Annotated in this window: 107 protein-coding genes, 1 tRNA gene and 1 other RNA gene (2 of these 109 cut by a window edge); 64 read left to right on the plus strand and 45 right to left on the minus strand. The window is 68.2% G+C overall.

Annotation, left to right across the window (positions count from 1 at the left end; translation table 11 throughout):
• From C7416_RS08905 to C7416_RS08985, 17 genes are all read left to right on the plus strand, one after another.
• Positions 1–145: the 3' end of a YqaA family protein gene (locus C7416_RS08905; RefSeq protein WP_111518313.1), read on the plus strand. It extends 434 nt beyond the left edge of the window; only the last 145 of its 579 coding nucleotides appear in the window; its start codon lies beyond the left edge, outside the window; it ends in the stop codon at positions 143–145.
• A gap of 181 nt (positions 146–326) precedes the next feature.
• Positions 327–4,301: a DUF3683 domain-containing protein gene (locus C7416_RS08910; RefSeq protein ID WP_111518315.1), complete on the plus strand. Its 3,975-nt coding sequence runs from the start codon at positions 327–329 to the stop codon at positions 4,299–4,301.
• 190 nt (positions 4,302–4,491) lie between these two features.
• Positions 4,492–4,929, plus strand: coding sequence for an HIT family protein (locus C7416_RS08915; RefSeq protein ID WP_062796744.1), 438 nt, complete (start codon positions 4,492–4,494; stop codon positions 4,927–4,929).
• Between the two features lie 130 nt (positions 4,930–5,059).
• A complete protein-coding gene (locus C7416_RS08920) occupies positions 5,060–6,925 on the plus strand; it encodes an ABC transporter ATP-binding protein/permease (protein WP_111518317.1) in 1,866 nt (621 codons plus the stop codon).
• Between the two features lie 79 nt (positions 6,926–7,004).
• A complete protein-coding gene (locus tag C7416_RS08925) occupies positions 7,005–7,421 on the plus strand; it encodes a gamma-butyrobetaine hydroxylase family protein (protein ID WP_111518319.1) in 417 nt (138 codons plus the stop codon).
• 31 nt (positions 7,422–7,452) lie between these two features.
• Positions 7,453–8,184, plus strand: coding sequence for a bifunctional demethylmenaquinone methyltransferase/2-methoxy-6-polyprenyl-1,4-benzoquinol methylase UbiE (gene ubiE, locus C7416_RS08930; protein ID WP_111518321.1), 732 nt, complete (start codon positions 7,453–7,455; stop codon positions 8,182–8,184).
• A gap of 73 nt (positions 8,185–8,257) precedes the next feature.
• On the plus strand, positions 8,258–9,241 hold the full coding sequence (locus tag C7416_RS08935) for a Tim44 domain-containing protein (protein ID WP_111518323.1): 984 nt from the start codon (positions 8,258–8,260) through the stop codon (positions 9,239–9,241).
• Between the two features lie 128 nt (positions 9,242–9,369).
• Positions 9,370–10,059, plus strand: a complete 690-nt coding sequence (locus C7416_RS08940) for a ubiquinone biosynthesis accessory factor UbiJ (protein WP_111518325.1) — start codon at positions 9,370–9,372, stop codon at positions 10,057–10,059.
• A 68-nt stretch (positions 10,060–10,127) separates the two neighbouring features.
• Entirely contained in the window at positions 10,128–11,705 is a 1,578-nt protein-coding gene (gene ubiB, locus C7416_RS08945) for a ubiquinone biosynthesis regulatory protein kinase UbiB (RefSeq protein ID WP_111518326.1), read from the plus strand.
• A gap of 36 nt (positions 11,706–11,741) precedes the next feature.
• Positions 11,742–12,362 (plus strand): methyltransferase domain-containing protein, encoded by a 621-nt coding sequence (locus C7416_RS08950; protein WP_111518328.1) that lies wholly within the window; start codon positions 11,742–11,744, stop codon positions 12,360–12,362.
• A 291-nt stretch (positions 12,363–12,653) separates the two neighbouring features.
• Positions 12,654–14,090, plus strand: coding sequence for a high affinity choline transporter 1 (locus C7416_RS08955; protein WP_111518330.1), 1,437 nt, complete (start codon positions 12,654–12,656; stop codon positions 14,088–14,090).
• A gap of 164 nt (positions 14,091–14,254) precedes the next feature.
• A complete protein-coding gene (locus C7416_RS08960) occupies positions 14,255–14,593 on the plus strand; it encodes an FmdB family zinc ribbon protein (RefSeq protein WP_111518332.1) in 339 nt (112 codons plus the stop codon).
• Between the two features lie 14 nt (positions 14,594–14,607).
• A complete protein-coding gene (locus C7416_RS08965; RefSeq protein WP_111519039.1) occupies positions 14,608–15,330 on the plus strand; it encodes a DUF502 domain-containing protein in 723 nt (240 codons plus the stop codon).
• Positions 15,331–15,395: 65 nt separating this feature from the next.
• A complete protein-coding gene (gene aspS / locus C7416_RS08970; RefSeq protein WP_111518334.1) occupies positions 15,396–17,204 on the plus strand; it encodes an aspartate--tRNA ligase in 1,809 nt (602 codons plus the stop codon).
• A 205-nt stretch (positions 17,205–17,409) separates the two neighbouring features.
• Positions 17,410–18,321 (plus strand): hypothetical protein, encoded by a 912-nt coding sequence (locus C7416_RS08975; protein WP_111519040.1) that lies wholly within the window; start codon positions 17,410–17,412, stop codon positions 18,319–18,321.
• Positions 18,322–18,424: 103 nt separating this feature from the next.
• Complete coding sequence (gene nudB, locus C7416_RS08980; protein ID WP_111518336.1) at positions 18,425–18,961, plus strand: dihydroneopterin triphosphate diphosphatase; 537 nt, start codon at positions 18,425–18,427, stop codon at positions 18,959–18,961.
• A complete protein-coding gene (locus C7416_RS08985) occupies positions 18,958–19,740 on the plus strand; it encodes an endonuclease/exonuclease/phosphatase family protein (RefSeq protein ID WP_062796766.1) in 783 nt (260 codons plus the stop codon). The genes nudB and C7416_RS08985 overlap by 4 nt, the downstream gene beginning before the upstream one ends.
• Positions 19,741–19,762: 22 nt before the next feature.
• Here the strand turns inward: C7416_RS08985 and mobB are convergent, their stop codons facing one another.
• Positions 19,763–20,293, minus strand: a complete 531-nt coding sequence (gene mobB / locus C7416_RS08990; protein WP_111519041.1) for a molybdopterin-guanine dinucleotide biosynthesis protein B — start codon at positions 20,291–20,293, stop codon at positions 19,763–19,765.
• Between the two features lie 92 nt (positions 20,294–20,385).
• On the opposite strand from mobB, the gene clsB reads away from it, so the two are divergent.
• The 7 genes from clsB (at position 20,386) to C7416_RS09025 (ending at position 30,255) form a co-directional block, all read left to right on the plus strand.
• Positions 20,386–21,732: a cardiolipin synthase ClsB gene (gene clsB, locus C7416_RS08995; RefSeq protein ID WP_111518338.1), complete on the plus strand. Its 1,347-nt coding sequence runs from the start codon at positions 20,386–20,388 to the stop codon at positions 21,730–21,732.
• Positions 21,733–22,074: 342 nt separating this feature from the next.
• The gene (locus C7416_RS09000) at positions 22,075–22,665 is read left to right on the plus strand and encodes a TetR/AcrR family transcriptional regulator (protein WP_025583452.1); all 591 of its coding nucleotides are present in this window, start codon (positions 22,075–22,077) and stop codon (positions 22,663–22,665) included.
• A gap of 75 nt (positions 22,666–22,740) precedes the next feature.
• The gene (locus tag C7416_RS09005) at positions 22,741–24,528 is read left to right on the plus strand and encodes an acyl-CoA dehydrogenase C-terminal domain-containing protein (protein ID WP_111518340.1); all 1,788 of its coding nucleotides are present in this window, start codon (positions 22,741–22,743) and stop codon (positions 24,526–24,528) included.
• A 219-nt stretch (positions 24,529–24,747) separates the two neighbouring features.
• Positions 24,748–27,171, plus strand: a complete 2,424-nt coding sequence (locus C7416_RS09010) for a 3-hydroxyacyl-CoA dehydrogenase/enoyl-CoA hydratase family protein (protein ID WP_111518342.1) — start codon at positions 24,748–24,750, stop codon at positions 27,169–27,171.
• A gap of 18 nt (positions 27,172–27,189) precedes the next feature.
• The gene (locus C7416_RS09015; protein ID WP_111518344.1) at positions 27,190–28,389 is read left to right on the plus strand and encodes an acetyl-CoA C-acyltransferase; all 1,200 of its coding nucleotides are present in this window, start codon (positions 27,190–27,192) and stop codon (positions 28,387–28,389) included.
• 112 nt (positions 28,390–28,501) lie between these two features.
• Positions 28,502–29,458, plus strand: coding sequence for a DegV family protein (locus C7416_RS09020; protein ID WP_111518346.1), 957 nt, complete (start codon positions 28,502–28,504; stop codon positions 29,456–29,458).
• A 20-nt stretch (positions 29,459–29,478) separates the two neighbouring features.
• On the plus strand, positions 29,479–30,255 hold the full coding sequence (locus tag C7416_RS09025; protein WP_111518348.1) for an enoyl-CoA hydratase: 777 nt from the start codon (positions 29,479–29,481) through the stop codon (positions 30,253–30,255).
• A gap of 26 nt (positions 30,256–30,281) precedes the next feature.
• Here the strand turns inward: C7416_RS09025 and C7416_RS09030 are convergent, their stop codons facing one another.
• Complete coding sequence (locus tag C7416_RS09030) at positions 30,282–30,686, minus strand: acyl-CoA thioesterase (protein ID WP_062796782.1); 405 nt, start codon at positions 30,684–30,686, stop codon at positions 30,282–30,284.
• Positions 30,687–30,792: 106 nt separating this feature from the next.
• Here C7416_RS09030 and C7416_RS09035 point away from each other — a divergent pair, with 106 nt between their 5' ends.
• The 10 genes from C7416_RS09035 to C7416_RS09080 all read left to right on the plus strand — a co-directional run bounded on the left by C7416_RS09035 (position 30,793) and on the right by C7416_RS09080 (position 41,505).
• On the plus strand, positions 30,793–32,691 hold the full coding sequence (locus C7416_RS09035) for an ABCB family ABC transporter ATP-binding protein/permease (RefSeq protein ID WP_111518350.1): 1,899 nt from the start codon (positions 30,793–30,795) through the stop codon (positions 32,689–32,691).
• Positions 32,692–32,901: 210 nt separating this feature from the next.
• Positions 32,902–34,044, plus strand: a complete 1,143-nt coding sequence (locus C7416_RS09040) for an ABC transporter substrate-binding protein (RefSeq protein ID WP_181461193.1) — start codon at positions 32,902–32,904, stop codon at positions 34,042–34,044.
• A complete protein-coding gene (locus tag C7416_RS09045) occupies positions 34,041–34,910 on the plus strand; it encodes an ABC transporter ATP-binding protein (protein WP_181461195.1) in 870 nt (289 codons plus the stop codon). Before C7416_RS09040 ends, C7416_RS09045 begins: the two co-directional genes overlap by 4 nt.
• Before the next feature lie 24 nt (positions 34,911–34,934).
• A complete protein-coding gene (locus C7416_RS09050; protein WP_174549307.1) occupies positions 34,935–35,708 on the plus strand; it encodes an ABC transporter permease in 774 nt (257 codons plus the stop codon).
• A 44-nt stretch (positions 35,709–35,752) separates the two neighbouring features.
• Positions 35,753–36,697 carry a LysR family transcriptional regulator gene (locus tag C7416_RS09055; protein WP_111518352.1) on the plus strand — a complete coding sequence of 315 codons (945 nt, stop codon included), beginning with the start codon at positions 35,753–35,755 and terminating at the stop codon, positions 36,695–36,697.
• Positions 36,698–36,815: 118 nt separating this feature from the next.
• Positions 36,816–38,123 (plus strand): Glu/Leu/Phe/Val family dehydrogenase, encoded by a 1,308-nt coding sequence (locus C7416_RS09060; protein WP_018008784.1) that lies wholly within the window; start codon positions 36,816–36,818, stop codon positions 38,121–38,123.
• 266 nt (positions 38,124–38,389) lie between these two features.
• Positions 38,390–39,289 (plus strand): glutamate/aspartate ABC transporter substrate-binding protein, encoded by a 900-nt coding sequence (locus tag C7416_RS09065; protein ID WP_111518361.1) that lies wholly within the window; start codon positions 38,390–38,392, stop codon positions 39,287–39,289.
• A gap of 63 nt (positions 39,290–39,352) precedes the next feature.
• The gene (locus tag C7416_RS09070) at positions 39,353–40,081 is read left to right on the plus strand and encodes an amino acid ABC transporter permease (protein WP_092307685.1); all 729 of its coding nucleotides are present in this window, start codon (positions 39,353–39,355) and stop codon (positions 40,079–40,081) included.
• 9 nt (positions 40,082–40,090) lie between these two features.
• Positions 40,091–40,774 (plus strand): glutamate/aspartate ABC transporter permease GltK, encoded by a 684-nt coding sequence (gene gltK, locus C7416_RS09075; RefSeq protein WP_018008787.1) that lies wholly within the window; start codon positions 40,091–40,093, stop codon positions 40,772–40,774.
• Positions 40,771–41,505 (plus strand): amino acid ABC transporter ATP-binding protein, encoded by a 735-nt coding sequence (locus C7416_RS09080; protein ID WP_012351762.1) that lies wholly within the window; start codon positions 40,771–40,773, stop codon positions 41,503–41,505. Before gltK ends, C7416_RS09080 begins: the two co-directional genes overlap by 4 nt.
• Positions 41,506–41,569: 64 nt before the next feature.
• On the opposite strand, the gene C7416_RS09085 is transcribed toward C7416_RS09080, so the two are convergent.
• Positions 41,570–42,400 carry a class II glutamine amidotransferase gene (locus C7416_RS09085; protein WP_111518363.1) on the minus strand — a complete coding sequence of 277 codons (831 nt, stop codon included), beginning with the start codon at positions 42,398–42,400 and terminating at the stop codon, positions 41,570–41,572.
• Positions 42,401–42,556: 156 nt separating this feature from the next.
• Between C7416_RS09085 and C7416_RS09090 the strand changes: the two genes are divergently transcribed.
• From C7416_RS09090 to rnpB, 5 genes are all read left to right on the plus strand, one after another.
• Positions 42,557–43,630, plus strand: coding sequence for a tartrate dehydrogenase (locus C7416_RS09090; RefSeq protein ID WP_111518365.1), 1,074 nt, complete (start codon positions 42,557–42,559; stop codon positions 43,628–43,630).
• Positions 43,627–44,931, plus strand: coding sequence for a glycerate kinase type-2 family protein (locus C7416_RS09095; protein ID WP_111518367.1), 1,305 nt, complete (start codon positions 43,627–43,629; stop codon positions 44,929–44,931). The genes C7416_RS09090 and C7416_RS09095 overlap by 4 nt, the downstream gene beginning before the upstream one ends.
• Positions 44,932–44,977: 46 nt before the next feature.
• Positions 44,978–46,012 (plus strand): dihydroorotase, encoded by a 1,035-nt coding sequence (gene pyrC / locus C7416_RS09100; protein WP_111518369.1) that lies wholly within the window; start codon positions 44,978–44,980, stop codon positions 46,010–46,012.
• Between the two features lie 4 nt (positions 46,013–46,016).
• On the plus strand, positions 46,017–46,853 hold the full coding sequence (locus tag C7416_RS09105; RefSeq protein WP_111518371.1) for a DUF3025 domain-containing protein: 837 nt from the start codon (positions 46,017–46,019) through the stop codon (positions 46,851–46,853).
• A 43-nt stretch (positions 46,854–46,896) separates the two neighbouring features.
• An RNA gene (rnpB, locus tag C7416_RS09110) (RNase P RNA component class A) lies at positions 46,897–47,237 on the plus strand.
• Positions 47,238–47,291: 54 nt separating this feature from the next.
• Here rnpB and C7416_RS09115 read toward each other — a convergent pair.
• A complete protein-coding gene (locus C7416_RS09115; protein ID WP_018008793.1) occupies positions 47,292–47,714 on the minus strand; it encodes an OsmC family protein in 423 nt (140 codons plus the stop codon).
• A gap of 717 nt (positions 47,715–48,431) precedes the next feature.
• On the opposite strand from C7416_RS09115, the gene rplM reads away from it, so the two are divergent.
• The 4 genes from rplM to erpA all read left to right on the plus strand — a co-directional run bounded on the left by rplM (position 48,432) and on the right by erpA (position 50,481).
• The gene (gene rplM, locus C7416_RS09120) at positions 48,432–48,860 is read left to right on the plus strand and encodes a 50S ribosomal protein L13 (RefSeq protein WP_010813907.1); all 429 of its coding nucleotides are present in this window, start codon (positions 48,432–48,434) and stop codon (positions 48,858–48,860) included.
• A gap of 12 nt (positions 48,861–48,872) precedes the next feature.
• Positions 48,873–49,265 (plus strand): 30S ribosomal protein S9, encoded by a 393-nt coding sequence (gene rpsI, locus C7416_RS09125; protein ID WP_012351769.1) that lies wholly within the window; start codon positions 48,873–48,875, stop codon positions 49,263–49,265.
• A gap of 258 nt (positions 49,266–49,523) precedes the next feature.
• Complete coding sequence (locus tag C7416_RS09130; RefSeq protein WP_111518373.1) at positions 49,524–50,012, plus strand: bactofilin family protein; 489 nt, start codon at positions 49,524–49,526, stop codon at positions 50,010–50,012.
• Positions 50,013–50,112: 100 nt separating this feature from the next.
• Complete coding sequence (gene erpA / locus C7416_RS09135; RefSeq protein WP_010813904.1) at positions 50,113–50,481, plus strand: iron-sulfur cluster insertion protein ErpA; 369 nt, start codon at positions 50,113–50,115, stop codon at positions 50,479–50,481.
• A 60-nt stretch (positions 50,482–50,541) separates the two neighbouring features.
• On the opposite strand, the gene C7416_RS09140 is transcribed toward erpA, so the two are convergent.
• Positions 50,542–51,339, minus strand: coding sequence for a phytanoyl-CoA dioxygenase family protein (locus C7416_RS09140; RefSeq protein ID WP_111518375.1), 798 nt, complete (start codon positions 51,337–51,339; stop codon positions 50,542–50,544).
• A 90-nt stretch (positions 51,340–51,429) separates the two neighbouring features.
• Here C7416_RS09140 and C7416_RS09145 point away from each other — a divergent pair, with 90 nt between their 5' ends.
• Complete coding sequence (locus C7416_RS09145; RefSeq protein WP_111518377.1) at positions 51,430–52,344, plus strand: LysR family transcriptional regulator; 915 nt, start codon at positions 51,430–51,432, stop codon at positions 52,342–52,344.
• Here C7416_RS09145 and C7416_RS09150 read toward each other — a convergent pair.
• Entirely contained in the window at positions 52,332–53,420 is a 1,089-nt protein-coding gene (locus C7416_RS09150; RefSeq protein WP_240988201.1) for an anhydro-N-acetylmuramic acid kinase, read from the minus strand. The genes C7416_RS09145 and C7416_RS09150 overlap by 13 nt on opposite strands.
• Before the next feature lie 50 nt (positions 53,421–53,470).
• Positions 53,471–54,862: a M23 family metallopeptidase gene (locus C7416_RS09155; protein ID WP_111518381.1), complete on the minus strand. Its 1,392-nt coding sequence runs from the start codon at positions 54,860–54,862 to the stop codon at positions 53,471–53,473.
• A gap of 270 nt (positions 54,863–55,132) precedes the next feature.
• Here C7416_RS09155 and tyrS point away from each other — a divergent pair, with 270 nt between their 5' ends.
• From tyrS to C7416_RS09175, 4 genes are all read left to right on the plus strand, one after another.
• Positions 55,133–56,374 (plus strand): tyrosine--tRNA ligase, encoded by a 1,242-nt coding sequence (tyrS, locus tag C7416_RS09160; RefSeq protein WP_111518383.1) that lies wholly within the window; start codon positions 55,133–55,135, stop codon positions 56,372–56,374.
• A 7-nt stretch (positions 56,375–56,381) separates the two neighbouring features.
• Positions 56,382–56,843 (plus strand): D-aminoacyl-tRNA deacylase, encoded by a 462-nt coding sequence (gene dtd, locus C7416_RS09165; RefSeq protein WP_111518385.1) that lies wholly within the window; start codon positions 56,382–56,384, stop codon positions 56,841–56,843.
• Between the two features lie 52 nt (positions 56,844–56,895).
• Entirely contained in the window at positions 56,896–57,555 is a 660-nt protein-coding gene (locus C7416_RS09170) for a YbhB/YbcL family Raf kinase inhibitor-like protein (protein ID WP_111518387.1), read from the plus strand.
• Positions 57,556–57,638: 83 nt separating this feature from the next.
• A complete protein-coding gene (locus tag C7416_RS09175; protein WP_111518389.1) occupies positions 57,639–58,313 on the plus strand; it encodes a histidine phosphatase family protein in 675 nt (224 codons plus the stop codon).
• A gap of 7 nt (positions 58,314–58,320) precedes the next feature.
• Here the strand turns inward: C7416_RS09175 and C7416_RS09180 are convergent, their stop codons facing one another.
• From C7416_RS09180 to C7416_RS09260, 17 genes are all read right to left on the minus strand, one after another.
• Positions 58,321–59,046, minus strand: a complete 726-nt coding sequence (locus C7416_RS09180; RefSeq protein WP_111518391.1) for a queuosine precursor transporter — start codon at positions 59,044–59,046, stop codon at positions 58,321–58,323.
• Between the two features lie 184 nt (positions 59,047–59,230).
• Positions 59,231–59,815, minus strand: coding sequence for a BPSL1445 family SYLF domain-containing lipoprotein (locus C7416_RS09185; protein ID WP_111518393.1), 585 nt, complete (start codon positions 59,813–59,815; stop codon positions 59,231–59,233).
• A 44-nt stretch (positions 59,816–59,859) separates the two neighbouring features.
• Positions 59,860–60,453, minus strand: coding sequence for a hypothetical protein (locus C7416_RS09190; protein WP_111518395.1), 594 nt, complete (start codon positions 60,451–60,453; stop codon positions 59,860–59,862).
• Between the two features lie 199 nt (positions 60,454–60,652).
• Positions 60,653–61,717, minus strand: coding sequence for a Holliday junction branch migration DNA helicase RuvB (gene ruvB / locus C7416_RS09195; protein WP_111519044.1), 1,065 nt, complete (start codon positions 61,715–61,717; stop codon positions 60,653–60,655).
• A gap of 58 nt (positions 61,718–61,775) precedes the next feature.
• Positions 61,776–62,357 (minus strand): Holliday junction branch migration protein RuvA, encoded by a 582-nt coding sequence (ruvA, locus tag C7416_RS09200; RefSeq protein WP_111518397.1) that lies wholly within the window; start codon positions 62,355–62,357, stop codon positions 61,776–61,778.
• A 70-nt stretch (positions 62,358–62,427) separates the two neighbouring features.
• The gene (locus C7416_RS09205; protein WP_111518399.1) at positions 62,428–63,672 is read right to left on the minus strand and encodes a glycerophosphodiester phosphodiesterase; all 1,245 of its coding nucleotides are present in this window, start codon (positions 63,670–63,672) and stop codon (positions 62,428–62,430) included.
• 50 nt (positions 63,673–63,722) lie between these two features.
• Positions 63,723–64,268, minus strand: a complete 546-nt coding sequence (ruvC, locus tag C7416_RS09210; RefSeq protein ID WP_018008809.1) for a crossover junction endodeoxyribonuclease RuvC — start codon at positions 64,266–64,268, stop codon at positions 63,723–63,725.
• A gap of 166 nt (positions 64,269–64,434) precedes the next feature.
• Entirely contained in the window at positions 64,435–66,009 is a 1,575-nt protein-coding gene (gene purH, locus C7416_RS09215; protein ID WP_111518401.1) for a bifunctional phosphoribosylaminoimidazolecarboxamide formyltransferase/IMP cyclohydrolase, read from the minus strand.
• Between the two features lie 22 nt (positions 66,010–66,031).
• Positions 66,032–66,265, minus strand: coding sequence for a Fis family transcriptional regulator (locus tag C7416_RS09220; protein WP_010813887.1), 234 nt, complete (start codon positions 66,263–66,265; stop codon positions 66,032–66,034).
• Entirely contained in the window at positions 66,262–67,329 is a 1,068-nt protein-coding gene (gene dusB / locus C7416_RS09225) for a tRNA dihydrouridine synthase DusB (RefSeq protein WP_111519045.1), read from the minus strand. Before dusB ends, C7416_RS09220 begins: the two co-directional genes overlap by 4 nt.
• Positions 67,330–67,650: 321 nt before the next feature.
• Positions 67,651–68,889 (minus strand): UbiH/UbiF/VisC/COQ6 family ubiquinone biosynthesis hydroxylase, encoded by a 1,239-nt coding sequence (locus C7416_RS09230; protein ID WP_111518403.1) that lies wholly within the window; start codon positions 68,887–68,889, stop codon positions 67,651–67,653.
• Positions 68,870–69,349, minus strand: coding sequence for a hypothetical protein (locus C7416_RS09235; protein WP_111518405.1), 480 nt, complete (start codon positions 69,347–69,349; stop codon positions 68,870–68,872). The genes C7416_RS09230 and C7416_RS09235 overlap by 20 nt, the downstream gene beginning before the upstream one ends.
• Positions 69,346–70,746 (minus strand): aminopeptidase P N-terminal domain-containing protein, encoded by a 1,401-nt coding sequence (locus tag C7416_RS09240; RefSeq protein WP_111518407.1) that lies wholly within the window; start codon positions 70,744–70,746, stop codon positions 69,346–69,348. The genes C7416_RS09235 and C7416_RS09240 overlap by 4 nt, the downstream gene beginning before the upstream one ends.
• A gap of 83 nt (positions 70,747–70,829) precedes the next feature.
• On the minus strand, positions 70,830–71,555 hold the full coding sequence (murU, locus tag C7416_RS09245; RefSeq protein ID WP_111518409.1) for an N-acetylmuramate alpha-1-phosphate uridylyltransferase MurU: 726 nt from the start codon (positions 71,553–71,555) through the stop codon (positions 70,830–70,832).
• Positions 71,552–71,878: an AzlD domain-containing protein gene (locus C7416_RS09250; RefSeq protein ID WP_012351792.1), complete on the minus strand. Its 327-nt coding sequence runs from the start codon at positions 71,876–71,878 to the stop codon at positions 71,552–71,554. Before C7416_RS09250 ends, murU begins: the two co-directional genes overlap by 4 nt.
• Positions 71,875–72,678 carry an AzlC family ABC transporter permease gene (locus tag C7416_RS09255; protein WP_111518411.1) on the minus strand — a complete coding sequence of 268 codons (804 nt, stop codon included), beginning with the start codon at positions 72,676–72,678 and terminating at the stop codon, positions 71,875–71,877. The genes C7416_RS09250 and C7416_RS09255 overlap by 4 nt, the downstream gene beginning before the upstream one ends.
• A 4-nt stretch (positions 72,679–72,682) precedes the next feature.
• On the minus strand, positions 72,683–73,717 hold the full coding sequence (locus C7416_RS09260) for an aminoglycoside phosphotransferase family protein (protein WP_111518413.1): 1,035 nt from the start codon (positions 73,715–73,717) through the stop codon (positions 72,683–72,685).
• Positions 73,718–73,969: 252 nt separating this feature from the next.
• Between C7416_RS09260 and C7416_RS09265 the strand changes: the two genes are divergently transcribed.
• From C7416_RS09265 to trpS, 5 genes are all read left to right on the plus strand, one after another.
• Positions 73,970–76,411, plus strand: a complete 2,442-nt coding sequence (locus tag C7416_RS09265) for an LPS-assembly protein LptD (protein ID WP_111518415.1) — start codon at positions 73,970–73,972, stop codon at positions 76,409–76,411.
• Positions 76,412–76,420: 9 nt separating this feature from the next.
• Complete coding sequence (locus C7416_RS09270) at positions 76,421–77,893, plus strand: peptidylprolyl isomerase (RefSeq protein WP_111518417.1); 1,473 nt, start codon at positions 76,421–76,423, stop codon at positions 77,891–77,893.
• A 45-nt stretch (positions 77,894–77,938) separates the two neighbouring features.
• Positions 77,939–79,027 carry a 4-hydroxythreonine-4-phosphate dehydrogenase PdxA gene (pdxA, locus tag C7416_RS09275; protein ID WP_111518419.1) on the plus strand — a complete coding sequence of 363 codons (1,089 nt, stop codon included), beginning with the start codon at positions 77,939–77,941 and terminating at the stop codon, positions 79,025–79,027.
• Between the two features lie 17 nt (positions 79,028–79,044).
• Positions 79,045–79,878, plus strand: coding sequence for a 16S rRNA (adenine(1518)-N(6)/adenine(1519)-N(6))-dimethyltransferase RsmA (rsmA, locus tag C7416_RS09280; RefSeq protein WP_111518421.1), 834 nt, complete (start codon positions 79,045–79,047; stop codon positions 79,876–79,878).
• 73 nt (positions 79,879–79,951) lie between these two features.
• Positions 79,952–80,989, plus strand: a complete 1,038-nt coding sequence (trpS, locus tag C7416_RS09285; RefSeq protein ID WP_062796878.1) for a tryptophan--tRNA ligase — start codon at positions 79,952–79,954, stop codon at positions 80,987–80,989.
• Between the two features lie 175 nt (positions 80,990–81,164).
• Here trpS and C7416_RS09290 read toward each other — a convergent pair whose 3' ends face one another.
• The 8 genes from C7416_RS09290 to glyQ all read right to left on the minus strand — a co-directional run bounded on the left by C7416_RS09290 (position 81,165) and on the right by glyQ (position 88,664).
• Positions 81,165–82,016 (minus strand): DMT family transporter, encoded by an 852-nt coding sequence (locus C7416_RS09290; RefSeq protein WP_373424995.1) that lies wholly within the window; start codon positions 82,014–82,016, stop codon positions 81,165–81,167.
• A 65-nt stretch (positions 82,017–82,081) separates the two neighbouring features.
• Positions 82,082–82,489, minus strand: a complete 408-nt coding sequence (gloA, locus tag C7416_RS09295; protein WP_018008824.1) for a lactoylglutathione lyase — start codon at positions 82,487–82,489, stop codon at positions 82,082–82,084.
• Positions 82,490–82,583: 94 nt separating this feature from the next.
• Positions 82,584–83,453, minus strand: coding sequence for a M48 family metallopeptidase (locus C7416_RS09300; protein ID WP_111518425.1), 870 nt, complete (start codon positions 83,451–83,453; stop codon positions 82,584–82,586).
• Complete coding sequence (locus C7416_RS09305; protein WP_111518427.1) at positions 83,450–84,214, minus strand: lysophospholipid acyltransferase family protein; 765 nt, start codon at positions 84,212–84,214, stop codon at positions 83,450–83,452. The genes C7416_RS09300 and C7416_RS09305 overlap by 4 nt, the downstream gene beginning before the upstream one ends.
• Positions 84,215–84,264: 50 nt before the next feature.
• Positions 84,265–84,873 (minus strand): D-glycero-beta-D-manno-heptose 1,7-bisphosphate 7-phosphatase, encoded by a 609-nt coding sequence (gene gmhB, locus C7416_RS09310; protein WP_111518429.1) that lies wholly within the window; start codon positions 84,871–84,873, stop codon positions 84,265–84,267.
• Between the two features lie 43 nt (positions 84,874–84,916).
• Positions 84,917–87,040: a glycine--tRNA ligase subunit beta gene (glyS, locus tag C7416_RS09315; RefSeq protein ID WP_111518431.1), complete on the minus strand. Its 2,124-nt coding sequence runs from the start codon at positions 87,038–87,040 to the stop codon at positions 84,917–84,919.
• A gap of 38 nt (positions 87,041–87,078) precedes the next feature.
• Entirely contained in the window at positions 87,079–87,717 is a 639-nt protein-coding gene (locus C7416_RS09320; RefSeq protein WP_111518433.1) for a hypothetical protein, read from the minus strand.
• Positions 87,714–88,664: a glycine--tRNA ligase subunit alpha gene (gene glyQ, locus C7416_RS09325; RefSeq protein ID WP_111518435.1), complete on the minus strand. Its 951-nt coding sequence runs from the start codon at positions 88,662–88,664 to the stop codon at positions 87,714–87,716. The genes C7416_RS09320 and glyQ overlap by 4 nt, the downstream gene beginning before the upstream one ends.
• A 307-nt stretch (positions 88,665–88,971) precedes the next feature.
• Here glyQ and C7416_RS28880 point away from each other — a divergent pair, with 307 nt between their 5' ends.
• On the plus strand, positions 88,972–89,160 hold the full coding sequence (locus tag C7416_RS28880; RefSeq protein WP_146604258.1) for a hypothetical protein: 189 nt from the start codon (positions 88,972–88,974) through the stop codon (positions 89,158–89,160).
• 86 nt (positions 89,161–89,246) lie between these two features.
• Here C7416_RS28880 and lnt read toward each other — a convergent pair whose 3' ends face one another.
• From lnt to C7416_RS09360, 7 genes are all read right to left on the minus strand, one after another.
• Positions 89,247–90,854: an apolipoprotein N-acyltransferase gene (gene lnt, locus C7416_RS09330; protein WP_111518437.1), complete on the minus strand. Its 1,608-nt coding sequence runs from the start codon at positions 90,852–90,854 to the stop codon at positions 89,247–89,249.
• A complete protein-coding gene (locus tag C7416_RS09335; RefSeq protein WP_111518439.1) occupies positions 90,851–91,738 on the minus strand; it encodes an HlyC/CorC family transporter in 888 nt (295 codons plus the stop codon). The genes lnt and C7416_RS09335 overlap by 4 nt, the downstream gene beginning before the upstream one ends.
• 132 nt (positions 91,739–91,870) lie before the next feature.
• Positions 91,871–92,626, minus strand: a complete 756-nt coding sequence (ybeY, locus tag C7416_RS09340) for an rRNA maturation RNase YbeY (RefSeq protein ID WP_111518441.1) — start codon at positions 92,624–92,626, stop codon at positions 91,871–91,873.
• Positions 92,627–93,634 carry a PhoH family protein gene (locus C7416_RS09345; RefSeq protein ID WP_018008834.1) on the minus strand — a complete coding sequence of 336 codons (1,008 nt, stop codon included), beginning with the start codon at positions 93,632–93,634 and terminating at the stop codon, positions 92,627–92,629.
• A 30-nt stretch (positions 93,635–93,664) separates the two neighbouring features.
• Positions 93,665–95,017 (minus strand): tRNA (N6-isopentenyl adenosine(37)-C2)-methylthiotransferase MiaB, encoded by a 1,353-nt coding sequence (gene miaB / locus C7416_RS09350; protein ID WP_111518443.1) that lies wholly within the window; start codon positions 95,015–95,017, stop codon positions 93,665–93,667.
• A gap of 90 nt (positions 95,018–95,107) precedes the next feature.
• Entirely contained in the window at positions 95,108–95,503 is a 396-nt protein-coding gene (locus C7416_RS09355; RefSeq protein WP_111518445.1) for a hypothetical protein, read from the minus strand.
• A 130-nt stretch (positions 95,504–95,633) separates the two neighbouring features.
• A complete protein-coding gene (locus C7416_RS09360) occupies positions 95,634–97,313 on the minus strand; it encodes a ClcB-like voltage-gated chloride channel protein (protein ID WP_111518447.1) in 1,680 nt (559 codons plus the stop codon).
• Between the two features lie 311 nt (positions 97,314–97,624).
• Between C7416_RS09360 and C7416_RS09365 the strand changes: the two genes are divergently transcribed.
• The gene (locus tag C7416_RS09365) at positions 97,625–99,181 is read left to right on the plus strand and encodes a DEAD/DEAH box helicase (protein ID WP_111518449.1); all 1,557 of its coding nucleotides are present in this window, start codon (positions 97,625–97,627) and stop codon (positions 99,179–99,181) included.
• Positions 99,182–99,201: 20 nt separating this feature from the next.
• Positions 99,202–100,260 (plus strand): serine/threonine protein kinase, encoded by a 1,059-nt coding sequence (locus C7416_RS09370; protein ID WP_111518451.1) that lies wholly within the window; start codon positions 99,202–99,204, stop codon positions 100,258–100,260.
• A 49-nt stretch (positions 100,261–100,309) separates the two neighbouring features.
• On the opposite strand, the gene C7416_RS09375 is transcribed toward C7416_RS09370, so the two are convergent.
• On the minus strand, positions 100,310–100,750 hold the full coding sequence (locus C7416_RS09375; RefSeq protein WP_111518453.1) for a universal stress protein: 441 nt from the start codon (positions 100,748–100,750) through the stop codon (positions 100,310–100,312).
• Between the two features lie 349 nt (positions 100,751–101,099).
• On the opposite strand from C7416_RS09375, the gene C7416_RS09380 reads away from it, so the two are divergent.
• From C7416_RS09380 to mepK, 4 genes are all read left to right on the plus strand, one after another.
• Complete coding sequence (locus tag C7416_RS09380) at positions 101,100–102,167, plus strand: CaiB/BaiF CoA transferase family protein (protein ID WP_111518455.1); 1,068 nt, start codon at positions 101,100–101,102, stop codon at positions 102,165–102,167.
• A gap of 190 nt (positions 102,168–102,357) precedes the next feature.
• Positions 102,358–102,984, plus strand: a complete 627-nt coding sequence (locus tag C7416_RS09385) for a response regulator transcription factor (protein ID WP_062796919.1) — start codon at positions 102,358–102,360, stop codon at positions 102,982–102,984.
• Between the two features lie 93 nt (positions 102,985–103,077).
• A complete protein-coding gene (locus C7416_RS09390) occupies positions 103,078–104,667 on the plus strand; it encodes a L,D-transpeptidase family protein (RefSeq protein WP_111518457.1) in 1,590 nt (529 codons plus the stop codon).
• A gap of 33 nt (positions 104,668–104,700) precedes the next feature.
• Positions 104,701–105,300, plus strand: coding sequence for a peptidoglycan L,D-endopeptidase MepK (gene mepK, locus C7416_RS09395; protein ID WP_111518459.1), 600 nt, complete (start codon positions 104,701–104,703; stop codon positions 105,298–105,300).
• Between the two features lie 118 nt (positions 105,301–105,418).
• On the opposite strand, the gene C7416_RS09400 is transcribed toward mepK, so the two are convergent.
• From C7416_RS09400 to C7416_RS09420, 5 genes are all read right to left on the minus strand, one after another.
• Positions 105,419–105,495: transfer RNA gene (locus C7416_RS09400), tRNA-Met, on the minus strand.
• Between the two features lie 133 nt (positions 105,496–105,628).
• Positions 105,629–107,326, minus strand: coding sequence for an MFS transporter (locus C7416_RS09405; RefSeq protein ID WP_111518461.1), 1,698 nt, complete (start codon positions 107,324–107,326; stop codon positions 105,629–105,631).
• Positions 107,327–107,573: 247 nt separating this feature from the next.
• The gene (locus C7416_RS09410; protein ID WP_111518463.1) at positions 107,574–107,918 is read right to left on the minus strand and encodes a DUF4212 domain-containing protein; all 345 of its coding nucleotides are present in this window, start codon (positions 107,916–107,918) and stop codon (positions 107,574–107,576) included.
• Entirely contained in the window at positions 107,915–109,462 is a 1,548-nt protein-coding gene (locus C7416_RS09415; RefSeq protein ID WP_111518465.1) for a sensor histidine kinase, read from the minus strand. Before C7416_RS09415 ends, C7416_RS09410 begins: the two co-directional genes overlap by 4 nt.
• Before the next feature lie 48 nt (positions 109,463–109,510).
• Positions 109,511–110,200 (minus strand): response regulator, encoded by a 690-nt coding sequence (locus tag C7416_RS09420; protein WP_062796932.1) that lies wholly within the window; start codon positions 110,198–110,200, stop codon positions 109,511–109,513.
• A gap of 236 nt (positions 110,201–110,436) precedes the next feature.
• Between C7416_RS09420 and recA the strand changes: the two genes are divergently transcribed.
• From recA to sucC, 4 genes are all read left to right on the plus strand, one after another.
• Entirely contained in the window at positions 110,437–111,501 is a 1,065-nt protein-coding gene (recA, locus tag C7416_RS09425; protein WP_018008856.1) for a recombinase RecA, read from the plus strand.
• A 109-nt stretch (positions 111,502–111,610) separates the two neighbouring features.
• Positions 111,611–112,078: a recombination regulator RecX gene (gene recX, locus C7416_RS09430; protein ID WP_111518467.1), complete on the plus strand. Its 468-nt coding sequence runs from the start codon at positions 111,611–111,613 to the stop codon at positions 112,076–112,078.
• Between the two features lie 337 nt (positions 112,079–112,415).
• Complete coding sequence (locus tag C7416_RS09435; protein WP_111518469.1) at positions 112,416–113,123, plus strand: DUF2889 domain-containing protein; 708 nt, start codon at positions 112,416–112,418, stop codon at positions 113,121–113,123.
• An 89-nt stretch (positions 113,124–113,212) separates the two neighbouring features.
• Positions 113,213–113,842, plus strand: partial view of an ADP-forming succinate--CoA ligase subunit beta gene (sucC, locus tag C7416_RS09440; protein WP_092307810.1) — the 5' portion only. 537 nt of this gene lie beyond the right edge of the window; only the first 630 of its 1,167 coding nucleotides appear in the window; the start codon lies at positions 113,213–113,215; the stop codon falls past the right edge of the window.

The following is a 113,842-nucleotide window of genomic DNA, read 5'->3' on the forward strand; positions in this document are numbered from 1 at the left end:
CTGGCTGCGGCTGTCGTTCTGGCCCAGCCTGGCCTGGATGGCAGTCGGCAAGTTCCTGCGCTACCTGGTCATGACCGCCGGGCTGATGTGGATTCCGGACACTTTCTGGCAGAACATTGCGCACACCGTGAAGGCCTGGTTCTGATTCCGGGCGGCTTCGGGACCGTCTTGCGGGGCGCATCGGGCGCCCGGACAGTCGCTAATCCCTTGTTCCGACAAGGATTCCGTCATGTTGCGGTGCGGCGAAAGCAGGGCTTGCAGTACAATCGCCCTTTACTGAACGATTCGCGCACTGTCCCCGTGCGCAGCAGGAAGCGGTCCCCCCAATGAACGCCCCACTCGTGCTCGACGCCAAGCTCGCCGCGCAGGACGCCCCGCCGCGCCTGCGTGAAATCCCCTATAACTACACGTCCTTCTCGGACCGCGAGATTGTCATCCGCCTGCTGGGTGAGGAAGCCTGGCGCATCCTGGACGAGCTGCGCAGCGAGCGTCGCACCGGCCGCTCGGCCCGCATGCTGTACGAGGTGCTGGGCGATATCTGGGTGGTGCGCCGCAATCCCTACCTGCAGGACGACCTGCTGGAAAATCCCAAGCGCCGCCAGATGCTGGTCAGCGCGCTGCACCACCGCCTGAACGAGATCGAGAAGCGCCGCGCCGCCGACCGTGCCGAGCACGCCGAGCCCGCCGCCGAGGACCGCTCGCACCGCGTGGAGCAGCTGGTCGCCTTCGCCAAGCAGGCGATCGAGGACTTCAAGAACGAATTCGCCGCCGCCTACGACCTGCGCAAGCGCGCGCAGCGCGTGCTGGGCAAGGTCACGCAGAAGGACAACATCAAGTTCGACGGGCTGTCGCGCGTGTCGCACGTGACCGACGCCACCGACTGGCGCGTGGAATACCCGTTCGTGGTGCTGACGCCCGACACCGAGGAAGAGATCGCCGGCCTGGTCAAGGGCTGCTTCGAGCTGGGCCTGACCATCATCCCGCGCGGGGGCGGCACCGGCTACACCGGCGGCGCCGTGCCGCTGACGCCGATGAGCGCGGTGATCAATACCGAGAAGCTGGAGCAGCTCGGTCCGGTCGAGCAGACCGACCTGCCGGGCGTGTCGCACAAGGTCGCGACCATCTTCTCCGGCGCCGGCGTGGTGACGCGCCGCGTGGCCGATGCCGCCGACAAGGCGGGCCTGGTGTTCGCGGTCGACCCGACCTCGATCGACGCCTCGTGCATCGGCGGCAACGTTGCCATGAACGCCGGCGGCAAGAAGGCCGTGCTGTGGGGCACCGCGCTCGACAACCTGGCCTGGTGGCGCATGGTGGATCCGGAAGGCAACTGGCTGGAAATCACGCGGCTGGACCACAACCTGGGCAAGATCCACGACGTGCCGGTGGCCACCTTCGAGCTGAAGTGGTCGGACGGCAACCGCGCCCCGGGCGAGAAGGTGCTGCGCACCGAGACCCTGGCGATCGAGGGCCGCAAGTTCCGCAAGGAAGGCCTGGGCAAGGACGTCACCGACAAGTTCCTGGCGGGCCTGCCCGGCGTGCAGAAGGAAGGCTGCGACGGCATCATCACCAGTGCGCGCTGGATCCTGCACCGCATGCCCAAGCACATCCGCACCGTGTGCCTGGAGTTCTTCGGCCAGGCGCGCGACGCCATCCCCAGCATCGTCGAGATCAAGGACTTCCTCGACGCCGAGACCAAAAAGCCCGGCGGCGCCATCCTGGCCGGCCTGGAGCACCTGGACGAGCGCTACCTGCGCGCGGTCGGCTACGCCACCAAGAGCAAGCGCAATGCCTTCCCGAAGATGGTGCTGATCGGCGATATCGTCGGCGACGATGAAGACGCCGTGGCGCGCGCCACCTCGGAAGTGATCCGCATGGCCAACGGCAAGAGCGGCGAAGGCTTTATCGCCGTCAGTCCCGAGGCCCGCAAGAAATTCTGGCTCGACCGCTCGCGCACCGCCGCGATCGCGAAGCACACCAACGCCTTCAAGATCAACGAAGACGTGGTGATCCCGCTGAACCGCATGGGCGAGTACACCGACGGCATCGAGCGCATTAATATCGAGCTGTCGATCAAGAGCAAGCTGCAGCTGGTCGACACGCTCGAAGCGTTCTTCGCGCGCGGCAACCTGCCGCTGGGCCGCAGCGACGACGCCAACGAGATCCCCAGCGCCGAGCTGCTGGAAGACCGCGTGCAGCACGCGCTGACGCTGCTGCGCGAGATCCGCGCGCGCTGGCGCTACCTGCAAGGCCATCTCGATACGCCGCTGGCGCAGGCCAAGGCCTCGCTGATCGGGCACGGGCTGGGCCTGCTGGGGCAGGAGTTCGAGGCGCGGCTGCAGCAGCAGCCGGACGCGACCGTGTTCCACCTGCTGCAGGACCGCACCATCCGCGTCTCGTGGAAGACCGAGATCCGCGCCGAGCTGCGCAAGATCTTCAACGGCGGCGAGTTCAAGCCGATCCTCGACGAAGCCCAGAAGATCCACAAGCAGGTGCTGCGCGGCCGCGTCTTCGTCGCGCTACACATGCACGCCGGCGACGGCAACGTGCACACCAACATCCCGGTGAATTCCGACGACTACGACATGCTGCAGGACGCGCACCGCGCGGTGGCCCGCATCATGGACCTGGCGCGTTCGCTCGACGGCGTGATCTCGGGCGAGCACGGCATCGGCATCACCAAGCTGGAGTTCCTGACCGAGGAAGAGATCGGCGACTTCCGCGCCTACAAGCAGAAGGTCGACCCGCAGGGCCGCTTCAACAAGGGCAAGCTGCTGCCCGGCGCCGACCTGCGCAATGCCTACACGCCGTCGTTCGGGCTGATGGGGCACGAGTCGATCATCATGCAGCAGAGCGACATCGGCGCCATCGCCGAGAGCGTCAAGGACTGCCTGCGCTGCGGCAAGTGCAAGCCGGTGTGCGCCACCCACGTGCCGCGCGCCAACCTGCTGTACAGCCCGCGCAACAAGATCCTGGCGACCTCGCTGCTGGTCGAGGCCTTCCTGTACGAGGAGCAGACCCGCCGCGGCATCTCGGTCAAGCACTGGGACGAGTTCTCGGACGTGGCCGACCACTGCACCGTGTGCCACAAGTGCGTGACGCCGTGCCCGGTCAAGATCGACTTCGGCGACGTGTCGATGAACATGCGCAACCTGCTGCGCAAGATGGGGCAGAAGAAGTTCAACCCCGGCACCGCGGCGTCGATGTTCTTCCTCAATGCCACCAACCCCGAGACCATCAACCTGACCCGCAAGGTCATGATCGACTGGGGCTACAAGGCGCAGCGCCTGGGCAACGACGTACTGAAGAAGATCGCGAAGAAGCAGACCGCGCATCCGCCCGCGACCGTGGGCAAGCCGCCGGTGCGCGAGCAGGTGATCCACTTCATCAACAAGAAGATGCCGGGCAACCTGCCCAAGAAGACCGCGCGCGCGCTGCTCGACATCGAAGACAACGAGATCGTGCCGATCATCCGCGATCCCAAGGCGACCACGCCGGAAACGGAAGCGGTGTTCTACTTCCCGGGCTGCGGCTCGGAGCGGCTGTTCTCGCAGGTGGGGCTGGCAACGCAGGCGATGCTGTGGCACGTCGGCGTGCAGACCGTGCTGCCGCCGGGCTACCTCTGCTGCGGCTATCCGCAGCGCGGCAACGGCCAGTACGACAAGGCCGAGAAGATCGTCACCGACAACCGCGTGCTGTTCCACCGCGTGGCCAACACGCTGAACTACCTCGACATCAAGACCGTGGTGGTCAGCTGTGGCACCTGCTACGACCAGCTCGCCGGCTATGAATTCGACAAGATCTTCCCGGGCTGCCGCATCATCGACATCCACGAGTACCTGCTCGAGAAGGGCGTCAAGCTGGAAGGCGTGACCGGTACGCGCTACATGTACCACGACCCCTGCCACACGCCGATCAAGACGGTCGATCCGACCAAGCTGGTCAACGACCTGATGGGCGGCAACGCCGGCCTGGGCAAGATCGAGAAGAACGAGCGCTGCTGCGGCGAGTCCGGCACGCTGGCGGTGACGCGTCCTGACATTTCGACGCAGGTCCGCTTCCGCAAGGAAGAAGAGATGACCAAAGGCGCCGACAAGCTGCGCGCCGACGGCTTTACCGGCGACGTCAAGATCCTGACCAGCTGCCCGTCGTGCCTGCAGGGCCTGTCGCGCTACAAGGAAGACGCGTCGGTGCAGGCGGACTACATCGTGATCGAGATGGCCAAGCACCTGCTGGGCGAGAACTGGATGCCCGAGTATGTGGCCAAGGCCAATGCGGGCGGGATCGAGCGGGTGCTGGTGTAAGGCCTGGCGACGTTGACTTTCGCCACTGGTTTTCTCCCCTCTCCCGCGAGCGGGAGAGGGGCGGGGGAGAGGGCCGGCGCATCGCATGGCGACGGCGGTCACTTCGTGGATGTTCCGGCCCTCTTCCCCAACCCCTCTCCCGCAAGCGGGAGAGGGGAGCAAACACGCAGCACGAAAGGTAATGCGCCGCATGATCAAGAGCCCCAACTGCCCCCTCTGCGAGACCGACGGCGGCGAACTGGTCTGGATGGGCGACCGCGCCCGCCTGATCCTGGTCGAGCATGACCGCTTCCCCGGCTTCTGCCGCATCGTCTGGAACGACCACGTGGCCGAGTTGAGCGACCTCGACGAAGGCGACCAGGCCTGGCTGATGCGCCTGGTGGCGCGCGTCGAGCGGGTGGTGCGCGAGGTGATGGCGCCCGACAAGGTCAACCTGGCCGCGTTCGGCAACATGGTGCCGCACCTGCACTGGCACATCATCCCGCGCTACCGCTGGGACACGCATTTCCCCGAGGCGATCTGGGCTGCGCCGCAGCGCGCGGCGGACCCCGTGCGCGTGCAGGAACTGGCCAGCCGGCTGCCGGCGCTGCGTACGGCGCTTGCGCTGGTCGAGGCGGGCGACGCCTGAAGCCGGGCGCGGAACCCGCGCCGGCCGGCAACCGTCTGAATGCTGATGCCGCCGCGGCCGCGCCTGCGCCGCGGCACCAGAACAACAGGTCCGGCCAGCAAGCGCGCTGGCCGGCCAGAAAGCTGCCGCTATGTCCTCGACCCCGACTTCCGTCACCGTACCGGGCCCGGCCGTTCCCGCCCGGGCCCTCAAGATCCAGAGCCGGCTGCGCATGGCCGCAACCTGGGCGCTGATCAAGCCCTACTGGAAATCCGAAGACCGCCTCGCCGGGCTGGGGCTGCTGGCGCTGGTGGTGGTGCTCAACCTGGGCATCGTCTATATCAACGTGCTGCTCAACGAATGGAACCGCGTGTTCTACAACGCGCTGGAGCAGCGCGACTATGCGTCGTTCAAGGTGCTGCTGCTGCGCTTCTCGTGGATCGCGGCGTTCTTTATCGTCGCGGCGATCTCGCGCCAGTACTACACCATGATGCTGCAGATGCGCTGGCGTACCTGGATGACCGGCCGCTTCATGGGCCACTGGCTTGGGCACCAGGCCTACTACCGCATCGAACAGACCCACGCCACCGACAACCCCGACCAGCGGATCGCCGATGACCTGCGGCTGTTCACCGACGGCGCGCTGTCGCTGTCGCTGGGGCTGCTCAACTCGGTGGTGACGCTGCTGTCGTTCGTCGGCATCCTGTGGACCGTGTCGGGCCCGATCAGCTTTGCGCTGGGCGGCACCGAGTGGACCATCCCGGGCTATATGGTGTGGTTCGCCGCCGGCTATGCGGTGATCGGCTCGCTGGTGGCGCACGTGGTCGGCCGCCCGCTGATCGGGCTGAACTTCCAGCAGGAGCAATACGAAGCCGACTTCCGCTTCACGCTGGTGCGCCTGCGCGAGAACAGCGAGCCGGTGGCGCTCTACCGCGGCGAGCCGACCGAGCAGGCCGGCCTGCGCGCGCGCTTCGACCGCATCCGCGCCAACTGGAACCAGCTGATGCGCTATACGCGGCGGCTGACCTTCGTCAGTTCCGGCTATGCGCAGTTCGCCATCATCTTCCCGATCCTGGTGGCGGCGCCGCGCTACTTCGCCGGCAAGATGACGCTGGGCGGTCTGATGCAGACCAGCTCGGCGTTCGGGCAGGTGCAGGGCGCGCTGTCGTGGTTCGTCGACAGCTACGCCACGCTGGTGGGCTGGAAGGCGGCGGCCAACCGCCTGATCGATTTCCAGGAAGCGATCCGCGTGGCCGAGCGGCAGGATGCATCGCAGGACGGCAGCCGCGATATCGAGGTGGCGTACCACGGCAAGCCGGAGGATGGCATCGCCATCGACAGTCTGGCGCTGGCCTTGCCGGTGCGCGCCGCGCGCGGCGCGGCGGTGGGCCAGCGGCCGCTGGTGGCGCCGTTCTCGCTGGCGGTGGCGCCGGGCGAGCGCTGGCTGGTCAGCGGCCCGTCGGGCTGCGGCAAGAGCGTGCTGTTCCGCGCGCTGGCCGGGATCTGGCCGTACGGCAGCGGCACGGTGACCATGCCGGAGGGCGCGCGCCGGCTGTTCCTGCCGCAGCGCAGCTACCTGCCGATCGGCACGCTGGCCGATGCGCTGGCCTACCCGGACGCCGGCACCGAACATGGCAAGGACGTGCTGCAGGCGGCGCTGCGCCAGACCCGCCTGGCCGCGCTGGCGGACCAGCTCGACGTGTTCGACAACTGGTCGCTGCGGTTGTCGCCGGGCGAGCAGCAGCGCCTGGCCTTTGCGCGCGCGCTGCTGCAGCAGCCTGACTACCTGTTCCTCGACGAAGCCACCAGCGCGCTCGACGAAGACACCGAGCGCGCCATGTACCAGCTGATGGTGGAGCAGCTGCCGCACACGGCCATCGTCAGCATTGCGCACCGCAGCACCGTGGCGGCCTTCCACCAGCGCCGGCTGCGCTATGTGCCGCAGGATGGCGAAGCGGCCCGGGCTGCGCAAGCCGGCGAGCCTGGGGTAAGCTATCGGGTCGTATGCGAAGCGTGATGCGGGGCTGCCGCGGCAGCCGGTGCGGCATCATGCGGCAATCACCCTCACAAGCGCCCGTCAGCGGGCCGCGATCACCATGGCAGGCCTGGAAAAAGACACCCCCCATCCCACCGCGCTGACGGTGCACATGCAATCGCGCGTGCTCGAGATCGGCTTCGACAACGGCCGCAGCTTCCGGCTGCCGTTCGAGCTGCTGCGCGTGTATTCGCCCTCCGCCGAAGTCCAGGGCCATGGCCCGGGGCAGGAGGTGCTGCAGACCGGCAAGCGCGAGGTCGGCGTCGAGGCGGTCGAGCCGGTCGGCAACTACGCCATCCAGATCCGCTTCTCCGACGGCCACGACACCGGCATCTATTCGTGGGACCTGCTGTACCGCCTGGGCGACAACCAGGACGCGTTGTGGCAGGACTACCTGCAGCGCCTGGAAGCGGCCGGCGCCGATCGCGACACCCCGATGCCCGCCGCCGGCGGCGGGCACGGCTGCGGCCATCACTGAGCCGCCCCCGACAATCCTGGAGTCTTGAAAGATGAGTGAAACCCACTTCGGGTTCGAAAAGGTCGACGAAACGGAAAAGGCCGGCAAGGTTGCCGGCGTGTTCCATTCGGTGGCCAGCAAGTACGACGTGATGAACGACCTGATGTCGGGCGGCATGCACCGGCTGTGGAAGATGTTCACCATCGCGCAGGCCGGGGTGCGCCCGGGCCACAAGGTGCTGGACATCGCCGGCGGCACCGGAGACCTGGCCAAGGCGTTCGCGAAGCAGGCCGGCCCGACCGGGCAGGTCTGGCTGACCGACATCAACGAGTCGATGCTGCGCGTGGGTCGCGACCGGCTGCTCAACAAGGGCATCGTCACGCCGGTGGCGCTGTGCGACGCCGAGAAGATCCCGTTCCCCGACAATTACTTCGACCTGGTCACGGTCGCCTTCGGCCTGCGCAACATGACGCACAAGGACGCCGCGCTGGCCGAGATGCGCCGCGTGGTCAAGCCGGGCGGCAAGGTGATGGTGCTGGAGTTCTCCAAGGTCTGGAAACCGCTGGAGAAGGCCTACGACGTCTATTCTTTCCAGGTGCTGCCGTGGCTGGGCCAGCGCGTGGCAGGGGATGCCCCGAGCTATCGCTATCTCGCGGAATCGATCAGAATGCATCCAGACCAGGTTTCGCTTGTACGCTTAATGGAACATGCAGGCCTGGAGAATGTCGAATACTTCAATCTGACGGCCGGAGTGGTGGCGCTCCATGTCGGACGCAAGTATTGAGAACACTTGAAAGAACACTTGAAATCGCCATGCTCGCCCGTATATGGGCGAAACTGACAGGGGATAACAGCATATGTCGTCAATTCGTGGAAAATTCCTGGTGGGGTCGCTGGTCACGGCGCTGGCCGTCGGCATGGCTTTCGACGCCGAAGCCAAGCGCATGGGCGGCTCGCGCAGCATCGGCAAGCAGTCCGAGTCGGTGACCCAGCGCCAGCAGACCCAGCCCACTTCGCCCACGCAACAGGCGCAGCAACCCGCACAGCAGGCGGCACCGGCTACGGCCGGGGCAGCCGGCGCGGCCGCGGCCGCGGCGCCCAAGCGCAACTGGGGCGGCATCCTGGGCGGCATCGCCGCCGGCCTGGGTATCGGCTGGCTGCTGTCGCACTTCGGCCTGGGCGGCGCGGCGCTGACCTTCCTGTCCAACCTGATCCTGATCGCGCTGGTGGCATTCGCCGCGATCTGGCTGATCCGCAAGTTCCGCGGCGGCAGCAAGCGCACCGCGCAGCCGGCCTACGCCGGTGCCGGCCATGCGCCCAACCTGGGCCGCGACGCCGAGCCGATGTTCCGCGGCGAGCCGACGCCGCCGGTGTCGGGTAACGTGGGCAACGTGTCTGGCAGCCCGGTTCTGCCCGCCGCCGCTGGCGCCGCTGCCGCGGCTTCGGTGGCGCAGCAGCCGTGGGGCGTGCCGGCCGACTTCGACGCCGAATCCTTCCTGCGCAACGCCAAGGTCCACTTCGTGCGCCTGCAGGCCGCCTGGGATGCCGGCAACCTGGACGATATCCGCGAGTTCACCACGCCGGAAATGTTCGCCGAGATCAAGATGGACCTGGCCGAGCGCGGCGCCGAGGTCAACAAGACCGACGTGGTCACGCTCGAAGCCCAGCTGCTTGGCATCGAGTCGTCGCCGGCCCAGCACCTGGCCAGCGTGCGTTTCTCGGGCATGATCCGCGAGAAGGCGGGCGAGGCGGCGCAGCCGTTCGGCGAGGTCTGGAACCTGGCCAAGCCGGTCTCCGGCAGCGGCGGCTGGCTGCTGGCCGGGATCCAGCAAGAGTCCTGATGCCGCACCCCGCGGCGGTGATGCGCCGGGGGGAGTAGCTTAGAATGGAGGCCCACGCGAAAGCGTGGGCCTTTTTGTTTGCGACGCCGTGTCCCGCGCGTCGCCGCCTGCCCGCCATCCGCGCCGCCATGAATACTCTGCCTTCCGCCCTGGCCATGCCTGCCGTCTCGGCACTGAACCATCTGCTCGAGCAGGAGCCGTGGGCCCGCAACCAGCTGGCGCCGTTTGCCGGACGCGTGATCCGTTTCGATGCCGCCGCCTTCGAGCTGTCGCTGAAGGTGACCGAGCACGGCTGCACCGAGCTGGCGCCCGCGGCCGAGGCGCCCGCGGTGACGCTGCGCGTGCCGTTGCAGCAGTGGCCGCTGGTGGCCGCCGACGTGGCCGAAGGCGGCCAGGCCGCCGCCATGCGCCATGTGCGCATCGAAGGCGACGCCGAACTGGCCAATACGGTGTCGACGCTGGCGCGCAACCTGCGCTGGGATGCCGCCGAGGACCTGTCGCGCGCGCTGCGCGGCATCCTGGGCGGGCCGGTCAGCGACAGCGTGGCGCAGCGCGTGGTCGATGGCGCGCGCCAGGTCCATGAACAGGCCACGCGCGTGGGCCGCGCGCTGGTGGACAACGTCACCGACTACCTGCTCGACGAGCAGCCGACGCTGGTGCGCCACGCCGCGCTGGACGAGTTCGGCGCCGACGTGGGCCAGCTGCGCGACCGCCTGGCGCGGCTGGAGAAGCGGCTGGAGCGCCTGGAGCGCGGCGGCACGCCGCCTGCGCCGGGCTCCTCCGGCCCATCCGGCCAGCTGCCGTCGCCGCACCGCTGAGCCGGCCCAGCCGCGCTTTCCTTCCAATCATCCACTGACTGCCTGCCCGGCCCCGTGAAGACTCCCGAATGACCCGCCTCCTGCGCCTTGGCAAGATCCTTTTCGTCATCCTCTACTACGGCCTGGACGAGCTGGTGCTCTCGGGCTTCAGCAGCCGCAGGATCCGCTTCCTGGTACGGGTCATCACCATCGGCCGCAAGCTCGACATGCCGCGCGGCGTGCGGCTGCGGCTGGCGCTGACGCGGCTGGGTCCGATCTTCGTCAAGTTCGGCCAGGTGCTGTCGACCCGGCGCGACCTGATGCCGCCGGACATTGCCGACGAGCTGGCCAAGCTGCAGGACCAGGTGCCGCCATTCGACTCGGCGGTGGCGGTCAGGATTATCGAGCGCTCGCTCGGGCGGCCGCTGGAGCAGCTGTTCGAGACCTTCGAGCACCAGCCGGTGGCGAGCGCGTCGATCGCGCAGGTCCACTTCGCCACGCTCAGGGGCGGTCCCAGCCACGGGCGCGAGGTCGCGGTGAAGGTGCTGCGCCCCGGCATGCTGCCGGTGATCGACAGCGACCTGGCGCTGATGCGCGACATGGCCACCTGGCTCGAGCGCTTCTGGGCCGACGGCAAGCGCCTGAAGCCGCGCGAGGTGGTGGCCGAGTTCGACAAATACCTGCACGACGAGCTCGACCTGATGATCGAGGCGGCCAACGCCAGCCAGTTGCGCCGCAACTTTGCCGATACCAACCTGCTGCTGGTGCCCGAGGTGTTCTGGGACTGGTGCAGCAGCACGGTGTTCGTGATGGAGCGCATGCACGGCATCCCGATCTCGCGCACCGAATCGCTCAAGGCCGCCGGCGTCGACATGCACCAGCTGGCCGAGGAGGGCGTCGAGATCTTCTTCACCCAGGTGTTCCGCGACGGCTTCTTCCATGCCGACATGCACCCGGGCAACATCCTGGTGTCGGTGCAGCCCGAGACCTTCGGCCGTTATATCGCGCTGGACTTCGGCATCGTCGGCGCGCTGTCGGAATTCGACAAGAACTACCTGGCGCAGAACTTCATCGCCTTCTTCCGCCGCGACTACCATCGCGTGGCGCTGCTGCACGTGGAATCCGGCTGGGTCCCGCCCGAGACCCGGGTCGAAGAACTGGAAAGCGCGGTGCGCGCCTGCTGCGAGCCGTACTTCGACAAGCCGCTCAAGGAAATCTCGCTGGGCATGGTGCTGATGCGGCTGTTCCAGACCTCGCGCCGCTTCAACGTCGAGATCCAGCCGCAGCTGGTGCTGCTGCAGAAGACCCTGCTCAATATCGAAGGGCTGGGGCGCCAGCTCGACCCGGACCTGGACCTGTGGAAGACCGCCAAGCCGTTCCTGGAACGCTGGATGCACGAGCAGGTGGGCTGGCAGGGCGCATGGGAGCGGATCAAGGTCGAGGCGCCGCAGTGGGCCAAGATGCTGCCCGACTTCCCGCGCCTGGCGCACCAGTTCCTGGAGCGGCGCGCGCTCACCAGCAACGGCGAGCAGGACAAGCTGCTGGCCATGCTGGTGCTGGAGCAGCGCCGCACCAACCGGCTGCTCGGCACCGCGGTGCTGCTGGTGGGCGGCTTCGTCGCCGGCATCGTGCTCACGCACGTGCTGGGCTGGGCCGGCTACTGGTAGCCACAGGCCAATACTACAAGGGACGGAGACAGACCCATGGGCGATACCACCAGGCCGGTGCCGAGCTTCAGCACGCGCAACGCCGGCGACCCGGCGTTCTGGGACGAGCGTTTCAAGGAGGGCTTCACGCCCTGGGACCTGGGCGGCGTGCCCGAGGAATTCCGCAGCTTTATCGAGTGCCGCCAGCCGTGTCCCACGCTGGTGCCGGGCTGCGGCAACGGCTGGGAAGCGGCGTGGCTGTTCGAGCGCGGCTGGCCGGTGACGGCGATCGACTTCTCGCCGCAGGCGGTGGCGTCGGCGCGCCGCGCGCTAGGGCCGGCTGGGGCGGTGGTGCAGCAGGGTGATTTCTTCGCCTTCACGCCGCAGCCGGCGTGCGAGCTGATCTACGAGCGCGCCTTCCTGTGCGCGCTGCCGCCGGCGCTGCGCGCGGCCTATGGCGCCCGCGCGGCCGAGCTGCTGCCGCCGGGCGGGCTGCTGGCGGGCTACTTCTACCTCGGCGAGAACCGCGGCGGACCGCCGTTCGCAATGCCCCAGGCTGAGCTCGATGCGCTGCTGGCGCCGGCCTTCGAGCGCATCGAGGACCGGCCCTCGGCCGCGCCGCTGCCGGTGTTCCAGGGGCAGGAGCGCTGGCAGGTATGGCGCCGGCGCAGCGCCTGAAGCCGCCCCGGGGCAGGCCGCCCTGTGGCGAGGGCGGTGCCCTGCGTGGCGCATTCGCGCCAGCGGGGAATTTTTTTCGCCCGCGCCGGTCTGCGTCGCTATAATCCGCGTTTTGATTCGGCTACGACCGCGGGCCCCCGCCGCGTTGCCCGCCTCGTCGGGACGCGCCAGGCACCCCGATATGCGGCCCCGACCGATGAATTGGACTCCGGGCCCCGCGCGCGCACCAGCGCCCAGCCGCCCGGCATTCGGTTTCTCGCCACAAGGGCACCTTCTGCATAGGGCAGCGGCATGCTGATCTGGTTTGTCATCATCTACTGGGTAATCTCGGTCGGCATCGGCCTGTGGGCGGCGCTGCGCGTACGCAACACCACCGATTTCGCCGTTGCCGGGCGCAGCCTGCCGTTCCATATCGTCACCGCCACCGTCTTCGCCACCTGGTTTGGCTCGGAGACGGTGCTGGGCATCCCCGCCGTGTTCCTGAAGGAAGGCCTGTCGGGCGTGGTGTCGGACCCGTTCGGGTCGTCGCTGTGCCTGATCCTGGTCGGACTGTTCTTTGCCCGGCCGCTGTACCGGATGAACCTGCTGACCATCGGCGACTACTACCACAACCGCTATGGCCGGCTGGCCGAGGTGCTGACCACGCTGTGCATCGTGGTCTCCTACCTGGGCTGGGTGGCGGCGCAGATCAAGGCGCTGGGGCTGGTGTTCTATACCGTGTCGGACGGCGCGCTGTCGCAGGAGGCCGGCATGATGATCGGCGCCGCCAGCGTGCTGGTCTATACGCTGTTCGGCGGCATGTGGTCGGTGGCGATCACCGACTTCATCCAGATGATCATCATCGTGATCGGCATGATGTATATCGGCTACGAGGTCAGCGGCCAGGCTGGCGGCGTGACGGCGGTGGTGTCGCACGCGGCCGCGGCCGGCAAGTTCGAGTTCCTGCCGTCGCTGGATTTCGTGCAGATCATCGGCTTCGCGGCGGCGCTGTTCACCATGATGCTGGGCTCGATCCCGCAGCAGGACGTGTTCCAGCGGGTGACCTCGTCGCGCACCGAGCAGATCGCCGGGCGCGCGTCGGTGCTGGGCGGCGTGCTGTACTTCGGCTTCGCCTTTATCCCGATGTTCCTGGCGTACTCGGCCACGCTGATCGATCCGGGCATGGTGGCGAAGTACATCGACACCGATTCGCAGCTGATCCTGCCGCAGCTGATCCTGCAGCACGCGCCGATGTTCGCGCAGGTGATGTTCTTTGGCGCGCTGCTGTCGGCGATCAAGAGCTGCGCCTCGGCGACGCTGCTGGCGCCGTCGGTGACCTTTGCCGAAAACATCCTGCGGCCGTACTTTCGCCATCTCGACGACAAGCAGTTCCTGCGCGTGATGCAGACCGTGGTGCTGGTGTTCACCACGCTGGTGACGCTGTTCGCGCTGAACTCGCACCTGTCGATCTTCCATATGGTCGAAAATGCCTACAAGGTCACGCTGGTGTCGTCGTTCGTGCCGCTGGCCTTCGGCATGTTCTGGAAGCACGCCACCCGCCAGGGCGGGCTGGCCGCGATCCTGCTGGGGCTGTCGTCGTGGCTGACCTGCGAGATCGCCTTTGCCGATGCCGTGGTGCCGCCGCAGATGGTCGGCCTGCTGTTCTCGATCAGCGGCATGGTGATCGGCTCGCTGCTGCCGCAGTGGATTGCAGATCACGCGCCGGTCAAGGAAGTCCATATCGCCTGACGGCGCGGGGGCGCCCACCCCCTTATTTCGGGCGATCAGGCAGCCCCGGAACGGTTTATAATTCAAGGCTTTGCATCGCCGCGCGGGATATTCCCGCGGCCGCCCCGGCTGGCGGCGATGCCTGCCCTGGTACCGATTCCCAAGTTTTCTCGCGAAATAACACCATGCCGATCTATGCCTACCGTTGCGACGCCTGCGGCCACGGGCGCGATGTGCTGCAGAAAATGAGCGATGCCCCGCTGACGGACTGCCCGTCGTGCGGCGCCGCCGGCGCGTTCAAGAAGCAGCTGACCGCTGCCGGCTTCCAGCTCAAGGGCTCCGGCTGGTATGTGACCGACTTCCGCGGCGGCAGCGGCGGCGCCAGCGCGCCCGCGGCCACCGGCGGCACTGCCGCGGCTGCGGCGAGTGCGCCGGCGGCGGCCGAAGCGTCGTCGGGCGGCACGGCTGCAGCGAGCGCGGCGCCGGCCGCCGGCGGTTGCGGCAGCGCCTGCGCCTGCCACTGAGCCGGACCCGCCCCGTGGTAGCCAAGAAGACTTCCGCCCTGAAAACCTGGTTCCTGACCGGGCTGCTGGTACTGGTGCCGCTGGGCATCACGCTGTGGGTGCTGAGCCTGATCATCGGCACGATGGACCAGAGCCTGGCGCTGCTGCCCGAGGCCTGGCGGCCGGACCGGCTGATGTTCGGCAAGCGCGTGACCGGCCTCGGTGCCATCCTGACGCTGCTGTTCATCCTGCTGGTCGGGCTGCTGGCGCATAACTTCATCGGCCAGCGCCTGGTGCGCTGGTGGGAAGCGCTGCTGGGCCATATCCCGGTGGTGGGCCCGATCTACACCAGCGTCAAGCAGGTCTCGGACACGCTGCTGTCGTCGTCGGGCAATGCCTTCCGCAAGGCGCTGCTGGTGCAGTACCCGCGCGAGGGCTCGTGGACCATCGCCTTCCTGACCGGACGCCCCGGCGGCGACGTGCAGAACCACCTGCAAGGCGAATACGTCAGCGTCTACGTGCCGACCACCCCCAATCCGACCTCGGGCTTCTTCCTGATGATGCCCAAGGCCGACACCATCGAACTCGACATGACCGTCGACGCCGCGCTCAAGTACATCGTCTCGATGGGCGTGGTGGCACCGGCCGAATTGCCGCGCAAGAACGGCAGCGCGCCCCGGCCGGCGGCTCCGTCCAGTGCGGCGAGTGCGGCCGGCAGGTCCAGCAGCGAGGAACCGGTCCAGACCACCGATCCTTGAGCCTCCAATCTGATCACGGGCTGCGCGATGCAATCGGGCAGCCGCGTTTTACCGGGAATCTCCTTATGTCCTCCATGCGTACTCACTACTGCGGTCTGGTGACCGAACAATTCTCGGGCCAGGAAGTGGCCCTGACCGGCTGGGTCCAGCGCCGCCGCGACCATGGCGGCGTGATCTTCATCGACCTGCGCGACCGCGAGGGCCTGGTGCAGGTGGTGTGCGACCCGGATCGCCCCGAGATGTTCAAGGCCGCGGAAGAGATCCGCAACGAGTTCTGCATCCGCATCACCGGCAAGGTGCGCCCGCGCCCGGCCGGCACCGAGAACGCCAACCTGACCTCGGGCAAGATCGAGGTGCTGTGCCACGAGCTGACCGTGCTGAACCCGTCGGTCACGCCGCCGTTCCAGCTCGATGACGACAACCTGTCGGAAACCACGCGCCTGACGCACCGCGTGCTCGACCTGCGCCGCCCGCAGATGCAGTACAACCTGCGCCTGCGCTACAAGGTGGCGATGGAAGTGCGCAAGTTCCTGGACGCGCAGGGCTTCATCGACATCGAGACCCCGATGCTGGGCAAGAGCACGCCCGAAGGCGCGCGCGACTACCTGGTGCCGTCGCGCGTGAACCCGGGGCACTTCTTCGCGCTGCCGCAATCGCCGCAGATCTTCAAGCAGATGCTGATGGTGTCGGGCTTCGACCGCTACTACCAGATCACCAAGTGCTTCCGCGACGAAGACCTGCGCGCCGACCGCCAGCCCGAATTCACGCAGATCGACTGCGAGACCTCGTTCCTGACCGAGCAGGAAATCCGCGACCTGTTCGAGGACATGATGCGCACGGTGTTCAAGAACGCCATCGACGTCGACCTCGACGCGAAATTCCCGGTGATGGAGTTCCGCGAGGCCATGGCGCGCTTCGGCTCGGACAAGCCTGACCTGCGCGTCAAGCTGGAATTCACCGAGCTGACCGAGGTGATGAAGGACGTCGACTTCAAGGTGTTCTCGGGTCCGGCCAACAGCGACAACGGCCGCGTGGTCGGCCTGCGCGTGCCGGGCGGCGGCGCCATCTCGCGCGGCGAGATCGACGCCTACACCCAGTTCGTCGGCATCTACGGCGCCAAGGGCCTGGCCTGGATCAAGGTCAACGAAGTCGCCAAGGGCCGCGACGGTCTGCAGTCGCCGATCGTCAAGAACCTGCACGACGCCGCCATTGCCGAGATCCTGAAGCGCACCGGCGCCCAGGACGGCGACATCATCTTCTTCGGCGCCGACAAGGCCAAGGTGGTCAACGACTCGATCGGCGCGCTGCGCCTGAAGATCGGCCATTCGGACTTCGGCAAGGCCAACGGCCTGTTCGAGGACGCCTGGAAGCCGCTGTGGGTGGTGGACTTCCCGATGTTCGAGTACGACGAGGAAGACGCGCGCTGGGTGGCGATGCACCATCCGTTCACCAGCCCCAAGGACGAGCACCTGGAATACCTCGAGACCGACCCGGGCAAGTGCCTGGCCAAGGCCTACGACATGGTGCTGAACGGCTGGGAAATGGGCGGCGGCTCGGTGCGGATCTTCCGCTCGGACATCCAGAGCAAGGTGTTCCGCGCGCTCAAGATCAACGACGAGGAAGCCCGCGCCAAGTTCGGCTACCTGCTCGACGCGCTGCAGTACGGCGCGCCCCCGCACGGCGGCCTGGCCTTCGGCCTGGACCGCATCGTCACCATGATGGCCGGCGCCGATTCGATCCGCGACGTGATCGCCTTCCCCAAGACCCAGCGCGCACAGGACCTGCTGACGCAGGCGCCGAGCTCGGTCGACGAGAAGCAGCTGCGCGAGCTGCATATCCGCCTGCGCACCGCCGAGCCGAAGCCCAACGCCTGACCGGGCCCGGTTCGATCCGCAAGAAAGCCGCGCGAATGCGCGGCTTTTTTTCTTGATGCGCAATGCCGGCGCCACGGCGCATTGGTTTCGATTTGTTACCGGTCGGAACGAAGGCGGCGGCGGGTCGGTCTCCTTCCTTTGACACGCAATTTGCCGAGGGGCCCTGTCATGAAGGTTCCCGGCACTCGGGAGGAAATTCGTGAACCTGAACCTGGATACCGAACTGATCCGCCAGTTCCTGCTGGCCCACCAGGAGACCATCCTGACCTGGCTGGCGGCGGGGCTGATCATGATGCTGCTGGCCCGTTTCGAGCTGCGTCGCGCCCAGCGCCGCGCGGCGCAGGCCATGTCCGAATCGGTGGCCACCACGGTGGCCGCCTGCGTGCCGGACATCGCCCACGCGGTGCAGGCGGCGTCGCCCCAGGCGGTGGCCGAGCCGGTCGAGATGCAGCGCGCCGAAGCCCTGCGCCGGCTGGCGCTGGACACCGTCGGCGTGGTGATGACGCGCGGGCGCTGGCTGGACGAACTCGGCAACCTGCGCCTGGCCGACGATGCCCTGCTTGCCGGCCAGCGCGCCGATGGCGCTGATCCGCTGCTGGTGGTGGCGCCGCAACCGGTGGTGCAGGCCTACCTCGATGCGCAGCGCGTGTTCGAGGACGAGGCCGCGCAGGTGCAGGCGCTGCGCCGCGACGCCCAGCGCGTGCAGGAGGCGCTGCAGGCGCTGGACGCCGAGGCCGCCCATATCGAGCAGGAAACCGGCAGCATCGTGCTGCGCTTCGAGCAGGTCAACGCGCAGGCGGCGCAGGGCATGGATGGCGGCGATTACCAGCGCTTCCTGATCCAGAAGTACAACACGCTGGGCCAGCGCGAGAAGGAAATCGCGCAGGAACGCACGCGGTTGCAGGGCGAAGCGCGGCAGCGCGCCGAGGCCCTGGCCACCCACGCGCATGCCGCCTCCAGGCGCTACCGCCACGCGCTGGCGCCGCTGATGGAGCAGCTGCGCGCGGCCTGGGGCCATGGCGAATCGCCGCAGGTGTTCGACACCTGGCAGCGCCACGGCAGCACCGAACCCTACCTGGCCCCGCACGGCATGCAGGGCGCGCGCAGCGCCGCCTGATCAGTGCAGAATTTGCGGCGCCCGCGCACGGGCGCCGCGGCGCTTTCCCGTGGCAAGCGCGCGCGCCTGCGCTATCCTTGGGTTTGTCCTTTGGCCCAGACCCATGTCATACAAGATCCCGGAATCCGTGCTGGTGGTGATTTACACGCCAGATCTTCAAGTCTTGCTGCTGGAACGCGCCGATCGCCCCGGGTTCTGGCAGTCCGTCACCGGCAGCCTCGACACCCTGGACGAACCCCTGGCCCTGACCGCCGCGCGTGAAGTGGCCGAGGAAACCGGCATCATCGCCGGCGAGCACCAGCTGAGCGACTGGGGCCACACCATCCAGTACGACATCTACCCGCAGTGGCGCCACCGCTACGCCGAAGGGGTGACGCGCAATACCGAGCACTGGTTCGGCCTGCGCGTCGCCGAGGCCCTACCGGTGACGCTGGCGCCACGTGAACACCTGCAGTACAAGTGGCTGCCGTGGCAGCAGGCGGCGCAACAGTGCTTTTCCAGCAGCAATGCCGATGCCATCCGCCAGCTGGGATGGCGCGCGGGCGGTGCCGATGCGCAGGATGAAGCGGACGCAGCGGACGATGCGCGAGCATCCGGCAGTGATGCCAGCCACCACGCCGCCGTCGGAGGGCAGCCATGAAGCTGCGCGTGGTCACCTACAACATCCACAAGGGAGTGACCGGCATCGCGCGGCGCCCGCGCATCCAGAACGTGCGTGCCGGCTTGCATGCGATGGACGCGGACATCGTCTTCCTGCAGGAAGTGCAGGACCGCAACGACCGCCTGGTGGCGGCGGCGCTGTTCGACCCCGAACACACTCAGCTCAACTACCTTGCCACCGACGCCTATCCGCATTCGGTCTACGGCCGCAATGCGGTCTACGACTACGGCCATCACGGCAACGCAATCCTGTCGCGCCATCCGATCCTGATGTCCGAGAACCTCGATATTTCCGACCACCGCTTCGAGCAGCGCGGGCTGCTGCACGCGGTGGCGGACGTGCACGGCGTCGAGACCCACCTGATCTGCGTGCATTTCGGCCTGTTCGCGCGCAGCCGCGCGCGCCAGGCCGAGGCGCTGGTGGAGCGGGTGCAGAACGTGGTGCCGGCGGGCGTGCCGCTGGTGATCGCCGGCGACTTCAACGACTGGAACCATCGGCTCGACGCGCAGATCTGCAATACCCTCGGCGCGGTCGAGGCCTCGCACGCGCGCGGCGCGCGGCTGCATACCTTTCCCAGCCATATGCCGTGGTGGCAGCTCGACCGCATCTACGTGCGCGGCTACGAGATCGAGCGCGCCCACGCGCTGACCGGCCGCGACTGGGCGCAACGCTCCGACCACGTGCCGCTGGTCGCGGAGCTCGGCCATCCGCTGGGCGAAATGGTGGAGCGGGACGCGCCCGCGGACAAGGCCGCCTGAGGACGCCTGGGGCTACGTGCGGTCAGCCCGCGCCGCTCTCGGGGTCGGGCAGGGGATAGTCGCGGATAAAGGCGAACACCGCCTGCGCATCGTTCAGGTCCAGCACCGGCAGCGTGGTCATGGCGGCGACGGTGGCGGGATCGTCGCTCGCCACGGCCACCACGCCCGGCACTTCGTCCCACAGCGGCGCACGGCCCAGCGCGGGGCGGAACACCTCCAGCTTGGGAAAATCGCTGCGCTTGTAGCCTTCCACCAGCACCAGGTCGGTGTCGGGCGGCAGCACCGCGAGCGCATCGTCGAGTTCGGGCGAAGGCACGGACTCGGGGTAATGGCGCATCAGCGTCAGGTGGCGCGCGCCGACCAGCACGACGTTGGCGCAGCCGGCCGCGCGCATGCGCCACGAGTCCTTGCCGGGCGTGTCGGGATCGAAGCCGTGGTGGGTGTGCTTGACGCCGGCCACGCGCAGGCCTGCGCCGACGAAGCAGGGGATGAGCTGGTCCAGCAGCGTGGTCTTGCCGCTGCCGGACGAGCCGGTAATGCCGAATACCTTCACCATGGGTTCCGTAGGGGCGTCGGGAGTCTGCCTGGACGCCGGTATCGGCGCGCAGCGCATCGGCATCGACGATAGCAGAGTTCGGCGCGCCAATGTGCAGGCGGCGCCTTGCACGCCGCAAACTGTCCGATAATCACGGCATGTCACGGATCTCCCACACCGCCCAGGCCGAGGACGCCCCGGCGCACGACACCGCCACCACTGGCGAGCCGACCTATCGCCACCACATGCTGCGCTGGGCCTGGCGTCGCGGCAAGCCCACCACCGGCAATACCGTTCGGCTGCTGCACGGCGGCCAGGACTTCTTTCCGGCGCTGATCGCGGCGATCGACCAGGCCGCGTTCCAGGTCATGCTGGAAACCTACATCTATGCCGACGACGAGGTCGGCCGCGCCGTCGCCGATGCGCTGATCCGGGCCGCCGCGCGCGGGGTCGCGGTGCGCGTGACGGTGGACGGCTTCGGCGCCGGCGACATGCCCGCCGAACTGGCCGAGCGGCTGCGCGCGGGCGGCGTGCGACTGCGCGTCTACCGCGCCTTGCGCGGCTTCCGCCTGGCGCGGCGCCACCTGCGCCGGCTGCACCGCAAAGTCGCCGTGATCGACCGCCATGTCGCCTTCGTCGGCGGCATCAACATCATCGACGACCACAACCACGGTCCTTTCGAAGGCGCCAACCTGGGTCCCCGCTATGACTTCGCGGTGCAGGTCAGCGGGCCGCTGGTGGACCGCATCGCGCTGTCGTCGGAGCGGCTGTGGTGGCGGCTGTCGCTGCGCGAGGCGCGTGGCAGCGAGCGCGCCGCGGCGGTCGCCGACTACCCGCTGGTGACCGACCTGCCGCCGCGCCCGGAAGCCACCGGCGGCATCCGCGCCACGCTGCTGCTGCGCGACAACCTGCGCAACCGCCGCACCATCGAGCGCGAATACCTGCGCGCGCTGGGCGCCGCGCGCCACGACGTGATCCTCGCCAACGCCTACTTCCTGCCCGGCCACAAGATGCGGCGCGCCTTGCTGGCCTGCCGCGAGCGCGGCGTGCGGGTGCGGCTGCTGCTGCAGGGCATGGTCGAATACCGGCTGCAGCACTACGCCACCCATGCGCTCTATGCCTCGTTGCTCGAGGCGGGTGTCGAGATCTACGAGTACGCCGAGAGCTTCCTGCACGCCAAGGTCGGCGTGGTCGACGAGGCTTGGGCCACGGTCGGCTCGAGCAACATGGACCCGTTCAGCCTGCTGCTCGCGCGCGAGGCCAACGTTGCCGTTTATGATGCGGCCTTCGCCGCTGAACTGCGCGAAGCGCTGGAGCGCGCCATTGCGCACCGCAGCGTGCGCGTGCTGCCCGACGTGCATGCGCGGCGCTCGCCGCTGCACCGGCTGGCCAACTGGGCGGCCTATATGCTGCTGCGGCTGGGCGTGATCATCGCCGGCGTCACCGGACGCTACTGAACGGCGGGCGGTGTGCGTTTGCTGCCATGCGGCAACGCCCATGCTGAAACCGGTTGCAGCATCGCGGCTGGCGGACATGCTGCAATGCAGTCCGTTTAGAAACAGCGGTCTAATTAAAAGCTTGATGGGCAGGTGCCGCGCCAGAATAATCTGAACGACCGTTCTTTTTTGGCTTAGACTGCGTGCATTCGCGGTATGCACCGGCAAATCCGCCGGCCGCCCGCAAGCACTGAATGCAACGTCAGGGTCATACGCGGGGCCGCAGAAGGCCCCGCAGAACGGAGAAAAAACATGCGACACCAGTCAGCCCGTCTCGAATCCGCCGCTTCGTCCCCCTCGCCCATGCGCAAGGGCGAGATGACGCGCGTGGCGATTCTGGATGCCGCACTGGAATTGTCGTCCCGCGACGGGCTCGAAGGTCTGACCATCGGCCTGCTCGCGGAACGCATGCAGATGAGCAAGAGCGGCGTGTTCGCGCATTTCGGTTCGCGCGAGGACCTGCAGGTGGAGGTGGTGCGGGAGTATCACCGCCGGTTCGAGCAGGAGGTGTTCTACCCCTCGCTGCAGGAGCCGCGCGGACTGCCCCGGCTGTGGTCGATGGTGCGGCGCTGGATGGAGAAGCGCATCCAGGAAGTGACGACGGGATGCATCTACATCAGCGGCGCGGTGGAGTACGACGACCGTGCCGGCAGCCTGGTGCGTGACGAGCTGGTCAAGAGCGTCACCATCTGGCGGGCAGCGCTGACCCGCGCCATCAACCAGGCCAAGGAAGAGGGGCATCTGCGCGCGGACTGCGATCCGCGCCTGATGCTGTTCGAGATGTACAGCCTTGAACTAGGCTTGCATCATGACGCCCGTTTTCTGCGCCTGCCCGACAGCGCCGAGCTTGCCATGGTCGCGCTCAACAAACTGATTCAGTCTTACCGTACCTGAGGCCGTCGGGTCGGACCGGTTCGCGCGAGCGAGGCGGGCGGCGTGGCGGCATCGCACAACTCCAAGGAGTCTCTGATGGGCCAGTACACCGCACCGTTGCGCGACATGCAGTTCGTGCTCCATGAACTGCTCGGCGCCGAAGCCGAACTCAAGGCGATGCCGCCGCACGCGGACATCGACGCGGACACCATCAACCAGGTCATCGAGGAAGCCGGCAAGTTCTGCTCGGACGTGGTGTTCCCGCTCAACCAGGTGGGCGACCGCGAAGGCTGCACCTACGTCGGCGACGGCGTGGTCAAGGCGCCCACCGGCTTCAAGGAAGCCTACCAGCAGTATGTCGAGGCCGGCTGGCCGGCACTGGCGTGCGATCCCGCCTTCGGCGGCCAGGGCCTGCCGATCGTGGTCAACAACGTGGTCTACGAGATGCTGAACTCGGCCAACCAGGCCTGGACCATGTACCCCGGCCTGTCGCACGGCGCCTATGAGGCCCTGCACGCACACGGCACGCCCGAACTGCAGCAGACCTACCTGCCCAAGCTGGTGTCAGGCGTCTGGACCGGCACCATGTGCCTGACCGAGCCGCATTGCGGCACTGACCTGGGCATCCTGCGCAGCAAGGCCGAGCCCCAGGCCGACGGCTCCTACCTGATCACCGGCACCAAGATTTTCATCTCCGCCGGCGAGCACGACCTGGCCGAGAACATCATCCACCTGGTGCTGGCGCGCCTGCCGGACGCGCCCGCCGGCACCAAGGGCATCTCGCTGTTCGTGGTGCCCAAGTTCATCCCGGATGCCAGCGGCAACCCGGGCCAGCGCAACGGCATCCAGTGCGGCTCGATCGAGCACAAGATGGGCATCCACGGCAACGCCACCTGCGTGATGAACCTGGACGGCGCGCGCGGCTGGATGGTGGGCGAGCCCAACAAGGGCCTGAACGCCATGTTCGTGATGATGAACGCCGCGCGCCTGGGCGTGGGCGCGCAGGGCTTGGGCCTGACCGAGGTGGCGTACCAGAACTCGGTCGCCTACGCCAAGGACCGCCTGCAGATGCGGTCGCTGACCGGCCCGAAGGCGCCCGAGAAGGCCGCCGACCCGATCATCGTGCACCCGGACGTGCGCCGCATGCTGCTGACCCAGCGCGCCTACGCCGAAGGCGGCCGCGCCTTCAGCTACTGGACCGCGCTGCAGATCGACCGCGAGCTGTCGCACCCGGACGAGGCGGTGCGCAAGCAGGCCGGCGACCTGGTCGCGCTGCTGACGCCGGTGATCAAGGCGTTCCTGACCGACAATGCCTTCACCGCCACCAACGAGGGCATGCAGGTGTTCGGCGGCCATGGCTACATCTCCGAATGGGGCATGGAGCAATACGTGCGCGACGCTCGCATCAACATGATCTACGAAGGCACCAACACGATCCAGGCGCTGGACCTGCTGGGCCGCAAGATCCTCGGCGACATGGGTGCGAAGATGAAGGCCTTCGGCAAGATCGTGCAGGAATTCGTCGAGGCCGAAGGCACCAACGAAGCCATGCAGGAGTTCATCAACCCGCTGGCCGACCTGGGCGACAAGGTGCAGAAGCTGACCATGGAAATCGGCATGAAGGCGATGGGCAACGCCGACGAAGTCGGCGCCGCCGCGGTGCCCTACCTGCGCGTGGTGGGCCACCTGGTGTTCGCCTACTTCTGGGCCCGCATGGCCAAGGTCGCGCTGGAGAAGGAAGCCGGCGGCGACAAGTTCTACACCGCCAAGCTGGCCACCGCGCGCTTCTACTTTGCCAAGCTGCTGCCGGAAACCGCCGGCGAGATCCGCAAGGCGCGCGCGGGTTCGGCGTCGCTGATGGCGCTGGACGCGGATTTGTTCTGATTGATCCGCATGGACGACTCCCGCTGACGGTTTGCTCCCCTCTCCCATTGATGGGAGAGGGGCGGGGGTGAGGGCCGGCGCTTCAACGAAGTAGTTCGGCATAGCAACCTCCCGCCCTCACCCCCGGCCCCTCTCCCGCAAGCGGGAGAGGGGAGCCAACCGGCAGCAACGGGACATCCACACACTCTCACCTCAACGCTCACTAATCCAGGAGCGAGCATGTCCAATTTCATCGTCAAGAAAGTCGCCGTGCTGGGTGCCGGCGTCATGGGGGCGCAGATCGCCGCCCACCTGATCAACGCGCGCGTGCCCGTGGTGCTGTTCGACCTGCCGGCCAAGGAAGGCCCGAAGAACGGCATCGCGCTGCGCGCCATCGACAACCTGAAGAAGCTGTCGCCCGCGCCGCTGGGCATCAAGGACGAGGCCGGCCTGATCCGGGCGGCCAACTACGAAGACGATATCGCGCTGCTCAAGGAATGCGACCTGGTGATCGAGGCGATCGCCGAGCGCATGGACTGGAAGCACGACCTGTACAAGAAGGTCGCGCCGCACCTGGCCTCGCACGCGATCTTCGCCACCAACACTTCGGGCCTGTCGATCACTGCGCTGTCCGACGGGTTCGATGATGACCTGAAGTCGCGTTTCTGCGGCGTGCACTTCTTCAACCCGCCGCGCTACATGCACCTGGTCGAGCTGATCCCGACCGCGACCACGCGGCCGGAGATCCTCGACCAGCTGGAAGCCTTCCTGACCACCACGCTCGGCAAGGGCGTGGTGCGCGCCAAGGACACGCCCAACTTCATCGCCAACCGCGTCGGCATCTTCTCGATCCTGGCGGTGTTCGCCGAGGCCCAGAAGTTCGGCATCCCGTTCGACGTGGTCGACGACCTGACCGGTGCCAAGCTGGGCCGCGCCAAGTCCGCCACCTTCCGCACCGCGGATGTGGTCGGCCTCGACACCATGGCGCATGTGATCAAGACCATGCAGGACAACCTGCACGACGACCCGTTCGCACCGGTGTACCAGACCCCGGCCGTGCTCAAGGGACTGGTCGACGCGGGCGCGCTGGGCCAGAAGACCGGCGCCGGCTTCTACAAGAAGGAAGGCAAGGCGATCAAGGTGCTCGACGCCAGCACCGGCCAGTATGTCGATGCCGGCAAGAAGGCCGACGAGATCGTGGTGCGCATGCTGAAGAAGGAACCGGCCGAGCGCATCCGGCTGCTGCGCGAGTCGACCAACCCGCAGGCGCAGTTCCTGTGGGCGGTGTTCCGCGACGTGTTCCACTACATCGCGGTGTACCTGGAGCAGATCGCCGGCTCGGCCGCCGATATCGACCTGGCGATCCGCTGGGGCTTCGGCTGGAACTCGGGCCCGTTCGAGGACTGGCAGGCCGCAGGCTGGAAGCAGGTGGCCGAGTGGGTCAAGGAAGACGTCGAGGGCGGCAAGGCGCTGTCGGGCGCGCCGCTGCCGGCGTGGGTATTCTCCGGCCCGGTTGCCGACAACCAGGGGGTGCACGCGGCGGCCGGTTCGTGGTCGCCCGCGACGCAGTCGTTCGTCGCGCGCAGCACGCTGCCGGTGTATCAGCGCCAGGCCTTCCGCGCCGCCCTCCAGGGCACCGCCGCGGCCGATCCGCGCAAGGCCGGCCGCACCGTAGAAGAGAACGACGCGGTGCGCATCTGGGTGGGCGAGGGCCAGGACGACGTGCTGGTGGTCTCGTTCAAGAGCAAGATGAACACCATCGGGCCCGACGTGATCGACGGCCTGACCCGCGCCATCGACCTGGCCGAGGCCGGCTACAAGGGCCTGGTGGTGTGGCAGCCGACCTCGCTGCAGCTGGGCGCGCCGGGCGGCCCGTTCTCGGCCGGCGCCAACCTGGAAGCGGCGATGCCCGCCTTCATGATGGGCGGCGCCAAGGGCATCGAGCCGTTCGTGAAGAAATTCCAGGACGGCATGATGCGCGTGAAGTACGCCGCGGTGCCGGTGGTATCGGCGGCGTCGGGCATTGCGCTGGGCGGCGGCTGCGAGCTGATGTTGCACTCGGCCGCGCGCGTGGCCGCGCTGGAAACCTATATCGGCCTGGTCGAGGTTGGCGTGGGCCTGGTGCCGGCCGGCGGCGGCCTGAAGGAAGCCGCGCTGGCGGCCGCGCGCGCGGCGCAGGCCGCGGGCAGCACCAACTACCTGCAGTTCCTGACCAGCCGCTTCCAGAGCGCGGCCATGGCCAAGGTCTCGGGTTCGGCGCTGGAAGCGCGCCAGATGGGCTACCTGCAGCCGTCCGACCGGATCGTCTTCAACGTGCATGAGCTGCTGCACGTGGCGCAGAACGAAGTGCGCGCGCTGGCCGACGCCGGCTACCGCGCGCCGCTGCCGACGCTGGTCCCGGTTGCCGGCCGTTCGGGCGTGGCCACCATCAAGGCGTCGCTGGTCAACATGCGCGACGGCGGCTTTATCTCGGCGCACGATTTCCTGATCGCCACCCGCATCGCCGAAGTGGTGTGCGGCGGCGACGTCGACGCCGGCGCGCTGGTCAGCGAGGAATGGCTGCTGGCGCTGGAGCGCAAGGCCTTCGTCGACCTGCTGGCTACCGGCAAGACGCAGGAGCGCATCATGGGCATGCTGCAGACCGGCAAGCCGGTGCGCAACTAAAGCAAGCGAGGAACCGACATCATGAAACAACTGCAAGACGCATACATCGTTGCGGCCACCCGCTCGCCGATCGGCAAGGCCCCCAAGGGCGCGTTCAGGCACACGCGCCCGGACGACCTGCTGGCCACCATCCTGAAGGCCGCGGTGGCCCAGGTGCCGAACCTGGACCCGAAGCTGATCGAGGACGCCATCGTCGGCTGCGCCATCCCGGAAGCCCAGCAGGGCCTGAACGTGGCCCGCATCGGCGCGCTGCTGTCGGGCCTGCCCAACACCGTCGGCGGCATTACCGTCAACCGCTTCTGCGCCTCGGGCCTGAGCGCGGTGGCGATGGCCGCCGACCGCATCCGCGTTGGCGAGTCCGACGTGATGATCGCCGCCGGCGTCGAATCGATGAGCATGGTGCCGATGATGGGAAACTCGCCGTCGATGTCGCCGGAGATCTTCACCCGCGACGAGAACGTCGGCATTGCCTACGGCATGGGCCTGACCGCCGAGAAGGTGGCGCAGCAGTGGCAGGTCAGCCGCGAGGACCAGGACGCGTTTTCGCTGGCGTCGCACCAGAAGGCCATCGCCGCGCAGCAGGCGGGCGAGTTCGGCGACGAGATCACCCCGGTCGAGACCGTCGAGCGCTTCCCTGATCTGGCCAGCGGCCAGGTCGGCGTGAAGACCCGCACCAACGCGCTGGATGAAGGCCCGCGCCCGGATACCTCGCTCGAGGGCCTGGGCAAGCTGCGCCCGGTGTTTGCGAACAAGGGCAGCGTCACCGCCGGCAACAGCTCGCAGACCTCGGACGGCGCCGGTGCGCTGATCCTGGTCTCGGAGAAGATCCTGAAGCAGTTCAACCTGGTGCCGCTGGCGCGCTTCGTCTCGTTCGCGGTGCGCGGCGTGCCGCCCGAGATCATGGGCATCGGCCCCAAGGAAGCGATTCCGGCGGCGCTGAAGGCGGCGGGCCTGACCCAGGATCAGCTGGACTGGATCGAGCTGAACGAAGCCTTCGCCGCGCAGTCGCTGGCGGTGATGCGCGACCTGCAGCTGGATCCCGCCCGGGTCAACCGCATGGGCGGCGCGATCGCGCTGGGCCACCCGCTGGGCGCCACCGGCGCGATCCGCTCGGCCACGGTGGTGCATGCGCTGCGCCGCCACAACCTGAAGTACGGCATGGTTACCATGTGCGTCGGCACGGGCATGGGCGCCGCAGGCATCTTCGAGCGCGTCTAAACGCGCCTGCGGGATGGCCCGGCGCCATCCCGCCCTTCTGCATCAGGTGAAGAAAGCAGTACCGGGGGCTGCCGCCCGCAACGCGGGTCACCAGCAGGGGAGGAGACACAATATGCAGGAGACAGCCATCCTGGCCGATGCCGCGTGCGACTTGCCACGCGATGTCATGGCCGCGCTGAAGGTCCACACCATTCCGTTCCGCATCCGCGCCGGCGAGCACTTCGTCGCCGATACGCGCGACGAAGATGCGCTGCCGCGGCACTACCAGCAATATCTGGTCGGCCGCCAGGACCACTATGCCGAATCGGTGCCGATGGTCGAGCGCGAACTGGAGGAGCACCTGCTGCGCAACGTGGTCGCGCAGTGCGACCGCGCCATCCTGTTCACCATCGCCAGCACGCGCAGCAAGCTGTACGCGCATGCGAGCGGCGCGGTGATCGGCACCGTGGCGCGCAGCGTGCGGCTGCGCAGGGAAGCGGGACGATCGGGGCTGTTCGACCTGACCGTGGTCGACACCGGCGCGATCGGTCCGGGCCAGGCGCTGATCGTTCGCGAAGCCGCGCGCATGGCGCTGGACGGTGCCAGTCCGCAAGTCGTACGCGAGGCCGTGGAAACGCGCCTGCGCGATGCCGCCCACATGTTCCTGGTGCCGGACGAACTGCTCTACTTGTACACCCGCGCACGGCAGAAGGGAGAGGACAGCATCACCTGGGGCCGCTACGTGATGGGCAGCGCGTTCAACCTCCGCCCCGTTGTGCATATGCATCGTGGCCAGACCGAAGCCATCGCCAGGGCGCGCGGCTCCGAAGAGGGCCGGCGCCGCGTGCTGCAGCATGCCGAGCAATGCCTGCGCGCCGGCGACCTGGTGGTGCCGGCGATCGCGGCGTGCTACGCGGGCCCGCTGGACGAGGTGCGCGCGATGCCGGCCTACCAGTCGCTGGCGAATACCGCGCGCAGCCACGGCGTCGAGCTGATGCTGGCGCCGATGAGCCTGACGGTGGCGCTGAATGTCGGCGCACGCGCGTTCGGGCTCAGCTATCTTGCCGAGTCGCCGACGCCTTTCGAATAATTCCCACAGACGAGGACACCATGAGCATCCGTACCAGCATCGAGCAAGGCATCCTGACGCTCGAGTTCGACCGCATCGACAAGAAGAACGCCATCACCGCGGCGATGTACCAGTCGCTGGCCGACGCGCTGCGCGCGGCCGACACCGATCCCGCCGTGCGCGCCATCCTGCTGCGCGGCAAGCCCGAGATCTTCACCGCCGGCAACGACCTCGAGGATTTCATGCAGCGCCCGCCGGGCGCCGGCGAGGGCGCCGAAGCCGCCCCGGTGTTCCAGTTCCTGTACCAGATCAGCCATGCCAGCAAGCCGGTGGTGGCAGCGGTCAGCGGCGCGGCGGTGGGCGTGGGCACCACCCTGCTGCTGCACTGCGACCTGGTCTATGCGTCCGACACCGCCAAGCTGTCGCTGCCGTTCGTGCAGCTGGGGCTGTGCCCCGAGGCTGCTTCGAGCCTGCTGCTGCCGCGCCTGGTCGGCTACCAGCGCGCGGCCGAGAAGCTGCTGCTGGGCGAGGCCTTCAGCGCGCAGGAGGCGCAGGAGATCGGGCTGGTGACGCGGGTGCTGCCGGTGGCCGAGGTGCATGACTTCGCGCTGGCGCAGGCTCGCAAGCTGGCGGCCTTGCCGGCATCGTCGCTGCGCGAGACCAAGCGCCTGATGAAGGCCGGCGCGATGGCCGAAGTGGAGAAGCAGATGGCCGACGAGGGCGCGGTGTTCCGGCGCATGCTGGTGGCGCCGGAGGCGAAGGAGGCGTTCAGCGCGTTCTTCGAGAAGCGAAAGCCGGATTTTATGAAGTTTGCGTGAGGGGCCGAGGGGGCTCGGCCGCGCCCTCAAGCCGTCGGCAACACCCGCGGCTGCCGCGACTCGTCTGTCGCCACATAGGTCAGCGTGGCTTCGGTCACCTTGACGATCTCGTTGCTGTGGCGCATGCGCTGCGCATAGACCTCGACCTCGACCGTGATCGAGGTGCGGCCGGTCTTGACGATATCGGCGTAGAAGCTCACCAGGTCGCCGACGAACACCGGGTGCTTGAACAGGAAGGAATTGACCGCGACGGTGGCGACGCGCCCCTGCGCGCGCTCGACCGCCGGGATCGAGCCGGCGATATCCACCTGCGACATGATCCAGCCGCCGAACACGTCGCCATGGACGTTGGCGTCCGCGGGCATCGGTACCACGCGCAGGGCGGGATTCTTGCCGGCGGGCAGGGCGGGGACGGTGTGGGGAGCGTTCATGAGGCGGTATGGTGGACGGCGGAAAGGGCGGGCGCGGCGAAAAACCCTTCGCCTGCCACGTCATGCGAACTCTGCGACAATCGCGCATTGGCCCGAATTCTATCGTATGCGCCGCTATTCCACGACCGCCGAGCAGGCCCCCGACACTGCCTCGGTCAAGCTCTTTCCCGGCCAGCGCGCTCCCCGCAGCGACTGGCAGACCGTGCGCAACCTGCTGCCCTACGTCTGGCACTACAAGTGGCGCGTGATGCTGGCGCTGGCCTGCCTGGTGGCGGCCAAGGTCGCCAACCTGGGCGTGCCGGTGCTGATGAAGCGGCTGATCGACAGCATGAACATCACCGCCGGCGACCCGCGCGCGCTGCTGGCGGTGCCGGTCGGGCTGATCGTCGCCTACGGCATGCTGCGCCTGTCCGCGACGCTGTTCACCGAGTTGCGGGAAATCCTCTTTTCCAAGGTTACGCAGAGCGCCGTGCGCGAGATCGCGCTGCAGGTGTTCCGGCACCTGCATGCGCTGTCGCTGCGCTTCCACCTGGACCGCCAGACCGGCGGCATGAGCCGCGACATCGAGCGCGGCACGCGCGGCATCCAGTCGCTGATTTCGTATTCGCTGTACAGCATCCTGCCCACGCTGGTGGAAATGGCGCTGGTGATCGGCTTCTTCATCCTGCACTACGACATCTGGTTCGCCGCCATCACCGGCTGCGCGCTGGTGGGCTACATCGTCTTCACCATCGTGGTGACGGAATGGCGCACGCATTTCCGCCGCCGCATGAACGAGCTCGATTCGCGCGCCAACCAGAAGGCGATCGATTCGCTGCTGAACTTCGAGACCGTCAAGTACTTCGGCAACGAAGCCTACGAGGCGCAGCGCTACGACGAGAACCTGCGCAAGTACCGCACCGCGGCGATCCGCTCGCAGAATTCGCTGTCGTTCCTCAACTTCGGCCAGCAGGCCATCATCGCCATCGGCCTGATCCTGATCCTGTGGCGCGCCACGGTGGGCGTGGTCGACGGCAAGCTGACGCTGGGCGACCTGGTGCTGGTCAACACGCTGATGATCCAGCTCTATATCCCGCTGAACTTCCTCGGCGTGATCTACCGCGAGATCAAGCAGGCCACCACCGACATGGATCGCATGTTCGTGCTGCTGGGCACGCACCAGGAGGTGGCCGACGCGCCGGACGCGCCGCCGCTGCGCGTCGGCGGGGCGCAGGTGCGCTTCCGCGATGTGCGTTTCGGCTACGAGCCGGATCGCACCATCCTGGACGGGGTCGACTTCACCATCGCCGCCGGCACCACCACCGCGGTGGTGGGCCACAGCGGCTCGGGCAAGTCGACGCTGGCGCGGCTGCTGTTCCGCTTCTACGACGTGGGCGGCGGCGCGATCGAGATCGACGGCCAGGACATCCGCGCCATCACCCAGGACAGCCTGCGCCGCGCCATCGGCATCGTGCCGCAGGACACCGTGCTGTTCAACGACAGCATCTACTACAACATCGCCTATGGCCGTCCGGACGCGACCCGCGACGAAGTCATCGCCGCGGCGCAGGCGGCGCAGATCGACGCCTTTATCCGCGAACTGCCGCAGGGCTACGACACGCCCGTGGGCGAGCGCGGCCTGAAGCTGTCCGGCGGCGAGAAGCAGCGCGTGGCGATCGCGCGCACGCTGCTGAAGAATCCGCCGGTCCTGGTGTTCGACGAAGCGACCTCGGCGCTGGATTCGCGCACCGAGCAGGCGATCCAGGCCGAGCTGATGCGCCTGGCGCAGAACCGCACCACGCTGCTGATCGCGCACCGGCTCTCCACCGTGGTCCATGCCGACCAGATCCTGGTGATGGACCACGGCCGCATCGTCGAGCGCGGCACCCATGCCCAGCTGATGCGCGCGGGCGGGCGCTATGCCGAAATGTGGGACATCCAGGCGCGCGCCGCCGCCAAGGGCGGCGATGCCGTCGGCGGCGAGGCGCTTGCGCTCGACGTGGGCGACGCCACCCAGGACGCCTGAGCCGCCAGGGGCCGCCATCGGCTGCGCCGGCTTGCACCAGGGCGCGGCACGGATTGTCGGCAATCGCTGCCGACGATGCTGGCGCGGCAATCGCCGCGCCCATTTCTGGTTCGACAATCGCGCGCGGGCACGCCCTGAAACGGGGCCTGCAAGGCTGGCATGTCCCTTGCGGACGGATCCCTCCGAAATCACTATCCACGGAGAGATGCCATGCCCCAATCCCGCGCTGCGCAAGTGTCGCCCGGCGTTTTCACGGCTGCCAGCGACAACGCTGCCAACCCCGCCGCGCGTACCGCGCGTGCCCCGGCTCGCCGCCGCCTGCTGAAGCTGGGCGCCATGCTCGGCACCAGCCTGGTGCTGTCGACACAATTCGCCGGCGCCGCCCATGCGCAGGCCGCGGCCACCAGGGTCCGGTTCCAGCTCGACTGGCGCTTCGAAGGGCCGGCGGCACTGTTCCTGCTCGGCGAGCAGAAGGGCTACTACAAGGCCGAAAAGCTCGAGGTCTCGATCGATGCCGGCAATGGCTCGGGCAACGTGGTCAACCGCGTGGCTTCGGGCACCTATGACATGGGCTTCGCCGACATGTCGTCGGTGATGGAGTTCTACGGCAACAACCCCGACGCGAGGGACAAGCCGGTGGCGGTGATGATGGTCTACAACAACACGCCTGCGGCCATCCTGGCGCTGAAGAAGTCGGGCATCCGCGCACCCAAGGACCTGGCCGGCAAGCGCCTGGGCGCGCCGGTATTCGACGCCGGCCGCCGCGCCTTCCCGATCTTCGCCCGGGCCAACGGCCTGCAGGCATCGTCGTTCAACTGGCAGGCGATGGACCCGACGCTGCGCGAGACCATGCTGGTGCGCGGCGACCTCGACGCCATCACCGGTTTTTCGTTCACGTCGATCCTGAACCTGAATGCGCGCGGCGTGAAGGACGAAGACATCGTGGTGCTGCCGTACCCGCAATTCGGCGTGAAGCTGTACGGCAATGCCGTGATCGCGTCCGAGGAATTCATCAGGAAGAATCCGGAGGCGGTGAAGGCGTTCCTGCGCGCCTTCAGCAAGTCGGCGCGCGACGTGATCGCCCGTCCGGAAGAGGGCATCCGCGCGCTCAAGGCGCGCGACGGCATCATCGACGAGAAGCTGGAAACGCGCCGGCTGAAGCTGGCGCTGGACAGTGTGGTCCGCTCGCCGGACGCCAGGGCCGAGGGCTTTGGCCGCATCAGCAAGCCGCGCCTGTCGCTGATGGCCTCGCAGGTGGCCGATGCCTTCGGCACCAGGGGCCGTATCAACGCCGATGCGTTGTGGACCGACGCGTACCTGCCGAGCGCGGCCGAACTGGATGTGCTGCGATGATGGCGCGCCTGGCTGAATCCATGCCGGTCGCCGCGACTGCCGCGACTGGCGCGAATGCCGCGACCGCGCCCGTCGAGCCCTTCGTCGATTTCAACCGGGTCTGGCTGGCCTATGACGACACGCTGGCGCGCCAGGGCGAGTTCGCGGTCGAAGACCTGTCGCTGCAGGCCGCGCCGGGCGAGTTCATCGCCATCGTCGGCCCGTCCGGCTGCGGCAAGTCCACCTTCATGAAACTGGCGACCGGGCTGAGGCCGGCAACGCGCGGCATCGTCAGGATTGCCGGGGAGAAGGTGAGCGGGCCGCTCAAGCAGGTGGGCATGGCGTTCCAGGCGCCAACGCTGCTGCCGTGGCGCACCACGCTCGACAACGTGATGCTGCCGCTGGAGATCGTCGAGCCCTACCGCTCGACTCTGCGCGCGCGGCGCGACGAGTACGTCGACCGCGCCCGGCGGCTGCTGCATACCGTGGGCCTGGGCGGCTACGAAGACAAATACCCGTGGCAGCTCTCCGGCGGCATGCAGCAGCGCGCGTCGATCTGCCGCGCGCTGATTCACCAGCCGCGCATGCTGCTGCTCGACGAGCCCTTCGGCGCGCTCGACGCCTTCACCCGCGAGGAACTGTGGTGCGTGCTGCGCGACCTGTGGCAGGCGCAGCGCTTCAACGTGATCCTGGTCACGCACGACCTGCGCGAGGCGGTGTTCCTCGCCGACACGGTCTACGTGATGAGCCAGCGCCCCGGCCGCATCGTGATGCGCAAGGAGATCGGCCTGCCGCGCCCGCGCGATCTCGAGCTGACCTATACCGAGCCCTTTGCCGAGCTGGTGCACGCGCTGCGCGAGAAGATCGGCCATGTGCGCCAACACTGAGCTCAACACTGAGAGCTGACGATGATGATGACCTTGACTTCCGCGCAGGAGCGCCGCGTGCAGCGCGTGGCGCCGTGGCTGCTGCTGGCCGCGGTGCTGCTGCTGTGGCAGGGCGCGTGCATGGCCTTCGACGTCTCCGACTTCATCCTGCCGACGCCGTCCGCGATCGTGGCGGCACTGGTGGACTATGCGGACGTGATCGCCGGTCATGCGTGGCGCACCTTCTGGACCACCATGGTGGGTTTTGCCGTGGCCATCGGCGTGGGCGTGCTGCTCGGGCTGGCGATGGGCTCGTCCCGCTTGCTCTACGCCGCCAGCTACCCGCTGATGACGGCCTTCAACGCGCTGCCCAAGGCCGCCTTCGTGCCGATCCTGGTGGTGTGGTTCGGGCTCGGCGCCGGGCCGGCGATCCTGACCGCGTTCCTGATCTCGTTCTTCCCGATCATGGTCAATATCGCCACCGGGCTGGCCACGCTCGAGCCGGAACTGGAAGACGTGCTGCGCGTGCTCGGCGCGAAACGGCGCGACGTGCTGTTCAAGGTCGGCCTGCCGCGCGCGCTGCCGTATTTCTTCGCCTCGCTGAAGGTCGCGATCACGCTGGCCTTTGTCGGTACCACGGTGTCGGAGATGAATGCCGCCAACGAGGGCATCGGCTACCTGCTGGTGTCGGCCGGCTCCGCCATGAAGATGCCGCTGGCCTTCGCCGGACTGGTGGTGATCGCTGTGATGGCGATGGCGATGTACGAGCTGTTCGCGGTGGTCGAGAAGCGCATGACCGGCTGGGCCCACCGGGGCTAGCCGACAGGTGGCGAAGCGCCGCGCGCCGGTGGATAATCCGCGTCATGGAAATCAAATGGCTTGAAGACTTCGTCAGCCTGGCCGAGACGCACAGCTTCTCGCGCTCGGCCGAACTGCGCCACGTCACGCAGCCGGCGTTCTCGCGCCGGATCCAGTCGCTGGAGGCGTGGGTTGGCACCGAGCTGATCGACCGCTCGAGCTATCCCACCAGCCTGACCCCGGCCGGCAAGGTGTTCTACGAGCAGGCCCTGGCGATGCTGGCGCAGGTCAGCGAAACCCGCGCGCTGATGCGCGGCCAGCGCTCGGCCAATGCACAGGTGCTGGAATTCGCGGTGCCGCATACGCTGTCGCTGACCTTCTTCCCGGAATGGCTCAAGGCGCTGGAGCGCAAGCTCGGCACGCTGCCGTGCCGGCTGCGCGCGCTCAATGTCCATGACGCGGTGCTGATGCTGGTCGAGGGTGGCTGCGACCTGGTGATGGTCTACCACCACGCGCGCCAGGCCATCCAGCTCGATCCCGCGCGCTACGACATGCTGGTGCTGGGCACCGAACGGCTCTCGCCCTACAGCGTGCCGGACCCCGCCGGCAAGCCGCAATTCCGGCTGCCGGGCACCGACAAGAAGCCGGTGCCGTTCCTCAGCTATACCCCCAACGCCTTCCTCGGCCGCATGGTCGACCTGCTGCTGGCCGAAACCGCCGAGGCGCTCAAGCTCGACAAATGCTACGAGACCGACATGGCCGAAGCGCTCAAGGTGATGGCGCTGTCCGGCCACGGCATGGCCTTTCTGCCCGAAAGCGCGGTACGCGACGACGTCGCGGCGGGGCGGCTGGTGCGGGCCGAGTCGGCGCGCGGCCTGCCGCTGTCGATCGACATGGAAATCCGGCTGTACCGGGAGAAGCCGGGCGAGAACGGCGGCGAGCGGCGTGCCGGGGCGCGGCGCAAGCGGCAACTGGTGGACCAGGTGTGGGGGACGCTGACCTCGGCGTAGCGATGGTTCGCTCCAAGTTTATGCGTGTCTTGCATAACCCGATGAGCAAACGGCATTGGATTCCGGGCGGCCGCCAAGCCTAAGCTTGCGCCTATCTTCCACCCCGGAACCCACCCCGATGTCTTCCGCAGCACCGACCAACACTGCTGGCCAAAAGCACGCACTCCCGTCCTACCTCAACGCCGACAACCTCGGCCCCTGGGGCATCTACCTGCAGCAAGTCGACCGCGTCACGCCCTACCTGGGTTCGCTGGCGCGCTGGGTCGAGACCCTGAAGCGCCCCAAGCGCGCCCTGATCGTCGACGTGCCGATCGAGCTCGACAACGGCACCATCGCCCATTTCGAGGGCTACCGGGTGCAGCACAACCTGTCGCGCGGCCCGGGCAAGGGCGGCGTGCGCTTCCACCAGGACGTGACGCTGTCCGAGGTGATGGCGCTGTCGGCCTGGATGTCGGTGAAGAACGCGGCGGTCAACGTGCCGTACGGCGGTGCCAAGGGCGGCATCCGCGTCGACCCGCGCACGCTGTCGCAGGCCGAGCTGGAACGCCTGACGCGCCGCTACACCAGCGAGATCAACATCATCATCGGGCCGAGCAAGGACATCCCGGCGCCCGACGTCAACACCAACGCACAGGTGATGGCGTGGATGATGGACACCTATTCGATGAACTCGGGCAGCACCTCGACCGGCGTCGTGACCGGCAAGCCGATCTCGCTGGGCGGCTCGCTGGGCCGCCACGAGGCCACCGGCCGCGGCGTGTTCGTGGTCGGCTCCGAGGCCGCGCGCAATATCGGCCTCGAGGTCAAGGGCGCGCGCGTGGCGGTGCAGGGCTTCGGCAACGTCGGCGCCGTCGCCGCCAAGCTGTTCCATGAGGCCGGCGCCAAGGTGGTGGCGGTGCAGGACCACCGCACCACGCTGTTCGACCCGGCCGGCCTGGACGTGCCGGCGATGATGGAATACGCCTCGCACAGCGGCACCATCGACGGCTTCCGCGGCGAAGTCCTGCGTAGCGAGCAATTCTGGGAAGTCGATTGCGACATCCTGATCCCGGCCGCGCTGGAAGGCCAGATTACCGCCGAAAACGCGCCGAAGATCACGGCAAAGCTGGTGATCGAGGGCGCCAACGGCCCGACCACGCCGCAGGCCGATGACATCCTGCGCGAGCGCAATATCCTGGTCTGCCCGGACGTGATCGCCAACGCCGGCGGCGTGACCGTGTCCTACTTCGAATGGGTGCAGGACTTCTCCAGCTTCTTCTGGACCGAGGAAGAGATCAACCAGCGCCTGGTACGGATCATGCAAGAAGCCTTCCGGGCAATCTGGCAAGTGGCACAGGAAAACAAGGTGACGCTGCGCACGGCGGCGTTCATCGTGGCCTGTACGCGCATCCTGCAGGCGCGCGAAATGCGCGGCCTGTACCCCTGATCGGGGCAGGCAGGCCCGGGGCGAGGCACTGGCATGGTGCAGTGCAATAACCGTCCCGGGCCCCGGCTTCATGACCGTCAGACGCGGTCTCCGGCAAGCGCCGGAGACCGCGTTGTCGTATCCGGGCGCGCTGCGCACGGATTGCCCTGAAGTGGGGTTCTAGGAGAAAACCCAGTTGTATTGCGGCGGATGCTGCGCAATACTGTTTCACCAGTGGGGGTTTTATTCTTAGAATCCCGCTTTCTCTTCATGGTCAAGGAGATGTTATGAATTTCGCCAAGTTGGCTGCCCTGATGATTGCCGGGGGCGTAATGTGCGGGACGGCACAGGCAGCCGAACAACTGACGGGCACGCTGAAGAAGATCAAGGACACCGGCGTCATCACGCTCGGCGTGCGTGAATCGTCGATTCCGTTCAACTACAACCTGGGCGGCGTGCGCCAGGTCGGCTATTCCTACGATATCAACATGAAGATCGTGGAAGCCATCAAGGACCAGCTGAAGCTGCCGAACCTGCAGGTCAAGGAAATCCCGATCACCTCGCAGAACCGCATCACGCTGCTGCAGAACGGCACCATCGATATCGAGTGCGGCTCGACCACCAATAACCTGGAACGCCAGAAGCAGGTCGCCTTCACCAACTCCATCTTCATCATCGGCACGCGCATCATGGTGAAGAAGGATGCCGGCATCAAGGACTGGGCCGACCTGAAGGGCAAGAACGTCGTCACCACCGCCGGCACCACGTCGGAGCGCCTGCTGCGCAAGATGAACGACGACCAGAAGCTGGGCGTGAACATCATCAGCACCAAGGACCACGGCCAGTCGTTCCTGACGCTGGAATCGGGCCGCGCGGTCGCCTTCATGATGGACGACGCGCTGCTGTACGGCGAGCGCGCCAAGGCCAAGAACCCGGCCGACTGGATCGTCGTCGGCAAGCCGCAATCGCGCGAGTCTTACGGCTGCATGATCCGCAAGGACGACCCGCAGTTCAAGAAGCTGTCCGACAACGTCATCTCCGGCATGATGAAGGACGGCTCGATCAACACGCTGTACACCAAGTGGTTCATGCAACCGGTTCCGCCCAAGGGCCTGAACCTGGACTTCCCGCTGTCCGAAGACATGAAGACGCTGATCAAGGCGCCTAACGACAAGGCGCTGGACTGACCTGCCGTTGACAGCACTGCGAAACGGAAGGCTCGTCCTTCCGTTTCTTTTTGAGGACGCAACATGAACTACAACTGGCATTGGGGAGTTTTCCTCGAACAGGCCGCCCAGAACGAGACCTACCTGGACTGGATGATCTCCGGCCTCAAGGTCACGCTCGCGCTGGGGCTTTCGTCCTGGGTCATTGCCCTGGTCATCGGCTCGGTGCTCGGCGTGCTGCGCACGGTGCCGAACAAGTGGCTGGCCGGCATTGCCGCCACCTATGTCGAGATTTTCCGCAACATCCCGCTGCTGGTGCAGCTGTTCATCTGGTACTTCGTCGCGCCCGAGCTGCTGCCCGGCGGCGAGGCGATCAAGCAGATGAACCCGTTCGCGCAGCAGTTCCTGGCCGCCATGCTGTGCCTGGGGACGTTTACCGCCGCGCGGGTGTGCGAGCAGGTGCGCTCCGGCATCAACTCGCTGGCGCGCGGGCAGAAGAACGCCGGCCTGGCGATGGGCTTCACGCTGCCGCAGACGTACCGCCACGTGCTGCTGCCGATGGCATTCCGCGTGATCGTGCCGCCGCTGACCTCCGAGTTCCTGAACATCTTCAAGAACTCGGCGGTGGCGTCGACCATCGGCCTGCTGGAACTAGCCGCGCAGGGGCGCCAGCTGGTGGACTACACCGCGCGTCCGTATGAATCGTTCATCGCGGTCACGCTGATGTACGCGCTGATCAACGTCACCGTGATGCTGGTGATGCGCTGGGTCGAGGCCCGCACGCGCGTGCCCGGCTTTATCGGCGGCAAGTAAGGGGGCGCCATGGCTTATTCCTTCGATTTCACCTCGATCAACCCGGCCACGCTGCATGTGCTGGGCGAGGGCATGATGGTCTCGCTCAAGATCACCGTCACCGCGGTGGTGGTCGGCATTATCTGGGGCACCATCCTGGCGATGATGCGGCTGTCGTCGTTCCGGCTGCTGAACTGGTTCGCTCAGGGGTACGTGACCATCTTCCGCTCGATCCCGCTGGTGATGGTGCTGTTGTGGTTCTTCCTGATCATCCCGCAGGTCTTGCAGGGCATCTTCAACCTGTCGCCGGCGACCGACCTGCGCATGACCTCGGCGCTGGTGGCGTTCGCGCTGTTCGAGGCGGCCTACTACTCCGAGATCATCCGGGCGGGTATCCAGAGCGTGTCGCGCGGGCAGATGTTCGCCGCGCAGGCGCTGGGCATGACCTACGGGCAGTCGATGCGGCTGGTGATCCTGCCGCAGGCGTTCCGCAACATGGTGCCGCTGCTGCTGACGCAGGGCATCATCCTGTTCCAGGATACTTCGCTGGTGTACGTGAGCGCGCTGGCGGACTTCTTCGGCCAGGCCTACGGCATCGGCGAGCGTGATGGCCGGATCGTCGAGATGCTGCTGTTCGCCGGCCTGGTGTACTTCATCATTTGTTTCTCCGCTTCGCTGCTGGTCAAGCGTTATCAGAAAAAGGTGGCTGTATGATCGAAATTAATAACGTTTCCAAGTGGTACGGCTCGTTCCAGGTGCTGACCGATTGCACCACCAAGGTTGCCAAGGGTGAAGTGGTGGTGGTGTGCGGACCCTCGGGTTCGGGCAAGTCCACGCTGATCAAGACCGTCAATGCGCTCGAGCCGTTCCAGAAGGGCGACATCCTGGTCGACGGCACCTCGGTGGGCAATCCCAAGACCAACCTGCCCAAGCTGCGCTCGCGCGTCGGCATGGTGTTCCAGAACTTTGAGCTGTTCCCGCACCTGTCGATCACCGAAAACCTGACCATCGCGCAGATGAAGGTGCTGGGCCGCTCCAAGGACGAGGCCATGGCCAAGGGCCTGAAGTACCTGGAGCGCGTGGGCCTGAAGAGCCAGGCCGACAAGTACCCCGGCCAGCTGTCGGGCGGCCAGCAGCAGCGCGTGGCGATCGCGCGCGCGCTGTCGATGGACCCGATCTGCATGCTGTTCGACGAGCCGACCTCGGCGCTGGACCCGGAGATGGTGAATGAAGTGCTGGACGTGATGGTGCAGTTGGCGCAGGAAGGCATGACCATGATGTGCGTGACTCACGAGATGGGCTTCGCGCGCAAGGTCGCCAACCGCGTGATCTTCATGGACCAGGGCAAGATCGTCGAGGACGCCGACAAGGAAGAGTTCTTCGGCAATATCGACGCGCGCTCCGAGCGCGCGCGCCAGTTCCTGTCGAAGATCCTGCATCACTGAGCGGACTGCCGACTCATGAAAAAGGGACGCCTCGGCGTCCCTTTTTTCTTTGCGCCGGAAGCGCTCAGGTACAGGCAGTATTGGCCGCGTTCTTGGCCTGCACCTCGGGCGGGATCGGCACGCTCAGCGTCATGGTCGGGCGCCCGTGCTCGAACATGATCAGCTCGCCCGGGGCGAACTGGGTCCAGGTCTCGTTGTCGGTCAGCGGCGCGGTGGCGATCACGGCGACCCGGTCGTCCGGCGTGGTGACCTGCGCGAAGTCGATCGACAGGTCGGCGTCGATCAGGTGCGCGGTCGAGAACGGCCATTGCCGCACGATGTAGTAGAGGCGGGTCGAGCAGTGCGCGAACAGCGCCTGCCCGTTGCACAGCAGGTAGTTGAACACGCCGTGCAGCGTGATTTCCCGGGTGATGTCGGCCAGCGCGTGGCCGAGTTCGTTCAGCGGCGGCTGCGAGCCCGGGAAGCGCTTGCGCAGCCCCTGCATCAGCGTGCAGAAGGCCAGTTCGCTGTCGGTGTCGCCCACCGGCTGGTAGACGCCGGACAGGAACGGGGTGAAGCCGTGCAGGTCGCCGTTGTGGGCGAAGATCCAGTGCCGGCCCCACAGCTCGCGCATGAAGGGGTGGCAGTTTTCCAGCAGCACGGTGCCCTGCGTGGCCTTGCGGATATGCGAGATGACGTTCTTGGACTTGATCGGATAGCGCTTGATCAGGTCCGCCACCGGCGAGGTGCCGGCGGACTGGTTGTCGATGAACAGGCGGCAGGCCTTGTCTTCGAAGAAGGCGACACCGAAGCCGTCGGCGTGGTGGTCGGTCAGGCCTCCGCGCGCGGCAAAGCCGGTGAAGGAGAACGTCACGTCGGTCGGCGTGGCGCAGTTCATGCCTAGCAGCTGGCACATGTCGGGGCACCGGACGGCAGGGGGCTGCCGCTTTGCAATAGAATGCAGGCATTATCCCGCGCGCCCGCGCCGCTGCCAAGCAAGCGCGGACGCTCCCCTGCGGTGCCAATGACGCCAGCCATGGCGCCACCATACCTGCTAGCAATCCCGAGAACGATGAGCCAATACAAGATTGCCGTGATTCCCGGAGACGGAATCGGCACGGAAGTCATGCCCGAGGGCATCCGCGTGATGGACGCCGCGGCGCGCCGCTTCGGCATCGACTTCCAGTGGGATCACTTCGATTTTTCCAGCTGCGACTACTACGCCCGCCACGGCAAGATGCTGCCGGACGACTGGTTCGACACGCTGGTCAAGTACGACGCCATCTATTTCGGCGCGGTCGGCTGGCCGGACACGGTGCCCGACCATGTCTCGCTGTGGGGTTCGCTGCTGCAGTTCCGCCGGTCCTTCGACCAGTACGTGAACCTGCGGCCGGTGCGGCTGATGCCGGGCATCCGCAGCCCGCTGGCCGGCCGCCAGCCCGGCGACATCGATTTCTACGTGGTGCGCGAGAACACCGAGGGCGAATACTCCAGCATCGGCGGTCGCATGTTCCCCGGCACCGAGCGCGAGATCGTGGTGCAGGAAACGGTGATGAGCCGCACCGGCGTCGACCGCATCCTGAAGTTTGCCTTCGAACTGGCGCAGAAGCGTCCGAAGAAGCACCTGACCTCGGCGACCAAGTCCAACGGCATCTCGATCACCATGCCGTACTGGGACGAGCGGGTCGAGGCGATGGCGGCGCACTACCCCGGCATCAAGGTCGACAAGTACCACATCGACATCCTGACCGCGCATTTCGTCCAGCATCCGGACTGGTTCGACGTGGTGGTGGCGAGCAACCTGTTCGGCGACATCCTGTCCGACCTGGGCCCGGCCTGCACCGGCACCATCGGCATTGCGCCGTCGGGCAACATCAATCCGGACCGCACCTTTCCCAGCCTGTTCGAGCCGGTGCACGGCTCGGCCCCGGACATTGCCGGGCGCGGCGTGGCCAACCCGATCGGGCAGATCTGGTGCGGCGCCATGATGCTGGAGCACCTGGGCCATGACGAGGCCGGCGCCGCCGTGCTGGGCGCGATCGAGCGGGTGCTGGCGGCCGGGCCGGAGCACGCGCCGCTGACGCGCGACATCGGCGGCAAGGCCGGTACCGCCGACCTGGGCCGCGCCATCGCGGAGGCGCTGTGAGCGCCGGCTTCGCGGGGGACGCCCGCGCACTGCTGCTCCAAACCTTCCACGCCGCGGTGGCGGCGGCCGACCCGTTGCAGATCGTTGCGCAGCACCTGCCGCCGCCGCACGCCGGCGGCCGCACGCTGGTGGTGGGTGCGGGCAAGGCCGCGGCCTCGATGGCCGCGGCGGTCGAGCGCGCCTACGCCGGCCAGGCCACGCTGGAAGGGCTGGTGGTCACGCGCTACGCGCACGGCATGCCGACCGACCATATCCGCGTGATCGAGGCCGGCCATCCGGTGCCCGACGAGTCGGGCGAGCAGGCCGCGGCCGAGATCCTGGCCGCGGTGCAGTCGCTGACGCCGCAGGACCGGCTGCTGGTGCTGGTCTCGGGCGGCGGCTCGAGCCTGCTGTCGCTGCCGGCCGAGGGCATTCCGATGGCCGACCTGAAGGCGACCACGCGTGAATTGCTGCGCTGTGGCGCGCCGATCACCGACATGAACATCGTGCGCAAGCATATCTCGCGCATCCAGGGCGGCCGGCTGGCGCAGGCCAGCCAGGCGCCGGTGACCACGCTGATCGTCTCGGACGTCGCCGGCGACGATCCCAGCGCGATTGCCTCGGGCCCGACCGTGGCGGACCCGAGCACGTTCGAGGACGCGCTGCAGATCCTGCGCCGCTATGGCGCGCAGGTGCCGGACAGCGTGCAGTTGCACCTGGAGCGCGGCGCGCGTGGCGAGGTGGCGGAGACGCCCAAGCCCGGCGATCCCTTGTTCGATCGGGTCGACAACATCATGATCGCCACCGCCCACGGCAGCCTCGAGGCCGCCGCCGCGCTGTTCCGCCAGCGCGGCATCACGCCGGTGGTCCTTGGCGATACCGTGACCGGCGAGGCGCGCGAAGTGGCGCGGGTCTATGCCGCGCTGGTGCGCGAGATTCGCGCGTACAATGCGCCGTTCGCCACGCCCGTGGCGCTGATTTCCGGAGGTGAGTGCACGGTCACTTTGCCGGCCGGCAGCGCCGGCAAGGCGCGCGGCGGGCGCTGCTCGGAGTTCCTGCTGTCGCTGGCGGTCGAACTGGCAGGTATGCCCGATGTGCATGCGATCGCCGCCGACACCGACGGCATCGATGGTTCCGAAGACAATGCCGGCGCGCTGGCCGACCCGACCACGCTGGCGCGCGCCGAGGCCGCCGGCCTGCCGGGCCAGCGCCAGTTGGACGCGCACGACGCCTGGGGCCTGTTCGATGCGATCGGCGACCTGGTGGTCACCGGCCCCACGCGCACCAACGTCAATGACTACCGCGCCATCCTGATTCTCTGATTTCGACGAACGCCGGCCGCCGCCCGCGGCCAGCCCCAAGCTAGCCATGACCCAGAAGCTCACCATCACCCGCCCGGACGACTGGCACCTGCACCTGCGCGACGGCGCGGCGCTGGCCGCTGTGCTGCCCGACACCGCCCGCCAGTTCGCCCGCGCCATCATCATGCCCAACCTGAAGCCGCCGGTAACCACGGTGGCGCAGGCACAGGCCTATCGCGCCCGCATCCTGGCGGCGCTGCCGGCCGGCATGCAGTTCGAGCCGCTGATGACGCTGTACCTGACCGACAACACCAGTCCCGAGGAAATCGCCGCGGCCAAGGCCAGCGGCTTCGTGCACGGCGTCAAGCTGTACCCGGCGGGCGCCACCACCAACAGCGACGCCGGCGTGACCGATATCCGCCGCTGCTATCCCGCGCTGGAAGCGATGCAGCGCGAAGGCCTGCCGCTGCTGGTGCACGGCGAAGTCACCGACCCGGCGATCGACATCTTCGATCGCGAGGCCGTGTTCATCGAGCAGGTGATGACGCCACTGCGCCGCGACATGCCCGAGCTGAAGGTGGTGTTCGAGCACATCACCACCAAGGATGCGGCGCAGTACGTGCGCGACGCGAGCGGCCCGGTCGGCGCCACCATCACCGCGCACCACCTGCTCTACAACCGCAACGCCATCTTCACCGGCGGCATCCGCCCGCACTACTACTGCCTGCCGGTGCTCAAGCGCGAAACCCACCGCGAGGCACTGGTGGCCGCCGCGACCTCGGGCAGCGAGCGCTTCTTCCTGGGTACGGACAGTGCGCCGCACGCGCGCGGCCTGAAGGAACATGCCTGCGGCTGCGCCGGCTGCTATACCGCGCTGCATGCGATGGAGCTGTATGCCGAAGCCTTCGACGCCGCCGGTGCACTCGACAAGCTGGAAGCCTTCGCCAGCTTCAACGGCCCGGCTTTCTACGGGCTGCCGCGCAACACCGGCACGCTGACGCTGGAGCGCGAGGACTGGGAACTGCCGGCGGAGCTGCCTTACGGCGACACCACGCTGGTGCCGCTGCGCGGCGGCGAGACGCTGCGCTGGAAGGCACGCTGAAGCCTTGCGCACGCAGCAGATCGCGGCCGGCGAGGATTTCGCCGCCGCGCTGGCCGGGATCGACTGGTCCCGGCCGTGGTTCCGGCCTTTTGCCGCACACGGCGCCGCGCTGGCGGCGGCAGTGCAGGGCGGTGCCGACCTGCGCAGCGCGCTCGATGCCCGCGCCGCATCGCTGGAGCTGCGCAATGCGCGTGGGCTGCCGCTGCGCTTTATCGCGCAGGAGGCGCTGCCGGACGGCAGCGCCTATGAAGCGCATATCGACGCCACCGGCGCCGTCCCCACCCGCGACAATCTCCACGATTTCTTCAACGCGCTGGTCTGGCTGCATTTCCCGCGGACCAAGCGCGTGCTGAACCAGATCCAGGCCGAGGTCATCGCCCGCGAGGGCGTACAGACCGCGCGCGGCGGCGTGCGCGACGCGGCGACGCTGTTCGACGAGAACGCGGTGCTGTTCCTCAGCACCGACGACGGCATGATCGCGGCGCTCAGGGGGTTTGCGTGGGGGCCGCTGTTCGTCGAGGGTCGCGCCCGGTGGGGAAGTGACTGCGCGGTGGTGCCGTTCGGCCACGCCTTGCTCGAAAAACTGGTGCAGCCGTACAAGGCGGTGACAGCGCACGCGTGGATACTGCCGCTCGTGCCCGGCGATCCCGCGCTTGATGCGGTGCTTGCCAGGTCACTGCAGTCCGCCGCCGATGCCGGCGCGTTGCGGGGCGGACGCAGCTTTGCGCCGCTGCCGGTGATGGGCATCCCGGGCTGGTGCGAGGACAACGCGGACCCGGACTTCTACGCCGATGCCACCGTATTCCGCCCCGGCCGGCGCCGTGACCGCGATGCCGGCTGAAGCCCCGGCAGGCGGCGGCAATCGGTGTTAGACTGCGGGCCGCAAAGCAGGCCAGGCAACCGCTGCCTGCACCGCAAGGTGCAGGGGGAGGAAAGTCCGGACTCCACAGGGCAGGGTGTTGGCTAACAGCCATCCACGGCAACGTGCGGAATAGGGCCACAGAGACGAGTCTTGCCGCCGGGTTCGCCCGGCGGGAAGGGTGAAACGCGGTAACCTCCACCTGGAGCAATCCCAAATAGGCAGGCGATGAAGCGGCCCGCTGAGTCTGCGGGTAGGGAGCTGGAGCCGGCTGGTAACAGCCGGCCTAGAGGAATGGTTGTCACGTGCCGCGCGCTGCAAGGCGGGCGGGGCGCACAGAATCCGGCTTATCGGCCTGCTTTGCTTTAGTCATCGGCACGACCCGGCGCCTTCGCGGCACACCGGGCCGGCCAACTTCCATCAGCCTTCGACGATTTCCAGCGTGTGCGTGATCTCGGCCGTCTTGGCCAGCATGATCGACGCCGAGCAGTACTTCTCATGCGACAGCTTGATCGCGCGCTCGACCGTGGCGGGGTTGAGATTCTTGCCGGTCACCACAAAATGGAAGTTGATGCGGGTGAACACCTTGGGATCTTCGCCGGCGCGTTCGGCCTGCAGCTGCACGCTGCAGCCGGTAACGTCCTGGCGGCCGCGCTTGAGGATCAGCACCACGTCATAGGCGGTGCAGCCGCCGGTGCCCAGCAGTACCATTTCCATGGGCCGCGGGGCCAGGTTGTGGCCGCCACCTTCGGGGGCGCCGTCCATGGCAACGATATGGCCGCTGCCGGTCTGGGCAACGAAGCTCATGCCGTCGGCGCCCATCCATGTTACTTTGCATTCCATTTTGTTCGTTCCTGTGCTTTGTTTTGTCGGTTTGCGATCACAAGCGAGTGATCCCGAATCTTGCTTTTCCCAGTATATGGCAAGGTCAAGTTCGGGGCATCGATGCCGATAACCTTAGAAAACCTGAGGGTTTCCTCTAGTATGTCGTTGCGATGACACCTTCCTTGTTTCGCTAAGCTATTGATTTTTAAGGTAAAGACATAAGGCGGGCAGGGCCAGGTAACGTTTCGTAATACGAAATCACATTTCGCACTGCAAATTTCCCTTGCATCCGGACAAACCCTAGGTATAATTCCAATCATTGAACGACGGCGCAGACAGCGCGCCAGAGTGCGAAAGCGAAGCCCCCGGCCAAGCCCTCCGCACCGCCCGCAAGTCCCTCCGTCGATCTCCAAGTGTCTCCTCCACCCTCCTCCTTTGGTGGATTCAAACCCAAGCTCAAACGCTTGGGTTTTTTTTCGCCTGTACCAATGCCGTTGGCCTCCAGGTGCATTGGGCGACCCAGAACCGCAGCCATCGGCGTCGATCTTGACGAAAACCTCAGTCTTTGCTTGTGCGCTCGCCACGGCCGCCAGTATAATCGAGGGCTTTTCCGTCATGCCCGCGGAAGAAGACCGCAGTACCCGGCCATCTTCACTGGGGCCACAAGACTTGCAGGGGCGAGCACAAGCCTTCGCGAGTCGGATTACGGGCACGAACCAATAGTCAGGAAAAATCATGAAGACCTTTTCCGCCAAGCCTCATGAGGTAAAGCGCGACTGGTACGTGATTGACGCGACGGACAAAGTCCTCGGCCGTGTTGCCAGCGAAGTGGCACGCCGTCTGCGCGGCAAGCACAAGCCGGAATTTACTCCGCACGTCGACACCGGTGATTACATCATCATCGTCAATGCAGCCAAGCTGCGTGTCACGGGTACCAAGGAAACGGACAAGAAGTACTATCGCCATTCGGGCTACCCGGGCGGTATCTACGAAACGACGTTCGGCAAGATGCAGCAGCGTTTCCCGGGCCGTGCCCTGGAAAAGGCTGTCAAGGGCATGCTGCCGAAGGGTCCGCTGGGCTACGCGATGATCAAGAAGCTGAAGGTTTACGCCGAAGCCGAGCATCCGCACGAAGCGCAGCAGCCCAAGGCGCTGGAAATCTAAGGAGGCCAATCCATGATCGGTAACTGGAATTACGGTACTGGCCGCCGCAAGAGCGCTGTGGCACGTGTCTTCATCAAGTCGGGCAAGGGCGACATCGTCGTCAACGGCAAGCCCATCAAAGAGTATTTCGCTCGCGAAACCTCGCTGATGATCGTGCGCCAGCCGCTGGAACTGACCGCTCACGCTGAAACGTTCGACATCAAGGTCAACGTCACCGGCGGCGGCGAAACCGGCCAGGCCGGCGCAGTGCGCCACGGCATCACCCGCGCCCTGATCGACTACGATGCGACCCTGAAGTCGGCCCTGTCGAAGGCTGGCTACGTTACGCGCGATGCACGTGAAGTCGAGCGTAAGAAGGTCGGCTTCCACAAGGCGCGTCGTCGCAAGCAGTTCTCGAAGCGCTGATGCGTTTTCGCGGGTCCGGCCCGGCCGGATCTTGCGAAACCAGGAAAACCGCACGCTGGCCGTGCGGTTTTTTTTCGTCCGCGGGCTAAGGAAGCGGCGCGGTGCTGCCGTCATAGTGAGCAGGCCGCCATACTTTTGTGGGGTATCCGGCCGCACGCGGCTACAATCACGCCCTGTCGCCGACGGCAAGTGCGGCTTGCCGGCGCGCTTGCGCCACGGGCAGGCCAGCCTGGCACGAACGAGAGAGGAGTGAGAGTCATGCTGTTTTCCAAGAAGAAAGGCCTTTCGATCGATACGCTGATTGGCGAAGACACCGCCATCGATGGCGACCTGGTGTTTGCCGGCGGCCTGCGCCTGGACGGACGGGTGCGCGGCAACGTGACCGCGGCGCCGGGCAAGCCCAGCATGCTGGTGGTCAGCGAGAAGGGCATGGTCGAGGGCGAGATCAGCGTCGGCCACCTGGTGCTGAACGGCACCGTCAAGGGCCCGGTGCACGCCGGCGACCTGCTGGAGCTGCAGCCGCAGGCGCGGGTGCTGGGCGACGTGCGCTATGCCGCGCTCGAAATGCACCAGGGCGCGCTGGTCGAGGGCCGCCTGATGCCGCTGGTGCAGGCGGAGGTCAAGGCGCTGCCGAACCTGGTCGAGGCGGCGCCGGTGGCTGAAGTGACCGAAGCGGCCGATAGCGACCCTGCCACCGCCAGCGAAACTCCCGCCGCCGCGGCCAGTCCCACTGAAAAGGCCGCGTAGCGGCGACTTCGATGCCGGGAACCCCTTGAAAACACAAGGTTTCGGCACGATTTTCCAGTAGCGCTTAGAATACAGGCGTATCTAAACAGGAGAACACCCCATGAACGCAGTCGCAGAGGCACCCGTTACCGAGGACGTGCCGGCACCGTTCGTCTTTACCGACAGCGCCGCCGACAAGGTCAAGCAGTTGATCGAGGAAGAGGGCAATGCCGAGCTGAAACTGCGCGTGTTCGTGCAGGGCGGCGGCTGCTCCGGCTTCCAGTACGGCTTTACCTTCGACGAGGAAGTCAACGAAGACGACACCACCATGGTCAAGAACGGCGTCACCCTTCTGATCGACTCGATGAGCTACCAGTACCTGGTCGGCGCCGAGATCGACTACAAGGAAGACATCAACGGCGCACAGTTCGTGATCAAGAACCCGAATGCCTCGACCACCTGCGGTTGCGGCTCGTCGTTCTCGGTCTGAGCGATCCCGCTTGCCCAAAAGAACGCACCTTCGGGTGCGTTTTTTGTTTGACGCGCCGGCTTACTGCGCGGCGCGCCAGACCACCGGAAACCAGTCCTCGCGCAGGCGCTCGCCGGTCTGCTGGCCGATGCCGGGGAACGGCGGCGAGGTCCGCCCGGGCCGCTGCATGAAGCGCACGTCGTCGCCGACAAAACGGGCCGAGAACGCCCGCCGCCGCCCGGTGCCGGTATTGCCGGCGGCGCCGTGCACGGTGCGGAAGTCGAACACTACCGCATCGCCGGGCTCCAGCTCCGGGGCCAGCAGCGTGTGGCTGCCGTCTTCCACGTCGGGCATCTCCATGAAGGTGTCGGCGCCGCCATAGAAATTCTCGTTGCTGGCCCAGCGCTTGGGCCGCACCAGCCGCGGCCAGCGGTGCGAGCCGGCCACCACGCGCAGTGTGTTGGCCTGCGTGACCGGGTCCAGCGGAATCCAGTAGCTCGCGGTCTGGGTGCCGTCGACGCAGTAGTAGGGCAGGTCCTGGTGCCATGGCGTCGGCTTGGCGGTGCCCGGCTCCTTGACCAGGATGTGTTCATGGAACACCTGCACCGCCTGCGACTGCATGATCCGACCGGCGATCCCGGCTGCCGCCGACTCGCGGATAAAGGCGGCGAACGGGGCGATGCGCTGCCAGTTGCAATAGTCCTCGAAGAAGCGCCCGCCCTCGCCGGCGCGCACGTTCTCGATGGCGAAGGGACCGGGCTCGGCCAGGTTCTGCGCAAAGCCATCGCGCAGGCGCTCGACCCAGTCGGTAAAGGCGCCGCGCAAGACCAGCACGCCGTCGCGCTGGTAGGTGTCGATCTGTTCCCGGGTGATGTCCATGGCGATTTGCGTTGGGGGCGATGGACCCAGTATCGCCATGCGAAGGGAATAGGAAAAGCATATATTTCCTATGTTGCGATATAGGAAATCATGATCCCTTTCTCTTTCCGCCAGCTCGAGTACTTCGTCGCCGCCGCCGAGCACGGCAGCATCAGCGCCGCGGCCCGGGCGCGCCATGTGTCGCAGCCGTCGGTATCGACCGCGATCGCCCAGCTGGAGGACTCGCTGGGCGAGCCGCTGTTCAGGCGGCAGGTCAGCCGCGGGCTGTCGCTGACCCCGGCCGGGCAGCGCCTGCTGGGCAAGGCCCGCGACGTGCTGGCGCTGGCGGCGGGGCTTGCCGTCGATGATGGTGCAGGCAGGGGCCTGAGCGGCCAGCTGTCGCTGACCTGCTTCCAGGACCTGGGCCCGTACTTCGTGCCGCGCCTGCTGGCGGGACTGCGACAGCGCCATCCCGGCATCTCGGTGACGCTGTTCGAGGCCGACCTCGCCACGGTCCATCGCACCTTGCAGGCCGGCAAGGCGGAGCTGGCGGTGACCTATGAACTGGGACTCGACGCCCGCACCGAGCGCCGCACGCTGGCGGAGCTGCCGCCCTACGCGTTGCTTCCGGCCGCGCATCCGCTGGCGAGCGGCGCCGATGTCAGCCTGGCCGACCTGGCCGCAGAGCGGCTGATCCTCGAGGACATTCCCCAGACCCGTGAATACTTCCTGTCATTGTTCTGGGCCCATGGGCTGCACCCGGCGCTACACCAGTACACGCAGACCTTCGAGATGCAGCGCGGGCTGGTGGCGCACGGGTACGGCGTGGCGCTGTCGTGCACGCGGCCCGCAGGCGACCACAGCTACGACGGCGTGCCGATAGCCTGCCGGCCGCTGCGCGAGCCGGTGACGCCACAGCGCGTGGTGCTGGCGCGCTCGCCGGCCATGCGCGCATCGCCGCTGGCGCAGGCGTTCATGGATTGGGTCGATGCAGCGGAGGGCGGCGCCGGGGTTCAGCGCGGGTAGATCGCGCCCAGCACGCGCGGCCCGGCGGCGCCGGTCACGGTGGGGACGTTGCCGGGCAGGCGTAGCAGGCACTGGCGCGCCAGCCAGGCAAAGGCGATCGCTTCGACCTGCGAGACCGGCACGTCGTAGTCCTCGGAGGTCTCGATGGCCACACCCGGCAGGGCCTGCGCCAGCCGCGCCAGCACGAAGGCATTGCGCGCGCCGCCGCCGCAGACGATCAGCCGCCGCGCGGTGGGCGCGCTGGCGCGCACGTCGCGCGCGATGGCCTCGGCGGTCAGTGCGGCCAGGGTGGCCTGCACGTCGGCCGGCGCGAGCTGCGGGAACGCCGCCAGCCGCGCTTCGAGCCAGCCGGGATGGAACAGGTCGCGCCCGGTGCTCTTGGGCGGCGGCGCGCTGAAATAGGGCTCGGCCAGGCACTGCGCCAGCAGCGCGGCGTCGACGCGCCCGCTGGCGGCCCATTCGCCGTTGCTGTCGAAGGCCAGGCCGCGGTGGTGGCCGATCCAGTAGTCGAGCAGCGCATTGCCCGGCCCGCAGTCGAAACCGCTGATGGGGCCGCCCGCTGCCGGCAGGATGCTGATGTTGGAGATGCCGCCGATATTGCAGGCCACGCGGGTCTCGGCGTCGCTGCCGAACAGCGCGTGATGCAGCGCCGGCACCAGCGGCGCGCCCTGTCCGCCGGCGGCGAGGTCGCGGCTGCGGAAGTCCGCCACCACGTCGATGCCGGCCAGTTCCGCCAGCCGCGCCGGATGCTGGCTTTGGCGGGTATAGCCGATGCCGTCGTAGAGGCCTGGCCGATGGCGGATGGTCTGGCCGTGGGCGCCGATGGCGGCGATCGAGGCGGCATCGACGCGCGCCTCGCGCAACAGCGCGGCGACGCAGTCGGCGTAGACCTGCGCCAGCGCATTGGCCGCCAGCGCCTCGCGGTGGATCTCGTCCTCGCCTGGCTGCTGCAGGGCGCCGAAAGCGGCGCGCAGCGTGTCGGGGAAGGGCTGGCTGGCGGCCGCCAGCACCACTGGGCGCGCGCCGCCGAAATCGACCAGTACCGCGTCGGCACCGTCCATGCTGGTGCCGGACATGATGCCGATATAGCGTTCGCTGCCGGGCACGGGGATCACGGTGGACGCGGTCAGTTGGCGGCGGTCAGCACGTTGTAGGTGCGCAGCGCGTTGATGCGGCTGAGCAGCCCGCTGGTGTAGGTCAGGAATTCCTGGCGCGACTTGCCGGTCAGCGGCGGCGATTCCATCAGCGTGACGGTCAGCGGGTTCTGCGGCACGTCGTTGAAGCGGAACTCGTAGTGCAGGTGCGGGCCGGTGGCCCAGCCGGTCGCGCCGACATAGCCGATCAGCTGGCCCTGGCGCACCGTCTGACCCTGGCGCATGCCGGCAAAGCCGGACAGGTGCGCGTAGTAGGTGGAGTACCCGTTGGGATGCGACAGGATGACGATGTTGCCGTAGCCGTTCTGCTGGCCGACGAACTCGACCACGCCATCGCCGGTGGCCAGCACCTTGGTGCCGGTGGGGGCGGCGAAGTCGACGCCCTTGTGCTGGGCCCAGTCGTGATGCAGCGGATGCTCGCGGCCGCCGAAGCCCGACGACACGCGCGAGAACTCCACCGGCGAGCGCAGGAACGGCCGCTTCATGCTGCGCCCGTCGAAGGTGTAGTAGGCGCCGCCGTCCTTGTTGCCCTCGGGCGCGAACCAAAGCGCCTGGTGCAGCTGGTTGCGGTTGATCAGCTCGAGCGCGACCACGCGGCCGTTGCGCACGAAGGTGCCGTCGCGAAAGCCCGCCTCATAGATGATGCGGAAGCGGTCGCCGGCGGCGATGTCGTGGTGGAAGTCGATCACCCCGGAGAAGATCGACAGCATCTGCTGCACCACTTCGTCGGGCACGTTGGCGGCGTCCATGGCCTTGAAGAAGCCACCGGAGGAAATCGCGCCCGAGGCCATCTCGTAGTGCACGTCGTTGTCGACACGCTGCACCTTGGCCTTGTAGGCGGCGGCGGTGTCGCCGCTGGCGGCGCGCACGCGCTCGATCACCAGTTCGCGCGAGGCCGCGGCGTCGCCGCCGAGGTTGGCCTGCAGCGACACCAGCGTGTTGCTCTCGTCGATTTCCGCCTGCACCGCCTGGCCCGGGTTCAGGTTGAACAGGCCGCGCGCGGTGGGGTTCTTGACGATGAACGCCTGCGCGTCGGCATCGTCCACGCCCAGCCGCTTGAGCAGGCTGGCAATGGTGTCGCCGCGCTGCATGCGCTCTTCGCGCACGTACACGGCCTGGCTGTCGGTGAGCTGTTCGAGCTGTTCGCGCACGTCGGGCATGCGCAGGGCCTGCTGGGTACGGGGCGCGCGCGGATCGTCGTAGGCGCTGCGGGGCGCAACACCCATGGCCGCAGCCATGCCGAGCGTGAAGATCGCGCCGACCGAGGCCGTCAGTTGTTTGCGCCGCCGCGCATGCTGGGGGTTGGTCGGATCGACCAGCACCACCAGCTCACGCGCGAAAACTTCGCGGAGTCTGGACCACATCACGTAAAATTCAACCTTGGTCTGAGCCCGCTGCCGGGGACGATGTGTCTCGTCTGCCTTCCTCCCCCGAGGTGCGGCGCGTGCTGTCAAAATTCAGATTTTGGCCGCCTGCCTTGCTGTGCAACTCCAGTGCAGAGTGCCGAGCAAAGTGACGGGTGGCGCACCGGAAAGGCTTCCGCAGGCGCCCGGAAACGCGGATTATACCAAAATCCGGCCCTGGCGGCTGTCGGCAGATTTCCTAAAATTTCAAGTATTTCAAAGACTTACGTGATGACTGAAGTTGCCTCGGCCGCACCGGCCAAATACCCCCTGACGCCCTCGGTGATGCAGGCCCTGGAAATCTCCAAACGCGGCTGCGACGAGCTGCTGATCGAAGCGGAGTGGGCGCAGAAGCTGGCGCGCAGCGAGGCCACCGGCGTGCCGCTGCGCATCAAGCTGGGGCTGGACCCCACCGCGCCCGACATCCATATCGGCCACACCGTGGTGCTGAACAAGCTGCGCCAGCTGCAGGACCTCGGCCACCAGGTGATCTTCCTGATCGGCGACTTCACCTCGACCATCGGCGACCCGTCGGGCCGCAACAGCACGCGCCCACCGCTCACTCGCGAGCAGATCGAGGCCAACGCCCAGACCTACTACCGCCAGGCCAGCCTGGTGCTCGACCCGGCCCGCACCGAGATCCGCTACAACAGCGAATGGTGCGACCCGCTCGGCGCGCGCGGCATGATCCAGCTCGCCGCCAAGTACACCGTGGCGCGCATGATGGAGCGCGACGACTTCACCAAGCGCTTCCGCTCCGGGATTCCGATTTCCGTGCACGAGTTCCTCTACCCGCTGATGCAGGGCTACGACTCGGTGGCGCTGAAGTCCGACCTGGAGCTGGGCGGCACCGACCAGAAGTTCAACCTGCTGGTGGGGCGCGAGCTGCAGAAGGAGTACGGCCAGGAGCCGCAGTGCATCCTGACCATGCCGCTGCTGGTGGGCCTGGACGGGGTCGAGAAGATGTCCAAGTCCAAGGGCAACTACGTGGGCGTGACCGAGGCCCCCAACGAGATGTTCGGCAAGCTGATGAGCATCTCGGACGACCTGATGTGGCAGTACTTCACGCTGCTGTCGTTCCGCCCGATGAGCGAGATCGACCTGATGAAGCAGGAGATCGCCGCGGGCCGCAACCCGCGCGACTGCAAGGTCCTGCTGGCGCAGGAGATCGTGGCGCGCTTCCACAGCCAGGCCGATGCCGAGAAGGCGCTGGAAGACTTCAACCACCGCGCCCGCGGCGGCGTGCCGGACGATATCCCGGCGGTCAGCCTGGACGGTGCGCCGCTGGGCATCGCGCAAGTGCTCAAGCAGGCCAACCTGGTGCCGTCGACCTCGGAAGCCAACCGCAATATCGAGCAGGGCGGCGTCAAGATCGACGGCGCCACCGTGAGCGACAAGGCTACCAAGGTGGCCGCGGGCACCTACGTGGTGCAGGTCGGCAAGCGCCGCTTCGCGCGCGTGACGCTGGCCTGAGGCGGCGATGATCGCGCTGATCCAGCGGGTGGCCCAGGCCCGCGTCACGGTCGCAGGCCGCACCACCGGCGAAATCGGCGCCGGCCTGCTGGCACTGGTCTGCGCTGAACGCGGCGACACCGAGGCCCAGGCCGAGCGGCTGCTGGCCAAGATGCTGTCGTACCGGGTGTTTTCCGATGCGGACGGCAAGATGAACCTGCCGGTGCAGAACATCGACGGCAACGGCAATCAGGGCGGGCTGCTGGTGGTGTCGCAGTTCACGCTGGCGGCCGACACCAACAGCGGCACGCGGCCGAGCTTCACCCCCGCGGCCTCGCCCGAGGACGGCCGGCGCCTGTACGAGCATTTCGTGGCGCGCGCGCGCGCGGCGCATCCGCAGGTGCAGACCGGCGAGTTCGGCGCGATGATGCAGGTCAGCCTGGTCAACGACGGTCCGGTCACGTTCTGGCTGCGCGTCGCGCCGGCCTGAAACGATTCGAAGCTGCCGCGTCCACGGCGCGGCATCAAGACAGGAGAGACAAATGAAACTCTGGAGCAAGTCCTTCAACGACAACGCGCCGATCCCCGGCGAGTTCGCCTTCTGCGTGCCCGACGCCGCCGCCCACGTGGCCCTGTCGAACAACCGCAATCCCGACCTGCACTGGGAAGACGCGCCGGCCGAGACGCGCTCGTTCGTGCTGATCTGCCACGACCGCGACGTCCCCAGCAAGGGCGACGACGTCAACCAGGAAGGCCGCGAAGTGCCGGCCTCGCTGCCGCGCGTGGACTTCTTCCACTGGGTGCTGGTCGACATCCCGCCCGGCCTGACCTCGATCGCCGCGGGCTCGCACAGCGACGGCGTGATCGCGCGCGGCAAGCCGGGCCCGGAAGCCACCGGCGGCACCGCCACCGCGGGCGGCCTGCGCCACGGTATCAACGACTACACCGGCTGGTTTGCCGGCGACGCCGACATGAAAGGCGACTACTACGGCTATGACGGCCCGTGCCCGCCGTGGAACGACGCGCTGCTGCACCACTACGTGTTCACGCTGTATGCGCTGGACCTCGACCGGCTGCCGCTGGAAGGCACCTTTACCGGCACCCAGGTGCGCGAGGCGATCCAGGGCCACGTGCTGGCGCAGGCCAGCCTGACCGGCACCTATACGCTGAACCCGAAGCTGGCCAAGTCATCGGCGGCCTGAAGCCGGACCGGTGCCGCGTCCCGCGCGGTGTCGGGCCGGCATGGCCGCAAGCAAGCACCCGCAGCAACCCCGAAGGAAACGGCATGTCGCAAAGCCCCGGGCCGCATTCGCTGGCCTTTACCCACCTGATCGTGATCCGCCACGGCGAAACGGCCTGGAACCGGGAGCGCCGGCTGCAGGGCCAGCTCGATATTCCGCTGAACGAGACCGGCCATGCCCAGGCTCGCGCGCTGGCAGATGCGCTGGCGGGCGAGCCGATCGATGCGGTGTATTCCAGCGACCTGTCGCGCGCGATGGAAACCGCCGCGCCGCTGGCCGAGGCACTGGGGCTGCAGGTGCGCGCCGATGCGCGGCTGCGCGAGCGCAGCTACGGCGTGCTGCAGGGCAAGACCTACGCCGAGGTGGCAGAGCACCTGCCGGAAGACTTTGCCCGCTGGCAGGCGCGCGTGCCCGATTACACACCGCCCGAGGGCGAGTCGCTTCTGGGTTTCCACGAACGCGCGGTCGACGCGGTGCTGGCGCTGTCGCGCCGGCATCCCGGCGAGCGCATCGCGCTGGTGGCGCACGGCGGCGTGCTCGACTGCCTCTATCGCGAGGCCACCGGCATGACGCTGGAAGCGCCACGCCAGCACGAGCTGCTCAATGCCAGCGTCAACCGCCTGCGCAGCGACAGCACCCACCTGACCCTGGCCCAGTGGGGCGACGTCAGCCACCTGGAAAACCTGGCGCTGGACGAGGTGGACCGGCGCGTGCCGTAGCGCTGCGCTAGACCCGGACGCGGAACGGCGTGAAGTTGGTATGCCGGTCGAAATAGTCTTCGTTCTCGGCGCGCTTGAGGAAGCCCACCACCTTGTACGTGACCGGCGTCATCACCACTTCCCAGCCGGTCTTCAGCACGTACTGCGCCACCGCCACCTGGACCACCTGCTCGAGCGGCCAGATGCCGTAGAAGGCGATCACATAGAACAGTGACGAGTCGACCAGCTCGCCGGCCAGCGTCGAGCCGATGGTGCGCGTCCACAGCCACCGGCCGCCGGTCCACAGCTTCATCTTGGCCAGCACATAGCTGTTGGCGAAGCTGCCGCAGCAGAACGCGATCAGCGAGCCGAGCGCGATGCGCCAGGTATTGCCGAACACGTCCTGCAGGCTCTGCTGATAGTCCGCCATGAACGGGGCGACCGGCATGTTCAGCACCACCACGCTCATGAAGGTGGCGAAGGCCAGCGCGGCAAAACCCGCCCAGACCACGCGCCGGTCGCGCCCGTAGCCGTAGACTTCGGTCAGCACGTCGCCGAAGATGTATGAGATCGGGAAGAACAGCACGCCGGCGCCGAAGGTGACCGTGCCGATCACCGGCAGCGTGACCTGCGCCGCCTTGGCCGCGCCGATCAGGTTCGAGCACAGCAGCACGGTGACGAAGGCCACCATGACGAAGTCGTAGTAGCGGTAGACGCGGCCGGCCTGGGGCGGGCTGGCGGTAGTGGCAGTCATTGGGGGCTCCCGGTCGCGTGCGCGCTGGCGCAGTGAGTTGGGCGCGATTATGCCAGCACGCGGTGCGTTCGCGCACGCAGCAAGCCCCGGCATGGCACGGCCACGGGTGCCCAAAAAGCAAATTCCCGGCCTGGGCCGGGAACCGTGTTAGAGAGGCCGCTGCCGGAGCGGCACCGCCGTTGCGTCAGATATCCAGCTTGCTGATCTTCGACCCGTTCACCGAGACGTCGAACATCAGGCCGGCGTTGGTCTGCACGAAAGCAATCACCGGCTGCTGGCTGGTGAGCGTGTCGAGCCTGCCGTCCGCGCCGATCTTCGCCACGGCCACGTTGGCATCCGCACCCGCAGTCCAGCCCTTGCTGGCCACGAACTTGTTGTAAGCCTCGGGCGTCATGAACATGATGATGATCGCCTTGGACTGTCCGCCGGCGGTCAGCCCGACCGAGGCCTGCGTCGTGCTGTAGTAGCCGACCGTCGCGCCCTTCGATCGCAACGCGCCTTCGCCGTATTCGGCGCCTACGATAAAGCCGCCTGCCAGCACGCGCGGGAACACCAGGATGCCTTGCGCGCGCTGCGCCAGCTCGCGCGAGCCGTTGGCCGAGGAGAACAGGCGGTTCAGCGCGCCATCGACTCCGGCATCGATCTCTTGCTTCTTGGCGACCGGGTCTTTGGACGCGCCGGTGCCGGTGGTGGTACAGCCCGCGGCCATCGCGGTCGCAACGAGCAGGCCCGATCCGGCAACCCGGGTAACAAAGTGGCGACGATTCATAGGTAACCTCCTGATGGGAAAAGTACCGCGCCTGATTCAGTGGCTCAGTTTGCTGCGGCTGCCGCTGGCGCCCTGACCGTAATGGCCACGACTTCACGGTAGACGATCTTGGCCATCTGGCCTTGCTTGATGCCATTCAGATCGATGGCGGGGTCCTGGACCTTGACCGTGCGCAGCGTCTCGCGCGGGCCGCGGAAGGTGAGCAGGCGCTTGGCCGGGTCGACCTTGGTGATCTGGGCGGTCACCGTGGTGGTGATCTCGCGCATGATGCCGGGCTTGCCGCCCTCGGCCGCGCGCGTGGTGCGGTCGACCGATTCGGCCAGGGCCGTGGCCTTGCTGTCGACCGGCTCGAGCGCCGCGACCAGCGCGGCGCCGCGCGCCACGGTCAGGATGTCGCCCTTGCGGATCTGGCCGAAATTGCGGACCTCGTCGCCGCCCACCAGCTCGACCACATTGCCGCGCGGGCCCTGCACCAGCACCGCCTTGGTTTCGGGATCGATATCGACGATCTTGCCGCTGATGACCGCTTCTTCGGCCACGCCGACCGGCGCCGGCGGGCGCTGGGCGTTGGCACTGCCGGCGCTGAACGCGGCCAGGGCGAGAAGTGCGGCAAGCAGGCTGGAACACTGGCGGATCATGGCTTTCCTTGACAGGTTTGCAAAGGCGCCGTGCCCCGGCGGACACAGCCGTCATGGCACCTAGGCAGGTGCCGATGAAGCCATTGTGGACAATCGGCCACCGGCCAGCAATCCACTTCGAAAAAATTTGGGGCGGGAATTTAAAACGTTTAATTGATCGCGACGTGTGCGCCCTGGCACACGTCGCGCGGGCACCGGTTCAGCCGTCGCCGAACAGTTCGTCGGCGCCGCCGGCCATGCCTTGCGGGCTGGCCAGCCCGAAATGCCGGTAGGCCGCCGCGGTGGCGACGCGCCCGCGCGGGGTGCGCTGCAGGTAGCCCTGCTGGATCAGGTAGGGCTCGAGCACGTCCTCGATGGTGTCGCGCTCTTCGCTGATGGCGGCGGCGAGGTTGTCCACGCCGACCGGGCCGCCGCCGAACTTGTGCAGCACCGCCTCGAGCAGCTTGCGGTCCATCAGGTCGAAGCCGACGCGGTCGACGTCGAGCATGGCCAGTGCGGCATCCGCCATCTCGCGCGTGATGGTGCCGTCGCCCTTGACCTCGGCATAGTCACGCACCCGGCGCAGCAGCCGGTTGGCGATGCGGGGCGTGCCGCGCGCGCGCCGGGCGATTTCCAGCGCGCCTTGCGGATCGATGCGGGCGTGCAGCAGTTGCGCCGAGCGGCTGACGATGCGGGCCAGTTCCTCGGCGGTGTAGAACTCCAGCCGTGCGACGATGCCGAAGCGGTCGCGCAGCGGGTTGGTCAGCATGCCGGCGCGCGTGGTCGCGCCCACCAGCGTGAACGGCTGCAGGTCCAGCTTGACCGAGCGCGCCGCCGGGCCCTCGCCGATCATGATGTCGATCTGGTAGTCCTCGAGCGCCGGGTACAGGATTTCCTCGACCACCGGCGAAAGCCGGTGGATCTCGTCGATGAAGAGGACGTCGTTGGCTTCGAGGTTGGTCAGCAGCGCGGCGAGGTCGCCGGGGCGCTCCAGCACCGGGCCGGAGGTCTGGCGCAGGTTGACCCCCATCTCGCGCGCGATGATGTGGGCCAGCGTAGTCTTGCCCAGCCCGGGCGGGCCGAACAGCAGCACGTGGTCGAGCGCTTCGCGGCGCTTGCGCGCCGCATGCATGAAGATGTCCAGCTGGCCGCGCACCTTTTCCTGGCCGACATACTCGTCCAGCAGCTTGGGCCGCAGTGCGCGCTCGAACGCCTCCTCCTGCGACGAGGCGGGGGTGGCGGCGATCACGCGGGAGGGAGCGGCAAGCTTGTCTGTTTCGATCATGGTGGTCAGGGGCCCGGACTGCGGCAACAAAGCGCCATTCTACGCGCCAATCCGAAGCTCAACCCTTAGACAGCGCCTTCAGCGCCAGCTTGATGCCCTCGGACACCCCGGTGCCTGCCGGCACCTGCTTGATCGCGGCAGCGGCTTCTTTTTCCGAGTAGCCCAGCGCCAGCAGCGCATTGAGCACGTCGACGGCACTGTCGGGCACCGCCGGCGCGCCGGGCGCATGGCCCAGTTCCGCGCCAAGCTTGCCCTTGAGCTCCAGCAGCAGCCGCTCGGCGGTCTTCTTGCCGATGCCGGGAATGCGCGTCAGGCGCCCGGCTTCCTGCAGCGTGATCGCCTGCGCCAGCTCGGGCACCGACATGCCCGACAGCACCGCCAGCGCCATGCGCGCGCCGATGCCGGTGATCTTGATCAGCTCGCGAAAGGTGTTGCGCTCGGCCGCGCTGCCGAAGCCGTACAGCAGGTGCGCATCCTCGCGCACGATCAGCTGCGTCAGCAGGGTCACCGGCTGGCCCAGCGCGGGCAGGTTGTAGAAGGTGCTCATCGGCACGTCGACCTCGTAGCCGACGCCGTGGCAGTCGACCAGCAGGTGCGGGGGATTTTTCTCGATAAGGGTGCCGGCGATGCGTCCGATCATGGTGCGGGGAGAAAACAGGAAGTCAGGAAAGAAGCGGCCGCCAGTTTAGCGCGACGGCCGCCCGGCCGGCTCAGCGCGCCGGTGTATCGACGGCGCGCCGCCCCAGCGCCGGGTCGTCGGTGAAGAAGCCATCGATGCCAGCCGCGACGAAGGCCTGCACCTCGCGCTCCATGCCCGCCGGGCTGCGCGTGGCCTCGTCGCCGCCGCTCTGCAGCGCCTTGGGCAGGAAGCTGTTTTCCGGGCGGAAGGTGTACGGATGCACGAACAGTCCGGCGGCATGGGCTTGCTGTACCACCGCGGTCGGCGCGCCCAGCGCGCCCTGCGCATCGCGCGGCACCAAGCTGCTTTTCTCGGGACCGATGCCGTCGGCGTAGGCCGCGACTTCGCGCAGGCCGGTCGTGCTCAGCATGTCGCCATAGGTGCGGCCGTCGCCGGCCAGCTTCCAGTCGGCCGGGCCCTTGCGCGGGTTGCCGATCAGCTGGACCAGCCTGACGTTGGACAAGCCATTGCCGAGCGTGCGCCGCAGCGCGCGCAGGCTGCCGCTCTCGAAACACTGGATGAACACCGGCGCATTGCGCAGGTACGGCTGCGCCCGCACCGCCGCGGCGAGCTTGTCCTCGAGCGGCAGGCCGATGCCGCGGAAGTAGCTGGGGTGCTTCAGCTCTGCGTAGATGCCGACGGGTTTGCCGGTGCGCAGCGCGGCCTGCTCGGCCAGGCGCACGATCTCGTCGAAGGTCGGCACCTCGAACTGGTCGTTCAGGCGCGCATTGGCCGGGCGCAGGCGCGGGATGCGCTCGCGCGCGCGCAGCGTCTTCAGTTCGGCCAGCGTAAAGTCCTCGGTGAACCAGCCGGTCAGGCGCTCGCCGTCGATCACCTTGGTGCGCTTGCGCTCGGCGAACTGCGGCAGTTCGGCGACGTTGGTGGTGCCGGTGATGTCGTTCTCGTGGCGCGCCACCAGCACGCCGTCGCGCGTCATGACGAGGTCGGGCTCGATCGCGTCGGCGCCATCCTCGATCGCCTTGGCATAGGCGGCCAGCGTATGTTCCGGACGCAGCGCGCTGGCACCGCGGTGCGCGATCACCAGCGGCCTGGACGGCGGCGCCGCCATCGCGGCCGGAGCGCTGGCGGCGGGCGCCGGCGCCGGCGCAGCCGGCGTTGCGGCGCGCTTGGGGCGCGGCGCGGTGGCACAGCCGGCAGCCAGGGCCGCGCACGCCGCGGCGGCAACGGTCGGCAACAGCCAGCGGCGGCAGGCGGCAACAACACGGGCGAGGCTGGCGCGCGCGCGCGGCGCACGCAGTCGGGACTGGCTAGGCATGCAGCGTTCCTGTGGTGGGATCAGGCCCGATTGTAAAAGACGCGTCGCGCTCAGCCGACCAGGCGTCCGCGCCGCACGCGCATGCCCTTGCGCACCAGCTCGGGCGCCAGGCCGGCGAGCGTGCCCAGGGTATCGCCGCCGTTGGCATGGCAGATCGCCACGCCCAGCGCATCGGCCGCATCGCTGCCGGGCTGGCCGGGCAGCATCAGCAGGCGTGTCACCATTTCCTGCACCTGCGCCTTGTTGGCGCGGCCATAGCCGACCACCGCCACCTTGAGCTGCAGCGCGGTGTATTCGAACACCGGCAGGCCATAGCCGACCAGCCCGCAGATCGCCGCGCCGCGGGCCTGGCCCAGCAGCAGCGTGGACTGCGGGTTGACGTTGACGAAGACCTTCTCGATCGCCGCGCAGTCGGGCGCATAGGTGCGCGAGACCTCGCTGATGCCGTCGTACAGCGTCTTCAGCCGTTCGGGCAGGTTGGCATTGCCGTCGCTCTTGATCGTGCCCGAGGCGATGTAGGCAAGCTTGTTGCCCTGCTTCTCGATCACGCCGAAGCCGGTGGTGCGCAGGCCGGGGTCGATGCCTAGGATTCGCATGGGGTGGGTGGGGTGGATGGCGCTGCTAGTGTATTGCTTTTTGCGCGGGTGTTCGCGCCGGCATCGCCGGCGCACCAAGCAAAAAGCGGTTTCGCTGCCCGCATGGGAGGCGAAACCGCTTCGTTTGCCGGCGGCCTTGCTGCGCAAGTCCGCGAGCGTGCCGTGCTTAGTGGCGGAAATGCCGCGTGCCGGTCAGCACCATGGCAATGCCGCGCTCGTCGGCAGCGGCGACCACTTCATCGTCGCGCACCGAGCCGCCCGGCTGGATCACGCAGGTCGCGCCGGCATCGACCACCACGTCGAGGCCGTCGCGGAACGGGAAGAACGCGTCCGACGCCACCGCCGAACCCGCCAGGGTCAGGCCCGCGTTCTGCGCCTTGATGCTGGCGATGCGGGCCGAATCGACGCGGCTCATCTGGCCGGCGCCCACGCCCAGCGTCATGCCGCCGCCGCAGAACACGATGGCGTTGGACTTGACGAACTTGGCCACGCGCCAGGCGAACATCAGGTCGTCCATTTCCTTCGGCGTCGGGTGGCGGCGCGTCACCACGCGCAGTTCGGACGGCTGCACGTTCTTGGCGTCCGGGCTCTGCACCAGCAGGCCGCCGCCGACGCGCTTGAAGTCGAACTGGTTGATGCCCTTGCCCAGCGGGATCTCGAGCAGGCGCACGTTCTGCTTGGCCGCGAACACCGCGCGCGCGGCGGCGCTGAACGCCGGCGCGATCAGCACCTCGACGAACTGCTTGGCCACGGCCTGCGCGGCGGCTTCATCCAGCTCGACGTTGAAGGCGATGATGCCGCCGAAGGCCGAGGTCGAGTCGGTCTTGAAGGCCTTGTCATACGCTTCCAGCGCATTGGCGCCCAGCGCCACGCCGCACGGGTTGGCGTGCTTGATGATGACGCAGGCAGCCCCGCTGGCGGCGTCGAACGACTTCACGCACTCCCACGCGGCATCGGCGTCGGCGATGTTGTTGTACGACAGTTCCTTGCCCTGCAGCTGCACGTAGTTGGCGAGCGCGCCGTCGACGGCCTTCAGGTCGCGGTAGAACGCCGCCGACTGGTGCGGGTTCTCGCCGTAGCGCATTTCCTGGACCTTGTCGAAGGCCAGGTTCAGCGTCTGCGGGTAGGCGCTGCGCGCCTGGTGCGACTTGTCGGCACCGAGGCTGGTCAGGTAGTTGGTGATGGCGCCGTCGTACTGCGCGGTGTGCGCGAACACCTTGGTGGCCAGGCGGAAGTTGGTGTCGTAGCCGACGCTGTTGCCATTGGCGCGCATTTCACCGAGCACCACGGCGTAGTCGGCCGGGTCGACGATCACGGTCACGTCGCGGTGGTTCTTGGCCGCCGAGCGCAGCATGGTCGGGCCGCCGATGTCGATGTTCTCGATCGCGTCCGGCAGCGTGCAGTCATCCTTGGCCACGGTCTGCTGGAACGGGTACAGGTTCACCACCAGCAGGTCGATGGTGGGGATATCGTGTTCGGCCAGCGCGGCCATGTGCTCGGGCAGGTCGCGGCGCGCCAGGATGCCGCCGTGGACCTTGGGGTGCAGCGTCTTGACGCGGCCGTCGAGCATTTCCGGGAAGCCGGTGTAATCGGCCACCTCCGTCACGGGCAGGCCGCTGTCGGCCAGCAGCTTGGCGGTGCCGCCGGTGGAAAGCAGCGTGACGCCGAGCGCGTTCAGTTCGCGCGCGAATTCGACGATGCCGGTCTTGTCGGAAACGGAGAGTAGGGCTTGCTTGATCATGGCAGTGGGAAACGCTTCAAATTCAAAGTAAACCGTGCTGCTGCAGCTTCTTGCGCAGCGTATTGCGATTGATGCCCAGGTAGGCGGCCGCCAGCGACTGGTTGCGCTCGGCGCGCACCATCACGGCTTCCAGCAGCGGCCGTTCGACCGCCTCGAGCACCATGTTGTACATGTTCGACGGCTCTTCGCCGTCCAGGTCGCGAAAGTACGTATCCAGGCTTTCCCGGATGCACTGGTCGATAGCGTTGCGGCTCATGCGGCAAGCAACTCCCCGTTATTGTTGTTGTTCGCTTCGTCTTTATCTTGTTTGCCCTGCTCGTCGTCCACGTACACCAGCCGGTCCGAGAACTGCGCCTGCTCGTCGAAGAAGGCGTTGACCGCCGCCAGTTGCTCGGTGGTGGATTCCAGCGTGTTCATGCGGTGGCGGAACAGGTTGGCGCCGCGCAGCCCGCGCGTGTACCAGGCAATGTGCTTGCGCGCGGTGCGCACGCCGGTGAACTCGCCGTAGAAGGCGTAATGGTCTTCCAGGTGCGCGTTCATGATGGCGCGGATCTCGGCCACTTCCGGCGACGGCAGCATCTCGCCGGTCTTGAGGAAGTGCTCGATCTCGCGGAACAGCCAGGGCCGGCCCTGCGCTGCGCGGCCGATCATGAGCGCGTCGGCGCCGGTCAAAGCCAGCACCTGCCTGGCCTTCTGCGGCGTGGTGATGTCGCCGTTGGCGACCACCGGGATCGACAACTCCGCCTTGACCGCGGCAATGGTCTCGTACTCGGCGTCGCCGTGGTACAGGTCGGCGCGGGTGCGGCCGTGGATGGTCAGCATGCTGATGCCGGCGTCCTCGACCATGCGCGCGATGCGCAGCGCATTGCGGTTTTCGCGGTTCCAGCCGGTGCGGATCTTCAGCGTCACCGGCACGCGCTCGCCGACCGCGGCGACCACCGCCTCGACGATGCGCACCACCAGCGGCTCGTTCTGCAGCAGGGCCGAGCCGGCGGCGACGTTGCACACCTTCTTGGCCGGGCAGCCCATATTGATGTCGATGATCTGCGCGCCGCGGTCGACGTTGTAGCGCGCCGCCTCGGCCATCATCGACGGCTCGGCGCCGGCGATCTGCACCGCGATCGGCTCGACCTCGCCGGCGTGGTTGGCGCGGCGCATGGTCTTCTCGCTCTTCCACAGCTGGGCGTTGGAGGCGACCATTTCAGACACCGCGTAGCCCGCGCCCAGCTGCTTGCACAGCTGGCGGAAAGGCCGGTCCGTCACGCCCGCCATCGGGGCGACAAACAGGTTGTTGCGGAGTTGGTGAGGTCCGATCTGCACGGCGGTGGTGGCGGTTGTGGCGGTGAAGCGGCGATTCTGGTGGCCCGTCCCGGTGGCCCGGCGTCGCCGCACGACATGCGCCGCGACGGATCGGGACAACCTGTGTGGGGCGGGAAGGAAACAGAGACGAAACGGAAAAACATGCCCCTGCCGAAACTGCTGCCGGCGGGTGGATCGGGACATGTGCGAGGGCAGGATTCTACCGCCAATCGGTCGCCATTGCCCAAGATTTGAGCATCCGCGGCGCAGCACGGCGGCGAGCGTGGCGCCATGCCGCGCTGCCGGTGGCGCAAGCGCCACTGGCAGCGCGCGGCCGGCCGTTCAACGGCGCATGCCGAACATCATGTGGCGCGCCAGCGCGTGTCGCAGCGGCGGCAGGCATGCCAGCGCCGCCAGCGACGCGCCGCGCGCATGGGCCGCAAGCGGGTACGCCACGCCGAACACGCGCGGCAGCAGGTCGGTCACGCCGATGGTGACGGCGCGGTCGAGGCGATGGCGGCCGGCAAACGCCTGCAGCGCTTGCGGGGTGCAGGCGCCGCGCAGCGAGTCGGCCAGCGCAAAGGCATCGCGCAGGCCCAGGTTCAGCCCCTGTCCGGCCACCGGATGCAGCGTCTGCGCGGCATTGCCGACCGCGACCACGCGGCCGTTGACCGTGACCGGCGCGGCGTTCAGCCCCAGCGGGAAGGCATGGCGCTTGCCCGCCAGCGTGAACTGGCCCATGCGGTCGCCGAAGGCCTGGCCCAGCTCCGCGGCAAACTGCGCGTCCGGCAGCGCGATGCGGCGCGCGGCCTGTTCCGGCGGGCAGCACCACACCAGCGCGTAGCCGGGCGTGCCGTGTTCCTCGTGCGGCAGCAGCGCCAGCGGGCCTTCCTCGGTAAAGCGCTCCCAGGCCCAGCCGGGCTGCGGGCGCGAGCAGGTGACATGGGCGATCACCGCGGTCTGGCGATAGTCGCGCGTGCGCGCGCCGCGGCCCTGGTGCGCGGCCTGTTCATGGAACAGCCCCCCCTCGGCCTGCACTGCCACGCGCGCGGCAAACCGTGTCGCCTGGCCGTCGTGGCCGATGCCCTCCAGATGCACGATGCCGGCGTCCGGCACGTCCGCGCCACGCGGCACCGGATCCTGCCCGATCCGCTCGATGCGGGTTTCGAAGACCCGGCGCAGCTGGCCTTCGCCGGCCGCGTGCGTGGCCTGCGCCAGCGCCCGCTCGAGCACGTTGCACAGCTCGCCGTAGCGCACCACATAGCCAAGCGCGGGCACCCCGTAGTCGTCATGGTGCAGGCGGACATGGCCGAAGCGGCCGCGCTGCGACACATGGATATGCTCGATCGGGCTGCCCGGCACCGGCCATGCGCCGATCTGCTCCAGCAGCTGGCGGCTGCCGTGCGACAGCGCGATCGCGCGCGGGTCGCGCGCCGCGCGCGCCGGCGTGGCGGCGTCGGCCAGCACGATGCGCCAGCCGGTGGTGCGCAACAGCTGGCAGGCCAGCGCCAGCCCGACCGGGCCGCCGCCGACGATGACGATGTCGGCCGGGCCGCCGAAATCAGGCTGCTGGGCCGCCATGGTCACTGTCTCCTGCCTGGTCTGCGCCGGTTCCGGACTGGGCTTCGGCGCCGCGCTTCCAGCAGATCGCGTCCGAGCGCGACTTGCCGGCCGCGGCGTCGCGCAGTGCGTTGTCGAGCTTTTGCTGGTTGAAGCCCGGCAGCGCGCGCAGCTGCTCCAGCAGCGCGGCATGGTTGGCGGCATCGAACGGCACCACGCAGCCCTGGCCCGAGTCCGGCGCGCCGATCAGGATCAGCCACGCCTTGCCGGCCCAAGGCGCGCGGTCGGAGACCCGCACCACCACGCGCTCGAGCACGTTCCAGGCGAGCTCCTCGCGCTGGCCGTCGGGGCGGTGCACCACCACGCGGTCGTCGTACAGGTTGACGATGAACGGTTCGGACGGATCGGGTCGCCGGGCACTGCCGGCCTGGTCGCGGGCGCCGCCCTGGCCCGGCAGGATCCTGCGCAGCCAGCTGATCATCGCTGGCCTCCGGCGGGGGCGCGGTCGCGCATCAGCGCTTCGATCTCGTCGGCCAGCACCGGCACGCCGCGCGTGATCAGCTCGCAGTCGCCCTCGGTGACCACGGCGTCGTCCTCGATGCGGATGCCGATATGCCAGTAGCGCTCGGGCACGTCCTCGGCCGGGCGCACGTAGATGCCGGGCTCGATGGTCAGCACCATGCCGGGCTGCAGCGGCCGCCACGGCCGCTCGCCCTCGCCGCTGTGGCCGGCCACGCGGTACTCGCCCACGTCATGGACATCCATGCCGAGCCAGTGGCCGGTGCGGTGCATGTAGAAGCGGCGGTAGCTGCCGCTGGCCAGCACGTCGTCGAGCGTGCCTTCCTTGTTGCGGTCGAGCAGGCCGGTGTCGAGCATGCCCTGGGCCAGCACGCGCACGGCGGCGTCATGCGGCACGTTGTAGGGCACGCCGGCGCGGGTCTCGTTGATGGCGGCCTGCTGCGCGGCCACCACCAGGTCATACAGCTCGCGCTGCGCCGGCGAGAAGCGGCCCGAGACGGGGAAGGTGCGGGTGATGTCGGAGGCGTAGCCATCCAGCTCGCAGCCGGCGTCGATCAGGCACAGGTCGCCGTCCTTCAGCTCGGCCGGGCCGGCGCGGTAGTGCAGCACGCAGGCGTTGGGGCCGGTGGCGACGATCGAGTTGTAGGCCACGCTCTGCGCGCCATGGCGGCGGAATTCATAGAGCAGCTCGGCTTCCAGGTGGTATTCGCGCAGGCCGGCGCGGGTGGCCTGCATCGCGCGCACATGGGCGCCGGCGGAAATCGTCGCGGCGCGGCGCATGATGGCCAGCTCGCCGGCATCCTTGAACAGCCGCATTTCATCGAGCAGCGTGCGGATGTCGAGCGCCACCGACGGCGCGGCCACGCCGGCGCGGCCCTGCATTCGCACGGCGTCGAGCCAGCGCCGCATCTGCATGTCGGTGCGGATCGAATCGGCCAGCGGATAGGCCAGCTGCGCGCGGTTGGCCAGCAGCGGCGGCAGCGTGGCATCGATTTCTTCGACCGAATGCGCTTCGTCGAAGCCGAACGCGGCGCGCGCGCCTTCCGGGCCGAAGCGGAAGCCGTCCCAGATCTCGCGCTCTTCATGCTTGGGGCGGCAGAACAGGATGCTGCGGTCAGCCTCGGCCGGCTCGCCGGGCGCGCCGGCCACCAGCACCAGCACCGCTTCGGGCTCGGTGAAGCCGCTCAGGTAATAGAAATAGCTGTCGTGCCGGTACGGATAGTCGCTGTCGCGGTTGCGCATGGCTTCCGGCGCCGTGGGCAGGATCGCCACGCCGCCGCCGCCGGCGCGCAGGTGCTGCAGCACTCGGGCGCGGCGTTCGCGGCAGGCGGCGAGGAGGGCGGTGTCGGGTGCGGACATTGGTCTGGCCTGATAAGGAGGATCAGGCCGATTCTACCGCCGCTGGCGGCGCCGCTGCGCCAGTGGCGCCAAAGTCGCGCGCGCTAGCGCCCCGGTGCGGCCGACAGCATCGCGTCGAGCTCGGCCAGTTGCGCCGGCGTGCCGACGTTCTCCCAGCGCCCGTCGAAGCGCTCGCCGGTGGCGGTGCCGGCGGCGATGCCGGCATGGTAGATCGGCGTCATGGCCAGCCGCGTGCCCGGCACGATATCGGTAAACAGCCGGGTGTCGTACAGACCGATATTGCCGAAGGTCAGGCGCGCGCCGCTGGCCGGCTCGGCCTCGAGCGAGAGCCGGCCGTGGTCGTCCAGCGCGAAATCCCCGCGCGGATGGAACGGCGGGTTCGGCACCATCACCAGATGCATGTGCGGCGCGGCCGCGCCGGCCAGCGCCTGCGCGCGCGGCAGCAGCGCGCGGAAATCGTAGTCGCAGAAGATGTCGCCGGACACCGCCAGGAAGATCTCGCCGCGGACCGGGTCGTGCGACAGCAGCGGCAGGGCCTTGGCGATGCCGCCGGCGGTTTCCAGCGCCTCGCCCTCGGCCGAGTAGGCGATGCGCACGCCGAAGCGGCTGCCATCGCCAAGCGCCGTCTCGATCTGCGCGCCCAGCCAGGCGTGGTTGATGACGATGTCGCGCAGCCCGGCGCGCGCCAGCGCTTCGATCTTCCACACGATCAGCGGCTTGCCGCCCACCGCCAGCAGCGGCTTGGGGCAGGCATCGGTCAGCGGACGCATGCGGTCGCCGCGGCCGGCGGCAAAAATCATCACCTTCATCGGAACAGGGCCTCCAGGGCAAGCAGCGTGGCCATGCCGCCGGCAATGGTCCAGCCCACGCTGCGGGTACGTGCGGCAATCAGGATGGCGACCACGCCGGCCACCAGCCTGGCGTTGGTCGGGGTCAGGGCGAGTTCGCCCTGCTGCATCAGCAGGTCGGGCGCGATCAGTGCCGACAGCATCGCGGCCGGCACGAACTGCAGCGCGGTGCGAAACCACGACGGCAGCCGCACCCGGCCTTCGACGGCGATGAACGACAGGCGGATCAGGAAGGTGGCCAGGCCCGCGGCCAGGAATACCCACAGCAGCGTCAGCGCGCTCATGCGGCCTCCTTGCCGGCGGTGCTGGCAGTGCTGGTATCCGCGGCGTGGCTGGCGGCGCGGGGCCCCGGGCGGTTGCCGCGTCCCAGCACCAGCATGCCGACGGCGATGCCGCCCAGCGCCGCCACCATCAGGCCGAGCTTGTGCGGCAGGCTGTAGCAGGCCACCGCCAGCGCGCTGGCCGCCAGCGCCGCGGCGACATGCGAGCGGTGTTTGAGGCCCGGCACGATGATGCCGATAAAGGTCAGCGGCAGGAAGAAATCCAGTGGCCAGTGGCGCGGCACCTGGGCGCCGACCAGCACGCCGGCCAGCGTCGACAGCTGCCAGCTGGCCCACAACGCGAAGCCGCCGCCAAAGTAATACCAGTGGCGGTAGCGGGCGCGCGGGCCGGTGTCGCCCAGCCGGTGCGTCATCGCGGCAAAGGCCTCGTCGGTCAGCAGGTAGGCGATCAGCGCCTTCCAGCGCCGCGGCAGGTGCGCCAGGCTCGGCGCGATGGTGGCCGAGTACAGCGCGTGGCGCAGGTTGACCATGGCCACCGTCAGCGTGATCACCACCGCCGGGGTGCCGGCGGTCCACAGCTGGGTCAGGATCATCTGCGAGGCGCCGCCGAACACGATCGCGCTCATGGCGCAGGCCAGCCACGCGGGCATGCCGGCGCCGACCGCCAGCACGCCGTAGATCAGCCCGAACGGCACCACGCCCAGCAGCATCGGCGCGAGCGCGCGCGCGCCGGCCAGCCATTCGCCGGCGGCGGTGATGGCTGGCACAGGGCGCTGGTCCGGACCTGAATCGTCGGCGCGCATGCCGTCAGAACGTATAGCCGGCCGGGCTGGACACGCCTTCGAGCGCGTCCAGCAGGCGGATCAGCTTGCGCAGTTCGGTATAGCGCCCGGCCACCTGACGGGTGTACTTCATCACCAGCGGCAGGTTGGCGAGGTAGCCCTCCTTGCCGTCGCGGTGGTACAGGCGGGCGAAGATCCCCAGCACCTTGAGATGGCGCTGCAGCCCCATCCACTCGAAGTCGCGGTAGAACTCGCCGAAGTCGGGGTTGACCGGCAGCGCGGCCTTGCGCGCGCGTTCCCAGTAGCGGATCAGCCAGTCGAGCTGCTGCTCCTCATCCCATTCGATATAGGCATCGCGCCACAGCGACACCGCATCGTAGGTGATCGGGCCGGTGACCGCGTCCTGGAAATCGAGCACGCCCGGGTTGGCGGTGCCCTCGAGCACCATCAGGTTGCGCGAGTGGAAATCGCGGTGCACGTAGACCTGGGGCTGGGCGAGGTTGTTGGCAAGCAGCGCTTCCGTCACTTCGTGCCAGTCGGCCTGCTGGGCCTCGGACAGCGTGGCGCCGAGGTGCCTGGCCACGTACCACTGCGGGAACAGGTCGAGTTCGCGCTGCAGCAGCGCGCGGTCGTAGGCGGGCAGCTCGCCGGGGCGCGTGGCCGCCTGGATGCGGACCAGCGCGGCGGCGGCGTCGGTGTAGAGGCCGTGGGCGGAGGACTCGTCCAGCTTCGACAGGTAGGTCTGGCTGCCAAGGTCGGCCAGCAGCAGGAAACCCTGCTCCAGGTCCTGCGCCAGCACCGTCGGCACGGTCACGCCGGCGGCGCCGAACAGCCCGCAGACATGGATGAACGGGCGGCAGTCCTCGTGCGCCGGCGGGGCGTCCATCACGATCGCGGTGGGATGCGCGCGATGGCCGGTGCGGACGCGGAAATAGCGCCGGAAGCTGGCATCGGCCGAGGCCGGGACGCAGGAATCGGGATCGGCGGACCATGCCGGTCCGAGTCCGGCCACCCAGGCCTTGAGCTGGTCCAGGCGCGGGTCGTGGGGAAGAGCTGCCATACAGGTACTTGTCGGAGGTACGTGTGGGGATGGGGCGCGGGGGCGGAACGAAAGTGAAAGCCCTCGATGACACCGGAAATGAAACCGAAAGTAAGCGGCAAGAGCACCCCGGGTTGCCCCGTATAATACCCGACCAGACCGGGGCGCCGGTGGCCTCCGGGAGGGGCCGCGTTGCCCCGCAGCCTGCCCCGGCGGGGGCCTGGCGGCCTGCAGGCGAGCCGCTGCCCGTGCCGAGACTGACCACCCGTGCGAATGACCGAATCACAACGATCACCGAACAACAGGGCCTTGCCTTCGCCTGCCTTACCCCGCGCCCTGGCTCGTGCCAGGCGCGCCGGCGGCCTGCACGCGGGCGCGCTGCGCCCGCTGGTGCTGGCCATGGCCGGCCTGTCGGCCGGCGCCCATGCGCAGATCACCGGCTCGGCGATCCCCGACCTCGACCAGGTCGAGCCGGTGTTCGAAGCCGCGCCGCCAGCGCCGCCGCTGCCGGTGGAGTCCGGCGAGCTGGTGCCGCGCCTGGCCGAGCCGGCCGCCCGGGGCGAGTCCGATCCCGACGCCCCCACTTTCATCGAAGCCGACCGCATGACCGGCTATAGCGAGCGCGGCGTCGAACTCGAAGGGCATGCCGAACTGCGCCGCGACGGCGGCGTCATCAAGGGCGACAAGCTGAGCTACGACCAGGACACCGACGAGGCGTTCGCGCAGGGCAATGTGCGCATGTCGCGCAGCGGCACGCTGGCGGTGGGCCCGGAAGCGCGGCTCAAGGTCGAGGCCAACGAAGGCTACATGCTGTCGCCGGACTACTACTTCCAGCAGACCGGCGGCACCGGCAAGGCCGAGCGTATCGATTTCCTCGACCAGAACCGCAGCACGGCCCGGCAAGCGTCGTACACCACCTGCTCGCCCGACAATGCCGACTGGTATTTCAGCGCCAACCGGATCGACCTGGACAGCGACCGCCAGGTGGGCGTGGCCTACGGCGGCGTGCTGAATTTCTTCGGCGTGCCGGTGGCGGCCGCGCCCGCGTTCAGCTTCCCGCTGAACGACGATCGCCGCAGCGGCTTCCTGCCGCCGCTGATGGGCTACAGCTCGAAGTCGGGTTTTGATGTCACCGCGCCGTACTACGTCAATATCGCGCCCAACCGCGACCTGACCATCTACCCGCGGCTGATGACCGAGCGGGGCCTGCAGCTCGGCGGCGAATACCGCTACCTGAGCGAGACCTACTCCGGGCGCGTGCGCGCCGAGTTCCTGCCGGACGACAGGAAGACCAACTCGAACCGCTGGGCCTATTCGCTGCAGCACACGCAGCGACTGGCGCCGGGGCTGGGAGCGTACCTGAACCTGAACCGCGTCTCGGATGACCGCTACCCGGACGACTTCAACCGCAGCGTGTCGCAATCGACGCTGCGGCAGTACACGCAGGAGGGCGGCGTCACCTACAACTGGCAGGACTTCACCCTGCTGGCGCGGGTGCAGAAGTTCCAGACGTTGCGCCCCAGCGAGCCGTCGTACGAGCGCGTGCCGCAGCTGAACGGCAAGTACGTCCGCTATGACCTGGGCGGCTTCGACGTGCAGATGGAAGCCGACTACACCCGCTTCCGCATCCCGCTGACGTCCACCGGCTTCCAGCAGCCGCAGGGCGAGCGCATGTATTTCCAGCCGAGCATCAGCTACCCGATCGTGCGCGCGGGCTGGTACGTGACGCCCAAGGTGTCGTTCAACGCCGCGCAGTACCAGATGGAAGCGGCCACCAACACGCCGACCGCGCAGAACAACCTGTCGCGCGCGATCCCGACCGTCAGCCTGGATTCGGGCATGACCTTCGAGCGCGACGCGCCGACCATCAGCCGCCTGTTCGGGGTCAACTACGTGCAGACGCTCGAGCCGCGCCTGTTCTACGTCTACACGCCGTTCCGCGACCAGAGCCAGTTCCCGCTGTTCGACACGGTGCAGTCCGACTTCGGCTACGGGCAGATCTTCAGCGAGAACCCGTTCACCGGCTACGACCGCATCGCCGACAACAACAAGCTGACCGGCGGCGTGACCACGCGCCTGATCGAGTCCGATACCGGCATCGAGCGCTTCCGCGGCACCATTGCCCAGCGCTATGACTTCACCGGGCAGCGCGTGCAGCTCAACGGCACGCTGGCCGATCCCAAGTCGGGCTCGTCGGACCTGCTGGCCGCCACCACCATCCAGCTGTTCCGCGGCTACTATCTGGATGCGGGGGTGCAGTACAACCCCGATTCGGACCGCGTCAACTACGGCAACGTGGCGTTCACGTACCGGCCGGAGTCGCGCAAGGTGTTCAACGCCGGCTATCGCTACCGCCGGCCGACCTCGGTGACCGACAACACCGCGATCGACCAGTTCGAGCTGTCGAGCCAGTGGCCGATCACGCGCCGCGCCTACGGCATCGCGCGCTTCGCCTTCGACCTGACCGCCAGCCAGATGGTCGATGCGCTCGCCGGCGTCGAGTACGCCGCGGACTGCTGGGTCGGCCGCGTGGTCTACCAGCGTTTCCGCAACACTACCCAGGGCTACACCGGGCGGGTCTTCCTGCAGGTGGAGTTCCGTGGCCTTTCCAAGATCGGGTCCAACCCGTTGAACATCCTGCGCCTGAACGTGCCGGGCTACGAGCCGGTCTCGGCCAAGCCGGTGCCGACGACCCAGTTCGATCACTATGAATGACGGATTACGATGAAACGTCAAGAATTCGCCGTGTTTTCCTTTTTGCTGACGTCCTGGCACCGGCTGCTGCTGCCGGCCGTGCTGGCCGCGATGGCGGTGCCGGCAGCCGCGCAACTGAAGGCGCCCGGCACGCCGCGCGCCAGCGGCATCTTCGTGCCGCAGGCGTCCGATGTCACCGCGCCGTCCAGCCAACCCAAGCTGGGCGTGCCGCAGGCCGGCGGCCAGAAACGCTCGCAGCTGATCGACGAAGTGGTGGCGGTGGTCAACAACAGCGTGATCACGCGGCGCGAACTGCTTGACCGCGCCGACGAGATCGAGAGCCAGCTGCGTGCCGGCGGCCGCCCGGTGCCCGCGCGCGCCGACCTGCTGGGCGAGGTGCTCGAGCGCCTGGTGATGGAACGCGTGCAGACCCAGGCCGCGCAGGACGCCGGCATCCGCGTGACCGACCAGGAAGTCGACCGCGCCATCGAATCGGTGGCGCAGCAGAACCAGATGAACGCGGCCGAGCTGCGCCGCCGGGTCGAGGGCAGCGGCATGACCTGGACCAAGTACCGCGACGAGCTGCGCAAGCAGGTGCAGGTGATCCGCCTGCGCGAACGCGAGGTCGACTCCAAGGTGCAGGTCTACGACGGCGAGATCGACAACTACCTGGCGGCGCGCGGCGGCCAGGGCGCGGCCGGCGGCCCGACCGAATACAACATGGCGCAGATCCTCGTGCGCGTGCCCGAGAATGCCTCGGACGCGCAGAAGCAGGAATTGCGCACCAAGGCCGAGGGGCTGCTCAAGCAGGCCCAGGGCGGTGCCGACTTCGCGCAGCTGGCGCAGTCCAGCTCCGAAGGCCCGGAAGCCGCCCAGGGCGGTGCCATGGGCTTCCGCGAAATCGGCCGCCTGCCGGCGCTGTTCGCCAATGCCGTGGTCGACCTGCAGCCGGGCGCGGTGGCGCCGCAGGTGGTCGAGAGCGCCGCCGGCTTCCACGTGATCAAGCTGGTGGCCAAGCGCGCGGCGCCGGCCTCGGGGCCGGCCGCGGCCGGCAAGATCACGCAGACCCAGGTGCGCCACATCCTGATCCGCACCGGCCCCAACATGCCCGAGGCCGAGGCGCGCCGCCAGCTCGGCACGCTGCGCGACCGCATCACCCATGGCGGTGACTTTGCCGATGCGGCCAGGCGCTTCTCGCAGGACGGCTCGGCGCAGAACGGCGGCGACCTGGGCTGGGTGTCGCCGGGCGAGCTGGTGCCCGAATTCGAGCAGGCCATGAGCCGGCTGCGCCCCAACGAGATCTCCGAGCCGGTGGTCACTCAGTTCGGCGTGCACCTGATCCAGGTGCTGAACCGCCGCGAGACCGAGCTGTCGCCGGAGAAGCAGCGCGACTTCGCCCGTGCCGAAGTGCGCGAACAGAAACTGCGCGCCGCCTATGATGACTGGGTGCGCCAGCTGCGCTCGCAGGCGTACGTGGAGTACCGGGTCAACCGGCAGCGCTGACGCGCCGGTCCCCGCCCGCCCGTCAGCCCTCAGCGCCAAGCCGACATGCCCGACCCGCTAGCCCTGGCCATTTCCACCGGTGAACCCGCCGGCATCGGCCCCGATATCACCATCGGGGCGCTGCTGCAGCTGGCGGGCGCCAACCATGGCGCCGAGGCCGGGGCCTACCGCTTCCATGTGCTGGGCGATGCCCGCCTGCTGGCCGAGCGGGCCGAGGCGCTGGGCGTCACCCACGCCTGGGAGCGGCGCCTTGCCGACGGCGGCGTGGTGATCGAGGACATCGCGCTGGCGGTGGCGTGCGAGGCCGGGCGGCTCGACGCGCGCAACGGCCGCTATGTGCTGAAGCTGCTCGATGCCGCCATCGATGGCTGCCGCGCGCAGGGAGGCGCCGCGCCGCGCTATGCCGCGATGGTCACCGCGCCGGTGCAGAAGAGCACCATCAACGACGCCGGCGTGCCCTTCACCGGCCATACCGAATACCTTGCCGAAAGCGCCGGCGTGCCGCGCGTGGTGATGATGCTGGCCGGCCCGCAGCCGGCGCACGACCACGCCATGCTGCGCGTGGCGCTGGCCACCACCCACCTGCCGCTGCGCGCGGTGCCCGATGCGCTGTCGGTGCCGCTGCTGGTGCAGACGCTGGCCATCATCGATGCCGACCTGCGCCGTTGCTTCGGCATTGCGCGGCCGCGCATCCTGGTCACGGGCCTGAACCCGCACGCCGGCGAAAGCGGCCATATGGGCCGTGAAGAGATCGACATCATCGCGCCCGCGCTGGCGCAGGCCAAGGATGCCGGCATCGATGCGCGCGGGCCGTTCCCGGCCGACACGCTGTTCCAGCCGCGCCACCTGCGCGATGCCGACTGCGTGCTGGCGATGTACCATGACCAGGGGCTGGCGCCGCTCAAGTACGGCACCTTCGGCCACGGCGTCAACATCACGCTGGGGCTGCCCTTCATCCGCACGTCGGTGGACCATGGCACCGCGCTTGACCTCGCCGGCACCGGCCAGGCCGAGCACGGCAGCATGATCGAGGCCATCCGCACGGCGGTTATCATGTCTGGCCACGCCAACGGCCGACGGCCCGGCGGCGGTGCCGCGGGCCATACCCCTTCCGGCACGCAGCCGCCATGCTGACGCCGGACTAATACATCATGCGTTCTAACGTGCACCAGGGCCATGTGGCCCGCAAACGATTCGGGCAGAACTTCCTGGTCGACGACACCATCATCCACGGCATCGTCAATGCCATCAGCCCGCAGGCCGGCGACGTGCTGGTCGAGATCGGGCCCGGCCTGGGCGCGCTGACCGACCCGCTGCTCGAGCGGATTCCGCAGATGCAGGTGGTGGAACTGGACCGCGACCTGGTCGAGCGGCTGCGCCGCCGCTATGGCGACCGCCTGCAGGTCCACGCCGGCGACGCGCTCGACTTCGACTTCGACAAGCTCGCCGTGCCGGGCCGCCCGCTGCGCATCGTCGGCAACCTGCCGTACAACATTTCGAGCCCGCTGCTGTTCCACCTGATGGAGTTCGCCGACCACGTGCACGACCAGCACTTCATGCTGCAGAAGGAGGTGGTCGAGCGCATGGTCGCCGAGCCCGGCAGCAAGGCCTTCGGCCGTTTGTCGATCATGCTGCAGGTGCGCTACTACATGGAGCACGTGCTCGACGTGCCGCCGGGCGCCTTCAATCCGCCGCCCAAGGTGGACTCCGCCGTGGTCCGCATGATCCCGTGGCCGCGCCACGGCGACGGCCGGCTGCGTTCGCCGCATGCCGATTGCGACATCACCGTGCTCGGCGACGTGGTCACGGCGGCGTTCTCGCAGCGGCGCAAGGTGCTGCGCAACACGCTGTCGTTCCTGCGCGACCAGGTCGATTTCGAGGCCATGGGTTTCGACCTGGGCCGGCGCGCCGAGGAAGTGCCGGTCGGCGAGTATGTCGAGCTGGCCCGGCGGCTGGGCGACAAGCCGTCCGGCCAGGCCGCCTGAGCGCGGCAGCCGAATTCCCGCATTCCCAAAGCATCCCGATACTCCCGCGACTATTTCCGTGCAAGACCGTCCCATGACAGCCCAAACCAGCCAAACCAACCGGCGTCCCGTGATCCTGACCGGCGACCGTCCCACCGGCCCGCTGCACCTCGGCCACTTTGTCGGCTCGCTCAAGAGCCGCGTCGCGCTGCAGGATTCGCACGAGCAATACCTGCTGCTGGCCGACACCCAGGCCATGACCGACAACGCGCACGATCCCGACAAGGTGCGCCGCAACGTGCTGGAGGTGGCGCTGGACTACCTGGCGGTCGGCATCGACCCGGCCAAGACCACCATCACGGTGCAGTCGCACCTGCCCGCGCTGGCCGAGCTGACGCTGATGTACCTGAACTTCGTCACGGTGGCGCGGCTGGAGCGCAACCCGACCATCAAGGAAGAGATCCAGGCACGCGGCTTTGGCCGCGACATCCCGGCCGGCTTCCTGTGCTATCCGGCCTCGCAGGCCGCCGACATCACCGGCTTCAAGGCCGAGGTGGTGCCGGTGGGCGAGGACCAGGCCCCGCTGATCGAGCAGACCAACGAGATCGTGCGCCGCATCAACCACCAGGTCGGCCGCGACGTGCTGCCCGAGTGCAAGGCGATGATTCCGCAGTTCGGCCGCCTGCCCGGCGTCGACGGCAAGGCCAAGATGAGCAAGTCGATGGGCAACGCGATCGCGCTGGGCGCCGCGCCCGAGCAGATCAAGGCCGCGGTGCACAGCATGTACACCGATCCCAACCACCTGCGCGTGTCCGATCCCGGCCAGGTCGAGGGCAACGTGGTGTTCACCTACCTGGACGCGTTCGATCCGAACACCGAGGAAGTCCAGGCGCTGAAGGAACACTACCAGCGCGGCGGGCTCGGCGACATGGTGCTCAAGCGCCGCATCGAAGGCGTGCTGCAGGACATGCTGGCCCCGATCCGCGAGCGCCGCGAAGCGCTGGCCAAGGATCCGGACTATGTCTTCGACATCCTGCGCCAGGGCACCGCGAAGGCGCGCGCGCTGACCCAGCAGACGCTGGAAGAAGTGCGCGACGCGCTGGGCATGTTCTCGTTCGAGGCACGGCGGTAAATCCGCGCCGCGCGGAAGAGGAGAGCGGTGTTGGGTGCTCCCAAGCCGCCCGAGCTAGCCTAAGCAAGGTGTTCTCCCTCTCCCCTCAGGGGGAGAGGGACCGGGGTGAGGGGTGGGCTTGCAAGGCACCACGCCAAGCAAGGCCAACGGGTTTTAACGCAAAGCGTTCAGCCCCTCACGCCCGCCGGTTCACCAGCACGATCCCCGCCAGCACCAGCACCGCCGCCACCGCGAAGCGCGGGCCCACGGCGTCGTGCATCAGCACCACGCCGAAGGCGACCCCGAACAGCGGCGTCAGGAAGGAAAACACCGACAGCCGCGACGCCAGGTAGCGCTGCAGCAGCCAGAACCAGGTCAGGTAGCTGGCAAAGGCGATCAGCACTGACTGGTAGAACAGGCTGGCCAGCACCACGCCGTCGATCTGCACGGTGGCGGTCTGGCCGCCGGCGAGCGCCATGCCCAGCAGCATCACCGCGGACACCGCCAGCTGGTACAGCAGGGTCTTGCTGGCCGGAGCGCCGGCCAGCGGGCTGGCGCGCACCACCACCGTGGTCGCCGCCCACAGCGCGCCGGCGAGGATGCCGAGCGCATCGCCCAGCAGCGTGCTGCCCTGAGATGACGGCGCGGCGATGCCATCGGCAAAGGCCAGCGCCATGCCCGCGAACGCGAGCGCCACGCCCAGCCACTGGCCGGGACGCAGCCGTTCGCCCGGCACCACCAGATGCAGTCCCAGCGCGGTGAAGATCGGCGCGGTGTAGAGAAACACCGCCATGCGCGAGGCCGTGGTGTGCCCCAGGCCAACAAAGATGCAGAAGAACTCCGCGCCGAACAGCAGCCCCGCCAGCAGGCCGGCGTTGAGCGTGCCGTCGCGCCGCCACAGCGGGGTGCCGCGCCACGCCGCAAAGCCGAACACCAGCAGCGCCGCCACCGCCGAGCGCACGCCGGCCTGCAGCACCGCGCCCATCAGCGGCGCGGTCACCTTGATCACCACCTGCTGCAGTCCCCAGGCGGCGCACAGCACCACCATCAGGCCGATGGCGGTGGCGTCGAGCGGCTGGCGCGCGAGGCTCGGCGTGCTCACGGCGCGGGCCTTCAGGGACGGCTGGCGTCGCGGGTGGAATGGCGCTCGATCAGCTCGATCTTGTAGCCGTCCGGGTCTTCGACGAAGGCGATCACGGTGGTGCCGCCCTTGACCGGGCCGGCTTCGCGCGTGACCTTGCCGCCGGCGGCGCGGATGCGCTCGCAGGCGGCCGCGGCATCGTCGGTCTCCAGCGCGATGTGGCCGTAGGCGGTGCCGAGGTCGTAGCTGTCGACGCCGTAGTTGTAGGTCAGCTCCAGCACCGCGGTTTCGCTTTCGGGGCCGTAGCCGACGAAGGCGAGGCGGTACTTGTACTCGGGGTTGTCGCTCTGGCGCAGCAGCTGCATGCCGAGCACGCGGGTGTAGAAATCGATGGAGCGCTGCATGTCGCCGACGCGCAGCATGGTGTGGAGGAGTCGCATGGGAGGGCCTTCAACTGTTATCGGTATAGGAAGGCGCCATTTTAGTGCCTTTGGCCGAAACCTACCGGCCCAGTCCCGGTACCGGCAGCGGCCCTCAGAACGTCGGCAGCAGCTCGGGCGGGTGCGCGCGCAGTTGCGCGCGAGCGTCGCGGAATTCCGGAAAGATCGACTCGACGGTTTCCCAGAAGCGCGGGCCGTGGTTCATTTCCTTCAGGTGCGCCAGTTCATGCGCGGCGACATAGTCGATCATCGACAGCGGGAAATGCATCAGGCGCCAGTTCAGCCGGATCTTGCCGTCGGCGGTGCAACTGCCCCAGCGCGTCGCGGCCGAGGTCAGCGCGAAGCCGGTGTGGCGCACGCCCAGCCTGGCCGCATAGAGGTCCAGCCGCTCGGCCAGCAGGCGGCGCGCCTGCTGCTGCAGCCAGCCCTGCACGCGGTCCTTGATCTGCTGCTCGTCGGCGTGTGCCGGCAGCGCCAGATGCAGCACGCGGCGGTCGGCATCGAACAGCAGCGCGCCGATCGGCGACTCCAGCGCCAGCGTCAGCGGCTGGCCGAGGAAGGGCAGGGCCGCGCCCTCGCGCCATTGCACCGTCGGCAGCACGCGGCGCGCTTCGCGGTGGCGCCACTCGCCCAACTTGTTGAAGATCCAGCGCTGTTTTTCCAGGATCGCCGCCTCGATATCGGCCAGCGTGACCCAGCGCGGCGCGGTGATCGACAGGCCGCGGTCGTCGATGGTGAAGCCGATGGTGCGGCGCGCGGAGCGCTTGAGGGTGTAGTGCAGCGGCCGCTCGCCGATCTGCAGCAGGCGCGCATTGGGCTGCGGCACCGGCCAGGCCGGTGCCTGCTGCGGTTGCGGCGGCTCCGGTGCCAGCGGCGCCGCCGGCTGCGGCGCGTGGGCGGGTTCCGCCAGCGGCAGCTCCAGCTGCGCGCCGTCGGCGTCCGCGGCGGGTCGCAGCAGCTTCATGCGGTCGACTCGCTGCGTTGCGCAGCCTGGTAGCTTTCCGGGTCGATGCGGCGCATGTCGCGTTCGATCCAGTCGGCCACTTCCTGGTTGAGCTGGTCGGCGGTCTTGTTGGCCGAGGCGATCGGCGGGCCGACCGAGATCGTCACCATGCCGGGATATTTCATGAAGGAATTGCGCGGCCAGACCCGGCCCGAATTGACCGCCATCGGCAGCACCCAGGCCCCGGTTTCCACCGCCAGGCGCGCGCCGCCGCTCTTGTAGCGCGTCTTTACCAGGCCCGACGGGGTGCGCGTGCCTTCCGGGAACATGATGATCCACGCGCCTTCGGCCAGCCGCTCGCGGCCCTGGCGCGCCGCCGAGGCAAACGCGCGCGTGCCTTCCTTGCGGTTGATATGGACCATCTTCAGCATGCCCAGCGCCCAGCCGAAGAACGGCACCAGCAGCAGCTCGCGCTTGAACACGAAGCACAGCGGCTTGGGCATCAGCGCGACGTAGGCCACGGTTTCCCAGGCCGACTGGTGCTTGGACAGCAGCACTACCGGCTTGTCGAGCATGGCGTCCAAGTGCTCATGGCCCTCGATGCGGTACTGGATGCCGCAAATGATGCGGGCGGCGCCGATCACCAGCCGCGGCCAGCCGCGCACGAAGCGGAAGCGCTGGTCGGCATTCATGAACGGGAACACCAGGAAGCAGGCGCAGGCGTAGGGCGGCGTCAGCACCAGCAGGTACAGCGCGAACAACAGGGAACGAAGGAACGTCATGCGGGGGGCGCAAAAAGGAAATGGGTGCGGAGCGTGGGCCGCAGGCTCGGTCAGCCGCCGGCGGCATGCCCGCCCGGGCCACTCTGGGCCGGCTGGCGCTGGCCGCCGTCGTTGCCGGTCAGCCAGCGGGCAAAGGCGCGCAGGTCGTCGTGCACCTGGGTGCCGGGCGGCAGCCCGCCCTTGTCGAGCGTCTTCAGGCCCTTGCCGCTGCGCACCAGGTGCGGCGCGCAGCCGACCGCGACGCCGGCTTCGAGGTCGCGCAGCGAATCGCCGACGATCGGCACGCCGCGCAGCTCGATGCCGAAGCGCTCGCTGATCTGTTCCAGCATGCCCGAGCGCGGCTTGCGGCATTCGCAGCCGTCCGCGGCGGTATGCGGGCAGAAGAACACCGCCTCGACGCGGCCGCCCAGCCGCGCCAGCGCCGTATGCATTTTCTCGTGCATGGCGTTGAGCGCGCTCATCTCGAACAGCCCGCGGCCGATGCCGGACTGGTTGCTGGCGATGACCACGCGGTAGCCCGCCTGGTTGAGCGCGGCGATGGCTTCCAGGCTGCCGTCGATCGGCACCCATTCATCGGGCGTCTTGATGAACTGGTCGCTGTCGAGGTTGACCACCCCGTCGCGGTCGAGGATGACAAACTTGGGCGGTGTCTGCGGCATGTGCGGCTCCGGCGCTTGCTGGTGGCGTGGCTAAGGCAACCGCTCAGGCGGCCAGCTTGGAGATGTCGGCGACGCGGTTGGCCAGCGCATGCAGCGAGGCCAGCAGCGCCAGGCGGTTGGCGCGCAGCTGCGCGTCCTCGGCCATCACCATCACGTCATTGAAGAACTGGTCGACGGCGTCGCGCAGCTGGGCCAGGTCGCGCAGTGCGGCGGTGAAGTCGCCGCTGGCGAAGGCGGCCTCGACGGCCGGGCGCACGCGCTCGATGGCGGCGTGCAGCGCGCCTTCGGCGCCTTCCTGGAACAGCGCCGGGTTCACCGCGCCCACCGGCTCGGTGTTCTTGCGCAGGATATTGGTGATGCGCTTGTTGGCGGCGGCCAGGGCCTCGGCCTCGGGCAGCGCGGCGAAGGTACGCACCGCTTCCATGCGGCCCAGGATGTCATGCAGCTGATCCGGGCGCAGGCTCACCACGGCCTCGACTTCGTTGGTGGTGTAGCCCTTGTCCTTCAGGTAGCCGCGCACGCGGTCGTACAGGAAGTCGAGGATGGCCTCGGGCGCCGGCTTGACCGCGGCGATGCCGGCGAAGGCCTGCTGGGTCTGCGCCAGCAGCGACGACAGCGACAGCGCCAGCGGCTTTTCGATCAGCATGCGCAGCACGCCCAGCGCGTGGCGGCGCAGCGCGAACGGGTCCTTCTCGCCGGTGGGCTGCAGGCCGACGCCCCAGATCCCGACCAGGGTCTCGAGCTTGTCGGCCAGCGCCACCGCGGTGCTGACCGCGTTTTCCGGCAGTGCATCGCCGGCGAAGCGCGGGCGGTAGTGCTCGGAGCAGGCCAGCGCCACGTCCTCGGCTTCGTCGTCGTGGCGCGCATAGTAGGTGCCCATGGTGCCTTGCAGCTCCGGGAACTCGCCCACCATGTCGGTCAGCAGGTCGGCCTTGGCCAGTTCCGCGCCGCGCATCGCCGCGGCCTTGTCGGTGGCCACGCCGGCGGCGTTGAGGGCATCGGCGACATGGCCGGCGATCTGCTGCAGGCGCTGCACGCGGTCCAGCTGCGTGCCGATCTTGTTGTGGTAGACCACGCTCGCCAGCTGCGGCACGCGCGACGCCAGGGTCTTCTTGCGGTCCTGGTCGAAGAAGAACTTGGCATCGGCCAGGCGCGGACGCACCACGCGCTCGTTGCCGCTGATGATCGATTGCGGCGTCTCGGTGGCCAGGTTCGACACGATCAGGAAGCGGTTGCGCAGGTGGCCGTCGGCATCGGTCAGCGCAAAGTACTTCTGGTTGGTCTGCATGGTCAGGATCAGGCATTCCTGCGGCACTGCCAGGAAGGCTTCCTCGAAATGGCAGGCGTACACCACCGGCCATTCCACCAGCGAGTTGACTTCATCGAGCAGCGCCTCGGGCATGATGACCTGGTCGGCGCCGGCCTCCTGCAGCAGCGCGCTGCGCATGCGCTCGCGGCGCTCGGCATAGCTGGCCACCACGCGGCCGGCCGACTCGAGCTGCTGCGCATAGTCGTTGGCATGGCGGATCTCGATCGCGCCATGCGACAGGAAGCGGTGGCCCTGGGTCAGGTTGCTGGCCTGCAGTCCCAGCAGCGTCACCGGCAGGATCTCGGCGCCGAACAGCGCGATCAGGCTGTGCGCCGGGCGCACGAAATGCACCGTGCTGCCGTCCGGGCGCTGGTAGCTCATGACCTTGGGGATCGGCAGCCTGGCCACGGTGTCTTCCAGCGTGGCCTGCAGCCCGGCGGCCAGCTCGGCGCCGCGCGCGGTATAGCGGTAGAAGAAGGCCTCGGCCTTGCCGTCCGAGGCGCGCTCCAGCGACTGCCAGTCGATCTCGGCAACGCCGACCGACTTGGCCAGCGCGGCCAGCTTCTTGGCCAGCGGGGCGGTCGGCTCGCCGTTGGCGTCCAGCGCCACCGACAGCGGCAGGACCTTCTCGCGCTGCTCGCGGTCCGGCGCGTTGCGGCGCACGCCGCTGACCAGCGCCGCCAGGCGGCGCGGGGTGGCGAACGGCGTCACGGTGGCGCCCGGCTCAAGCAGGTCGCGCTCGCCCAGGCCGGCGAACAGGCCCTGCGCAAAGGCGTCGCCCAGGCGCGCCAGCGCCTTGGGGGGCAACTCTTCGGTGAACAGTTCGATCAGCAGCGAGTCGGTCATGGGTTGCGACATGAATCGTATCCAACAGGTTGTAGCGCGCGCAGCCTGGCTCAGCAGCGCGGCGAAAGATTAGGTTCGACTCCGGACAGCAGCCACAGGCCGTTCTGTTGCCGGAATTGCAGCGTGGTGTAGGCGCATTGCGCAGCCGCCGCGGCCGCCGCGGCGCTGGCGGCGCCATTGCTGCCGCCGCGGCTGCCCGCGGCCGGGAAGCGCGCGTCGATGCGGCGCAGGCGCTTGTCATAGCGGATCTCGTCGATGCGCCCGCCCACCCAGAAATCGATCTTCGGCGGCAGCTGTGCGGCCGAATAGTAGGTCTTGACCTTGCGCCGGGTGCGGCCGTTGTGGGTCTCGGTTTCGACCCAGGTCAGCGGGTAGCGGATCGCGCTTTCATACGCGCGCAGCGGCACCCGGTGCCAGCCCAGGTCGCGCTGGCCGGACAGGTCGCACGAGAACGAGCGCACCAGCTGCGTCCACTGGTCCAGCGCATTCAGCGACGGCCGCCACTGGCGCGCCATCGCCAGCTGCAGCGCCTGCGCGTCGGCCTCGCACACATTGCTCAGTTCGGCCGGCAGCATCAGCACCTGCGCGCTGGGAGCGGCCTGCGCACGCGCGCCGGCGGCATTGCCTGCCGCGGCCAGCGTGGCGAGGGCCAGGGCGCAGCCCAGCGCGCTGCGCGCCAGCAGCCTCATGCCCGCGCTCCGTCGCGCTGGCCGCACATCGGGAAGCCGAGGGCCTCGCGCGAGTCGTAGTAGGCCTGCGCCACCTGGCGCGACAGGTTGCGGATGCGGCCGATATACGCCGCGCGCTCGGTGACCGAGATCGCGCCGCGCGCATCGAGCAGGTTGAAGGTGTGCGCGGCCTTGAGCACCTGCTCGTAGGCCGGCAACGCCAGGCGCGTGCCGCTGTCCTGGCCAGGCTCGGCACCGTCGCCATTGCCCATCAGCCGCTTGGCCTCGCCCTCGTGCTCGGCGAAATGGCGGAACAGGATTTCGGTGTTGCTGTGCTCGAAGTTGTAGGTGGACTGCTCCACCTCGTTCTGGTGGTACACGTCGCCATAGGTGAGCCGGCGCGTCTCGCCGTTCTCGACCCACTCGGTCCAGATCAGGTCGTAGACGTTCTCGACCTTCTGCAGGTACATCGCCAGGCGTTCGATGCCGTAGGTGATTTCGCCGGTGATGGGCTTGCAGTCGATGCCGCCAACCTGCTGGAAGTAGGTGAACTGGGTCACCTCCATGCCGTTGAGCCAGACTTCCCAGCCCAGGCCCCAGGCGCCCAGCGTGGGATTTTCCCAGTCGTCCTCGACGAAGCGGATGTCGTTCTGCTTCAGGTCCAGGCCGAGCGCCTCGAGCGAGCCCAGGTACAGCTCCAGGATGTTCTCCGGCGCGGGCTTGAGCACCACCTGGTACTGGTAGTAGTGCTGCAGCCGGTTCGGATTCTCGCCGTAGCGGCCGTCCTTGGGGCGCCGCGACGGCTGCACGTAGGCGGCCCGCCACGGCTCGGGGCCGATCGCGCGCAGGAAGGTGTGTACGTGGGAAGTGCCGGCGCCGACCTCCAGATCGATGGGTTGCAACAGCGCGCAGCCCTGCCGGTCCCAGTAGGCCTGCAGGGTCAGAATCATTTGTTGGAAGGTCAGCATAGGAAGACTAGGTAGAGGCAAGCGACAGGCAGGCGGACGCAAGCCGAGGCCGCGCAGCGCGTGCCGGAGCCGCCGCATGCGGATTTTGCCAAACCCTGAATTCTATCGGCTTTTTGGCGCGGCGCCCCGTTTGGCAGGGCTGCATAGGGCACGCACCGATGGCCGGACCGGTGCGCGGCGCTGCGTCAATGTCGGCCGCGCACAACGCATCGGGAAAATACTGACGCGGATTTCAAGTCGCGCCGCTGCTTGCCGATAACGTTTTTGTATACAGTATGAGTAAGCAACCCGTTTCAGAGCGTTGCGATTGACAGTCCGTGCCGGTATGCAGGCACGGCGGCTGCCGGAACCTGCCGCGGCGGCCGTATGTCAGGACCTGATTATTGATGGGGACATTCGGATCATGGCACTTCTTTCTCGCAAACCTTATCTGGTCGCAATCGCGGTCATGATTGCCGCGGCCACCGTGTCCGTGGTGACCGGGCTGCTGAACTGAACCGGCCGGCGCGCCACTGACGCGCCCCCGGCACCAGGCCTGCCGCGCTGGCCCGCGGCGCCCGGCGCCCGCCTGCGCTTGCGCCTTCAGCCGCTCTTGCGCGCCTGGCGGTCGCGCCAGGCCGCGATGCCCAGCACCAGCGCAACCAGCGCCAGCACCGGCGCGTTACCCCAGCGGATATAGGGCGTCAGCCCCTGCATGCCCTGCACCTCGGCCGTCAGCGTGCCGACGGTGAAGGCCGGCAGGCGTTGCTGCACCGAACCGTCCGGGCGCACCACCGCGGTCATGCCGGTATTGGTCGAGCGCAGCATCGGGCGGCGCGTTTCCAGCGCCCGCATGCGCGAGATCTGCAGGTGCTGGTCCAGTGCGATGGTGTCGCCGAACCACGCCAGGTTGGTCAGGTTGGCCAGCAGGTTGGCCGGCGCCGGCTGCTGGCGCAGCGTCTGCGCGATCTCTTCGCCAAACAAATCCTCGTAGCAGATGTTCGGCGCCACGCGCACGCCCCGCACCGGCAGCGAGGGCTGGTCCAGGCCACCCCTGCGGAAGTCGCCCAGCGGCATCTTCATCATGTCGACGAACCAGCGGAAGCCGAGCGGGATGAATTCGCCGAACGGCACCAGGTGGTGCTTGTTGTAGCGGTACAGGCGCTCGGTTTCAGGGCCCAGGCCGAACACGCTGTTGGTGAAATCGACCGGGGAATCGGCTCCGGCGGCGCCGAACAGCACCGTGGTGCCGCTTTCCAGCGCGAAGTCGCGCACGGTGACGGCGACGTCGACCGGCAGCTCCTGCAGGATCACCGGGAACGCGGTTTCGGGCGTCACCACCAGGTCGGCCGGCGCCGCGGTGATCATGTCGCGGTACAGCTCGATCGAGCGCTGGATGCCGGCGGGCTCGAACTTGATGTCCTGCGCCACGTTGCCTTGCAGCAGACGCACCGTCAGCGGCTTGCCCGCAGGCGTGGTCCACGCCAGCGGCGCCAGTGCCGCGCCGGCGGCGGGCACCAGCCCGGCCAGCGCCAGCGCGCCCAGCGCGCGGCCCCGTTCGCCACGGCCGAGCCCGCGCACGGCGGCCGCCAGCAGCGCCGCCACGGCGGCGGCCAGCGCGCCGATGCCATACACCCCCAGCACCGGCGCAAAGCCCGCCAGCGGGCCGTCGGCATGCGCATAGCCGCCCGACAGCCACGGGAAGCCGGTGAACACCACGCCGCGCAGCCATTCAGTCAGGCCCCACGCGGCGCCGAACGCCAGCGGAGCGATCAGCGTGCCCGCGGGCAGGCGCCCCGTGAGCCGGTGCCAGAGCGCGCCGGCGAGCGCGGGGTAGAGCGACAGGAAGCCCGAAAACAGGACCACCGCCAGCGCGGCCATCCACGACGGCATCTCGCCGTACACGTGCATGCTGATATAGAGCCACCAGATGCCGGACAGGAACCAGCCCAGTCCGAACGCATAGCCGATCGCGCCGGCCATGCGCGTGCGGGGCGCGTCGGCGATCAGCGCGGCCAGGCCGGCCAGCGACAGGATCTGCAGCCACCACCAGTCATGCGGCGCGAAGGCCTGGGTATGGGCGATGCCGAGCACGCCGGCCAGCAGCAGCCGCGCCAGCGTCGCGGCGCGCGAGGGCGCGCGCGCGGCAGGCACGCCGGTGGCGCCGGCGTCGGCAGCGGCGCCGTCAGGGAGCGGGGCGTGAAGCTTCATGCGCTGGCCGCGCTGGCGCTGTCGGTGTTGGCTTCGCGGTGCACCTGCAGCAGGTGCACCTGGCGCGCGTCGGCGCGCAGCACTTCGAAGCGGATCGGCGGCAGCGTGATGATTTCGCCGCGATGGGGCACGTGGCCCACGTGGTTGGAAAGCAGCCCGCCCACTGTGTCGACATCGTGGTCGGAGAAACCCGTGCCGAAGGCCTCGTTGAACTGCGCGATCTCGGTCAGGCCGTGCACGCGCCAGCTGCCGTCGGGCATCGGCAGGATATTGTCCTGGTCTTCGTCGAGGTCGAACTCGTCCTCGATATCGCCGACGATCTGTTCCAGCACGTCCTCGATCGTCACCAGCCCAGCCACGCCGCCGTATTCGTCGACGACCATGGCGATATGGTTGCGGTTGATGCGGAACTCGCGCAGCAGGATGTTCAGGCGCTTGGATTCGGGGATGAACACCGCCGGGCGCAGGGTCTCGCGCAGGTCGAAGGCGGGATCGGTGTAGTAGCGCAGCAGGTCCTTGGCCAGCAGGATGCCGATGATGTTGTCGCGGCTGCCTTCGTAGACCGGGAAGCGCGAGTGCGCGGTCTGCTGCATGAAGGGGATGAAGGTCTCCGGCGCGTCGGCGATATTGACCATATCCATCTGCGCGCGCGGCACCATGATGTCGGCGGCGGTCAGTTCGGAAACCTGGAACACGCCCTCGATCATCGACAGGGAATCGGCATCGATCAGGCTGCGCTCATGCGCTTCCTGGAGCACTTCAAGCAATTCCGCGCGGGTGTCCGGCTCGGGGGAGATCAGGTCTGACAGGCGTTCGAGCAGCGATCTGGGCCGATCGGCCTGCTTCAGGTAAGCGGGCTTCGAACTGGGATAGGGGTCGTTCATTTCGCGGCGAGCGCGTGGTGGAGATCGTCTGAAGGATACACTAAAAGCCTGTCGGGCCCGTGACGGCGGGCCGCGGCCGACCTTCGGATGTGCCGCAGGAGACGCTCGCGGGCGCCGCCTGCGGCAGCCGCGTCACGCGGCCCGGTCGGCCTTCTCCGCCCGGTAGGGATCGGCATAGCCGAGCGCCTGCAGCGTCTCGGTCTCGATCGCTTCCATTTCCTCGGCCTCGGCGTCGTCCTCGTGCTCGTAGCCTTGCGCATGCAGCACGCCATGCACGACCAGATGGGCGTAATGGGCCTCGAGCGGCTTGCGCTGCGCGCGCGCTTCGGCTTCGACCACCGGGCAGCACAGCACGATGTCGCCGCTGACCGGGTCTTCCTCGCGCTCGGCATAGGCGAAGGTCAGCACATTGGTGGCGTAGTCCTTGCCGCGATAGGTGCGGTTCAGCGTGCGGCCTTCTTCCTCGCCGACGAAGCGGATGGTCAGCGCGGCGTCGGCGTACAGCGCCGACTTGACCCAGGTCTCCAGCTTGCGCCGCGCCGGCAGGCCGTTGCCCTTGGCGATGCCGTCGCCGTGCTGGACTTCCAGCTCCAGCGCCGGCGGCGTGGCCGGGGTGCCGGTGGTGGTGGTCAGCGGCGCGGCGGTCACCGCCACCGACAGCGCGTCATGGTTGTCCGGGCGCACCAGCAGGCCGGCCTGCTGGTTGGTATCGGTGTGCTCGGCCAGCAGCGCGACCACGCCGTCGGCGGCCTGCGTCAGGTCCAGCGTCAGGCTGCGGCCGTCGGGCAGCTGCACGCGCAGCGCGTGCGCGGCGCTCTTGCGCGCGCGGCCTTCGCCGTCGAACAGGGTCAGGCTGACGCCGGAAGACTGGGATTTCTGCGATTTCAATTAAGCGTCCTTGTGCTGGGCGTGATATTCGTCATAGGCGTCGACGATGCGCGCCACCAGCGGATGGCGCACCACGTCGATGCTGGTAAAGCGGGTGCAGGCGATGCCGCGCACGTCGCGCAGCACGTGCTGCGCTTCGACCAGGCCGCTCTTCTGGCCCTTGGGCAGGTCGATCTGGGTGGTGTCGCCGGTGATCACCGCCTTGGAGCCGAAGCCGATGCGGGTCAGGAACATCTTCATCTGCTCGGGCGTGGTGTTCTGCGCCTCGTCCAGGATGATGAAGGCATGGTTCAGCGTGCGCCCGCGCATGTACGCCAGCGGCGCGATCTCGATCATCTGCCGCTCGAACATCTTCTGCGTGCGGTCGAAGCCGAGCAGGTCGTACAGCGCGTCGTACAGCGGGCGCAGGTAGGGGTCGACCTTCTGCGCCAGGTCGCCGGGCAGGAAGCCGAGCCGCTCGCCGGCTTCCACCGCCGGGCGCGTCAGCACGATGCGCTTGACCGCGTCGCGCTCGAGCGCGTCGACCGCGCACGCCACCGCCAGGTAGGTCTTGCCGGTGCCGGCCGGGCCGATGCCCATGGTCAGGTCGTGCGACAGGATATTGCGCAGGTAGTCGCGCTGCGCCACGGTGCGGCCCTGCAGGCCGGTGCGGCGCGTATGCAGCACCGGCGATTCGTCGCCTTCCTCGCGCTCGGCCTCGTCGTCATCGCCGTTGCCGTTGCCGGGCAGGTAGCTGCCATGCGCGCTGAGCTGGCGCGTCTCGACCAGGCCCAGCTGCACGTCGTCGATCGACAGCGGCGTGCGCGCCTGGTTGTAGAAGCGCTCGAGCGCCAGCGCGGCATCCTGCGCGTGGCCGCCGCGGATGGTCATGCGATGGCCGCGGCGCTGGATGGTCACGTCCAGCGCCTGCTCGATCTGGCGCAGGTTCTCGTCGAGCGGGCCGCACAGGTTCTGCAGCCGGGTGTTGTCGTCCCGCGGGGCGACAAATTCTGCGGAAGGAATTTTCATCGGTGGGCGATGGCCTCGGTTGCTGGTGCGTTACTGGCGCACTACGATCTCGCCGCGCAGCGAGTGCGGGAACGCCTGCGTGATGCTGACATCGACCAGCTGGCCGACCAGCCGGTCGCGGCCCGCCTGCGGCACACCTGGCAGCGCGAAGTTGACCACGCGGTTGTTCTCGGTGCGGCCATGCAGCTCGGTCGGGTCCTTGCGCGCCGGGCCCTCGACCAGGATGCGCTGCACCGTGCCGACCATGTTCCGGCTGATGCGCTGCACGTTTTCCTCGATCGTGGCCTGCAGCCGCTGCAGGCGCTGGAGCTTGACCTCGCGCGGGGTGTCGTCGTGCAGGTTGGCCGCGGGCGTGCCCGGGCGCGGGCTGAAGATGAACGAGAACGAGGTGTCGTAGCCGATCTCCTCGATCATCGCCATCAGCTTGTCGAAGTCGGCATCGGTCTCGCCGGGGAAGCCGACGATAAAGTCCGACGACATCGACATGTCCGGTCGCAGCGCGCGCAGCCGGCGGATGATGCTCTTGTATTCCAGCACGCTGTAGCCGCGCTTCATCGCCATCAGGATGCGGTCCGACGCATGCTGCACCGGCAGGTGCAGGTGGTTCACCAGTTTGTCGCAGCGGCCGTACAGCTCGACCAGGCGCGAGGTGAATTCCTTGGGATGGCTGGTGGTGTAGCGGATGCGCTCGATGCCCGGGATCTCGGCCACGTATTCGATCAGCAGCGCGAAGTCGGCGATCTCGGCGGTGTCGCCCATCTTGCCGCGGTAGGCGTTGACGTTCTGGCCCAGCAGCGTGACCTCGCGCACGCCCTGGTCGGCCAGGCCCGCGACTTCGGCCAGCACGTCCTCGAACGGGCGCGACACTTCCTCGCCGCGCGTGTACGGCACCACGCAATAGCTGCAGTACTTGGAGCAGCCCTCCATGATCGACACGAACGCGCTCGGGCCCTCGACGCGCGCGGGCGGCAGGTGGTCGAACTTCTCGATCTCGGGGAAGGAGATGTCCACCTGCGACTGGCCGGTGCGCTGGCGGCGCGCGATCAGGTCAGGCAGGCGGTGCAGCGTCTGCGGGCCGAACACCACGTCGACATAGGGCGCGCGCGAGACGATGCTGGCGCCTTCCTGGCTGGCCACGCAGCCGCCCACGCCGATCACCAGGTCGGGCTTGGCGGCCTTGAGCGCCTTCATCCGGCCCAGTTCCGAGAACACCTTCTCTTGCGCCTTCTCGCGCACCGAGCAGGTGTTGAACAGGATCACGTCGGCGTCTTCGACGTTGTCGGTGGCTTCCAGCCCCTGGCTGGCGTTGAGGACGTCGACCATCTTGTCCGAGTCGTACTCGTTCATCTGGCAGCCGTACGTCTTGACGAAAACTTTCTTCATATGCCGATCTCAGTGGTTGACCTGGGGGCATCAGGGTGTTGCAACAACACGGCCGGCGCGTGGGGCACGCCGGTCGCACTTCGGGGTTGGTTATTTTTTCAGCGCCTGCTGTTCGGCCTCGCTCAGCACCCACGCGGTCAGCAGCTGGCCGTACAGGTCCAGCCTGTACCGCACCGGCAGCTTCTGGCCCGCCACCGCGGCGCTGGCCAGCAACTGGTTGTCGGTGCCGAACAGCCGCAGGCCCGGCGCCACGCCCACGCGCTTGCCGTCGAGCGTGGCGGTCTGCGGCGCGCCCGCCGACGGCGCGTCGATGACCAGCCTGGCCGCCGCGGCATCGCCCGGAAGCGCGCGCACCGGCTGGGCCGCGGCGACCGCCGCGCCGAGCAGCAGCACCGCGCCGCACGCCAGTCCGGCCCAACGCTTGCGCAGGCGGCTGGATGTCACGGACTCCGGCGCCTCGCGGCGCGTATCACGACCTGCTGGCATGGCGAACTCCGGCAAATGGGGCGGTGCGGTGGGTGGGTGGCCCTCGGACGTGGCCGAACTGCGGGCAACCGCGCATTTTACCTCGCTGGCGCCGGCTTGGTGTGGCAGGCAGTGTGGCAGGCAAGCGGCGTCAGAACAGGCAGGATGCCTCTTGCAGCACGCGCTGCTTGGACACCGTGCCCATCAGTTCGCGCCCGGCCGGGTCGCGTACCAGCGGGATGCGGTTGATGCCGTGCTCGGCGAATACCGCGAGGGCGTCGCGCAGGCGCGAATCCGGCGTCAGCGCCGGGAAGTCGCGCTCGGCCAGCGCCAGCACGTCGTCGGGCGCGCCCTCGCGCTGCGCGCGCTGCAGCGCATGGATCGACAGCGCGCCCAGCAGGCGGCCGTCGGCCTGCACCAGGTAGAGGTAGCGGGTGCCGGTCTCGGCGAACTTGTCGGCGGCCGCCGCCAGCGTGGCGCCGGGGTCGAGCACGGTGTCGGTCGGGTCGCACAGGCCGGCCAGCGTCAGCGTGCGGGCATGCTCGGCGGCCGCCGACGCCTGCGCGCGCTCGGCGATCACGCTGTACAGCGACAGCGTCTGGCAGCGCGACGCGGTGTAGTACGCCGCCACCGCGCCGATCATCGACGGCAGCAGCAGCGCCGGCGCCAGCGTCATCTCGAACACCATCAGCACCGACATCAGCGGCGCCTGGCTGGTGGCCGCCAGGAAGGCGCTCATGCCCACCAGCGGCAGCAGCGGCGCCGCGCCCGGGCCCTGCATGCCGAGCGCCAGCAGCTGGCCCAGCGCCGCCCCCACGAATAGCGACGGCGTGAACACGCCGCCGACCGCGCCCGAGCCCATGCTGATCACCGTGGCCGCCAGCTTGGCCAGCAGCACGGCGGCCACCGGCACGCTCAGCGGCTGCTCCTGCAGCAGGGTCTGGATGGTGGAAAAGCCGTTGCCGACGACTTCCGGCACCGCCATCGCCAGCACGCCGACCAGCGCGCCGCCCAGCGTCAGCCGTGCCACCGGCCCGCCCGGCAGCGCCGCGAAGCGGCTGCGCGCGAAGCCGGCGGCGCGCAGGAACAGCGCGCCCGCGATGCCGGCGGCCACGCCCAGCGCCGCCGCGGCCAGCAATATCTGCGGGCGCAGGTCGGGGGCGATATCGAGGCCAGGGTAGAGCGGCTGCAGCCCGCCGTGCCACTGGCTGACCATGGCGCCGGCGACCGAGGCCAGGAACAGCGGCATCAGGCGCTGCACCGCGAGCGCGCCGAACACGACTTCGGCGACGAAGACCGCGGCGGAAAACGGGGTGTGGTAGACGGTGGCCAGGCCCGCCGCGGCGCCGCAGGCGGTCAGCATGCGGCGCATGTTGGAGCCGCCGCCGCGCTCGATCCGGGTCGACGGGAACAGCGACCCGCACAGCGCCGCCAGCTGGATCATGGCGCCCTCCTTGCCGACCGAGCTGCCGCTGACGATCGAGAAAAAAGAGGACAGCGCGCGCAGCAGGGTGATCCGCACCGGCAGCCGGCCGCTGCCGTTGGCGACCGCTTCCATATAGTCGGTGGCGCCGGGGTGGGTGCTGGCCAGCCGGTTGGCCAGCACCAGCAGGCCGCCCGCGAGCGCGCCGCCGACGGCCGGCACCACCACGCGCCATGCCAGCGCCAGCGTCGCGAACACCGTGACCACGTCGGCATGGCTGGCAAACAGCACGAAGCCCGCGCCGTCCAGCGCCTCCTTGAACAGCGTGGTGGCGATGGCGGCGACGATCCCGACCGGGATGGCCGCGAGCAGTGTGACTTCCTGGTCTTCGAGGAAACGCAAGCGCATGGCGGCTTTCCGGGCAGGCGGGGCGACGTGCCGGCGAGGGGGCGGCCGGGCGGCCCGAGGCCGTCATGATAGCGCAGCGCCACCCGCGCAGACGCTATGTGCGCCGGCGCGCATCCATACCCAATCGGTTGCAGGTTAGGGTGCATAACCCGCCCGCGCCGGACTGGTACACTACCGCTCTTTCCTTCGCGGGCGGGCCGGTGGCCTGCCACGCCGGCTTCCCGGCGTTCGCGTTCCGATTCCGATCGATTACAAGGAGCCATCCGGCGTCTGGCGCACTGCGCGCGCAGCGATGGCCCAAGCAGCAATTCATGTCTTTTTCTGAACTCGGCTTGTCCGAAAAGATTGTGCGTGCCGTAGCCGAACAGGGCTACACCACCCCGACTCCCATCCAGGCCCAGGCAATTCCCGCCATCCTCAAGGGCGGCGACCTGCTCGCCGGCGCCCAGACCGGCACCGGCAAGACCGCCGGCTTTACCCTGCCGATGCTGCAGCTGCTGTCCGAAACCGCGGCCCGCCATGCCGGCGGCGCCCCGCGCGGCGGCCGCGTGGCGGTGCGCGCGCTGGTGCTGACACCCACGCGCGAGCTGGCGGCGCAGGTCGAGGAGAGCGTGCGCAACTACGGCAAGTACCTGCGCCTGCGCTCGATGGTGATGTTCGGCGGGGTCGGCATCAACCCGCAGATCGAGCAGCTCAAGCGCGGTGTGGAGATCGTCGTGGCCACGCCAGGCCGCCTGCTGGACCATGTGTCCCAGCGCACCGTCGACCTGTCGCAGGTGGAACTGCTGGTGCTCGATGAAGCCGACCGCATGCTCGACATGGGCTTCATCCACGATATTCGCAAGATCCTCAACGTGCTGCCGGCCAAGCGCCAGAACCTGCTGTTCTCGGCAACGTTCTCCGACGACATCCGCGCGCTGGCCGACCGCCTGCTGAACAATCCCGCGTCGATCGAAGTCGCGCGGCGCAACACCACCGCCGAGACCGTGGACCAGCGCGTCTACCCGGTCGACCGCGAGCGCAAGCGCGAGCTGCTGGCCCACCTGGTGCGCCAGCACGACTGGCACCAGGTGCTGGTGTTCACGCGCACCAAGCATGGCGCCAACCGGCTGGCCGAGCAGCTGACCAAGGACGGCCTGTCGGCGCTGGCGATCCATGGCAACAAGAGCCAGTCGGCGCGCACGCGCGCGCTGTCCGAATTCAAGGCCGGCACGCTGCGGCTGCTGGTGGCGACCGATATCGCCGCGCGCGGCATCGACATCGACCAGCTGCCGCACGTGGTCAACTTCGACCTGCCCAACGTGCCAGAGGACTACGTCCACCGCATCGGCCGCACCGGCCGCGCCGGCGCCGAGGGCGAGGCGATCTCGCTGGTGTGCGTGGACGAGCTGGGCCTGCTGCGCGACATCGAGCGCCTGATCAAGCGCAAGCTCGAACAGACCGTGCTGCCTGGCTTCGAAGTCGACCCCAGCATCGCGCCCGAACCGATCCAGAAGGGTCGCCATCAGCGGGGCGGTGGCGGCCAGGGCCAGGGCCGCGGACGAGCCGAGGCGCGTCCTGCCGGCGATGGCGAAGGCGCGCAGCGCCAGCGTCCCGCCCGCCAGGCGCAGGGCGCGCCGCGCCAGGGCCAGGGCCAAAGCCAGGGCCAGCGCGGCAACGGCGCCGCCAACGGCAACCGTGCCGCCCAGCCTGCCGGTGCGCGCAACCCCGCGCCGCGCCGCGACGGACAGGACCAGGCGCGCCCGCAACGCGCCGCGGCCCAGCAGCCCGCGCGCCAGCCGAATGACGCCGCACCGGCACCGGCGCGCAACCGCCGTCCGGCGCCGCAGGCGGCGCTGCTGGGCGGCAGCCGCAAGCCGGCGCGCTAAAAGCGAACCGGCCCGCACCCATGCACGCGTCCGACGCTCCCGCCGATTCTGGTGTTTCGTCCGGCGTACCATATGCCGGCCTGACGCCCGAGCTGATGCTGGACGCGCTCGAGGCCGCCGGCCTGCGCCCTGACGGTCGCCTGCTGGCGCTCAACAGCTACGAGAACCGGGTCTGGCAGGTGGGCATCGAGGACGCCGCGCCGGTCATCGCCAAGTTCTATCGCCCGGGCCGCTGGACCGATGCGGCCATCCTGGAAGAACACGCGTTCGTGCAGCAGCTGGCCGACGCCGAGATTCCCGCCGTGCCGGCCATGGCGCTGGCGCCGGGCGAGGCCGGCACGCTGCTGCATCACGCGGGCTTCCGCTTTGCCGTCTTCCCCCGCTGCGGCGGGCGCGAGCCGGCGCTGGACCGCGCCGATACGCTGACCTGGCTGGGCCGGTTCATCGGCCGCATCCATGCGCTGGGCGCGGCCCAGCCCTACCAGGCGCGCCCGGCGCTGGACCTGCACACCTTCGGCATCGCCCCGCGCGACTGGCTGCTCGGCAGCGGGTGCATTCCCGCCGATCTGCTTCCGGCCTGGCAGTCGGTGGCGCAGCTGGCGCTGGACGGCGTGCAGCGCTGCTATGAACGCGCCGGCGACGTGCGGCTGCTGCGCGTCCATGGCGACTGCCATCGCGGCAATGTGCTGTGGATCGACGAAGAAGATGCCCGCGGCGGCGCCCATGGCGAGCCGGGCCCGCACTTCGTCGACTTCGACGACAGCCGCATGGCCCCCGCGATCCAGGACATCTGGATGCTGCTCGAGGGCGACCGCGCGGCCATGCAAGGCCAGCTTGCCGATATCGTCGCCGGGTACGAGGATTTTGCCGAATTCCACACGCGCGAGCTGTGGCTGGTGGAAGCGCTGCGCACGCTGCGGCTGCTGCATTACAGCGCCTGGCTGGCCAGCCGCTGGGCCGACCCGGCTTTTCCGGCCGCCTTCCCGTGGTTTGGCACCGCGCGCTACTGGCAGGACCGGATCCTGGAATTGCGCGAACAGGTCGCGCTGATGGACGAAGCGCCCCTGTGGGGCGCCTGAAGCCTGCCGCAAGGCGGCGCCGTTGCGGCACCGCCCTTCAGTCGGGGGCTTAGCCCTTCTTTTCCGGGGTCTTGACCAGCACCACCGGACAGTCCGCCTGGGCCAGCACCCGGCCCGCCACCGAACCGATCACGGCATCGAAGAACGACCCGCGCCCATGCGTGCCCATCACGATGGCCGCGGCGTCGACCGAGCTCGCATAGGCGACGATGCGCTCGGGGGCGAAGCCGTGCAGCGGGTGCCGCTCGAACGGCACATTGGCCGCGGCGAGGATATCGCAGACCGCCGCCATCGCCTTGTCGCTGGCTTCCTTGTGCCAGTCATCGATGGTTTCCTTGCTGACGAAGGCGCGCACCTGGCCGCTGACTTCGGGCGCGACATGGACGACATGCACGGTGAAGCCGTTCTGCAGCAGCTTGCCTTCGGCGATAAAGCGCGCCGCGGCGTCGCTGAAGGCCGAGCCGTCGGTGGCGAGGACGATATTGGTCATGGCGGGATCTCCTGGATGGGGGCTGTCGGAAGCGCCGCGACCATGTGGCCGCAACGCCATCTGGAACCATCATGCCCCCTAGTGTCCCGCCAGGATGCGATTCAGATCAAGTCGGATCGGAATTGTCCGATTTCCTGGTGCGATAACCGGTCGGCCGGTCCGTTGATGGATTCCGTCATTCCGGCTGACGCATTTGGCCATTGCCCCGTCAACGCAGCGGCGCGTAGCATGCTCCCGAGCCCCAAGGCCTGCATGGCCCGCCCGTGCGGCAACGGGCAGACGATCCAACCACCAATACCAGTCGCCTCCCGCCCCAGCGCGCGCAGGCGGCGAACCGGAGACAACCATCATGAGTGAGCGCGGCAACCTGCAGCCCCTGCGCGGTATCAAGGTCGTGGAATTCGAAGGCATCGGCCCCGGCCCGCTGTGCGGCGCCATGCTGGCCGGCCTGGGCGCCGAGGTCACACTGGTGACCCGCCCGGTGGCGCCCGACGCGCGCCGCATCCTGCGCGGCCAGTCGGTGCCGGCCGAGATGGAGCTGGAGCACGGCAAGCGGGTGGTGCAGCTGAACCTGAAGGCGCCCGCGGACGTGGCCGCCGCGCTCGACCTGGTCGCCGGCGCCGACGCGCTGATCGAGGGCCTGCGTCCCGGCGCGATGGAGCGCCTGGGGCTGGGCCCCAAGGCCTGCCATGCGCGCAATCCGCGCCTGGTCTACGGCCGCATGACCGGCTGGGGCCAGACCGGCCCGCTGTCGCAGAGCGCCGGACATGACCTCAACTACATCGCGCTGACCGGCCTGCTGTCGATGGCCGCGCGCGAAGGCAGCCTGCCGATGGTGCCGCCGACCGTGATGGGCGATGCCACCGGCGCGCTCGGGCTGGCGTTCGGCATCACCAGCGCCATCCTCAGCGCGCGCGCCAGCGGCGAGGGCTGCGTGGTCGATGCCGCCATCACCGACATCGTCGCCATGCTCGGCTCGCTGGTGCAGGTGTCGCGCGCGGCCGGCACGCTGGGCGGCCCGCAACCGAGCCCGTTCCATGACTCGCCGTTCTATGACGTGTTCCCGTGCGCGGACGGGCGCGCCATCACGCTCGGTGCGCTGGAGCCGCAGTTCTACCGCGAACTGCTCGAGCGCCTGGAGCTGACCGATATCGACCCGGCCGCGCAGTACGACCGCGCGCAGTGGCCGGCGGTCAAGGCCCGCATCGCCGCGGCGATTGCCAGCCAGCCCACCACGCACTGGGAGTCCGTGCTGGGCGGCACCGACGTGTGCTTCGCGCGCGTGCTGACGCTGGACGAGGCCGCGCGCCATCCGCACAACCAGGCGCGCGGCACGTACCGCCTGTATCGCCAGGGCGAGCGCGAAGTGCCGCGCTCCGCGCCGGCGCCGCGCTTCCTGCCGGCCGGGACGGAATGAGCGGGACGGAATGACCGCCGCTGCAGCCACTTGACGCCAGCCGCGTCATCGAAGGAAAAGCCTGACTCTTGTGCAGAATCCGCTGCGTCCGCGCAGTGAGAATTCGGCGCATCAAGGCTCCTCAGGGCCCTTAACCTTGGCATAGCCAGTCCCCTGGCCAATTCCCCGCCAGTTGTTAAGGAGCCCTGAATTGCCCCCAACGCTGATCGTCGACGAACCCTCGAGGTTCCGCACCTTGTTATGCGCCGAACTCGCCGCCGAGTTTGACACCGACGAGGTCCTGGAAACGGATGGAGTCCGCGAGGGCTACCGCCTCGCCCGCGAGCACCGGCCCGGCCTGGTGCTGGTCGACGTCGAACGCTTCGGCAATCCCGGCATCGACTTTGTCCGCAGGGTGGTCGCCACGCTGCCCGGCGTGCCGCTGCTGGTGCTGTCCGGCAACGACACCGCCCAGGCGCCGGTACGGGCACTGCGCGCCGGCGCGCACGGCTTCGTGGTCAAGCAGCGCGGCGTCGAAGAAGTGATGCAGGCCGTGCGCGGCGTGCTGAGCGGCTATCTGGTGTTTCCGCTGCAGACGCTGGAGACGGTGCGCCAGCTCGGCGAGCAGCAACAGGCCGGCCTGCCGCGCCTGAGCAACCGCGAGATCACCATCCTGCAATACCTGGCGCGCGGGCATTCCAACAAGTCGATCGCCGCCCAGCTGCTGATCAGCAGCAAGACCGTCAGCACGCACAAGGCGAACATCATGGCCAAGCTGCACGTGGGCTCGCTGGTCGAGATGGTGGACTACGCGCGTCGGCACCAGTTGGTGTGGTGAACGTCACCTGGCGGGTTTGCCGCACCTTGCCGCGCCCATCGGCCATCGCGGGTAGACTGTGGGCATCTGTGACGAATCCGAGCTATCCGCCCGATGCCCCAGATCCTGAATGCTGCCGTGCGCCGCCTCGGCGCCGTCGCCATTGCCTGCGCCACGTGGCTCGCCATTCCCGCCTTCGCCAACGAGCCGATGTGGTTCGTGCAGGGTCGGCCAGTGCCGGAGGCACGCCAGGCGGTGGACGCGCTGGCCGGCGTGGCCTCCGATGGCCTCGATCCGCGCGACTACGATGCCGAAGCCCTGCGCCAGGCGGTGACCCAGGCCGCCCACGGCCCGGCGCTGCCGCCCGATGCCGCGGCCCGGCTCGACGCGGCGCTGAGCGCCGCCATGGAGCGGATGCTGTCCGACCTGCATGGCGGCCGCATCAACCCGCGCGCGGTCCATGCCAATTTCGCGCCGCCGGCCGAACGGCCTTTCGATGCCGCCACCTGGCTGCGCGATGCCGTCGCCCAGCACCGCCTGCCCGATGCGATCCGCCAGGCGGCGCCGACGTTCCCGCTGTACGGCACGCTGCGCCAGGCCCTGGCCCGCTACCGCGACATCGGCCGGCAGCCGGTGTGGCAGCAGCCGCTGCCGCCGCTGCCGGCCAGCAAGCTGACGCCGGGCCAGCCGTGGGCCGGCGCCGCCGCGCTGACCGCGCGGCTGGTGGCGCTGGGCGACCTGCCGGCCGGCACGCAGGCGCCGCCGCGCTACGAGGGCGCACTGGTCGATGGCGTCAAGGCCTTCCAGTCGCGCCATGGGCTGCAGCCCGACGGCGTGATCGGCGCGGCCACGCTGGCGCAGCTGAACCTGCCCATCGCCGAGCGCGTGCGGCAGATCGAACTGACCATGGAGCGCCTGCGCTGGACCCCGCTGGACGGTCCGCGAATGATCGTGGTCAACGTGCCGGAGTTCATGCTGCGCGCCTATGAAATCCGCGACGGCAAGCTCGACATCAAGCTGGAGATGAAGGTGATCGTCGGCAAGGCGCTCGACACGCGCACGCCGCTGTTCGAGGAGGACATGCGCTATATCGAATTCAGCCCGTACTGGAATATCCCGCCATCGATCGCGCGCCGCGAGACGGTGCCGCGGCTGCGCCGCGACCCGGGGTATTTCAACCGGCAGGGGCTGGAGTTCGTCGGCGGCGACGGCAAGGCCGTGACCACCTTGTCCGAGGAGAACCTGGAGGCGGTGCTGAACGGCAGCCTGCGCATCCGCCAGCGGCCCGGCCCGCTCAACGCGCTGGGCGACATCAAGTTCGTGTTCCCCAACAACGAGAACATCTACCTGCACCACACGCCGTCGCCGCAGCTGTTCAAGCGCGACCGGCGCGACTTCAGCCACGGCTGCATCCGCGTGGAAGCCCCAGTAGCGCTGGCGCAATTCGTATTGCACGATATGCCGGACTGGAACGAGACCCGGATCCGCGAGGCGATGGCACGTGGCAAGTCGAACACGGTGCGCCTGCAGCAGCCGTTGCCGGTGGTGCTGGCTTACGGCACGGTCATCGCGCGCGCCGATGGTCGTGTATCCTTCCTGCCTGACATCTACGGTCACGACAAATTGCTGGACAAGGCACTGCGGCAACGCAACGGTCGCCCCCAGCCGCGCGCTGTGGCAAGCGCTTCCGGCGTCATCCATTGAGGCGCCGCACCCCGCACATTCAGAGGAAGTACCATGACTGACGCGACGCGCAACGCACGCCGCCGCTTTCTTCATGCCACCGGAACCCTGGCGCTCGCCGCCGGACTGATGCCGCTGGCGCCGCGCCGCGCGCTGGCAAGCCTGCCCGCGAACCTGCCCGCCAACCAGGCGCTGGCCGGCCTGCCCGATGCCCGCACGCTGGCTTTCGATCACACCCACACCGGCGAGCGCGTATCGCTGGTCTATGCCGTGGGCGACCGTTTCGTGCCCGACGCGCTGACCACGCTCAACGGTTTCCTGCGCGACCATTATTCCGGCAAGGTCGGCACCATCGATCCGCAGCTGTTCGACCTGTTGTTCCAGGTGCGCCGCGAGCTGGGCACCGACAAGCCGTTCCAGGTCATTTCCGGCTACCGCAGCCCGGCCACCAATTCGCGCCTGCGCAACTCGCGCGGCGGCGGGGTGGCCAAGCACAGCCTGCATATGGACGGCAAGGCCATCGACATCCGGTTGGCCGGCGTGTCACTGGCCGATGTGCGCGATGCCGCCAAGTCATTGCAGCGCGGCGGCGTCGGCTACTACGAGTCCGACCAGTTCGTGCATCTTGACACCGGGCGCGTGCGCTACTGGTAAGCGTTGCACGCGGGGCCGTCCGGCATGGACGGCCTTGTGTCATTGTCGCGAATGCCTGTCGTTGAGCACCAAAGCAAAAAGCCGCGAACCCTTGCGGGATCGCGGCTTTTCAAATAGATGGTGGCGAATCAGGGACTCGAACCCCGGACCTGCGGATTATGATTCCGTCGCTCTAACCGACTGAGCTAATTCGCCAACGAAGACTGAGATTATACCTGGGCTTTCTTGGCTGTCAACACCTTCCGGTGAAGATTTTCCACGATGCTTCCGTGCATAAAAAAACGGCAGGCCAGCGGGCCTGCCGTTCTGCTTGGTGCCGCACGCCTGCTCAGTCGTTGGCGTAGATGTTCACGTCCTTGGTCTCGCGGATAAACAGCGCGCCGACCACGAAGGTGAGCGCGGCGATGATGATCGGGTACCAGAGGCCGTAGTAGATGTTGCCGTTCTGGGCCACCAGCGCGAACGAGATGGTGGGCAGCAGGCCGCCGAACCAGCCGTTGCCGATATGGTAGGGCAGCGACATCGAGGTGTAGCGGATGCGGGTCGGGAACAGTTCCACCAGCATGGCGGCAATCGGGCCGTACACCATGGTGACGTAGATCACCAGGATCACCAGGATCACCAGCACCATGATCGTGTTCATCTGCGCCGGATCAGCCTTGGTCGGGTAACCGGCCGCGGCCATCGAGCTGCCCACTTCCTTCTTGAACGCCGCGATCTGCTGCTTGCTGGCGTCGTCGAAGCTGTGGCCGTTCACCAGCTTGGCATCGAAGGCCTTGATCTCCTTGTCGCCGATCTTGACGCTGGCCACGGTGCCGGCCGGCGCCTCGACCACTTCATAGCTGGCCGAAGCCTGCGCCAGGGTACGCTTGACGATGTCGCACGAGCTGCGGAAGTCGATCTCGCGGGCGATCGGGCTGCCCTGGAACGAGCACTGCTTCGGATCCGCGGTCACCACGATCTGGGCGCTTTGCTGCGCGCGCTCCAGCGCCGGGTTGGCGTAGTGGGTCAGGGCCTTGAACAGCGGGAAGTAGGTCAGCACGGCCAGCGCGCAGCCCGCCATGATGATCCACTTGCGGCCGATCTTGTCCGACAGCGCGCCGAAGAAGATGAAGAACGGCGTGCCGATCACCAGTGCGCCGGCAATCAGCAAGTTGGCCGTCTTGGCATCGACCTTGAGCACCTGGGTCAGGAAGAACAGCGCGTAGAACTGGCCGGTGTACCAGACCACGGCCTGGCCGGCGGTCAGGCCCAGCAGCGCCAGGATCACGATCTTCAGGTTGCGCCATTGGCCGAAGGACTCGGTCAGCGGTGCCTTGGAGGTCTTGCCCTCGGCCTTCATGCGCTGGAACGCCGGCGATTCATTCATCGACAGCCGGATATACACCGACACGCCCAGCAGCAGGATCGACAGCAGGAACGGGATGCGCCAGCCCCAGGTCTCGAAGTTGGGACCGGTCGCCTCGCGGCACAGCAGGATCACGATCAGCGACAGGAACAGGCCGAGCGTGGCGGTGGTCTGGATCCACGAGGTGTACGCACCGCGCTTGCCGTGCGGGGCGTGCTCGGCCACGTAGGTCGCGGCACCGCCGTACTCGCCGCCGAGCGCCAGGCCCTGCAGCATGCGCAGCGCGATCAGGATGATCGGCGCGGCCCAGCCGATGGTGGCGTAGCCCGGCAGCAGGCCGACGATGAAGGTCGACACGCCCATGATCAGGATCGTCACCAGGAAGGTGTACTTGCGCCCGATCATGTCGCCGAGGCGGCCGAACACCAGCGCGCCGAACGGCCGCACGATAAAGCCGGCGGCAAACGCGAGCAGCGCGAAGATGAAGGCCGAGGTCGGGTCCAGCCCGGCAAAGAACTGCTTGGCGATGATCGCCGCCAGCGAGCCATACAGGTAAAAGTCGTACCACTCGAACACCGTGCCCAGCGACGAGGCAAAGATCACCTTGCGCTCTTCGGCAGTCATCGGTGCGTTCTGCGCGCCCCCTCCGGGCACCGCAACGTTTTGCACGTTTGCCATTTGTCTCCTCCGTCTGGAATGGATCCCGGGACGGGCGTGGCGCGCGGAAAGCGCCGCGCGGCTGGCCGCTATGCCCAGAGTTGCAGAGGATTGTGGGTGGCGAAACTTACTGCGTTCTGACAGATTCCGGCGCGCCGCCAGCAAAAAACGTCGGGGTATACGCTAGGCGCGCACGGGGCTGTGGATGCTGCGCTGCGGGCCTTCGGCGCATGCGCTCCGCACGGTTATGCGCGTTGCGGGCGTGCGGCTATGCAGCATCCACGCCGGGTCCGCGCGAGGCGCCTTGCGATGGCATTGCCGCCGGCGGCGGCTCGGTGCGGTGAGCTTCGGCTTCCGCCTCGGCATCGTCGTGGTTCATGCGCCAGGCGTAGAGCGCGGCCATCAGCACATAGACCACCAGCGCGCCCTGCGCGCCGACCCAGAACGAGAACGGCCAGCCGAAGAAGTTGAAGCGCAGGTCGCGTGCAAACCACGCCACCACGAAGGTGACCGTGAACCAGACCGCGAGCAGGCCGCAGATCCAGCGCAGGTTGCGATGCCAGGCAAGGCGATGGCGAGCCTCGTCGCTGCCGGGGGCAGGGGTGTCGTTCATGCGGACGGAAAGTTCTCGGGGCGGCGCAGCGTCACGCGGAAATGCGCGCCGGCCAGCCGCGGCGATTGCTGGTAGACGTGGTCCGAGATCTGGACGTCGCCGCCGTGCTGCTGCACGATCTCGCGCACGATCGCCAGGCCCAGGCCGCTGCCTTCGGTGTTGGTGCCGAGCACGCGGTAGAAGCGCTCCATCACGCGCTCTCGCTCCGACGGCGCAATGCCCGGGCCGGTGTCTTCCACGTCGAGATAGGCGAACGGTTCGAAGGCGTCGGCGCTGACCCGCACCGTGGCGCGGCCGCCGCGCGGCGTGTAGCGGATGGCGTTGTCGAGCAGGTTGTTCAGCATCTCGGTCAGCATCAGGCGGTTGCCCTGGACCATCACCGGATGGTCGTCGGCATCGAGGCCCAGGTCGATGTCGCGCGCCCATGCCCGCGGCAGCCAGTCCTTGACCACCTCGCGCGACAGCGCCGCCAGGTCGAGCGCGGCCATGCCGCCGGTGCCGGCCAGGTTTTCCATGCGCGCCAGCGACAGCAGCTGCGTCACCAGGTGCGCGGTGCGTTCCGAGCTGCCCGCGATCTGCGCCAGCGAGCGCCGCAGCTCTTCCGGCGACTGCTCGCGCTGCGCCAGCTCGGCCTGCATGCGCAGGCCCGCCAGCGGCGTCTTCATCTGGTGCGCGGCATCGGCGATAAAGCGCTTCTGGGTCTGCACCGACTGGTCCAGCCGCGCCAGCAGGTCGTTGAACGAGCCCACCAGCGGCGTGATTTCCTGCGGCGCGGCGCGTTCGTCGATGGGGCTGGTATCGCCCGGGTTGCGCGCGCGGATGCGCTGCTGGATCGCGGTCAGCGGCGCCAGCCCGCGCGACAGCCCGAACCACACCAGCACCACCGCCAGCGGCAGGATCACGAACTGCGGCAGGATCACGCCCTTGATGATCTCGTTGGCCAGCCGCGCGCGCTTGTCCAGGGTTTCGGCCACCTGCACCAGCACCGGCTGGGTGCCGCTGACCTGCTTCAGCTCGATATAGGTGTAGGCCACGCGTACGTCGTTGCCGGCGACGCGGTCATCGCGCAGCGACACCAGCCCGGCGTGGCCCTGGTCGTCCTCGGAAGGCAAGGGCAGGTCCTGGTCGCCGGCGATGTATTCGCCGCGCTTGCCGACCACCTGGTAGTAGATGTTGTCGGTCTCGTCGGCGCGCAGGATCTCGCGTGCCGACAGCGGCAGTTGCAGCGTGACGCGGCCGTTGACCTCGCGCACCTGCTGCGACAGCACGATGGCGCTGGCTTCGAGGGCGCGGTCGAAGGGACCGTTGGCGATCGACTTGGCCACCAGGTAGGTCACCGCGATGCTCATCGGCCAGAGCAGCAGCAGCGGCGCCAGCATCCAGTCCAGGATCTCGCCGAACAGCGAGCGCGGCGCGGGGTGGGCGGTGCTTTCCTCCAGGTGCGGCAGCGCGTCGGCCAGGTCCTGGTCGGTGGCTTCCGGCGTGGAGGAGGAAGGGGGCGTGGCGCGCGGCACGCGCCGCCAGGGCAGTCGCAGCAGGCTCATGTCGGCGAGGTAGCGCTCAGGTCGGTCGCGTGGCCTGCGGTAATGGGGTCAGTGCGGCGTGGCCACCGCCGGCTGGAATTTCTCCAGGCAGTAGCCCAGCCCGCGCACGGTGGCGATGCGGATGCCGCCGACCTCGATCTTCTTGCGCAGGCGGTGCACATAGACCTCGATGGCATTGTTGCTGACTTCCTCGCCCCATTCGCACAGGTGGTCCACCAGCTGCTCCTTCGACACCAGGCGGCCGCTGCGCGTGAGCAGGATCTCCAGCAGGCCGATCTCGCGCGCGGACAGCTCCAGCATCTGGTCATTGAGATACGCGATGCGCCCGACCTGGTCGTACGCCAGCGGCCCGTGGCGCATCAGCGTGGCACCGCCGCCGGCGCCGCGCCGCACCAGCGCGCGCACGCGCGCTTCCAGCTCGGACAGGGCGAAGGGCTTGGCCATGTAGTCGTCGGCGCCGAGGTCCAGGCCCTTGACGCGCTCGTCGACGCTGTCGGCGGCGGTCAGGATCAGCACCGGCAGCATCGCGCCGCGCGCGCGCAGGCGCTTGAGCACTTCCAGCCCGGACATGCGCGGCAGGCCCAGGTCGAGGATCAGCAGGTCGAAGGTCTGGGTCGACAGGGCCGAATCGGCTTCCAGGCCATTGGCGACATGGTCGACGGCGTAGCCCGAGTGGCGTAGCGAACGGGTCAGGCCGTCGGCCAGCACGTCGTCATCTTCGGCGATCAGAATGCGCATGGTTGTCTCCACCCTGGCCGGCATAGCCGGCACCGGTGCGCAACGGGCACGGGGGCGCGAAGGGGCTTGCCAAGCATACTGTTTTTTTATACAGTACCCGCACGTTCCGCTGGGGCCGCCCGGGGAGACCCCCTGGAGTGCGGCCGCGCAGACAGCCGGGCCGGCGCTGATGCCGGCAAATGCCGGTGCCGCGCCACATGCGGCCTATTTATACACCATTTGATTCAAGGACGACCATGGACGACAAGAAGGCAGGTGCCGGCGTGAGCGCCGAGAAGCAGAAGGCGCTTGCCGCCGCGCTCTCCCAGATCGAGAAGCAGTTCGGCAAGGGCTCGATCATGCGCCTGGGCGACGGCGAGGTCGAAAAGGACATCCAGGTGGTTTCCACCGGTTCGCTCGGCCTGGACATCGCGCTTGGCGTCGGTGGCCTGCCGCGCGGCCGCGTGGTCGAGATCTACGGGCCGGAATCCTCGGGCAAGACCACGCTGACGCTGCAGGTGGTGGCCGAAATGCAGAAGCTGGGCGGCACTTGCGCCTTTATCGACGCCGAGCACGCGCTGGACGTCAACTACGCCTCCAAGCTCGGCGTCAATGTCGGCGACCTGCTGATCTCGCAGCCCGACACCGGCGAGCAGGCGCTGGAAATCACCGACGCGCTGGTGCGCTCGGGCTCGATCGACCTGATCATCATCGACTCGGTCGCGGCGCTGGTGCCCAAGGCCGAAATCGAAGGCGAAATGGGCGATTCGCTGCCCGGCCTGCAGGCCCGCCTGATGAGCCAGGCGCTGCGCAAGCTGACCGGCACCATCAAGCGCACCAACTGCCTGGTGATCTTCATCAACCAGATCCGCATGAAGATCGGCGTGATGTTCGGCTCGCCCGAAACCACCACCGGCGGCAATGCGCTGAAGTTCTACGCCTCGGTGCGCCTCGACATCCGCCGCATCGGCTCGATCAAGAAGGGCGACGACGTGATCGGCAACGAGACCAAGGTCAAGGTGGTCAAGAACAAGGTGTCGCCGCCGTTCCGCGAGGCCTTCTTCGACATCCTCTACGGCCAGGGCATTTCGCGCCAGGGCGAGATCATCGACCTGGGCGTCGATGCCAAGATCGTCGAGAAGTCCGGCGCCTGGTACAGCTACAACGGCGAGAAGATCGGCCAGGGCAAGGATAACGCGCGCGAATACCTGCGCGAGAACCCCGACATTGCCGCCGAGATCGAAAACAAGGTGCGCGCGGCGCTGGGCGTGGTGGCCATGAACCCCACCGCCGCAGCCGCGGCGGCAACGGTCGAAGACTGACCGCGCCGGCGGCCGCTGCGCCATCCGGGAAGGCCGGGGCATCGCCGATGCCCCGGCCTTTTTGCTTGGCCCGCGGCACCGTCCTTCCAACCGCTGACCCCGGTCACCCATGGCAACCCGTCCCCCGCTGTCGCTGAAGGCCCGCGCCGTCGGCTACCTGTCGCGCCGCGAGCACAGCCGCGCCGAGCTGGCGCGCAAGCTGGCGCCGCATGCCGAGTCGCCGGAGCAGCTGGAACAGCTGCTGGATGCGCTGGAGCGCGAGAACTGGCTGTCGAACCAGCGCTTCGCTGACAGCCTGGTGCATCGCCGCGGCGCCCGCTACGGCACCGCGCGCGTGATGCAGGAGGCCAAGACGCACAAGCTCGACAGCGAGCAGCTGGGTGAACTGCAGGAGCGACTGCGCGCTACCGAAGCCGAGCGGGCGCGCGAGGTCTGGCGCAAGCGCTTCGGCACGTCGCCCGACACGCCCGAGGCACGGGCCAAGCAGATCCGCTTCATGGTGGCACGGGGGTTTTCGCGCGCGGTGGTCGGCAAGATCATCCAGGGCGCGGACGAGGACTACGGCGACGCGGACTGAGCCAGCGTCGCGTGGCAGGTTGCTGCAGTACCTGCGCTGCCGTCATGTGTATTTCGCTGCGTTGCGTCATCGCGCCGTGCCGGCAGCTGACCTTTGTCGCGGCCGGGAGGCCGGGGCCTGCTGGTGCATTGCGGCAAGGCGGCCCGGGCTGCCGCGCTGCCATGGTCGGCCGACAATCCGGGCGCGACAGTTGCCGCACAAGGATGTTCCCGGCCAACGCGGCATGGCATGTTAAACTCCCGGGGTTATTTCGGTGCCGCGGCACCACGGTGCCCCAGCCCCCCGTATTCCCGGTATCACCGCATTCTCGTCCTCTAGTCCGCATCCCAGCCTGGCCATGCCTCTGTCCCAGCCCGTCAACCGCTCCCTGCGTCACCGTCGCGCCATTGCGGCCGAGGCGTACCAGAGGGACGACGGCCTGTGGGACATCGAAGTGCGCCTGACCGACACCAAGCCCCGTGACATCGAACTGGCCGGCGACCGCATCCGCCCGCAAGGCCAGCCGCTGCACGACCTGTGGCTGCGCATCACGATCGACGAGGAAATGACGGTGCTGGATGCCGAGGCCTGCTCCGACTGGGTGCCGTACCCGTCCCATTGCGACACGATCGGCCAGGCTTACCGCAAGCTGATCGGGCTGAACCTGCGCAAGGGTTTTCGCAAGGCGGTGCGCGAGCGCCTGGGCGGCATGCACGGCTGCTCGCACCTGACCGAAGCCGCCGGGGTGCTGCCCAGCACCGCGATCCAGGCCTTTGCCGGCGAGGTCATCAGTATCCGCGACAACGGCGAGGACGATCCGAATCCGGAGCCGCCCTATCAGTTGAACGGCTGCCACGCCCTGCGTTTCGACGGCGAGGTGGTTCGTCAGTTTTACCCGCGCTGGTATGGTCACCAGCCGACGCCCAAGGCAAGGGCCGAGGCCGCGCCTGCCGTCGCATCCGCGCCTCAGGCGCAGCAGCCCGCGGCCAATGGCGACCGCGGTGGTCACGCAATCGACGGCAACGACGCTGTCCCGGCCGACCGGCCGACCGGCACCTCCGGCTGATTCTCAGGATCGGCCAGCCCGACGAGAGAGTTCGTCTTCTTTCAGATTCTTCCCTTCTACCTTTTACGCCTACCCGAAAGGAAACACGCATGAATATCCATGAGTATCAAGGCAAGGAAATCCTGCGCAAATACAATGTGCCGGTTCCGCGCGGCATCCCCGCGTTCTCGGTTGACGAGGCCCTGAAGGCCGCAGAACAACTCGGCGGCCCGGTGTGGGTTGTCAAGGCGCAGATCCACGCGGGTGGCCGCGGCAAGGGCGGCGGCGTCAAGGTTGCCAAGAGCATGGACGAGGTCAAGACCTACGCGTCCAACATCCTGGGCATGCAGCTGGTCACGCACCAGACCGGTCCGGAAGGCAAGAAGGTCAACCGCCTGCTGATCGAAGAAGGCGCCGACATCAAGAAGGAACTGTACGTTTCGCTGGTGGTGGACCGCGTTTCGCAGAAGATCGCCCTGATGGCATCGAGCGAAGGCGGCATGGACATCGAGGAAGTCGCTGCCCACAGCCCGGAAAAGATCCACACCCTGATCGTCGAGCCGTCGACCGGCCTGACCGACGCCGACGCCGACGACATCGCCCGCAAGATCGGCGTGCCCGACGCGAGCGTGGCGCAAGCCCGCCAGGCCCTGCAAGGCCTGTACAAGGCGTTCTATGAAACCGACGCCTCGCTGGCCGAAATCAACCCGCTGATCCTGACCGGCGACGGCAAGGTGATC

Origin of the sequence: Cupriavidus phytorum (assembly GCF_003254285.1) — a bacterium.
In the GTDB taxonomy this organism is placed as follows: Bacteria; Pseudomonadota; Gammaproteobacteria; order Burkholderiales; family Burkholderiaceae; genus Cupriavidus; species Cupriavidus phytorum.

Coding starts and splice junctions, on each gene's coding strand:
- C7416_RS08910 (WP_111518315.1), top strand. CDS start 327: ATGAACGCCCCACTCGTGCTCGACGCCAAGCTCGCCGCGCAGGACGCC.
- C7416_RS08915 (WP_062796744.1), top strand. CDS start 4,492: ATGATCAAGAGCCCCAACTGCCCCCTCTGCGAGACCGACGGCGGCGAA.
- C7416_RS08920 (WP_111518317.1), top strand. CDS start 5,060: ATGTCCTCGACCCCGACTTCCGTCACCGTACCGGGCCCGGCCGTTCCC.
- C7416_RS08925 (WP_111518319.1), top strand. CDS start 7,005: ATGGCAGGCCTGGAAAAAGACACCCCCCATCCCACCGCGCTGACGGTG.
- ubiE (WP_111518321.1), top strand. CDS start 7,453: ATGAGTGAAACCCACTTCGGGTTCGAAAAGGTCGACGAAACGGAAAAG.
- C7416_RS08935 (WP_111518323.1), top strand. CDS start 8,258: ATGTCGTCAATTCGTGGAAAATTCCTGGTGGGGTCGCTGGTCACGGCG.
- C7416_RS08940 (WP_111518325.1), top strand. CDS start 9,370: ATGAATACTCTGCCTTCCGCCCTGGCCATGCCTGCCGTCTCGGCACTG.
- ubiB (WP_111518326.1), top strand. CDS start 10,128: ATGACCCGCCTCCTGCGCCTTGGCAAGATCCTTTTCGTCATCCTCTAC.
- C7416_RS08950 (WP_111518328.1), top strand. CDS start 11,742: ATGGGCGATACCACCAGGCCGGTGCCGAGCTTCAGCACGCGCAACGCC.
- C7416_RS08955 (WP_111518330.1), top strand. CDS start 12,654: ATGCTGATCTGGTTTGTCATCATCTACTGGGTAATCTCGGTCGGCATC.
- C7416_RS08960 (WP_111518332.1), top strand. CDS start 14,255: ATGCCGATCTATGCCTACCGTTGCGACGCCTGCGGCCACGGGCGCGAT.
- aspS (WP_111518334.1), top strand. CDS start 15,396: ATGTCCTCCATGCGTACTCACTACTGCGGTCTGGTGACCGAACAATTC.
- nudB (WP_111518336.1), top strand. CDS start 18,425: ATGTCATACAAGATCCCGGAATCCGTGCTGGTGGTGATTTACACGCCA.
- C7416_RS08985 (WP_062796766.1), top strand. CDS start 18,958: ATGAAGCTGCGCGTGGTCACCTACAACATCCACAAGGGAGTGACCGGC.
- clsB (WP_111518338.1), top strand. CDS start 20,386: ATGTGCAGGCGGCGCCTTGCACGCCGCAAACTGTCCGATAATCACGGC.
- C7416_RS09000 (WP_025583452.1), top strand. CDS start 22,075: ATGCGCAAGGGCGAGATGACGCGCGTGGCGATTCTGGATGCCGCACTG.
- C7416_RS09005 (WP_111518340.1), top strand. CDS start 22,741: ATGGGCCAGTACACCGCACCGTTGCGCGACATGCAGTTCGTGCTCCAT.
- C7416_RS09010 (WP_111518342.1), top strand. CDS start 24,748: ATGTCCAATTTCATCGTCAAGAAAGTCGCCGTGCTGGGTGCCGGCGTC.
- C7416_RS09020 (WP_111518346.1), top strand. CDS start 28,502: ATGCAGGAGACAGCCATCCTGGCCGATGCCGCGTGCGACTTGCCACGC.
- C7416_RS09025 (WP_111518348.1), top strand. CDS start 29,479: ATGAGCATCCGTACCAGCATCGAGCAAGGCATCCTGACGCTCGAGTTC.
- C7416_RS09030 (WP_062796782.1), bottom strand. CDS start 30,686: ATGAACGCTCCCCACACCGTCCCCGCCCTGCCCGCCGGCAAGAATCCC.
- C7416_RS09035 (WP_111518350.1), top strand. CDS start 30,793: ATGCGCCGCTATTCCACGACCGCCGAGCAGGCCCCCGACACTGCCTCG.
- C7416_RS09040 (WP_181461193.1), top strand. CDS start 32,902: ATGCCCCAATCCCGCGCTGCGCAAGTGTCGCCCGGCGTTTTCACGGCT.
- C7416_RS09045 (WP_181461195.1), top strand. CDS start 34,041: ATGATGGCGCGCCTGGCTGAATCCATGCCGGTCGCCGCGACTGCCGCG.
- C7416_RS09050 (WP_174549307.1), top strand. CDS start 34,935: ATGATGACCTTGACTTCCGCGCAGGAGCGCCGCGTGCAGCGCGTGGCG.
- C7416_RS09055 (WP_111518352.1), top strand. CDS start 35,753: ATGGAAATCAAATGGCTTGAAGACTTCGTCAGCCTGGCCGAGACGCAC.
- C7416_RS09060 (WP_018008784.1), top strand. CDS start 36,816: ATGTCTTCCGCAGCACCGACCAACACTGCTGGCCAAAAGCACGCACTC.
- C7416_RS09065 (WP_111518361.1), top strand. CDS start 38,390: ATGAATTTCGCCAAGTTGGCTGCCCTGATGATTGCCGGGGGCGTAATG.
- C7416_RS09070 (WP_092307685.1), top strand. CDS start 39,353: ATGAACTACAACTGGCATTGGGGAGTTTTCCTCGAACAGGCCGCCCAG.
- gltK (WP_018008787.1), top strand. CDS start 40,091: ATGGCTTATTCCTTCGATTTCACCTCGATCAACCCGGCCACGCTGCAT.
- C7416_RS09080 (WP_012351762.1), top strand. CDS start 40,771: ATGATCGAAATTAATAACGTTTCCAAGTGGTACGGCTCGTTCCAGGTG.
- C7416_RS09085 (WP_111518363.1), bottom strand. CDS start 42,400: ATGTGCCAGCTGCTAGGCATGAACTGCGCCACGCCGACCGACGTGACG.
- C7416_RS09090 (WP_111518365.1), top strand. CDS start 42,557: ATGAGCCAATACAAGATTGCCGTGATTCCCGGAGACGGAATCGGCACG.
- pyrC (WP_111518369.1), top strand. CDS start 44,978: ATGACCCAGAAGCTCACCATCACCCGCCCGGACGACTGGCACCTGCAC.
- C7416_RS09115 (WP_018008793.1), bottom strand. CDS start 47,714: ATGGAATGCAAAGTAACATGGATGGGCGCCGACGGCATGAGCTTCGTT.
- rplM (WP_010813907.1), top strand. CDS start 48,432: ATGAAGACCTTTTCCGCCAAGCCTCATGAGGTAAAGCGCGACTGGTAC.
- rpsI (WP_012351769.1), top strand. CDS start 48,873: ATGATCGGTAACTGGAATTACGGTACTGGCCGCCGCAAGAGCGCTGTG.
- C7416_RS09130 (WP_111518373.1), top strand. CDS start 49,524: ATGCTGTTTTCCAAGAAGAAAGGCCTTTCGATCGATACGCTGATTGGC.
- erpA (WP_010813904.1), top strand. CDS start 50,113: ATGAACGCAGTCGCAGAGGCACCCGTTACCGAGGACGTGCCGGCACCG.
- C7416_RS09140 (WP_111518375.1), bottom strand. CDS start 51,339: ATGGACATCACCCGGGAACAGATCGACACCTACCAGCGCGACGGCGTG.
- C7416_RS09145 (WP_111518377.1), top strand. CDS start 51,430: ATGATCCCTTTCTCTTTCCGCCAGCTCGAGTACTTCGTCGCCGCCGCC.
- C7416_RS09150 (WP_240988201.1), bottom strand. CDS start 53,420: ATGTCCGGCACCAGCATGGACGGTGCCGACGCGGTACTGGTCGATTTC.
- C7416_RS09155 (WP_111518381.1), bottom strand. CDS start 54,862: ATGTGGTCCAGACTCCGCGAAGTTTTCGCGCGTGAGCTGGTGGTGCTG.
- tyrS (WP_111518383.1), top strand. CDS start 55,133: ATGACTGAAGTTGCCTCGGCCGCACCGGCCAAATACCCCCTGACGCCC.
- dtd (WP_111518385.1), top strand. CDS start 56,382: ATGATCGCGCTGATCCAGCGGGTGGCCCAGGCCCGCGTCACGGTCGCA.
- C7416_RS09170 (WP_111518387.1), top strand. CDS start 56,896: ATGAAACTCTGGAGCAAGTCCTTCAACGACAACGCGCCGATCCCCGGC.
- C7416_RS09175 (WP_111518389.1), top strand. CDS start 57,639: ATGTCGCAAAGCCCCGGGCCGCATTCGCTGGCCTTTACCCACCTGATC.
- C7416_RS09180 (WP_111518391.1), bottom strand. CDS start 59,046: ATGACTGCCACTACCGCCAGCCCGCCCCAGGCCGGCCGCGTCTACCGC.
- C7416_RS09185 (WP_111518393.1), bottom strand. CDS start 59,815: ATGAATCGTCGCCACTTTGTTACCCGGGTTGCCGGATCGGGCCTGCTC.
- C7416_RS09190 (WP_111518395.1), bottom strand. CDS start 60,453: ATGATCCGCCAGTGTTCCAGCCTGCTTGCCGCACTTCTCGCCCTGGCC.
- ruvB (WP_111519044.1), bottom strand. CDS start 61,717: ATGATCGAAACAGACAAGCTTGCCGCTCCCTCCCGCGTGATCGCCGCC.
- ruvA (WP_111518397.1), bottom strand. CDS start 62,357: ATGATCGGACGCATCGCCGGCACCCTTATCGAGAAAAATCCCCCGCAC.
- C7416_RS09205 (WP_111518399.1), bottom strand. CDS start 63,672: ATGCCTAGCCAGTCCCGACTGCGTGCGCCGCGCGCGCGCGCCAGCCTC.
- ruvC (WP_018008809.1), bottom strand. CDS start 64,268: ATGCGAATCCTAGGCATCGACCCCGGCCTGCGCACCACCGGCTTCGGC.
- purH (WP_111518401.1), bottom strand. CDS start 66,009: ATGATCAAGCAAGCCCTACTCTCCGTTTCCGACAAGACCGGCATCGTC.
- C7416_RS09220 (WP_010813887.1), bottom strand. CDS start 66,265: ATGAGCCGCAACGCTATCGACCAGTGCATCCGGGAAAGCCTGGATACG.
- C7416_RS09230 (WP_111518403.1), bottom strand. CDS start 68,889: ATGGCGGCCCAGCAGCCTGATTTCGGCGGCCCGGCCGACATCGTCATC.
- C7416_RS09235 (WP_111518405.1), bottom strand. CDS start 69,349: ATGATCAGCTGGCTGCGCAGGATCCTGCCGGGCCAGGGCGGCGCCCGC.
- C7416_RS09240 (WP_111518407.1), bottom strand. CDS start 70,746: ATGTCCGCACCCGACACCGCCCTCCTCGCCGCCTGCCGCGAACGCCGC.
- murU (WP_111518409.1), bottom strand. CDS start 71,555: ATGAAGGTGATGATTTTTGCCGCCGGCCGCGGCGACCGCATGCGTCCG.
- C7416_RS09250 (WP_012351792.1), bottom strand. CDS start 71,878: ATGAGCGCGCTGACGCTGCTGTGGGTATTCCTGGCCGCGGGCCTGGCC.
- C7416_RS09255 (WP_111518411.1), bottom strand. CDS start 72,678: ATGCGCGCCGACGATTCAGGTCCGGACCAGCGCCCTGTGCCAGCCATC.
- C7416_RS09260 (WP_111518413.1), bottom strand. CDS start 73,717: ATGGCAGCTCTTCCCCACGACCCGCGCCTGGACCAGCTCAAGGCCTGG.
- C7416_RS09265 (WP_111518415.1), top strand. CDS start 73,970: ATGACCGAATCACAACGATCACCGAACAACAGGGCCTTGCCTTCGCCT.
- C7416_RS09270 (WP_111518417.1), top strand. CDS start 76,421: ATGAAACGTCAAGAATTCGCCGTGTTTTCCTTTTTGCTGACGTCCTGG.
- pdxA (WP_111518419.1), top strand. CDS start 77,939: ATGCCCGACCCGCTAGCCCTGGCCATTTCCACCGGTGAACCCGCCGGC.
- rsmA (WP_111518421.1), top strand. CDS start 79,045: ATGCGTTCTAACGTGCACCAGGGCCATGTGGCCCGCAAACGATTCGGG.
- trpS (WP_062796878.1), top strand. CDS start 79,952: ATGACAGCCCAAACCAGCCAAACCAACCGGCGTCCCGTGATCCTGACC.
- C7416_RS09290 (WP_373424995.1), bottom strand. CDS start 82,016: ATGGTGGTGCTGTGCGCCGCCTGGGGACTGCAGCAGGTGGTGATCAAG.
- gloA (WP_018008824.1), bottom strand. CDS start 82,489: ATGCGACTCCTCCACACCATGCTGCGCGTCGGCGACATGCAGCGCTCC.
- C7416_RS09300 (WP_111518425.1), bottom strand. CDS start 83,453: ATGAAGCTGCTGCGACCCGCCGCGGACGCCGACGGCGCGCAGCTGGAG.
- C7416_RS09305 (WP_111518427.1), bottom strand. CDS start 84,214: ATGACGTTCCTTCGTTCCCTGTTGTTCGCGCTGTACCTGCTGGTGCTG.
- gmhB (WP_111518429.1), bottom strand. CDS start 84,873: ATGCCGCAGACACCGCCCAAGTTTGTCATCCTCGACCGCGACGGGGTG.
- glyS (WP_111518431.1), bottom strand. CDS start 87,040: ATGTCGCAACCCATGACCGACTCGCTGCTGATCGAACTGTTCACCGAA.
- C7416_RS09320 (WP_111518433.1), bottom strand. CDS start 87,717: ATGAGGCTGCTGGCGCGCAGCGCGCTGGGCTGCGCCCTGGCCCTCGCC.
- glyQ (WP_111518435.1), bottom strand. CDS start 88,664: ATGCTGACCTTCCAACAAATGATTCTGACCCTGCAGGCCTACTGGGAC.
- lnt (WP_111518437.1), bottom strand. CDS start 90,854: ATGAAGCTTCACGCCCCGCTCCCTGACGGCGCCGCTGCCGACGCCGGC.
- C7416_RS09335 (WP_111518439.1), bottom strand. CDS start 91,738: ATGAACGACCCCTATCCCAGTTCGAAGCCCGCTTACCTGAAGCAGGCC.
- C7416_RS09345 (WP_018008834.1), bottom strand. CDS start 93,634: ATGAAAATTCCTTCCGCAGAATTTGTCGCCCCGCGGGACGACAACACC.
- miaB (WP_111518443.1), bottom strand. CDS start 95,017: ATGAAGAAAGTTTTCGTCAAGACGTACGGCTGCCAGATGAACGAGTAC.
- C7416_RS09355 (WP_111518445.1), bottom strand. CDS start 95,503: ATGCCAGCAGGTCGTGATACGCGCCGCGAGGCGCCGGAGTCCGTGACA.
- C7416_RS09360 (WP_111518447.1), bottom strand. CDS start 97,313: ATGCGCTTGCGTTTCCTCGAAGACCAGGAAGTCACACTGCTCGCGGCC.
- C7416_RS09365 (WP_111518449.1), top strand. CDS start 97,625: ATGTCTTTTTCTGAACTCGGCTTGTCCGAAAAGATTGTGCGTGCCGTA.
- C7416_RS09370 (WP_111518451.1), top strand. CDS start 99,202: ATGCACGCGTCCGACGCTCCCGCCGATTCTGGTGTTTCGTCCGGCGTA.
- C7416_RS09375 (WP_111518453.1), bottom strand. CDS start 100,750: ATGACCAATATCGTCCTCGCCACCGACGGCTCGGCCTTCAGCGACGCC.
- C7416_RS09380 (WP_111518455.1), top strand. CDS start 101,100: ATGAGTGAGCGCGGCAACCTGCAGCCCCTGCGCGGTATCAAGGTCGTG.
- C7416_RS09390 (WP_111518457.1), top strand. CDS start 103,078: ATGCCCCAGATCCTGAATGCTGCCGTGCGCCGCCTCGGCGCCGTCGCC.
- mepK (WP_111518459.1), top strand. CDS start 104,701: ATGACTGACGCGACGCGCAACGCACGCCGCCGCTTTCTTCATGCCACC.
- C7416_RS09405 (WP_111518461.1), bottom strand. CDS start 107,326: ATGGCAAACGTGCAAAACGTTGCGGTGCCCGGAGGGGGCGCGCAGAAC.
- C7416_RS09410 (WP_111518463.1), bottom strand. CDS start 107,918: ATGAACGACACCCCTGCCCCCGGCAGCGACGAGGCTCGCCATCGCCTT.
- C7416_RS09415 (WP_111518465.1), bottom strand. CDS start 109,462: ATGAGCCTGCTGCGACTGCCCTGGCGGCGCGTGCCGCGCGCCACGCCC.
- C7416_RS09420 (WP_062796932.1), bottom strand. CDS start 110,200: ATGCGCATTCTGATCGCCGAAGATGACGACGTGCTGGCCGACGGCCTG.
- recA (WP_018008856.1), top strand. CDS start 110,437: ATGGACGACAAGAAGGCAGGTGCCGGCGTGAGCGCCGAGAAGCAGAAG.
- recX (WP_111518467.1), top strand. CDS start 111,611: ATGGCAACCCGTCCCCCGCTGTCGCTGAAGGCCCGCGCCGTCGGCTAC.
- C7416_RS09435 (WP_111518469.1), top strand. CDS start 112,416: ATGCCTCTGTCCCAGCCCGTCAACCGCTCCCTGCGTCACCGTCGCGCC.